The organism is Lentzea jiangxiensis, assembly GCF_900104175.1.
In the GTDB taxonomy this organism is placed as follows: Bacteria; Actinomycetota; Actinomycetes; order Mycobacteriales; family Pseudonocardiaceae; genus Lentzea; species Lentzea jiangxiensis.
The window spans coordinates 115,343-230,685 of the sequence record NZ_FNIX01000008.1 but is presented as its reverse complement, the minus strand read 5'-3'; the positions used below and the strand labels follow the sequence as shown (position 1 = coordinate 230,685).

Below are 115,343 nucleotides of genomic sequence, written 5' to 3'. Positions count from 1 at the left end.
AGTTCGAAGCAGAGCTGCTCGGCTCGCTCGGGAGCGGCCGCCACGGCTGGTAGCCACCAGGAGTGGTCAGCACTGTCGACGGTGCAATCAGGCAACTGATATGAGCCTGCCGTCTTGGACCATCGCGGCGCTCGGATTGACCGAGAGTGTGTTGACGCGCTTGCCTCTTTCCGGCTTGTAGCGAAAGTCTCAGGTCGACCACGGACCGGCTGAGCAAGCAGATGATCATCGCCTGCTCATGTCCGGCCGAACGGTGCCAGCAAAGCTTCATCGCTGTCAAACCGTTGCAGCACAGGCTGTCCGGCACTCTCTGCCATCAGCGCATTTTCCCGCAGTGTCTTCCGTCCCCGTTCGGTGCGTGCGATGGAGATCGGTGCGGCAGCGAATGGTGAGCGTGGGGAGGTGTGATATATCGAGGTCCCCGTGGAACGTGCTGGCCAGCAGGTAGGTGCCGTGCGGATCGGGTTGCGCTTCGCGCAGGTCCACTTAGGTACTGTCACTTTGCCTGCCCACCCAGCAGCCGCCCTTGGTTCGGTACAGCAGGTTGTACCTCGTCTTGGGATTGGCCCATGCCCCTTTGTCCGGACACAAGCGCGACCAGATCGCCTCCGTGATGCTGCCCAGTCTCATTGGCGTGAAGTTGCCGCCGGCCTCCACCTGCTTCGAAAGCTCTTTCGCCGCAGCAGGATGAACGGTTCGATGTGGACGATAGCGGGTCGAACAAGCAGGGGTGCGGGTGCTGGCCGCTGACGAACTGTTGTGTCTCTGCTTGCCGCTGAGGGGTCAGCAGCAAGTGTTGGACCGGGCGAGGACGATGTTCTCCGCCTGCTGGCCTCTCTGCCCTGCGTGCTTCCAACCTTGCTGGACTCACGGAAGCCCTGAGCATCGATGTTCGAGCAATGGGCGAAGACGCCAGTGCCGTGGTGCACTGGATCAGCCGGATCTTGAGACCGCGGCGGCTGATGTCACACCGATGGCGTCCGTGTTCGTCGGGTCCGGGGCGACGTCGGCGCCGCGGAGCGGACAGGTGCAGCCTGCGCTACCAAGAACCGCCTGCAGCCTGGGTCGTTTCGGCCGACGGGCGACATTACGGTTCCGTCCTGGGAATCGAAGAACAGGACCTCGGGATATTGTGATGTCAATCCATAATGTACAGACTGATGGATCTTCTGGTGTGGGCGTTGCCAATCCCGCGTCGGCGGTGCGGGTACAGGGCCTGAAGAAGGTCTACGGCACGGAACTGCAAGCGGTGACTGCACTTGCGGGCGTCGACGCGATGTTCGAGCGGGGCACGTTCACCGCGGTGATGGGGCCGTCCGGTTCGGGCAAGAGCACGTTGCTGCAGACCGCGGCGGGACTGGACCAGCCGACCGGCGGCCAGGTGTGGGTCGGTGACACGGAGTTGTCGCGACTGTCCGAGACGGATCTGACGAAGCTGCGGCGGTCGAAGATCGGGTTTGTTTTCCAGGCGTTCAACCTCATCGGAGCGTTGACGGTGCAGGAGAACATCGTGTTGCCGTTGCAGTTGTCGGGAAAACGCGCCGATGCCACGTGGGTGCGGCAGGTCGTCGACCGGGTCGGGTTGACCGAGCGGCTGGCGCATCGACCGTCGGAGCTGTCCGGCGGTCAGCAGCAGCGAGTCGCGATCGCGCGGGCGTTGGCGACGCGCCCCGAGGTCATCTTCTGCGATGAACCGACCGGTGCGCTGGACACTCAGACCGCGGGCGAGGTGCTGAGCCTGCTGCGTTCGGTGGTGGACGAGGCGGGACAGACGGTGATCATGGTGACGCACGACCCGGTGGCGGCGTCGTACGCGGATCGTGTGATGGTGCTGGCCGACGGCCGGATCGTGCACGACATGCCGCAGCCGGGTGCGGAGCGCATCGCGGAGCACCTGGCGTCGCTGGGTCGTCGCCCTCGCGTGACGCAGGAGCGCTGACCGATGCTGAAGCTGGCCGCGAAGATGCTGCGCTACCGCAAGGGCAGTGCGGTCGCCACCCTGCTGGCCTTGACGGCCGGAGTGGTGCTCTTGATGTCGTTCGGACTTCTGGTGGAGTCCGGCATGCGGTTCGAGGCCGCGCCGAAGCGCTACGCCGCAACAGACGTCGTTGTCGCCCATCGCGACATCACCCTCACGACGACCGGTGAGGAGCAGGTCACCGTAGAGCTGCCTGAAGGGGGCACCGTCCCGGCCTCGATGGTCGAACGGCTCCGGCAGGTACCGGGTGTGGCCACGGTCGTGGGGGACACGTCGGTGACGGTGATCGTGGAGAACGGCGGGGCCACCGGGCACGGGTGGAGCAGCACGGCGCTCACCCCCCACCAGTTGGTCTCGGGTGCTGAACCGAAGACGGGCGAGGAAGTCGCGCTGGATGAACGCCTGGCCGGCTCGGTAGCGCCCGGCGACGAGGTCCCGATCCTGGTGAATGGGACGGCACGCGTCTACCGGATCAGTGGCCTCGTGCGCAATGCCGGCCCCCGGCCGGCCCCCGACGCGTTGCCTGCGGTGTTCTTCACCGACGAGCACGCGGCGGCCGTGTACCCGCGGCAGGGCCGGGTCGACGCTGTCGGCGTCATCGCTGAGCCAGGTGCCGACAGCGCCGCACTGGTCGCCGACGTACGCGAGTTGGCCACCGAGGCCGGAGTCAAGGCTTACGCCGGCGCCGAGCGCGGGTTGCTGGAACAGTCCGCGGATGCGGCGGCAGGCAGGATGCTGGTCCAGCTCGGCACTGTCTTCGGCGGGTACGTGGCGCTGCTGGTGATGTTCGTCGTGGCCGGAACCATCGGCCTCGCGGTCCGGCACCGGCGACGCGATCTCGCCTTGCTCCGGGCAGTCGCCGCCACCCCTGGCCAGATCACCCGGTTGGTCCTCATCGAGGTGGGGCTGCTCAGCCTGCTGTCGGTCGTGATCGGCGTGCCCTCGGGCTGGTTCGCCATCCGATGGCTGCGCGGGGAACTGGTCGACCACAAGTTCATCCCGGACACGTTCCCGTTTGGCGGCGGTGTGCTGACCTCGGTCGCGGTGGTGGTGGCGACGATAGCGGTGGCGGTGGGCGCCGCGCTGATCGCCGCCCGTCGGACGGTGCTGATCCGCCCGACGGAGGCGCTCGGTGAGATCGCTGTGGAACCCCGCCGCAACAGCAAGATCCGCTTGTTCTCCGGCTTCGTCGCCTTGGCCGGTGGCATTTTCCTGACCACCCTCACCACTGCGCTGAAGGGGAACGCTGCCCTCGGCACCGCGATAGGCGTGTTGTTCGTGCTCGTCCTCGCGGTCGCCCTGCTCGCCCCCTGGATCAACCGGGTGGCCGCCCGGCTGCTCGGTCCGGTGCTGCGCGCGGTGTGGGGCGACAGCGGTTACCTCGCCGCGGCGAACCTGCGCGCCAATGCCCAGAGCATGGTCACCGTGCTGACCGCGCTGGTGCTGTCGGTTGGCCTCGGTGGCTCGATCTGGTTCATCCAGGACAACCAGCAACGAGCGGCCGTTGCGCAGAGCCGTGACGGGATGCGAGCCCAAACCGCCATGATCTCCGCTGCAGGTCTGCCTGACTCCGCCCTCGCGGAAATCCGCGGGATTCCCGGTGTGGTGGCCGCCACCGGAGTGCGCAATACCTCGATCATCCCCGCCGGGGGAGAGGAGGCCAGCGATGTGCAGGCGATCGATCCGGACGGCGCCGAGCTCACGATGGACCTCAGGGTCCGCAGCGGCAGCTTGGCCGACCTGCGCGGCCTCGCCATGGCGGTGTCGACCTTGCAAGCCGATTCCAGCGGTTGGGAGATCGGCGAGCAGGTCGAGGTGCGGCTCGGCGACGGCACACCGGCCACCCTGCGCATCGTCGCGATCTACGACCGGGGCATGGGCTTCGCCGCCGCTACCGTCGCCAAGGACGTCATCGCGGGCCACACCGCCTCCACCGGCTACGAGCGGATCCTCGTGCGCAGCGAACCGGGCACCGACATCACCACCGCCCTGGCCGACGTCGCCGATCGGCACCCCGGCAGCACCGTGACGAGCACGGCCGGCCTCACCGACCAGCTCGCCGACGATCTGGAACTGGGATCCTGGTTGAACAAGCTGCTGGTCGGCATCATGGTCGGCTACGCCGCCTTGGCCGCCGCCAACATCATGGTCATGGCAGCCCTCACCCGTGGCCGTGAACTGGCTCTGTTGCGCTTGGTCGGCGTCACCCGCAAGCAGGTGAAGAGAATGGTTCACGCGGAACAAACCGGCCTGCTCGGCGTTTCTCTGCTGATCGGTGGAGCCATCGCCGCGATCACATTGGTGTCGGTTGTCCGCACTCTCACCGGGCAAAGCGTTCCTTATGTTCCTCCGCTGGGATGGGTGTTCATCGTCGGCGGCACGACGCTACTGGCCCTGCTCACCACCGTCCTGCCCATCGCGAGACTGCTCCGGATCCCGCCGATCGCCGGTATCGGCGTCAAGGAGTAACGATCGCCTGGGGCAGCAGACCGTCCCGATCCGGTTGAACGACAACCGAAGGGCGCGTCCGCACTGCGAGGACGCCCTTCGGTTGTCGTCGTCAAGCGTCTGGACGAAGTGGACGTTGACGACGGTGTTCGAAGCCCCTGCGCCACAGGCCCAAGTCGTTCGACTCACCGCCCGCTCCGATTTCGCTCCGCGTCCGCGATCGGTGTGGAGCTCGGTTCGCACTCGCAGCAACGGAGCCAATCGCTCGGCCAGGACAACGCAGCCACGTCTTCATGCTCCGAGGTGCTTCGAGCCAGTCGGCTCGAGGCCGGAGAGGCAACGGTCGATCGCTGCGGCGTAACGCCGCTCTGCGCTCGTCGCGGTGGCCGACGAATCGTCGTTACTTCGGTCCGGTGCCCTTGAGGTAGCGCAGGACCGCGGTGACGCGTCGGTCGGCCCGGTCGTCGGGGGCGAGGTCGAGTTTCGCGAAGATGCTGCGGATGTGCTTGTGCACTCCGCCTTCGGTGATGACGAGCTTCTCGGCGATGGCGGTGTTGCCGAGTCCCTGGGCCATGAGCGCGAGCACGTCGCGTTCCCTGGGGCTCAGCCGGCCCAGCGCGCTGGTGTGCGGGTTGCGGGCCAGCAGCTGACCCACCACTTCGGGGTCCACGGCGGTGCCGCCGCTGGCCACTCGGTGCAGCGCGGTCATGAACTCGTCGACCCGCCCTACTCGTTCCTTCAGCATGTAGCCGAGCCGGCCGGCGCCAGCGGCCAGCAGCTCGGTGGCGAACGTCTGCTCCACATGCGCCGAGAGCACGAGCACCGCGAGACCCGGCTGCCGGCGGCGGGCCTCGACGGCCGCCACGATGCCCTCGTCGGTGTGAGTTGGCGGCATCCGCACGTCGACGATGGCGACGTCCGGCTCGTGTTCGGCCACCGCGGTCAGGAACGACCCCGGCGTGTCCGCGGTGGCCACCACGTCGAGCGACTCGGCGCGCAGCAACAGCGCCAAACCCTCACGCAGCAACGCGTCGTCCTCGGCGATCACGATCCGCACGGCAACTCCACTCGCATCGTCGTCGGCCCGCCGGCCGGGCTGTCCAGGGTGAAACGCCCGTCGTAGGCCTCGATCCGCCGGCGGATACCGGCCAGACCCGACCCTTTGCTTTCGTCCGCGCCCCCTTGGCCGTCGTCGCTGATCTGCAGCGCCAGGCGGTTGCCCTGCCTGGCCACTTCAACCATGGCGTTCGCGGCGCCGCTGTGCTTGGTCACGTTGGACAGGGCCTCGGCGATCACGAAGTAGGCGGTGGCCTCGACGGAGGCGGCGCACCGGCCCGGTACGTCCACCACCAACTCACACGGCACGCCGCAGCTGCTCGCGAGGCCGTCAAGCGCACCGGCGAGCCCTCGGTCGGCCAGCACCGGAGGCAGGATGCTGCGCGCCACCGCACGCAGCTCGGAAAGCGCCTGTTCGGCAGCGTCCTGAGCTCGGTCCAGCGCGGCATGGGCCGCGGCGGGGTCGCGGTCCACGGCCCGCCGCACGGCGCCGAGCAGCACATTCACCGCGACGAGCCGGTTCTGCGTGCCGTCGTGCAGTGACCGCTCGATGCGGCGCAACTCGGCGGCGTGCGCGTCGAGAGCGGCGGCACGGGTAGCGGTCAACTCGACGACCCGCAACGAGAGGTCGGCGCCCGCGGGAGGTGCCAGCAGGTGCCGGCCCGGCCACTCCTGTGCTCGGACGAGCGCAGGCCCGAGCGCGACTATGAAGGCGCCGCAGAGCACGCCGGTGGCCCCGACGGCCAAGGGACCCGTGATGGTCCAGAAGAGGAAGCTGGGGGAGTTGTCCTCGGGCGGCAGCAGGTGGTACCAGAACGGGTACGTCGTGTTTTGCAGCATCACGACCGGCAACGAGAGCCCGATGAACCCGGCGGCGAAGCCGGCTGTGGCGTGCAGCAGCAGCCATGCCAGCTCACGTCGCACCGTCACGTCGCGCAGCGCGGCGCGCACCTGGTGCGGCACGGGGCCGGGGCCGAGAACATCGAGCCGGGCCCGTTCCCGGTTCGCGACCGCCCGCAGCACACGCAAGGCGGAGGGCACCAGGAGGATGCCGGCACCGACGCAGCTGAGCAGCCCGACCACGCCGATCCAGATGAGGACGGCCATTGCGAGCAACGCCGTGCCCAGGCCACCTATCAGGCGCGCAACGGCATCGAGCGACGCCCACACGCGCCGCCACACCCGTGTCATTCCGCCTCCCGAGCCCTGGACCCTATCCGATCAGCACAACTCCACATCGGACCGAGTCGACCTGCCCACCATCGCCCACCCATCAGGGCAGGCTGGTCGCCGCCACGAGGTCGTCTTCGTCGAGAGGTCGGACGGACGTGCTCAGCCGTCGACGCCTGGCGCCGAACAATCGCGAGCCGCATGAAATCGTTGATTCCAAGGCAGAACGTAATGTCGTCCGCAGGTCAGAGCGACCCAGGCTGCAGGTGGTTCTTGGTAGCGCAGGCTGTACCTTTCGCTCCGCGGCTGCGATGCCGGCCCCGGCCCGACGAGCACGAACGCCCTCGGCGCAGCGGAGGAGGACACCGTGCGTTGTTACGTCCGCACAATCCCGGCGGTCGTGGCGGCAACTGCTCGCCGTCAGCGGCGGTAGGTGGAGCCGGCCGCCGCCGGACATGGGCCAGTGGTGCAACAGCGGCCGGGTCCCTCTCCGCGCACAGCGATACAAGTGCGACGGAGTCCGCGGCTCGAGCCGATGATGGCTCGAGCCGCCCTATCGGTCGTCCGACCCGGATGCGAGCGGTCGGACGCGGGAGAACATCTCCACATCGGACCGTCGCCCACCCACGGCCTGCCAGTTGCGCAGCAGGCCTTCCCGAACGAACCCTGCGCTGAGCGCCACTTGCTTCGACGGTTCGTTCCACGGCTCGATGCACAGCTCGACGCGCCAGCTGCCGAGCCGGTCGAACGCCCAGTTGGAAAGCCCGGTCACGGCCTCGCGGGCCACACCTCGGCCGCGCGCCGACGGCAGAACCCAATAGCCGAGCCCGACCCGGCCGAGGTCGAGATCGCGCAGGCGGAGGCTGATATGTCCGACGACTGTGTCGGTGACGCGGTCCGCGATCGCGCGTGGCACCGTGATTCCGTCGGCCGACAGCTCCGTCATCCGGTGCAGGAAGCCATGTCCCGCTTCGGTCGTGTACGTGGCCGGAACCGTCGTGATTGATGTGATGTAAGAGTCGGTCGCGGCCTCAGCCAGCACACCCAGGTCACTCTCCCGCCACGGCCGCAGCTCGAACCGTTCGGTCGCTACCTCAACGGTTGCCAAGTCCACAGTCTGCAACACGCACCTCCTCCCTCAACGCCTCGCAACGGCGACATCCAGCGTGTGGTGGTACCCGGAAAAGCTTCCCGACGAGAGCTCCGCATCATCTGTCATTGCTGTCAACCGGCGGCGCCCTCGCGTGAGCCGACGAAGGCGGCAAACCGCGGCATCGGTTTCAAGGAACGAGCACGATCTTGCCGAAGGCGGCACCGGACTCGAGTTTTTCATGCGCGTGCGCTGCGGCTGCGAGAGGAAACGTTTCATCGATCAGACTGGCAACGGTTCTGCCGGCGACGAGTTCCAAAAGCTTTTCCATGCGTGCGCGGAGCTCTGCACGGCTGATCGAGGAGAGGCTGAGCATGAGCAGGGTCGGGGAGGCCGGGAACCGGCCGAGCAGGGTCGAGCCGAAGTCCGGCGTGGGGAAACCCGCCGCTCCTCCGCACAGCACGTACCGGCCGTTGGGAGCCAGCTTCTCCAGGAAGCGGTCGAACTCCGGGCCGCCGACCGGGTCGATGATGATGTCGTATTCCTCGTACGCTTGGGCGTCGGCAAGACGGTTCACGACAGTCGACGCCCCCAGCGCCGCCAGCCGTTCACCGCGAAGTGCGGAGCTCGTCACTGCCGTCACAGCGGCCCCGAGGTGGATGCCCAGCAGGGTCGCCATCAGCCCGACTCCACCTCCGGCACCACGGACCAAAACCTTGTCTGCTTTGCGTACCCCGGCACGTTCGAGCGACGTCCAAGCGGTCAGCGCGTTGAACCCGAGCGCAACCGCTTCCGCTTCACCGACCTGGTCGGGAAGAGCGACGACAGCCTCGACGTCTGCCGCGACCAGCTCGGCATAGCCGCCACCGGTCTGGTCCAGCATCGCGTAGACGCGGCGGCCGACCCACGCGTCGTCGACGTTCTCACCGGTCGCCACGACAACACCGGCCACCTCAAGGCCTGGTACGGAACCGGGAGAACCACCGAACTCACCTCGGCGGGACATGACGTCGACGTGTCCCACACCGGCCGCCTTGACTTCGACCAGCACTTCTCCCGCTTGCGGCCGGGGATCGGGGAGGTCGGCGAGGACGAGGTTCTCCGCGCCTCCGAATGCCTTCAGAACAACGGCCTTCATGATCAGTGTTTCTCCTCGGTGGGACTGCGTCCGATTGGATCGCAGTTCCACTGTATGAGGCTTGGGTCAGCACACACTATGCTCATATGTGCCGTATTTTTGCGCGATTGTGCCTATGCTGCCGGTGTGGACGTGTTCAGCGATGTGATCGGCAGCATCCGGGCCGGGCGGCCGGCGTTCTGTCGCACTTCCGGCAGCGGCGCCTGGGGACGGAGCTTCGACGACTTCACCGGCGCCGGCTTCCACGTGCTGCTCCGTGGTGCGTGTTGGCTTCTGCTGCCCGGTCAGGCACCGTTGGCGCTCAGTCCAGGCGACGTGGTGCTCCTGCCGCACGGCACTGGGCACGGGTTGAGCGAGCGACCGGATCGACCACTGGCCGATCTCCCGAGGGAGGAAAAACTCCCCTCGGGAGCCAATTTGCGAGCGGAAGTGCCGATCGACCCCGCGGAGGCGCACGCGGACATGGTGTGCGGCGCCTACGAGTTGCAGCTCCGGCCGCTGCACCCGTTCCTGCGGGCGCTGCCGGACGTCGTCCACGTGCCTGCGCGGGCCGGCCGGCACCCGGCGCTACGCGCGGCGGTCGACCTCCTGGCCGCCGATGTGGTGGACGCACTCCCCGGTGCTGACGCGGCGGTGCCCGCGCTCATCGACCTGGTGGTGATCTACACGCTCCGTGCGTGGCTGCAGGAGGAGCCCGAGCGAACAGCCAATACCGGCTGGTGGGCCGCGCTGGCTGACCCCGCGATCGCCGAGGCGCTTCAGCACGTGCACCGGGAACCCAGTCGCAAGTGGACAGTGCAGGAGCTCGGTGAGACGGTCGGCCTGTCCCGAACCGCGTTCACCCGGAGGTTCACCTCCATGGTTGGACAGCCTCCGCTGGTCTACCTGACGAACTGGAGGCTGGGCATGGCCGCTCAACTGCTGCGGGAAACCGATAATCCCATCGCCCTCATCGCGGGTCAGGTCGGCTACCGGTCCGAGTTCGCCTTCGCCAACGCCTTTCGCAGAGCGTTCGGCGTGCCCCCTGGGCGGTTCCGACGCGCTGAGCTACCCGTCGGCCGTGGCAGTGAGAGCCGTGGGAAGGCCGGCGCCACCGCATCCGTCGGGTAAGTCCTCCCGCTTGTGGCAGCACCACTGGCCGTGCTGCTGACCGGCGGCAGCCGGACGTGACCTTGCACAGACCATCTGACGGACATGGCTTTGCGCCCGGCAAGAAACCGCCACTTTGCGGCCAAGATCAGTGGGAAAGGGGGCAACCTCGGCGATCACGCCAGGCGTTCGAGCCCACGAAGTTGACCGGACGGCTCCGTGCCGGAGCGCGAGCGACTCATCCCGCCCGGTTGGCCGGTGGGACGCCGGTGAAGGTGAGGCTGCCGGGAATGGCGGCGAACGCCGCGAGCGTGTCCGTGGCGAGATGCTCAACGGTGGGGTCTTGTGGCCGGTCTGCCCAGGCCTCCAGCGCGCGGTGGAACGCGGCGACGAGGATGTCCAGCGCCAGGCGGGGACGCAGGTCGTGTGGGTCGAGCCCGAATCTGCGGTGCAGGACGTCGAGGGCGGCGCGGACGGTGACGCCGCAGAAGTACAGGCAGTGCGCCTCGATCGCCGGAGTCCTGCCGGCAAGCCGCGTGCAGGACAGCAGTCGGTGCGCCCAGTCGCCGGTGTTCATAGTCCGCATCGCGGCGAGCACGGCGTCTTGCAGCACCTGCAGGATCGAGCATTCCGCGGCCACCGGCAGGGTTTCCAGCTCGTCGATGAACGCTTTCCACATGTCCTCGTACGGCGCCATCGCCACCTCCTCCTTGCTGGCGAAGGTGCGGAAGAACGTCCGCTTGGACACCTCCACCCGGTCGCACAGCTCGTCCAGCGTCACGCTGTCGAAATCCTGTTGTGTGAACAGGTTCAGCGCGGTGTCGATGAGCGCTTCGCGTGTGCGCTGCTTCTTGCGCTCCCGCAGTGTCGGCCGTGGGCTGGGAGACGACACGGAGTCGGTGGCCATGCGGCGATCTTACCTCGATGCCATATGCCACTTGAAAGCAAACGCCACTCAGTGGCAAGGTGGTCGGCAACGATCACCGACCTGGGAGGCACTCATGCAGGCTCTGCTCTTCGACCACTCCGCACCCGGCAACCTCCGGCTCGGCTCGGTTTCCGACCCGGAGCCCGCCGCCGACGAGGCTGTCGTCCGTGTGATCGCCAGCTCCGTCAACCCCGGTGACCTGTACCTGGATGCCACTCCGGAGGGCAGCGTGCCCGGTTACGACGCCGCCGGGGTCGTCGTGCGGGCGGCGGCGGACGGCTCGGGTCCAGCCGTCGGCACACCGGTGGTGACGCTCGGTTTCGCCGGCGGGTGGGCCGAGCTTCGCGCGGTCCGGACCGGTTGGATCGGCGTCGCCCCGGCCGGCGCCGACCTCGCCGCCGTCAGCACGGTTCCGGTGGCGGGCACCAGTGCGCTGCGGGCGCTGCACAGGCTGGGCCCGATTCTCGGCCGCCGAGTTCTCGTGACCGGCGCCACCGGTGCGGTGGGCCGATACGCCGTGCAACTGTCCCGACTCGGCGGCGCCTACGTAGTGGCCTCCACCGGTGACCCGGACGCCAACGGTGACCAGCTGCGGGCATTGGGCGCCGATGAGGTGGTCCGCGAGCCAGGAGACCTCGACGAACCAGTCGCCGGCGTCATCGACGTGGTCGGTGGTGAGCGCATGGTGCAGGCGTACGAGAAGCTTGCCGGAGACGGCGTTCTGGTGTCGGTCGGGCACATGAGTGGCGGAGGGGAGCACTTCCCCGCCTTGGCCTTCTCCGGTCACGACGGCCGGAACAACCGCAGCATCACCTCCTTCTTCCTGGGCGCCTACGCCGGACTGTCCACAGACCTGTCCTGGTTGGCCGCGCGGGTTGCGGACGGCACCCTGAGTCCGGGCATCTCCCGGCGCGAGGACTGGAAGAACGCGGGCACGGCCGTTCAGGCGCTCGTAGAAGGCCGCGACCGCGGCAAGCTGATCCTCGACATCGGCCAGCACGCTTAGGTAGGACACCGCTCGCTGTCATGGCCGCGCGGATGACGTGCCATGCGTCTTGTCTGGTGGCCACGTCGTCGCGGCCCTGCAGAGTGACCTGCTGCCCGCGGAGCGAACTTCAAGGCAGCCGAGGCTGGCCTGGTTCTGGCACTGCTGCGCACGACCGATGCCATCAGTGAACTGCTTGGCACCCACAGATGCTCAGCGCGTGCGAAATGGTTGGGGTGATCCGAAACCTTCCGAGCCATGCCGAACGGGCCTGGCGACGAACAGCTGATGCACTCTTCTCTCCCGCGGACGCCCGATTCGGCAACGAGGACTGTCCCGCTCTGCGCGATACCCGCTGGCTGCGCGACAACCGTCCGGTCCGGACGGCGCCGTCGCGGGCCACCGGAAACCGCCCAAGGCTGTGTCAAGCCGGACCCTGTCCGATCAGCGCTACTCCACATCGGACCGAGTCGACCTGCCCACCGATGCCCACCAACCAGGACAAAAGAATCTTTCACTTGGTGGTGCCACCACTACCTCGGTCGTTCAGCAAGCTGGATTGTCCACTCGGGAGGAGATGAGGAGCCTGGAGTCAGTCGGTCACAGCAAGACCGACGTCCGTGGAACCCAGGAGTTGGCTGCCTTGTTCACATCCTCTTCCCAGCGATATCGACCTTCTTCCTCGGGGTGTCGCCGCATGGCCGCCCTGACGGCGGCGGCGGTCGCTGCGGGCGGTCTCGCGTTCGCCGGCTCGGTCCCAGCCGCCCAGGCCGAGCCCCGCCGCGACGCGGTACAGCAGAGCATCGACAAGGTCGTCGGTGTCGACCGGCACCCAGGAGCGCTGGCCGCGGTCCGGGACCGGCACGGCCGGACCCGCCACTACACGGCGGGAACCGGCGACCTGCGGACCGGCAAGCAGGTGCCGGTGAACGGCAGGGTGAGGATCGGCAGCGCGAGCAAGATGTTCACCTCCGTGGTCGTGCTGCAGCTCGTCGGGGAGGGCAGGCTGGAGCTCGACGCATCGATCGAGAAGTACCTGCCGGGCCTGGTGCGGGCCAAGGGCGTGGACGCCTCGAAGATCACGGTTCGCCAGCTGCTGCAGCACAACAGTGGCCTGCCGGACTACACCGAGACGATGTTCGCGCCCTTGGGCGACTTCTTCCCGTACCGGCACGTCTACCTCGAACCGCGCGAACTGCTCGACCTGGCCAACGCCCGGGACGACGGCTGGCCCGCCGGCAGCGGCTGGTCCTACAGCAACACGAACTACGTCCTGGCCGGCCTGATCGCCCAGAGGGTCACCGGCCGCCCGTTCAACGAACTGGTGACCACCAAGGTCATCGAGCGGATCGGCCTGCGCGACACGTACGTGCCCGAGGTCGGCGAGCAGGACATCCGTGGCCGGCACCCCCAGGGCTACCAGCGCAACCCGACGACCAAGGAGCTGTTCGACTTCACCCGCATGGACCCGAGCTGGGGCTGGGCAGCCGGCCAGCTGGTCTCCACACCCGACGACCTCAACACGTTCTTGCGCGCGCTGCTGGGCGGCAAGCTGCTCGAACCAGCCCAGCTGGCTCAGATGCGCACCACGATCCCGACGGACCCGGAGTCGGGCCAGGGCTACGGACTCGGCATCTTCAGCATGCCGTTGAGCTGCGGGAAGGTTGCGTGGGGTCACGGCGGTGACATCCCGGGCTACTCGACCCTCAACGCGGCCACCGATGACGGTCGCGCGGCGACGCTCACGGTCACCTCGCTCAACGGATCGGTGACCGACAAGTCCGTCGCCGCGGACCGGGGCGCACTCATCGACGCTGCTCTCTGCGCGATCTGACCTCGGTGGAGAAGAGGTAGCTTCCGCGCTTGGGAAGCCACACAACGGCAAGGGCTCGGGCGGGTGCTCAACGCATCCACACCCGAGCCCTTGCCGTAAATGCGTTTCCGGCGGGATCCAACCGGTCGGGGCGTCGACGGAGGTGGTGCTGGCTGTACCAGAGTTGTGCAGCGCAGGGGATCGCCGGAAGCCGGAGGCGCGGCAACACTATGGGTGTCAGTGCGAACCGTCCAATTGGGAGAGTGTCCTTGTTGAAAGGTCTGAGTCGCCCGGCCGGAACCAGCCCGGGCCCGGCGCGTCGGCGTCGTGGTGTGGTCGTGGCGGCAATCACGGCGGTGGCGGTTGCCGGTATCGCGGTGACCTCGACGGCCTCGGCGGATGCGTTGAAGGAGAAGTCAGCGCCGGTTCACGACAAGTCGCTGCAGGCGGGCCTGGAGGAGTTGGTCAAGGACGGAACCCTGCCGGGGGCGCTGATGTCGGTGCGGAATCGGGACGGGCGGGTGGTGAACTACACCGCCGGGGTGGGGGACATCCGGACGAAGTCGAAGGTGCCGACGGACGGCTACGTGCGAATCGCCAGCAGCACCAAGATGTTCACCGCGGTAGCGGCCCTGCAGCTGGCCGGTGACGGCAAGCTCTCCCTGGACGACACGGTCGAGAAGTACTTGCCCGGTGTGGTGCGGGGTACCGGTGCCGGTGCGGCGATCGACGGCCGGAACATGACGATCAGGCAGCTGCTGAACCACACCAGCGGCATGACCCGCGAGATGCCTCTCATTCCCGACCAGGGGATCCTGCCGATCAGGGACAGGTACTTCGAGGCGAGGGAGCTGTTGGATGCCGCGCTGGCCAAGGCCCCCACGTTCGCTCCTGGACAGGACCGGGTGTGGATGTACAGCAACGCCGGGTACGTGCTGCTGGGTCTCGTGGTGCAGAAAGCGGCTGGACGACCGCTCGCCGAGGTGATCACGAACCAGGTCATCAACCGTGCCGGGCTGAAGGAGACGTACTATCCCGGACCGGGCGACCGCGACATCCGTGCGCCCCACCCGCGGGGCTACCTGTTCGCCAAGGACGACAAGGGCAACGCGGTCCCCGGTGAGCTGGTCGACATCACCCGGTTCGACCCGTCGATCGCCGGTGCCGCAGGACAGATCATCGCGACCCCGAGTGACCTGAACAAGTTCCTGGTCGCCCTTCAGGACGGCCGACTGCTCCAGCCCCGTGAGCTGGCGGAGATGCGTCAGACGGTCGAGGCCCCCGGCTTTCCCTCGGGGTGGCGCTACGGCCTGGGGACCATCGAGATGAAGCTCAGCTGCGGAGTCACCGCGTACGGCCACGGCGGCGACGCCGACGGCTTCCAGAGCCGCGCCGCGATCACCCCGGACGGCCGGGCGGTCACCGTCGTCGTGACGAACGACGAAGCCGGCCGCGCCGAGGTCCTCGACTTCTTCGACAAGGCCCTGTGCGCTCAGAAGTAAAAGTCGTCACAGATGAACCCCCTCACCGACCGGTGCGATGGAAGAACAATCGGATCGGCCGGTGGGCCTTTGACGGAATGCCAGTGTTTCGAGAGAGTCGCATGGTTCTCCGCCGCGATGGGTGAACGGGAGAAGGGCGAACAGTGCCTGAGCCGATCGAGGCCCAGCTCGCCATGATGGCGACGGAGTTGTCGCAGCAGGCCGATGAGCTCGTGGCCGGGCAGTTGCGGGTGATCGGTGCGATCGGTTCGTATCGTGTGGTTCCCCCGTCGGAGATCCGGCCGTCCGCGCACCGCAACGTCCTCCGTGTGGTTTCCGCGCTGCGCGGTGAGGACCACCTGTCCGCCGGCGTGGCGGCGGATGAGCGGGAAACCGGGCGGCGCCGGGCTTTGCAGGGCATACCCAGCGCGGACGTCCTGACCGCCTACCGGAGTTGTATCGCATTGCTGCGTGACGAGTTTCTCCGGCTCGCCCAGGCCGAGGCGATCCCGGCCGACGCAGTGCTGCTCGGCACACAGCAGATCTGGCAGCTCGGCGACCATTACAGTAGCGAGTTCCTCGACGGTCACCGGGAGGCCGAACTCGATCTCACCCGTCGTGCGGAGCAGCAGCAGACGATTCTGCTCGCCCGCTTGCTGAAAGGCACGATGACGACGGATCAGGTGGTCGCGGCGGGCATCGGGTTCGGATTCGCCGTGGACAAGCACTACTGGGTCCTGCGGGCACGATCCGACAGCACTGATCCGGTCGCACTCAGCAACCGGATGAGACGCGCGGCTGGGGAACAGGACACGGCCCTGGTCGGGACTTACGGCGGTGACGTGGCGGCCGTGCTGTCCCGGCCCATCACCGGTGAACTGACCGACGACGTCACGATCGGACTGGCTGGCCCGACCGGACTGTCACAGTTGCGAACCGGGTTCGCGGAAGCCACGCAGCTGCTCGAGGTCGCCACCAGGTTCGGCCACCGCGGAATCGTGGACCACAGTCGCATGGCACTGCGGCTGGCGGTCGCGAAAGAGCCGGAGCTGGGGAAACAACTTCACGCCCGGTACGTCGAACCGGTCGAGGCCGAGAGTGCCATCGGCGAGGTTCTGCTCGCGAGCGTCGAAACATATCTGACCCGGCGACGGTCGATTCCCGAGGCTGCCACCGCCCTGTCAGTTCACGTCAACACACTTCGGTACAGGTTGGAGCGGTTCGCGATGCTGACCGGAGCGGACCTCCAGGACACGGACACCATGTTCGAGGTTTGGTGGGCGCTCCAGTATCGAATCTTGTGTGAATCTCCAACCTGACGCGGGATCTATCGTAATACTGCACCTGGTTTCCCCGTCCGATCCATTGATACGGTTATTTTGTCAGTTTTCAACAAGTTTTGTTCTGCATTGTGGAGGTTCAATTGTCTCGAAAAGGCGCGAAGCTGGCGGCAACCGTGTTGGCCACCGCTGCGATCACGGCCGCATTGCCTGCGGCCAGCGCATTCGCCATCAACCAGGTCTCCTGCAACAACAACGAGTTCGTGAAAGTCACGTGGCACCACGGCGGTGGCAAGAACATCGACCAGTGCTTCGCGAACGCCGGGACCTACAACAGTTCGTTCGGTCCGGACGCCTGGGTCGTCAAGATCTCGACGGGCAACAACCGGGTGCAGTGGCTGGGTGACAACCGGTGGCAGCCGGCGGCACCGATCAACAAGTGGACCTCGTTCACCTGGCCGAACCACCCCGGTGGCGTGCGGATCGCCGCGATCCGGATCGTCTGAGGCGCACAAACCTGTTTCTGTAGAGGCAGCGAGCGAAGCCGCGTGACCACCCGGCGGCCCAATCCCGAGAAGCAGATCGAGATTCTTCTCGGCCTGCTTCTCGGGCTCGACTCGTGTCCTTGATCAGCCGGACGACACCCGGTTCACGTATGCTCGCCCGTAACGCAAATGCCCACTCGCCTGAGTTCGTCATCTTCAGTCCATGGCGGCGTGGGAGTGCAGGCTGGACATCACCGAATCGTCGCGCGGTCTCCGGCAGGTTGGCGAGCATTGGACAGTGCACCAGCATCTTGAGGTCACCGATGTCGGGGCATCCGGCAGTCGCGTCGGCGCGTGGTCTCCCCGGCAACCTCACCGGTGCGGGCTGGGGCGAGCGTCCGCACATTGAAGGCCAGCACAGCGGGGATCGGACCGACCGCCTCACCGATCGGCGTGTGGACCGCCGGTGGTGGTGAGACGGCGTGGAGATCGGTCGCACTTGCGTCTGAGGCGGTGGATGCGAGTCTCCAGCACTGCACCTGGACCACTCCGCGGTCTTCTCGACGTCGAACTTGTGGTCCTCGCTGGGGATCGCACCGGGACGGTCGCGCGCCGGGCCGGGTGGTCACTGGTCAACCGGGCGCGGTGAACCCGGCGGTGACCACCCGCCCCCTCGGCCCGCGCGAGGATCAGCGCGATGGAGTCCGCGGCTGCAGCCGGTGACGGTTCGAGCCGGCCCTGTCAGTCGCCGTCCGACCCGGACTCGAGTGGACGGACGCGGGCAAACGTCTCCACATCGGACCGTCGCCCACCCAGGACCTCGTGCTTGCCGAAAATGCCGTCCGTGCAGGTCAAGGAGCATGGTGGTACTCGTTGAGGATGCCGCCCAGTCGCTGGTGTCGGCGGATGTCGAGCTGGGTGACTGCTGTCTGATCGGTGGTCGGGTGTGGGAGCGCGTGTAGGGGTCGGGCGTTAGCGATGCCCTGGTGGGGTCGATGCGTGTTGTGGAACTGTTCGTACTCCCGCAGGGCGTGGAGCAGATGCTGTTGGTTCCAGATGAGGGTGCGGTCGAGGAGTTCGCGGCGGCAGCTCTGGATCCAGCGATCCATGATCGCGTTCATGCGCGGAATGCGGACTCCGCTGAGGACAACCTGGATGCCCGCATCGACGAAGATGGCATCGAATAGGGCAGGGAATTTCCCGTCGCGGTCTCGGATCAGGAAACGTGCGGAGCTGCCCGCGTCTTCGAGGTCCATCACGAGGTTCTTCGCTGCCTGGACGACCCACGCTGCGGTCGGGTGCGCCGTGGCGCCCAGAACGCGGATCCGGCGACTGCTGTGTTCGATGACCGCGAGCACGTACAGGCGGGTGCCGCTCAAGGTCGCGACTTCGAAGAAGTCACAGGCCAGCAGGGCTTCGGCCTGGAAATGGCGGGATTTCTCGTGCGGTGCAGGGATATCAACACTCGATGGTGCGGGGACATCGCCTACATCAACACCTGGGAGGGCTGGCTCTACCTCGCGACCGTGATCGACCTCGGATCCCGCAAGGTGGTCGGCTGGACCGCCGCTGATCACCTTGCACCGATATCGTGGAGCAGGCCATGCGCAACGCCGTCGCACAGCGCCGCCCCGAGCCCGGGGTGATCTTCCACTCCGACAGGGGCTGTCAATACAACCTCTGGCCAGTACGCCCGCGCCGCCGGTGATGCCGGAGTCCGGCTGTCCGTGGGTCGTAAGGGGCAATGCTGGACAACGCGGTCGCCGAGTCGTTCTTGCCACCATCAAGACCGAGCTGCTCGACCGGCAGTCCTGGCCCACAAAAGCCAAGGCGCACAAGGCAATCTTCGAATACATCGAGGGCTGGTACAACACCCGCCGCCGGCATTCCAGCCTCGGCTACCTCAGCCCCACCGCCTACGAAGCCACCCGGTACCAGCCAGTCGATCAGGCAGCGTGATCACACCTCATCGACCTTGTTCGTCAAAGCGGGGCCAACCCCAGTGGCGATCGGGTGGCCGAGCCGGGCCAGCTCGCCTTGGATCCGTCGATGCCCCACCGCGGGTCTCTGCTGCGAGCCGAAGCACAAGCGCCTTGATCACCGCACGGGTGGATGAGCGTCCGGTTCGTCGTCGCGCGGCGTAGTCCCACTTCCGGCGATGAAGCTGCGATGCCAGGCCAGCACCGTGTCAGGTGTGACCGGGAAGACCTCACGCCAGCGCGAACGAGGTATCAGCCTGGATAGCGCGGCGAACCAGAATCGGTCCGCCGGTAGCGGCCCGGGCCGGACAACTGCCGACGAAGCACGGTGTTCTCGTGCCGCAGCACAAGCAGCTCCGCATCCTTCGCCGCCTCACCGCGGAGCAGCACCGACGCGGCGGACAGCAACTTCCAAGTCGCCTCGTACAGCAGGGACACGCTCACCTGAGCGCGCTCTCAGCCTGGAGATGCGTTGCCATGCTGCGGTGACGACTTTTCAAGCGGCGCAGGACCGGGAAGCCGTCGGCGTCGGGTCGTTCCTGGCGGTGGGCGGGGCGTCGCTGGAGTTACTCGCGAACCTGGGCGTGCACGGCGGGATACGCGTCACCGCTGTCCGCACCCAGAGCCGCGAGCAGGCTCAGCCTGTCCTCGGCGGGGCTGCCGGAAGCCGCGGACAGCACCACCAGCTCCATACCCGACCTGTCCGGTAGCGCGAAGTTCTCCTGGTGCAGTTCCAGCAGTCCGACCAGCGGGTGCCGGTACGCCTTGCGTCCATGTGCCCTGGCGCGCACGTCCGCGCGGGCCCAGAGGCGGCGGAAGCGCTCGCTGCTCATCGCCAGCTCGCCGATGAGCGAGGCCAGGCGGGGGTCTTCTGGATACTTGCCTGCGGCCAGACGCAGGTGCCCGACCACGTCGAGAGTGCAGTTCTCCCAGTCCGCGTAGAGGCCGCGCTCGGCCTCCTCGAGGAAGAGGTGCCTGGCGGTGTTCAGGCCAGGTATCGGCCGGCCGTAGAGGAGTCCGGCGAGGCGGTTCCCAGCGAGCACGTCCAAGCGGTGATCCATGATCAGCGCGGGTGCGTCGGTGACCAGGTCGAGGACGCGCAGCAGCTCCGGCCGGACTCGGCCGCCCGGCGCCTTCGCTCTGCGGCGTCGCTGCCGGGCGAGCCGGTAGAGGTGCCCGCGTTCGGTCTCGTCGAGGCCGAGGACGCGAGCGAGCGCGTCGAGGACCTGTTCGGAGGGCTGGGTCGCGCGGCCCTGCTCCAAGCGCACGTAGTAGTCGACGCTGACTCCGGACAGATGTGCCACCTCTTCGCGGCGCAGCCCTTCGACGCGGCGGTGCCTGTCGGTGGGAATGCCGACGGCCGCCGGGTCGACCCGGGAACGCCGGGTCCGCAGGAAGCCCGCAAGATCGTCCATACCCCCAGTATCGCCTCGGTGGTGCCCGTGAAGGTGGTCCTGCCGGTACCAGGAAGTCCCGTCCGATGGAAGAAGCGCCCCTGAACGCCGGGCGCCGCGGCGCCCAGGATCGAAGGCACCTGATCCGAAGGAGTTCTCATGAAGACGCTGATCGTTTACGCCCACCCGGAGCCGAAGTCGCTCAACGGCTCGCTGAAGGACCTCGCGGTGTCCACGTTGGAGACCGCCGGGCACGAGGTACGGGTGAGCGATCTGTACGCGATGAACTGGAAGGCGGTCGTGGATGCTGCGGACTACGGCCCCGATGCCTCAAGTCCGCTGAAGGTCGCCCTGGACTCCGGCCGGGCGTTCGACGCAGGGACGCTCACCCCGGACGTCCTCGCGGAGCAGCAGAAGCTGCTGTGGGCCGACACGATCATCTTCCAGTTCCCGCTGTGGTGGTACACGATGCCCGCGATCCTGAAAGGCTGGGTCGACCGGGTGTTCACCTACCACTTCGCGTACGGCGTCGGCGAGCACAGCGACACCAAGTACGGCGAGCGCTTCGGTGAAGGCACCCTCGCCGGCAGGAAGGCTCTGCTGTCGGTGACCGCCGGTGGTCCGGAGTCACATTACGCCGCTCGCGGAATCAACGGCCCCATCGAGGACCTGCTGTTCCCGATCCATCACGGCATCCTCTACTACCCCGGTATCGAGGTGCTGCCGCCGTTCGTGCTGTACGGCGCCGACCGGATGGCCGGCGAGGACTACGCGGACGTCGCCAAGGCCTGGGAGCAGCGCCTGCTCACTCTGGAGTCGACCGAGCCGATCGCTTTCCGGCGGCAGAACTTCGGTGACTACGAAATACCCTCACTGCACCTGAAAGAGGGACTGGAACCTTTGGGCCGCACCGGTTTCGGACTGCACGTGCTCGGCTGACAGCCGCGATGGACTCCGGCGGGCTTGGGCGCGAATCCCAGGAGCGGGTTAAAGGGCCGTGGCGGAGAGTGAGCGCCACCGACCGGGATACGCGGACGGGTTCCGTTGCCGCGTGCTGGTTTCGCGGAAGCGGACGGTGGCCGGGCTCCGGCCCTGCTTCGTGAGCCAACTGCGGGCGGCGGCGCAGGAGTGCCCAGCGCGTCGTACGCCACGGCTGTGTTGCTGGACGGCTGAACCATGGACCTAACTGCGTGCGACCGCGATCCCGGCGAGCACAACGGTGTCGATCCTGCGCTGGTATGCGTTCGGTGGTGAGTCGGTGGGGATCTCCGTGGACCAGGAAGTAGCCGAAACACCGGAGTCGGTCGATGATCGTCAGCTCGTGCTCGGGTGGCGGTAGGCCTCGAGCAGCCATACAGACGCGTGGCCGCCGGTTCTACAGGCGCAACGAGGCCCGGCGTGGTGTACGCCGGGTCCCGCTTCGTGCTCGTGTCCGCCACGAGTCCGGATCAGTCGTATACGAAGGAAAGGCCGGCCACCGCAGCGCCAGGAGTCGGAGCACGATCCGTCGTGGTCCAGTGTGCTGGGCTCAGCATGGAGATCCGCGCTGTCGACCGGGTCCGCTCAGTTGTCGATGTCCTCGGTGGGTGAGTCGCCCTGCTCCTCAGGTGCGTCCGTCCGCAGGGAGCAGTCGCCGGCCTGGTGGGCGTCAAGGCCGCTGAGGATCTTCCGGGTGATGTCGTCGACGGCCGACTGTCCGTCCTGGCCCAAGGGCTCGAAGAAAAGTGACTGGACAGCTCGGATGTGCGCGGGGGCAGCCGCGGCGATGAGAGCGAAGCCCTCTTCGGTCAGGACGGCGTCGGGGTAGCGGGTGTGTGCCGAGGTCACGCGGCTGATCAGGCCGCGCTTACCGGTCCGGGCCAGCTGGTGGGACAGGCGGCTCGGCTCCCAGCCGGTGCTCTCGGCGAGGGTGGCTACCGGCAAACGGTGTCCAGGGGCTTCGGAGAGACGCGCGAGCAGCTCGTACTCGGGTACCGACATGCCGCACTCGCGCTGAAGATGCTGGCGCAGGTGGCGGTCGAGTTCTCGAACCATCCTCAGATAGCTCCGCCACGTGTCCTGCTGGGTGTCGTCGAGCGAGGTGTCAGCCGCCATGGTGATCAGTCTACAAGCGGGATTGACACGTCAAGCAGAGCTTGTCTACCGTCTAGCTTGACACGTCAATCTAAAGAAATGGGCTAGCGATGGGCGAGAAGCGCGTCATCACCGTGCTAGGCGCGACGGGGAGTCAGGGCGGCAGCGTCGTGCGCGCGATCGCGGCTGATCCCACCAGTGGGTTCGTCGCCCGCGCGGTGACCCGGAACAAGGGGAAGGCCGAGGAGCTCCTCGCCTTGGGGATCGAGGTCGTCGAGGCTGATCTGGACGACGAGGCAAGCCTGCGTCGTGCTTTCGACGGCGCCCACGGTGCGTTCGTGGTGACGAACTGGTGGGAGCCGCCAACCGCGGATTCGGTCTGGACCTCCCGGACCGAACGCGAACAAGGACAGGCCGGGAACGCAGCCCGCGCGGCCGCCGCGACCGGCCTGCGGCACGTCATCTGGTCCACGCTGGCTGACACTCGGCCCTACCTGCCGGACGCTCCCCGCCAGGAAGCCGGTTACACCGTGCCGCACGCCGACGGCAAGGCCGAGGCGAACGCGTTCTTCCTCGACGCGGGGGTCCCCACCACCTTCGTCACCGCACCGATGTACTACGAGTCCCTGTTCACCTTCAACGCCCCGCGGCGCGCTGAGGACGGCACCATCGTGCTGGCGATGCCGATCGGCTCCGCCCAGGTGGTCAGTGGCACCGTCGACGACATCGGTCGCACCGTGCACGCGATCTTCGGCAGGGGCGACACCCTCGTCGGCCGCACGGTGCCCATCGCGAGTGACCTGTGCGCCGGAGAGGACTTCGCCGCCGGAATTGCCGAGGCGCTCGGCGAACCCGTGCGCTACGTCCCGGTCGACCCGGCCGCACTGGCCCACTCGGGCATGCCCGACGCCGGCGAAGTGGCCAACATGTTCCAGTACTTCATCAATGCCGAGAAGGACCTGACGCAGATCGACTTCGACTGGCTGCGGGACCTCAACCCGGGCCTGCAGCCGTTCGGCACCTGGGCGTCCGCCAACCGGGACCGCTTCCGGGCGCTGAGCCTGTGATGTCCGAGGAATACCCGTGAAGAGCCTGGGTGCGGATCTTTGCGCACAGCGGGAGAGCACGCCCGTCGTCGGCTGCGGCCGCGGCGCGCGGTGACTGCTGGTAGCAGTCACGTCGAGCCAGGAGACACCACCTCCTGACCGGCCGACACGGTGAGCGTCTCCACCAGTCTGACGAGATGGTTCTGCGGGTTGGTGGACGCGTTCAGGGCAGAGCGGTGGACAAGCACACGGAGCCCTGGTGGCGGGCGCTGATCTCGATGATCGCGATCCCACCAGGGGCTTCTGCACCTTCCCGCCACCGCCACGTGCACCCCTGTTGCCCCTGGGCCACTGTTGCTCGGGAGGTTGGAAAGGGCTGAATGACGAAAGCAAAGCGCCGATGCGCGAGACCTTTCAGGGGCCACGACGGGCCGTAACACGTCGAGCCATTCACATGAGCCACAACGAGACTTGCGCGGGGAGGCGGGAAGGTCATTGCTGAGCTGTCTTGATGAGGTTCTCGTCAGCAGCGCAACCAGCGAGCCGGTCGTGGACCTTGGCGTGTTGGAACCGGTAGCGGGTTCCCGACGCGCGGAGGATTCCGCGTTCGCGCGCCTCCTCCGGTGTGCTGTCAAGGGTGTGATCGGAGGTCGGTATCCGGCGGTGCAGCAGGACGCGCGAGCCGGGTGGCGCGACGACCTGGTCGCTTTCGGCGGGGACGCCGTGGTGTAACTGGTGTGATGGACGTGTTGCGCATAGCAGGTTCGTGACGCGTGATGCTGTCGTTCAGCGCTGGGCGAACGAGCTTTACCTCCACAAAGCTGGAGGTTGGAGGATCGTCCACATGACGAAGATCTCCAAGTACATCAACGTTGTCGTGCGGATGGCGTTTGGTGCGCTGTTCGCGTTCTCCGGGTTTGCCGGGTTGTTCGGGATAGGATCGCAGTCGATGGAGGGCATGTCGGTCGAGGCGGTTTCGTTCGCCACCGCGCTCGGCGAGAGCGGGTTCATCATGCCCATCACGAAGGTTGTCGAGCTGGTGGCCGGGATCATGTTGCTGACCAACAGGTTCGTTCCGCTCGCGCTGGCGCTGCTGGCGCCGCTGGTGGTCGGGATCTTCGGGTTCCACTTGCTGCTGGAGCCCAGCGGTGCGCTGATCGCCGTGGTGCTCGCGGTGGTCGAGATCTACCTGGCGTGGATCTACCGGCATGCGTTCGTGCCGATGTTGCGGCCCACCCACTCGATGTAGTGAGGGTCGGGCTGGGGTTGCGGCTTGGCTGAGCCGCTGTTGAACCTTTCCACGCGGCGATCTCGAACAGTCGACCGCTCTGCTGACCATGTGGCCAACCGCTCACCGATCCAGCCGACGTTGGCGTGGACGACGCGCCTCAAGGTGCGGTTGTGGGGTGTCAAAAGTCGGCCTCGCAGCTGTGGCTGAACTGCTTCTGACCGCTACACCATGTCCACTCGCCTCCTCACGCCGCGCTCGGACACCACTGGCAGGCCCGCAGGTGTGGTGGGAGGCCTGGAGTTGTACCGCCAACAAGGCCGCGACGCCGACGCCCAACGTGTTACGGGCGCGGGTGCAGACACCGCAGCTCTACATCGACAGGGGAAAACCCAACGTCCGCGGCAAACACCGGGGCGGTGTTCTCACGCCCTGACGGCCCCCCGCACGAGGGCGCGCAGCCATTGGTGGGCGGGGTCGGCGTCGAGCCTGGCGTGCCAAAGCGAGGACACCGTCACCTCGGGCAGGGGGAACGGCAGCGCGAAGGAGTACATGTCCTGGCACAGGGGTGCGGCGTGGAGTTCGGGGACGGTGGCCACCAGGTCTGAGGCCCTCGCAAGCGCCAGGGCGGCGCCGAGGCCGTCCACGACGGTGACGATGTCACGCCGTCGACCGGTCGGGTGCAGGGCCTCGTCGACCAGGCCCTCCTCCACGCCGCGCCGGGCGACGTGGACGTGCCGTGCGGAGGTGTAGCGGGCCACGGTGATCTCGCCGGTGGCCAGTGGGTGCCCGGCGCGCACCACCCCGATGAACCGGTCGGTCAGCAGTGGCTCGCTGAGCACGTCCGGTGTCAGCGGCCGGTCGATCACGCCGGTTTCCAGGTCGACGCCGCCGGCGCGCAACGGTCCGGTGTCCTTCGTGGTCCTCCGCAGGAACCGCAGCCGCACTCCGGGCGCCTCGAGGCCGACTGCCGCCACCAGCCCAGGTCCGAACCGCTCGACGAAGCCGTCGCCCACGCGCAAGGTGAACGTCCGGTCGAGCGTGGCCGGGTCCAGTTCCCCGACCGGCCGCAGCACCTCCTCCGCTTCCCGCACCAGGCGGTGCACGCGGTCGCGCAGCTCGATCGCGCGCGGGGTGGGCACGAGCCCGCGACCGGACCGCACCAGCAGCGGGTCGCCGGTGGCGCGGCGCAGGCGGGCGAGTGCGCGGCTCATCGCCGAAGGGCTCAGGGCGAGCCTTTCGCCGGCTCGGGTGACGCTGCCCTCCTCGAGCAGCACGTCGAGCGTCACCAGCAGGTTGAGGTCGCGGGCCATGCGCACAGGGTCTCACGTGACCTGGCGTTGCGTGCACAAATGCCTTTCCATCTTTGCGCCTTCCGCCAGGTCGTGTACGGACCTAGCGTCGATCGCACCTCCCCGACTCCACGAAGGCGCCATTCCCTTGAGATCACTCCACAAGACGGAACAACCTGCTCTCACGTGGTCGCTGACCGCGTTGTCGTTGTCGATGCTGTTGCCGTCGCTGAGCACCAGCATCGCCACCGTCGGCCTGCCGAGCACCGCCACGGCGTTCGACGCGCCGTTCGGCGTCGTCCAGTGGGTCGTGATCGCCTACCTTCTGGCCACCACGACGCTGATCGTCGGCGCCGGACGGCTGGGTGACACCCTGGGCCGCCGCCGCGTCCTGCTCGGTGGCATCGCCGTGTTCACCGTCGCCACGCTGCTGTGCGGCCTCGCCCCGAACCTGCCGTTCCTGATCGCCGCCAGGGCGGTCCAGGGAGCGGGTGCCGCGTGCATGATGGCGCTGACCATGGCGATGGCGGCCGACGCCGTGCCAAAGGGACGTACCGGCGCGGCCATGGGTCTGCTGGGAACCACGTCCGCGGTCGGCACCGCGCTGGGGCCGGCCCTGGGCGGCGTTCTCGTCGGGGCCTTCGGGTGGCGTGCGATCTTCCTCGTCATCGTGCCGCTCGGCGTTCTCGCGTTCGCTCTCGTCCGTCAAGTCCTGCCCGGATCCCGGCCATCGCCCGCGAAGTCCCGCTTCGACGCGGCGGGCACGGCGGCGCTGGCGATCGCCTTGGGCGCCTACGCGGTGGCCGTGACCGTCGGAAACACTTCTCTCGCGGTCGGACTGCTCGTCACGGCAGCGGCTGGTCTCGTGGCGTTCGTGCTCGTCGAGCGCCGGGTCACGGCCCCGCTGGTCGACATCGCGATGGTCCGCGACCCGGTCCTGGCCGCGGGCCTGACCACCAGTGCGCTCGTGTCGACCATCGTCATGACAACGCTCGTGGTGGGTCCCTTCCACTTGGCGGGGACGCTCGATCTGGCACCGGCTCTCGTCGGCCTGGTGATGTCGGCCGGCCCCGCGGTGTCGGCTCTCACCGGTGTCCCGGCCGGGCGGGCCGCGGACCGCTTCGGCAGCGGCGCGGTGGTCATCGTGGGCCTCGGCGGCGTCCTCTGCGGCACGGCGGCGTTGTCCGTGATGCCCACGGGGGCCGGTGTTCTCGGTTACCTCCTCCCACTGGTCACCATCACCTCTGGCTACGCGTTGTTCCAAGCGGCCAACAACACCGCGGTGATGGGACACGTGCCCGCGCACCAGCGGGGCGTGGTGTCCGGCATGCTGAACCTGTCGCGGAACCTGGGCCTCATCACCGGGGCCTCGGTCATGGGAGCGGCGTTCGCCTTCGCCGCCGGCACAACCGACGTCACCGCGGCGACATCGGCCGAGCTGGCCCGCGCGACGCACTGGACTTTCGGCCTCGCCGCGATGCTCGCCGTCCTGGGACTCGCAGTGGCACTGGTCGCGCGACATCGCATGCGCTAGACGGTCCGACGGGTTCTGCACGACGCCGGCATCGATTCGGCACCACGCCGCACCGGCCCGACCTGGGCGGCAGTTCGTGCTGGTCCATGCGCTCAGCTTGGGCTCGCCCAGGGCGGCCTGGGACAGTTGTCGGTGTCGCAGCGCAACTCCTTGAGGATCGCCGCGCCCTCGTGAGGTCGGAACACTGCGGTGACGGCCTCCTACTGGCGGCGCTGGGTACTTGTCAGTCCAGCCCGGCGAGCGCACCGTTGATCCCGAGATGTCCATGACGCGCACGCTTTTGCGCTCGTGCAGCGACCGCACCAGTTCTCGTGGTTCCCCAGAACGCTCGTCGTGGCCACGTGGCTTGCGACGATGACTTTCCAGCGGCACACGAGGCCGTCCGGGCGTCGTGCCGCTGAACCGCTGCGGTGATCGGGAGGGCTCTCCTACACTTGGCGGCTCGGTCGACCCCTCGATGCGGAGACTGGTATCTGGTGAGCGGGACGGACTACGACAGCTTCATCTCCTACAGCCACCGCGGAGACCGACCGGTCGCCAAAGCGCTTCAGCGCACGTTGCACCGGCTGGGGCGGCGTTGGTACCGGCCGTCGGCGCTGCGGGTGTTCCGCGATGACACGACTTTGGCCGCCGCGCCCAACCTGTGGACGGCCATCGAGCGTGCGCTGCTGAGGTCGCGCACGTTCGTGCTGCTCGCCTCACCGGAGTCCGCCGCGTCGGCGTGGGTCGGCAAGGAGGTTGCGCTGTGGCGCGAGAAGCGTTCGCGGGACGACTTCTTCATCGTCCTCACCGCCGGCGAGTTGGTCTGGGACGCCGAAGCGGGCGACTTCGACCATGACCGCACCACCGCGCTGCCCGAGGCGGCGCGTGGGTGGTTCGACGCGGAACCGCTGTGGATCGACCTGCGCGGCCACCGGGACCGGATCGAGCGCACGGGTTTCCGCGACTCGGCCGCGGCGGTGGCGGCGGCGATCCACGGCGTGGCCAAGGACCGGCTGCTCAGCGAGGACGTACGGCAGCAACGCCGGCTCGTCTCGGTGCTCTCCGGCTTGCTGGTCATCGCGCTGGTTACCGGTGGTGCCGCGCTGTGGCAGCGCAACGCCGCGCTGGAGCAACGGGATCGCGCAGACTCGCAGGCCCGGGTTGCGCTGTCCCGGGCGCTGGCTGCGGAGTCCGACGTGCGAACCGCCACCGACCCTCAGCTCGCCGCGCAGTTGGCTCTGGCATCCCGTGCTTTGGCCGGAACGGCGGAGTCGGGTGGCGCGCTGCTGCGCAGGCTGGACGAGAACCGCCACGTTCTGGCCTACCTCCGGCGTGGCAGCGACCAGCCCAGCAGCTTCATGCATGCGTCCTCCGGCACAGCATCCCGAGTCGCGGTCACCGGTGACGGGTCGGTCGTGGCGTTCGCCCACGAGGGCGACCAGGAGGTGACGATGTGGCACGTGCGGGAGCGTCGAGAGGTGGGACGGCTGCGCACCGGAAAGCCGGAGCCCGAGTTCGGCATGACGTGGAACGGCCTTTCGTTCGACCGCACCGGGTCGGTGCTCGTCGCCTCCGACGGCCGCGACCTCATCGTCTGGAACACCGCCGACCGGAGGGTCATCCGCACCATCCCAGGTGCTGGCTTGGTCGACGACTTCGATCTTTCTCCCGATGGCCGGTGGATGACGCACGTCGACTCGGGTTCGGACGTGCAGAGAGTGCGGCTCTGGCGCGTTGACACGGGGCAAGAGGTGGCCGTGCCCGCTCGGCCTGTGCTGCCGTCGATGCCGATGGTGGAGTTCGACGGTGACAGCAGGCACTTGTACGTGTCGTTCCCCGACGGCATCCACGCCCTGCGTCTGGAAACCGCCTCCTGGTCGAGCGCTCCGGTGATGGTGCCGAAAGAGGGGCGGTTGGACGCTGTTGCGCACGATGCGCGCCAGCTCTTCCTGGTCGGGGAGGGCGTCGTCCAGCGGTGGCAGGAGAACGGAGCACGGCTCGACGACGTGCCATTGGCCGGCATGACCCCTGGCACCACGGTGGACGTGTCCGCTGACGGCAGGACCATCGCAGCGACGTCGGGAACGCGGCTCGTCGCGGTCGACACGACGACCGGCCGCAGCACCGACCTGGTGACCCACCGTTCGGGCGCGGTGGATTTCGCGCTGTCCGAAACGGGTGACGTGGTCGTCTCGATCAACATGAACGGTGACGTCGTGGTGTCCACGCCGACCGTCGACCACCGGTCGCCGGCGAGCGCACAGGGCTCACGGCGGATCCTGTCGACAGCGGTCGCGGCACGGGCACCGGTGGCGGCGTTCGGCCGGAAGGACGGGATCGACGTCGTCGACCTGTCGACCTTGAAGACGCGCCGGCAGTTCCAGACCGGCGTGTGGCCGGAGGAGCCTGGGATGGCGCTCAACCCGGACGGTCGGCGGCTCGCCGTGTTGGAGGAGTCATCCGTTCACGTCCTCGACGCCGAGACCGGCGCCACCATCGCGCGGTGGCCGAGGGCGTGGCCGGGGGCGGTGCTGGACGGCGGAGTGGGTGTCGCATTCGCCGGTGACGGCACGCGGCTGCTCTTCGAGTCCGACGGCGGCCCAGGCCTCCTGGACGTCGCGACAGGCGAAGTCGTGCAGGTTCTCCCGGTGAGCGAGACGACCGGCGGCGGATTCGTCACCACCTCCGACGGCCGCTTCCTCGCGCTCTCACTCAGATCCGTCTCGCCCAAGGTCAGCAACGGTGGCTCGGTCGTGGAGATCTGGCGTTGGGACGGCGATCGCTACGTCGATCCGGTGCGCGTCTCCGAACCGGCCATCGCCCGAGCCCTGGCGATCACCGAGAACGGAACAACCCTGGGAATCGTCGACATCGACGGGCGGGTCGTCCTGGTCGACCTCACCCGTCCAGAGGAACGCCGGTACCTCCAGGGCGGGGGCGAGTACAGCTCGATCGCCTTCACCTCCGATGGTGGCACGGTGGTCCAGGCGGATTGCAGGTCCGGCGGCGTGATCTCCTGGGACGTCGCGGAGGGTGTGCAGCGAGCGGCGTGGCACCGTCCGCCCACCCCCAGCGAGCTGACGTGCCCTGGCACCATGCTGCTGAAACCGGTACCCGACAACGGGGTCCTCGTAGGGGACGCGGAAGGCGCGATGACGCTTTGGCGGATGGATGTTGCCGCTGCCGTAAGGGCACTGTGCTCCACCAACGGCGCTCTCGACGAGGCGAATACGGCCCGGCACCTACGCGGTCTGATCGGCTCGGCTCCCGCCTCCTGCTGATAGTGGGCCTTTCCATCAGTTCTCGAGGGTGGCCATGCCGCGTTCGGCACGGCAGCGGACGGCGTCGTAGGCGGTGCTGGTGGCGGGCCAGGCTGTGTATCCGCGCCATGTCCCCAGTCGAGGCGAGCGGCCGAAGCACCATGCGCGACTCGTACCGAAGAGGACGATGTCCGGTGCTTGGCGAGCGCCATCGGCGGCGACCGTCGACTCCCAGTCGGTGCGGGCGGCCCCCATCGTGGCCAAGCCGACCCGCGGCTACGACGTGGGCAAGAAGGTTCAGGGACATCAGCGCCACCACCGACGGTCAGGTAGCGGCGGATCCACGGATCGCTCGCCAGCTTGGACCAGCGCCACGACAACACCGCGCCGGCCGCGACCATCACCAGCAGGTAGGTCGCGTAGGTGTCAGCTGAGTTCCCAATGGGTATGAGCGGAAGCAGGAGTGAATCGGGCGTGTGTCTGTGGGGCGAGGAGCAGAATGCGCGGTGAGGTCGAGCAGCCGTCGGTCATGGTCGAGGTCACTACCGCTGAGGATGTGGTGATCGCCGCTGTCCGTGGCGATGTCGACCACGACACCTTCCGAGAGATCCGGGGCGCGCTGTTCACCTGCATGGCCGGCCGGGCCGCCGCGTTGGTGGTCGATCTCGACGACGTCGGGTTCTTCGGTTCAATCGGCATCGCCGTGCTGCTCGAGACACGGCAACGCGCCGACCAGGTGGGCATCAGGTTCGCCGTTGTGGCAGGACGGCGAACGGTGGCACGACCCATCCGGCTGACCGACACCCAGGACGTGCTCCACATGCAGCGCACTCGTGAGGAGGCGCTGGCCGCGGTACGTCGTCCCCGTCGCTTCACCGGCCACTTGGACGACCCGACCGACACCGGTCCCGCGCTTTCATGGCCGTAAGCCCTGCCATGCACCCGCATGCGGACAGGCGGCGCTTTGACGATCTTGTCCTCAATGCATCCGAGTCGCCGACGAGTACGTCGTCGAGGAAGACTCGGTTCCCGCCCATGATTGGCTGGTCCTGCCGTCGGGTGAGCGGTTCTCCATGCCGAACCCTGCTGACCGCCCTCGTCGTCGTGTGGGCCTTCCGTCGCAGCACGAAACGGTTGCGCGCCGCCTCGTTGACCAGTTGACCAGTTCGTCGCCCCGCACTCGATTCGTCTCAGCGAGCGGCAGGCCACAGCTTCTCGCGAGTGGGAAGTCCGGCTACCGAGCGAAGGCGGTAAGGCGGTGCTCGCTCCGAATTCCGATATGTGCCAACGGGACTCGCGGAGGAGCTGGCGGACTTGCGGGATAGGCTTGCCGAGCTCGGGTTCAGCGATCACTGCCCGCCGCTGAACCTGCGAAGATGAACCCTTTCGGAGGAGCCGTGCGCAAGCTGGTCGTGTCGCAGAACCCTCGTCGCGGCTTCACGAACCTGGCTGACGCGCTCACCGGCCCGGACGTCGGGCCGTTGCGGATCGTGGTGGAGCCTGGGCAGTATCGTATGACCAGCTGCCGGTTCTGGGGCGTGGCCGAGATCGAGGCCGAGGACGGGCCGAACACCGTGGTGATCGACTGCGGTGGAGCCTACAACCTGCAGGTCGAGGGTCAGGGACGGGTCGTCCTGCGCGGGCTGGCACTGCGCAACTTCCACGAAGACGGTTCCGCGGTGAACATCACGCGTGGTCAATTGGCCGCCGAGGACTGCGTGTTCTCCAGTATCACCGACACGGCCGTCCAGGCGTGGGACGGAGCACGACTGTTCCTGCGCCGCAGCATCGTGGGCGGCGGCGGTATCGCGTGCACCGACGCCGAGGGTGTCATCGAGGCGAGCACGGTGGACGAGAGCGCCTCCCACGGCGTGACGCTCCGCCGGGGCAGCCGGTTCAAACTGCAGAACGTCGCCGTGCGCAAGGCGGGCCGGATCGGCATCTGGGCCGACGGGGGATCGGCCCCGCACATCGAGGGATGCCTGGTGGAGGAACCCGCCTCGGCGGGAATCGTCATCGAGGGCAAGGTCATCGCCGCCGTCGTCGGCACGCGCGTCACCGGCACCGGCAAGGCCGGGTTGATCGTTCGCGCCAAGGCGACGGCGACCGTGGACGACAGCACCATTTCCGGCTCGGGTGACGTCGGCGTCTGGGTCACCGCCGGAGGGGACCTGACGGCGCAGCGAGTGTCGGTCGAGAGCGCCGGGGTGAGCGCGGTCTACGTGTCCGACAACGCGACTGCCAGGCTCGGCCAGTGCCGGATCGAGGCATCGAAGATCAGTGGGATCGTCGTGGACGGCGAGTCGACGATCACCGTCGCCGACACCTGGATTTCGCGACCCGGCGGGGACGGGCTCGTGGTGACGAATGCTCACGCGACGGTCGAGGACACCCAGATCCACAGGCCCGGGGGCACCGGAATCAGCGCGGTCGAGCCGGCCGGCGTGCTCACGGCGTGCCGGGTCACCGTCGAGGACGCGGCGAACAACGGCATCCTTGTCCGCGGGGGATCCGCGACCGCAGAGCTGGTGGACTGCACGATCGTCCGTACCAGGCAAGGCGACGGGTTGGCGGTGCTCAAGGGCGGCAGGTGCTCCTTGTCCGGCGGATCCATCGCCGACTCCAACGGCGGCGCAAGCGTGAGCGATGCCGGTTCCGCGCTGGCGCTGCACGGCACCCACGTCACCGGCAACAAAGTCGCTGGAACGGCCGCTCTTCACGGCAGCGAGCTGAGGCTGCACGACTGCACGATCACGGGCAACGAGGGAACAGGAATCCTGGCCACCTCGGACTCGACCGTGACCGTCGAACGCACCACCTCCTACGACAACGAGTTGGACGACGTGCTGGACCTCGTCCTGCAGAACAACGAGGAAGGGGAACCAGGGGCGGCGTCAACGACAACCGCCACCCCTGCGGCGCACGACGATCCCATCACCACGCAGCCGGAGCCCGCGCCGGAAGCAGCCGGATCAGCGAGTACCCCGCGTCCGCCGGAGCCCAAGCGGGTGCCGCCGGTGCGTGTGGCCTCCGCCGAGCGGACGGCGAGCACGGACGGACTTCTGGCCGAGTTGGCGGCGATGGTCGGGCTGGCCGAGGTCAAGCAGGAGATCCACAAGCTGGTGGCCTTCCTGCGGATCGACGAGCAGCGGCGGCGAGCGGGGCTGCCCGAGGGGCCGTCCATCGGGCGGCACGTGGTGTTCTCCGGCGCACCCGGCACCGGCAAGACGACCGTGGCCCGGCTCTACGGAAGGCTGCTGGCCGAGTTGGGCGTGGTGTCCTCCGGCCATTTCGTGGAGGTGTCACGGGCGGAACTGGTCGGCAAGGCGCTCGGAGAGACGTCCGCCAAGACACGCGCGGTGTTCACCAAAGCGCGCGGCGGCGTGCTGTTCATCGACGAGGCCTACGCCCTGGCGCGACAATTCGGGTCCGGAGGCGACTTCGGGCAGGAGGCCATCGACACGCTGGTCAAGCTGATGGAAGACCACCGCGACGAGGTCGTGGTGGTCTTCGCCGGCTACCCGGCTGAGATTCGCGAGTTCCTGGAGGCCAACCCCGGCCTGCGGTCCCGGATCTCCCGGACGATCGAGTTCGCCGACTACAGCCCCGCGGAGCTGGTGGAGATCGTCCAGCGGACGGCGGACCAGTACGGGTTCCGCCTCACCGACGCCACCCGCGAGGTGCTGCTGACCCACTTCCAAGGTGCCCGCCGCGACGAACGGTTCGGCAACGGACGCGAGGCCAGACGGATCTTCGAGGCGGCGCTGCAGCAGCAGGCGCTGCGGCTGGCCGAGCGCGACACGCCGTCCGCCTCGGAACTGGCGGAGCTGCTGCCCGCCGACCTCGACGGTGTCGTGGACCGGGGCCTCGGCGTCCGGCACGGCAACGGCCGCGACGACGCCCACGTGGCCATTTTGCTGGAACGCCTGGACGGGATGGTCGGCCTGGCCCAGGCCAAACAGCACGTCCGCGACATCTTCGACTTGCAGGCGACCGAGCGGCGTCGCCGGCAGGAAGGCCTCTCCAGCGAGCCGTTTGCCGGGCACCTGGTGTTCTCCGGCCCACCCGGCACCGGCAAGACCAGCGTCGCCCGCCTCTACGGGGAACTGCTCGCGGCCACGGGCCTGCTCGCACGCGGCCAGCTGGTGGAGGTGTCCCGGGCGGACCTGGTCGGCCAGTGGATCGGCCACACGACAGCGCAGACCGCCAAGGTGTTCGAACGCGCCCGCGGCGGTGTGCTGTTCATCGATGAGGCGTACGCCCTGGCTCGCGCCGGCCACCAGCACGACTTCGGCCGCGAGGCGATCGACACACTGGTCAAGCTGATGGAGGATCACCGTGACGAGGTCGTGGTGGTGGTCGCCGGGTACACCGCCGAGATGGCCGACTTCCTGACCGCCAACCCGGGACTGGCATCGCGGTTCGCCAGCCACGTCGAGTTCCCGCCTTACAGCCCCGACGAACTGGTCACCATCCTGACTCGGCACGCCGCCGACGCCGGCTTCAGGTTCACCGCCGAAGCGCTCGACGCCGTCCGCTCCTATGTGGACGCCAACGCCACGGCCTTCGCGCAAGGCAACGCCCGCGAGATCCGCAAGCTGCTGGAGGCGATCCGCACCGCCCAGGCCCGCCGGATCGCCGCCCGCGAACATTCCGATGATCCCGTCCCGGCGCACGACCTCGGCCTGCTGCTTCCCGACGACCTCCCGTGACGGAAACCGAAATCTCCGGGAACAGCGGTTTCGCCCAAGAGGAACACCAGCCAGGCCGGTGAGCGCCTGCGGGCCGGCTTTCGGGACAGGGGAGCCGAGTTCATGCCGGCACCTTGACGACCAGCGCTCCGGGGTTCACCTCGACCTTCAGAGACCTGGTTGTCCCGCAGACTTCTCCGTCGACCTCGAACGGCTTGGTGCGACTGCTGCGCAACTCCATGCGTCGGAACCGGAACCGCTCCACCGCCGGCCCGTCCACCCGGCGGGAACCGATCAGGCGCCCCGCCGTCACCAGCCAACCCCTGGCGCGCACGTCATGCAGCAACGCCAGGTCCAGGAGCCCGTCGGAGGGATCTGCCTCCGGCAGGAGGGAAACCCCGCCCTGCAACGCGCCTATGTTGCCGACGACCGCCCCGAGGACGCGGCGGGTCAGCCAGCGGCCGTCGTCCAGCCGGACAGCCACCCGGCTGGCGCCCGACCTCAGACCCTTGAGGACCGCCGGTACGTATGCGGGCCACCCCAGGAGGCGCTTCATCCTGGGCGAGGTGTCGCGGACCATCTCCGCGTCCAGACCGATCCCGCCCATGCCGACGAAAGGGCGTCCGTCCAGCAGGCCCATGTCGACGCGGCGGTCCGCCCCGTCGAACGCCGACGTGACGGCGTCCTCCACCCCACTGCCGATTCCCAGGTTCCGGGCCACGAGGTTCCCCGTGCCGACCGGCACGATTCCCATCGCCACCCCGGTGTGCGCCAACCCGGCGGCCACCGCGTTCACCGTGCCGTCTCCACCACACGCCAAAACCAGCCGCGGGTGGTTGCGCAGGGCGAGTGCCGTCACCCCTGTCCCGGCATCGTCACAGGTGGTCTCGAACCACTGCGGCTCGCACCAGCCGCGGTCCCGGGCGGTACGAGATATCAGGTCCCGCAACCAGGAGTGGTCCACCACCGCGCCCGGATGAACGACCACCGCCACACGAAGCCTGTCACGCCATGGATCCACCCGAACCGCCTTCACGAGGTTGACAACGGACCGGATGCCCTGCGACAGGCGAACGTACACGTGGACGCGACATGCAAAGCGCTGTGGACCAGGCCGGGCCGGATCACGGTCATGCCCCGTGTCGCCGGCGCGGGTGCGGCAAGGGCCGGCCTCGCATTGCTGTGCTCGAAGAGGTTGGTCAACGGGTCGTTGTGGTCGGCGCAGTGCTTGAGGAAATCTCGCGGCCTCAGCGGGCGACCAGCACATCGGCTCGTACTTTGCAGGCCGGGTGACCGAGGCGTAGTTGGCCGCGTTGTACGGCAGGCGGTGCTGCCATACGGCGTCGCCCAGCGCGCCAGGGACGTGCAGATTCCGAGGGCAGCGTGGTGCCGCACGGCGGACCCATCCGGTGCCACACCTAAGGAGCCGCAGGAGCGGTTCCGTGTCTCCGCGGACTGAGAACACGCAGCGGGTCGGCGATAAAAGGGCGGGGCATGTGAACTCGTAAGTTCTTATGCCCCGACCCTGCCATTTAGCCTTGTGCTACCGCGTCAGAGCCACGGTGGCGGCTTGATTGCGCTCATTGAGCCCTCCTCGTTTGGGATTGTCAGTACCACCCAACATCCTTGGGTCCGGGGTTGCAACAGAGTCGACGGAAAGTGCAGGAGAAGATGTTCCGATGGTCCCTCCTGTTGGTTCGGATGCCCAAACCCACGTCCTCCATGATGTGTTCAGCTTCCTGTTTCGTTGCGGTCGTCGGTGGGTGTGGTGAATCGAACCACTTTCCGTGGGGTCTTGTCCGTCGAGGAATTCCGGGCGCTGTGGTCGGCCGAGTTGCTGTCCGTCACCGGTGACCAGTTCGCGCGGGTCGCGCTGGTGGTGCTGGTGTTCGATCGCACCGGTTCCGCCGCGATGGCGGGGCTGACCTACGCCTTGACGTTCGTTCCCGCCTTGGCCGGAACTCTGGCCCTGTCCCAGGTCGCCGATCAGCGTCCGCGCCGCCAGGTCGTCGTCTTCGTGGACGGTCTGCGGGCTCTCGTCGTCGCGGTCATGGTGATCCCAGGTGTCGACCTGCTCTGGCAGTGCGTGCTGGTGTCGGTCCTGTCCTTCGTGGGCGGGCCTTACAGCGCCGCACAACTCGCGCTTCTCCGTGACCTGCTCAGTGAGGAGCAGTACTCGGTGGGCATGTCCCTGCGGCAGATCACCGTCCAGGCGGCTCAGTTGGCGGGGGTCGCGACCGGAGGCCTTCTCTCCACCGCCGTGAGTCCCCAGTTCTGCCTGGCGGTCAACGCCTTCACGTTCGCTGCGTCCGCGCTGTTGCTTGGGAAACGCATCCGTTCACGTCCCGCTCCGGCACCGGCTTCGTCCTCCGGTCGGTTCGTCGCGGACGGTGTCACATTGGTGTGGAGCGATCCTCGACGCCGCGCGATATTCGTCATGACCTTCCTGGGCGTGTGCTACGTCGTCCCGGAAGGGATCGCCGTGGCTTATGTGAGCGAGATGGGACACGGAGCCGTTGTGGTCGGGCTGGTCCTCGCGAGCTGCAATGCCGGCGCCGTGATCGGGCTGCCGATCTTCGTTCGTTTCGTGACGCCGGACCGTCAGCGGGTCGCGCTTGCGGTCGTTTGCGTGGCTGTCGGTATTCCGCTGGTTCCGATCGCTCTGGTCGATGGGATATTCGTCGCCATGGTGGCGTTTGCCGTCAGTGGTGCTCTGTGGGCCGCACTGGTGGTCATGTCAGCGTCCTTCCTGGCGGAACTGCTGCCGGACGCTTCCCGGTCGAGGGGGATGGGGCTGGCTTCGTCCGCGAACGTTGCCGCGCAGGGGATGGGGATCGGGGTTTCGGGTTTGGCCGCCGAAGTCGTGAACCCGTCGTGGGTGATCGCGATCGCCGGCGCGGTTTCCGTTCCTTTGGCGTTGTGGCCGAGCTTGTCGTGGCTGAGATCCACAGCTCCTCCGCGTTGACCCGCGGGCGTGGGTGCGAGCTCGCGGCGGAGGCCACTGCACTCCCACCGTGCGTGTTCGACCGCGGCAGGCTGAGTCGCACGATCGACCGCCTGGCGCGGGACGGCTGGGTCCGCCGGGAGGACGCGGGTGTCGACGGCAGGGGACAGTGCGCCGTCCTCGCCGCGGAGGGGGTCAACGAGGTGAGGCGTGCCGCGCGGCACCACGTCGAGCAGGTTCGCGAACTCGTTGCCGGCGACGGGCATGGCCGATGACGTGGCGCTGACCAGGATGGGGTGGCCGGGCGAGCGGTTCCCGGGCTCCGGCCGGTGCCGCGGGTGAGGCGCTGACCGGGGCGGTATCCCTCCGCGAGCTGTGCCGCCGCGCCTCAGCGGTCGGCAGGGCGGCTCGTCGAGACGGGTTTGGCGGGATCGGTGGCGCGATCTTCCCGATCCCGGCGCGGACGCCCTTCTGCGGCGGCGGCGATGGCCTGGACATGTAGTTGAAATTTCAGCATGCGGTGCTACGGTGGCTGAGTGCTGAAATTTCAACTAAGCAGAGGTGGTCCTCGATGGACCGCTTGACGGGCAAGATCGCGATCGTCACCGGCGCGGCAGGTGGCCTGGGGTACGCCGGAGTGCGAGCGATGGCGGCCGAGGGCGCTCGTGTCGTGATGATGGACCTGTCTCCGGCTGTCCACGACCGGGCCGAGGAGCTCGCGGAGGAAGGGTTCGACGTCACCGCGCACGTCGGTGACGTCTCTTCCGAGAGCGACATGGCCGGAGTCGTCGCTCGCGCCAAGGAGACCTACGGGGGACTCCACGTCCTGTGGAACAACGCCGGGCTGGTGAGCGCCGAGTGGATCAACCAGGACACCGACGTGGTCGGGGTCAGCCGTGACTTCCTCATGCGCACCATCGAGGTGAACACGGTCAGCGTGTTCCTCGGCAGCAAGTACGCCGTTCCCGCGATGGCTGAGACCGGGGGTGGCTCGATCATCAACACCTCGTCGGTCCAGGCCGCGGGCGGAGACCTGGCCCTCGTCGCGTACGGCACGAGCAAAGCGGCGGTGAACTACCTGACGAAGTCGGTGGCCACCTCGTTCGGGCACCTCGGCATCCGGAGCAACGCGCTGGCGCCCGGGCTGATCCCGACACCCGCGGTGAGACAGGCAGCCGCCGGGTCGCACCAGCTCGAAGCCGTGGCGCCACTGCAGCTCCTGCTGGACTCCCAAATGCTCAGCAGCGTCGGGGAGCAAGCCGATGTCGCCAACACTGTCGTCTTCCTCGCGTCGGACGAGTCGAAGTTCATCACCGGTCAGCTGATCTACGTCGACGGCGGGACGACCGGGCATCTGCCGACGCTGTCCGATCGTCGCAAGCAAGCAGTCACCTGAGCTCAGCTCATTGGACGAACGCCGCACCGGGCTGTACGGCGCGGTGTGCCTGACCACTCGTGAGGAAGGGACTTCGATGCGCGTGCACAAACCCATGGGAACGCTTCTGACCCTGCTGGTGACGGCCGCTCTGTTCGCCGCGCCGGCCGCCGCCGCGCCCGTGCCGGCCGAGCGGTTCCCCGCGGTGGTGAACCTGCCGAACGGGTTCTCGCCCGAAGGCATCGCCGTTGACGGGAAGACCGCCTACACCGGTTCGCTGGCCAACGGTGCGATCCGGCGCGTCGACCTGCGAACCGGTGTGACCACGCAGTTCGCCCCGTCGCCCGGCCCCGGCAAGATCTCGGTCGGAATGGACGTCGACCGGTTCGGCCGGCTCTGGGTGGCGGGCGGCGGGCACGGAGGTCCGCTTCCCGGTGTCCTCAGCAGCTTCCGCCTGTACGACACGAGGTCCGGCGCGAAGCTGGCCGACGTCCTCGTCCCCGAGGCTTCGTTCATCAACGACGTCGAGGTGACCCGCGACGCGGCGTGGTTCACCGACAGCGCAGACCCGGCCGCTCTCGTGCGGGTGCCGATCGGGACCACCGGCAGGGTCGGTGTGGCCGAGAAGATCGTGCTGGGCGGGGGGTGGGTGCCCGGCGGACCCATCAACGCCAACGGGATCACGGCGACGCCCGACGGAGAGAACCTGCTCGTCGGCCAAACCGCTGCCGCTGGTGGTGGTGCTGCCCTTTACCTCGTGCCCTCCACCACCGGCGACGTGGCCCTGGCGCGGAAGATCAACCTCCAGGGTGACCTGGAGTCCGCCGACGGCCTGGTCCTCGTCGGACGGACGCTCTACGTCGTGACGCATGACGGCGTGGTCGAGGTCGAGCTCGCCCGTCAGCTGACCGCCGGGAGGGTCCTGGGCGTCACCGAGGTGCCGGGAGCCGCCTTCGCGAGCACCGGGGCCGTGTTCGGAGGCCGCCTCTACGTGGTCGACGCCAACCTCGGCGAGAACCTCTCCAACATCGGCAATCCGGACGCGACCTTCAAAATCGTGGCGATTCCCGTTCCGTGGAACCGCCGGCGCTTTGTCGGAAGGGCTGAATGAAGCTCTCCGCGAATGTGACGTGCCCTCTTCCCGCTCTTGGTACCTGGAGGAGTTCGATGACGTTCAAAGATTTCCCGCTGATCTCGCTGATCCCGCTTGGGCGGCGAACAGAGCGATCTTCGTCCCGGCTGACGGGGGCCGAACGGTGGTGATCAACGGTGGCGTGTTCACCGCGCCGGCGCCGGCGACTTCGTCTTCATCCCCCGGGGTACGCGGCACGGTTACATGAACGTCGGCAGCGAGACGGCGAAAATGCTCGTCTTCTTCACGCCGGGTGGCGCGGAGGAGTTCTGGCTGGAGGTGGGAGAGGAGGCGACCGAGGACAACATCGGCGTGTGGTGGACCGAAGAGCAGTTCGAGGCCGTGGAGGAAACGCTCGAACGCCACCACGTGCGCCTGCTTCCGGGTGATGAGGAAGCTTTCAAGAAGTAATCAGCTCATGGGTGACTATTTGTGTCGCCGGGCTGGGCTGTGGATAGAAGCAGCAGCTTGTGCCGCCCAGCCGCAACTCCCGGCTCCTCCGCGTCTCTGGTTGGCGGTGATAACGCCGTGCCGGCTCGGTGGTTGTGCAGAAAGTGGCATCTGCGCTGCCGGCCAGCCCGAACCGCATCGGAGATACCGCTGGAAGAAGCTCATGAATGACACTGCGCCTGAAGTTGAGGTTATGATGTACAGCACGGAACCTGATAAGACTAACGGTTTGGGACTTGGTGACATCCACCATGTGGGACTGGTCGTCACGGATCTCGATCGCGCCCTGTCCGCGTACTCGGCGTTGCTCGGTCGCGCCGACACTGCGCGGCTTGAATTTCATACGCCTGACGTGCCCATGCGATGGGGTACGCGTCAGCTCAATCTCCGCGTCGGCTTCATATCACTTGGCGCAACATTGCTGGAGGTTTTGCAGCCACTGGACAACCAGTCGCCGCACGGGAGATTTCTGACTGAACGCGGCGAGGGCTTGCATCACCTGGGATTCTTGGTCTCCGATCTCGATGGGCAGAGCGCCCGACTCGCAGAGCTCGGCATGTCGACGCTCGCCGGCACGAACAGGCCACAAGATCCGCTGCGCTGGGTTTATCTTGATGGTCCAGCTGCTGGCGGAGCGGTAATCGAAATGATGGAGAAGAGCCCCGCCTCCGAGAAACTTTGGGCAGATGTCGCGTCCGCGATGATCGCGAAAGACCTGGAGTAAGAGGCATCGCCAGCAGATGCTCCCGCACGGACGTTCTGCGCCACGCGGTCGCCTCGCGTCGATCCCGTCCGCCGGCAGATCAGCCGACTGCAGCGCCTCGGCGACGATGCCGGGCATCGCGCGCTGGATCTCGTCCTGGTAGATCCGCGTGCGCACCTCGACGCCGGGGTGCCGCAGGGTGTCGTTCAGCGGCTGGACGATGTGCCGCTTGCGCACTCCGGTGTTCTCCACCATTCGCAGGACCGTGCGCAGCTTCTCGTGGTCCGGGTGCAGCCTCCGGCACAGCTCGAGAGTCTGGTCCAGCGTGACCGTGTTCTCGGGCACCCACAGCGCGGGCGACACAGCGTGGGACCGGACCGCGCGTGGTGCTCAGGTGTGTTCACACCGGTTTGCGATATGCCTTCTTCCTCTATCGGATGTGCGCCGCACCGAGATGGCGCGTTCGTGCCTCATGAGGCAACGCAGCCAGGGCTGCTCACTTTGTCGCGTTGGCTGGGCTGCGCATCGTCTTCGCAAGACGATCTTTTCCAGACGGTATGGCTCTTATCGATGTCGTCGCACGCACTGGGGTGTGAAGCGCCCAACATCCGTCCCTTTCGGGAAGCCCGGGAAGTCAGTCCTCTTCGTGCCCGGCTTGGCGAGATTTCACTCTTCGCAGCGTTGATGTGAGCCGAATATGATTGTCGGGTCATCTTGTCGCACGGTACTGGTGCGACGCGGTATTGGGAAAGATTTCGAGCACCTTCGTGCAGTTGGGCACGATTGAGGTCGCTTGCTCGCCACTGTGCACGTGTAGTCGGCGACAGCAGCTTCCGGCATGGGGCTGGAGCGTGTGATCCCTGCCAGGAGTTGCGATGTGGTGTTGAAATCTGTGGAGTAAGAGGGCTGGTAGTGAGCGAGATTCGCTTGAAGTACTTGAACCGCGACACGGCTTCAGTGGCCGTGGAGGCGGTGTTCGAAGGGATGTCTTCGCGTAGCCGGTTCCTCAGATTTCACTCGCCTATGCCCCGTTTGAGCGCATCGGCGCGAAAGCATCTCACGGACATCGATGGCGATCGTCACATCGCTGTGGCTGCATACTGCGGAGAGGCGGCAGTAGGGATCGGGCGCCTCATCGGCATCGGCGGGGGAGCGGCTGAGATATCGGCTGCGGTCGTTGATTCTTTTCACCGGCTGGGCGTGGGGAGGGAGCTTGTCAGGAGGTTGGCTGATGACGCGTGCAGGATGCGGTATGCGGAGATACATGCGAGCGTCCTGCCCGAGAACACTCCGATGATCCGTTTGATTCAGTCAGAACTCCCAGGCGTGCGAGCTTCCCGTGGAGCGGACGGCACGAACTTCACCTGGGCCACCACCCGCGGTTTGCTGCTCAAGCGCACGTGGGACGAGGCTGCCGACAAGTCGTGTTGTGGCGAGATGTGCGCCTGAGGCCGGAATCGTCTGCGTCAGGCATCCAGGCCGTCGTCCACGCCTCCTGCGCGACAACTCATGAGGTCTTTCGTGGCTGTTCTGGCGTCAGGACCACCTGGTGCAGTTTTCCACGAATTTCATCAAATGATCAGATCGACACGATTGTGATGGGATTGTGGAGGTGGTGCTGGACGTAGGGGAGGCGTCTGCAAGATCCTTGACCACAACGTGCTCCGCGCACGTACCCGTGCGCGGACGTCGTCGACGGGCTGACAAAGACGCCGGGTTTGGGGGACAGCACCCCGGCTTGGAGCCGCCGGTCTGGTGAACCGGGAATGAGCCGATGGCTCGGCCGACGACGCCGGCCGAGCCATCACATGCGGTTCTCGCGCGAACGACGATCCACCACGTCGACCGTTCGTCAGGCAACAGCCTTGGTGCGCTCGACCTTGTAGCCGACGACCACGGTTGTGATGAGCGACATCGAGATCAGCGCTTCCGCGATGAAGAACGAGCCGAAGTCGACGACCGAGCCGACCGGAGGCGTGCCGGGCACGGCGTTGCGCAATGGCACGAGTGCGAAGAGCAGTGCACCCATGAAGCTCATCGACGGCCAGAGCAGACCGTGCCGGCCCTTCACCGCGTACCAGGCGGCGATCACGGCGGCGAGGCTGAGGAACCACATGAAGACCATGATGAACAGTGCGAACGCGAACGTACCGGTTGAGCGGTCAGCACTCGCGGTGAAGAAGAGCGCGCCACCCTCGGTCGTTTCTTCGGCCAGTTCCAGCCTGAAGAACGAGTCGGCGTTCACGATCGAGATGTTGAGCGGTACGGCTTGGCCGTCGACCTCGGCGCCGAAGCCGAAGTCGACCTTGTAGCTGTCGAACGGGTAGTCCGTGATCACGCCGCTGTTCAGCGCGACCCGCAGGTCGGACACGCTCGGGTTCTTGCCGGCCTTGAACGACAGCACGTCACCCTTGATGGCGTTCGTGTAGAGCGTGATGTCCTTGCGTGGCGTCCCGTTCTCGTCGGCGAGCGCGCCCTGCGGCGCGATCTCGACCTGCGCGGCGATCTCCTGGAGGATCGCGTCGGTCTTCTGCACGAAGACGCTGACGTCCAGGCGGTCGGGCGAGTTCTGATCGCCGAGCGTGATCTCCTTCTGGCCCTCGCTGCGTTCGACGACATAGATCGACAAGCTGCCCGCCGTGAGCAGCAGGACGAAGATCGCCAACGCGGTTGCTTTCAGCCAGGAACTCCGCCGCGAAGGAAGGCCGGTACTCATCTGGATCCTTTCGAGAACGGCACACGAAGAACAGCAGGGTGTGCCGTTGTGGATGTCGCAATGCTTGAACTCGCAGCCTGATCGGGCTGCAATGGCGGTTCCCGATTCGCGGGCGCGTCACCAGTGGCATGACCAAATGGGCAGCACGCCACACATCAGGTTTCCCGCGCATGAACCTAGGTCCAAGATCAGTCCTGGAAGACGAAGATCAGGTTCGTTGCCCGAAAAGGCACGATCAACGGCCCTTGAGCGCATTGCCGCCGCTGATCTTCGGCGACGATCTCGCTCCAAGCCGCACAAGCGAGCATCGCTCGTGCTGCGGCTATGGCCTCGCATCAAGCCATATCCCTCTGGTGGCACGCAAGGTATAGCGCAGTGCGAAGAATTTGTGCCGAAGATCGATAATTTTTCGAAACCTTGTGTGTTGACGACCGGATCGGGCGAAATCGCTCGGTCTTGGACGTGTCGGTGCATGCCGACTCTGGCCAGGTAATGCCTCGAAGGGCACGCATCTTCGCACTTTAGTCCGGTGGTCATCCTGTGTGGTTCTTCGCTGCTATGGTTCTGCTTGTGGAGAAACAGAACCGCCGAAAAGCGAAAAAAGCTTGGAGGTTTCTGGGCTGGTTCCTCTTTTGGATCATCTTCGCGTTGGCGATCTGGGCGGAGCTGAACGGTGCGCACAGGTGAGTGCTGACCTGTTCGGTCGTGGCGAAGAGTTCGGTCCGCTCAGGGCGACTTGCTCGTCATCCGGATGTTCGGCAGTTCGAATCCGATCGCGAGTGGTTGATGGAGCTTCTGTTTCCTGCGGGAAGGCATCATGAACTACCTGGACCTGCTGAGGTTGCTCGGCTCGGTCGACGCCGTGACCGACGATGAGAATGATGTAGTGCAGTTGAGGCCAGTGCGTGGCTCCTGCGAGGATGTCGGAATCTTGGAAGTCGAGGTCGTCGACGATGTCTTCGATCAAAAGCCACGTGATGACGCGGATGCGGCAGAAGAGAACGGCAGCGAGGGCAACGGTCGCGATCTGGGCTGGGTTTGTCGTGTGACTGGTCGAATTCTGCCTTCAGAGCAGTTGCGACCGATCTGAGGCTGATGGCACGGCTTCCAGCTGGGATCGGCGGTTCGGCCACCTGTGCCGACTGGTTGCTCGCGGACGTGCGGGAGCTGGGGCAGGCCTTCACCGGCCGGCGGTCGAGCCGGCGCGCTGGCGAACGCAAACGCGTGATCCACCAGCGGGATCGAACCTGACGCGCTTTCAGAGGTGGTGGTCTCGCCACCGCGTTGGTTGAGCGAAGTCTGGCCGTCCGGCTTGAAACCGTCATCACTGGCGCGGCAGGTAGAAGTGACCCGGCTCTTCGATTGAACGGGAACGGAAGTGGGGGCGCAGGTGTCTTCTCGCTGCGAACGGCGGATCTGGGGCCGGAGTGCGGAGTAGACCAGGAGACACCGAGCCGGATCGGCTGTGGGAAGGGCTGGAAAGACGAGGCGATGCACTGCGGACGGGACTTGGTCGACGAGGCGCTCATCCGTTGGCTCTTCGAGGAACACGGCCGAGCGGCGCTGGCGTACGCGACCCGGCTGTGCGGCAGTCGCACGGTGGCGGAGGAGATCGTCCAAGAGGTGTTCATCCGGGCGTGGCGCCGTCCGGAGGTGCTGAACGACAGCAAGAGCTCGGTTCGTGGCTGGCTGCTCACCGCGGTGTACGGCGTCGTGATCGACCGGCGTTGCGCTGACGAGCCTCGCAGTTCGGCGTTGAGGCACCCGGTCGCGGTGACCTGAGCGCAGTGACCACTGGTCCTCGCCCGTCTCGCCGGTGTCCACCACCGAGGTGGTTGCTCCCACAGGATCGGTGGAAGCAACCACCTCGTCGGCTAGACCCGGACGAGCGAGGCCAGCGCGGTCTGTCCCTGCTGGTTCGGGTGGAACACGGCTTCCGGCCCTTCCTGACCCGGCGCCAGTGCGTCGAACCCGCGCAGGAACGGAGTGCCGGCTTCGCACAGTGCGTGGCCGGCGAACGTGCCGGGCCGGGAGAACGGGCTGACGTACGTGGCGTTGACACCCCGGAGGCGCGCCTTGGCCACAGCGGAACGCAGGGTGGCGTCGATGCCGTCGGCCACCTGGTTGCCCTCGCGGCGTTCCGCCGCGGTGAGGACGGTGTCACTGCAGATCGGGTCGAGCGGGATGGCCGGCAGGTCCTCCGAAGGGGACACCTGACGGCCGTAGCCCACGACCACGACCCGCGCGAACGGGCTGCGCTTGCGGATCTCGGTGAGCAGACCCGCGACGTTGCCGCCCATTTGCGGCAGCTTCGCGAGAATCGCTTCGGTCGGAGCGCCCGTGCAGTCGGCCTGGACGCAGATGCCGCCGTACGCCGAGTAGTCGATGTCGTTGGTACCCGCGGTGAGCAGCACCAGGTTCGTGCTCCGCTTCAGGGCGTCCAACTGGGCAGGACGGTCCTTGAACGGCCGCGCGAGATCCGCGGTGGCCGCGCCGCTGCAGCTGACATTGGCGAACGAACCGAGCCTGCCGGCCGCACGCAGGCGAGCGGCCACCTGTTCACCGTAGGAGTTGTCGCTGCGCCAGCAGTTGCCGGCGGTTCCGTCCTGATAGGACCCCGCACCAGTACCCGATGCGTACGAATCGCCGAGCACCACGAGAGAGGTGGAGCCGGTCGCTTCAGCCGCTGGAGCGAGCCCCAGCGTCATCAAGGCGGCCAGCAGGACAGCGGTCGATCTTTTCATCGGACCTCCGAAGTCGACGTCATTCCGGCGCAATGGTGCCTGGATCGCCTATTTCGGTGCTGCCAAATGAGACGAGGCGAAACTCCTTTGTCGCGGCGACCTGCGTGTTTTTCACAAAGGTGAGCAAAAATCTGCACTTTCTCATCGGGTGAAGTCGCATCCCGGCTCCGCCGGCGAGCCGAGTGCGTACCAGCGCAACTGCGCGGGGAGCCAACGCCCCGGTGCTCACATGAGTCGGAAGGCTGCGAACACGGCGGGTTCGCGTGTGCTGGACTGAACAGCGATCCGGAGTCATGGCGGAACCGCTCGAGTGGCAGCTCCGCTGGGTGCCCGTCGCCCTTTCGGCTGCTCGAAGCGAACAGTGGTCGCTCGGCTTTTCGCAGCTGTCGCGAAGCAACGACGTTCGGTCCGCGAGTCGAAGCTCGCGTCTTCCGGTACCTCGTCCGTTGAGGAGTGGCCCAGTGCTCTGCCGACGGCCGCGCGCACGACGTCCACAAGGGACTTGTCGGCCAGGGCTCCACTCCGACGCGGCGTGGCGCTCAGGTTCAGAGGACCGGCCGGCAGGTTCACGTCGCCTGAGGTCAGGCTTCGGGATCGCGGATCGTCGCTCCTGGAGAAGTCTGGCTTCCTCCCGGGGCGAGGCGCTCATTCCTTCTCGAGCGACCACCGGGTGATCGCGTCGACCGGACCGATGAGGCTCCGGCCCCGATCGGTCAGGTGGTACAGGACCTGCACGGGCATGCTCGGCACCACTTCGCGGTGCACCAGGCCGTGTTGCTGGAGCTCGGTCAGGCGCACCGAGAGCATGCGGTCGGAGATGCCGTCGACCATTCGCCGGTACTCCCCGAACCGCCGCGCGCCCATGGCAGCGGCCAGCAGGATCGCCGAGGTCCAGCGCCGCGAGACGAAGGCCATGATTCCGCCGGCGGCCTCGCAGCCGGCCGAGTCGATCACACGCGTGTTTGTCTCCGTTGAGCTGGTCACTAACCCAAAGTAAGTCCATTACCCGCTCGTTGGCAAGGGAGCTCGTCCAACCGAAGCTGGGAACCATGAGTGATACCAACGCTTTCTCACCGCTCCGGGTCGGTGCCACCACCATCGGCAACCGCCTGGCCATGGCGCCGATGACCCGCAGCCGGGCCACGGAGGACGGGCTCGCCACCGCCTCGACGGCCGAGTACTACCGGCAGCGCGCGGGTGCGGGTCTCATCGTCACCGAGGCCACCCAGATCAGTCTGCGCGGCAAGGCATATCCGACCACACCGGGTATCGGCACGCTCGCACAGGCCGAGAGCTGGCAGCAGGTCACCGACGCCGTGCACGAGGCGGGCGGCACCATCCACCTGCAGCTCTTCCACGGCGGCCGCACCGGGCACCCGAGCATGCGGGGCGGGCTGGACGCGCACGCGCCCTCGGCGGTGCCCGCGCCCGGCCAGACCTTCACCCCCGACGGCATGAAGGACCACCCGGTGCCCTCGGCCATGACCGGTGAGGAGATCAGGGAGACGATCCGGGAGTTCGCGGTGGCCTCGGCGCTGGCGGTCTCCGCGGGCTTCGACGGCGTGCAGCTGCACGCCGCCAACGGCTACCTGCCCCAGCAGTTCCTGTGCCGGGACTCGAACCTGCGCACCGACGAGTGGGGCGGTAGCACGCAGAACCGCATCCGCTTCATCGTCGAGGCCGTCCGGGCGATGGCCGCCGCCGCCGGTGCGGACCGGACTTCGCTGCGGATCTCGCCCGCCAGCACGATCCAGGGCATCAACGAGCACAACAGCGAGGAGCTCTACGAGGCCCTGCTGGGCGAGCTGGCGGGCGACGGCCTGGCGTTCCTGGACGTCTCGGAGTCACCGGGCCGCCGCGACCTGACCGCGTTGCTGCGCAAGAGCTGGCAGGGGGTGCTGGTGCTCAACCCGCACCGGGTCGCCGAGCCGGAGGCACCGCACGACCGGGTCGCCGACGGTCTGGCCGCCGGCGCGGACGTCGTGGCGCTGGGCGCACCGTGGCTGGCCAACCCGGACCTGGCCGAGCGCATCGCGCGGCGTGGCCCGTACAACGAGCCGGACGGCTCGACCTTCTACGGTGGCACCGACCAGGGCTACCTCGACTACCCGCTGCTGGCGGCCTGAGGTGGGCAGGCTGGCGGGCCGCACCGCGGTGATCACGGGGGGCACGGCGGGCATCGGCCTGGCCACGGCCCGCCGCTTCGCCGCCGAGGGCGCGCATGTGCTGATCACCGGCCGTCGCCCCGAGGTGCTGGCCGAGGTCGTGGCCGAACTGGGCCCGGCGGTCACCGGGGTGTGCGGTGATGCGAGCGACCCGGAGCACCTGACCGAACTGCTGGCGGCGGTGCGCGCACGGGGGAGAGGGCTGGACGTGCTCTTCACCAATGCGGGAAGCGGCACGCTCACCACGTTCGGGGAGGTCAGCCCGGAAACCGTGGACGAGGTGCTGGCCCAGAACCTCCGTGCGCCCTACCTCACGGTGCAGGCGTTGGCCCCGGTGCTCAACAAGCATGCCTCGGTGGTGTTGATGTCCTCCATCGGCGCCACCGCCGGCCTGCCCGGTCTCGGCGTGTACTCCGCGGCGAAGGCCGGCGCCCGCGCACTGGCCCGCACCCTCGCCGTCGAGCTGGGCGAGCGGGGGGTGAGGGTGAACGCGGTGAGCCCCGGCTACATCGAGACCAGCACCGACCCGGACATCCTCGCGTACCAGAGGACACACGCGTCGGGCATCCCGCTGGCGCGGACGGGGCAACCAGAGGAGGTCGCCGCGGCGGTGCTGTTCCTGGCCTCCGACGACGCCGCCTACATCACCGGCTCGGACCTGTTCGTCGACGGCGGGCGGAACCAGGTCTAGATGGGTGATCCCTGCCGGGGACACCGGTCGCAGGAGATCGGAAGGGTGTTCGGACCGGTCCTCACCGGCTGGTTCCGAACATCCTTCAACGAGGCGTTTCCCATGACGAGCGGACAAGGGATCGACCGCAGGCTTGCTCGAGAAGTCGTCCACGGGCGCCGGCTCCGCGATCTTCGATCGAGCCAGGAGCTCCCAGGCCACGAACTGCGCCTCTTCGTGCAGGCTGTGGCCGCCCGCGTGGGAACGCCCAGGGCGAAGAACCATAGTGGTGCCGACGGTCATCTCAGTCGAGAGGGAGCAATGCAGATACGGCGCCGCCTTGCCGCGGAGGAGTCGATCGTGTTCGAAACCAGGGAGCGGCCTGGCGACGAGTGGGAGATCAGTGACGCGACAACGGTCCTCGGACACCGGTCCGCGTTCGCACCCTCCTGGGAGGTGGAGCGAGCACTCGCGAGCGGCGCGGTCGAAGGTGACCTCGTGCTGCCGTTCCACCCCTTGTCCTTCCGGGACTTCATGCTCTACGAGCAGCACAACATCGGCGCGGCACGTGGCTACGTCGGTCGCTACAGGCCCGGAGTGGCAAGGCTGGCACGGGTGTACGAGACGGTCACCCGCTCGGTCTTCCCGGCGTTCCGGCCCAAGCCGTTGTGGTACCGGCAACCGATCTACTACATGAGCAACGCCACCACCATCGTGCCGAGCGGCACCCCGGTGCGGACGCCCCACTACACGAAGGCGTTGGACTACGAGCTGGAACTGGCGTTCGTGCTGGGCCGCCCGTTGCTCGACGCGTCTCCCGCGGAGGCGGAGCGGGCGATCGCCGCATTCGTCGTGTTGTGCGACTTCAGCGCCAGGGACGTGCAGATCCCGGAGATGGACAGCGGTTTCGGCCCGCAGAAGGCGAAGCACTTCGTGACGTCGTTGTCCAGCACAGCGGTGAGCGCCTCGGAAGTTCTTCCACGGTGGACCGAACTGCGGTCCGAAGTGACGATCAACGGGGAATCCGTCGCGAAGCCGGACGCCTCCCGGCCGCGCTGGTCCCTCGGTGAAATGCTCGCTCACGCGTCAGCGAGCGAGCAACTCCTGCCGGGGGAGCTCTTCGCCACGGGCACCTTCGCCGGAGGCTCCGGCATGGAGATCGGGCGGTGGCTGAAGCCCGGTGACTTCCTGCGCCTCGACATCGGCGGCGTCGGCACGATCGAGCACCGCATCCTCTGACATGGCTTCGTGTCCGGGGGAATGTGACACGACTCTCGGGAGGCAAGCCCTTGGGGGCGCTCAACAATGCCTGTTCGAGCACCGTTCATCAACGCCATTCGCTCCCGTCCGCGCGCGACTACGCTCCGACGGGTGAAGCCTGAACTGGTCGACATCGCGTCCGGAGTCCACGCCTACGTCCAGCCCGACGGATCGTGGATGATCAACAACACCGGCGTGGTCCTGGGATCCGACGGTTCACTCCTCCTCGTCGACACGACCTCCACCGAGGCGCGGAACCGGGCGCTGCTCGCCTCGGTCGCCGCGGTGTCGGCTGCGGATCCGAGGTACGTCGTGAACACCCACCACCACGGTGACCACACCTACGGCAACTGGCTCCTGCCGGGGTCGACCACGGTGATCGGGCACGAGGCTTGTCGCGAGGAGGTCCTGAACGCGGGCTTGATCGCGTCGCAGGTGCTGGCGGGGCCGGACTACGGACACCTGGAGGTCCGGCCGCCGTCGCTCACCTTCACCACGTCCCTGACCGTCCACCTCGGAACGCGCGCGGTCGAGCTCCACCACCCGGGAGTGGGCCACACCCGCGGCGACGCGGTCGTCTGGCTGCCTGAGGAGAAGGTCCTCTACGCGGGCGATCTCGTGTTCGTCGGCGGACAGCCGTTCCTGGCCGAGGGCAGCGTTTCGGGGTACTTGAGGTCGTTGGCGTTCGTCCGGTCGCTCGGCGCATCGGTTCTCGTACCCGGTCATGGACCGTTGCTGCGCGGCGACGAGATCAACGGTGTGCTCGACGACCTCAGCGAGTACGCGACCTACGTCCTCGATCTCGCGGAGGCCGGGCGCCGAGCCGGCCAGGCACCTCTCGAGGTGGCCGAGCAGGCGGGGGAGTCCCGTTTCTCGGCGTGGCGGGAATCGGAGCGCCTCGTGGGCAACCTGCACCGCGCCTACCACGAGCTGGACGGCAAGCCTCTCTCGGAACGCATGGACGTGGCCGGCGTGTGGAAGGACATGATGGTGTTGCACGGCGGCCCCATCCGATGCCACGCGTGAGTACGTCCGAGTCCTCGGCGATGTCGCTGGAAGAGCTGTTGCGGGAGGCGCGCGATGAGATGCTCCGCGGCGGGAACCACGAAGGCGCCGGTGTCGCGGAGGAACTGATGGCGGCCAGCGTCGCACTGGACGAGCTGGACGCCGCGGTGGGGCGGCAGGACGACGACGCTGCCGCCTTCCACGCGAAGCTGCTCGAACGGCTTCTCGCCGGCATCGGAACGTACGATTTCTGCGTCAGCGCAAGGAAACGGAAGCGGTGACGTGCAGGTGTGGACGGTCGTGGGCGCAGTCAAGAGGGACATCCGGCTTCGAGTGCGACGTGCCCCATAATCGTCCCTTTTCGTTCCGCACCAAAGAGAAGACCTGCGAAACCCCTATCTTCTGATCTCTGGAATCGCTCCCACCAGGTGGGGGCGGTCGCATGATCTACGACGGGAATCTTCGTGAGCAGCTCAGTCGGGGGCGTCACCCCCGAAGCCTCCACCGTGTACCTCATCTCGGAAGCGCACGCCTACCTCAAGGCGGCCGCGTTGCGCGCGGTGGCCCAGCTGGGAGTGGCCGACCACCTCGGTGACGAGCCGCGTCCGGTGGAGGAACTGGCCGAAGCCACCGGGACGAACGCCGCCTTCCTGCACCGCGCGCTCCGGCTGCTCTCGACGAACGGCATCTTCCGCCAGGAGGACGACGGCAGGTTCTCGCTCACGCCGCTGGGACAGGGGCTGCGGACGGACTCGCGGTACTCGGCGCGGTGGGGCGTGGTCATGAGCACCATGCACACCCACTGGTCCAGCGCGTTCGAGCTCGGGCACAGCCTCCGCACCGGACAGCCCTCGTTCCCGGCGTTGTTCGGCGAGCGGTACTTCGACCACGTCGCGGGGAACGCCGAGGCAGGGGCCGAGTTCCACGGCGGCATGGGCAGCTTCTCCGGGGCGGCCCGCCGGCTCGCGCTGGACGAGTACGACTTCCCCGCGACCGGCACCGTCGTGGACGTCGGCGGCGGTACCGGGGGCTTCCTGCGGGACATCCTGCTCGAGAACCCCGGCCTGCGCGGTGTTCTGTTCGACCAGGCGCACGTGCTGCCCGGCGAGAGGCCCCGGGACGTCGCCGCCGAGCGCTGGAGCGAGATCTCCGGCGACTTCTTCGTCGAGGTGCCGGCTGACGGCGATCTGTACGTGCTCTCGTACATCACCCACGACTGGAGTGACGACGAGTGCGTGCGCATTCTTCGCAACTGCCGCAAGGCGATGGCGCCGGGCGCCCGGATCGCCGTGTTCGACGCGGTGGTCGAGCCGGGCAACGAACCGGACGACGCGAAGCTGCTCGACCTGGTGATGATGATGCTCGTCACCGGCAAGGAGCGCACGGCCGACGAGTTCGGCCGCATCTTCGACCAGGCGGGGCTCCGGCTCTCCCGCATCGTGCCCGCCGACGGGCCCCTGTCGGTGGTGGAGGCCGTCGCCGTCTGATTCGCCGTCGAAGCGCTGTTTCAAGAGAAGTGGCGCATCTCCACGACCGATGAGGAGAAGTGATGACCACGAGTGCCGGCCGGTCGGACTGGACCGACGCCTTCGAGACGAAGTCGTCCACCGCGTTCGGTGCCGCCTTCGCGGAGGACGTGGTCCTGGAAGCGAGCGTCCTGCGGCATCCCGTCACGGGTCGGGAGAAGGTCGCACGCGTCCTGGAGACCGCCAGCGGGATCTACGAGTCGTTGACCTTCACGAACCAGGTCTCCGACGGTGACCGCACGTACCTCGAGTGGGACGCGGTGGCGTTGGACGGGATCGAGATGCAGGGCGTCACCGTGCTCACCAGGAACGGCGACGGTCTCGTCGTCGGGGCCGCCATCCACCACCGCCCGCTGGACGCGGCCCTCGCCTTCTCGGCCGAGATGGCGCGGCGGACGAGTGGTGTGGTCGACGCGGAGTTCTTCGCTTCGGCCTGACCCGAGACCGGACCCACCGTCGTCCGCGCACCGCGGATCAGCAAACCCTTCGCAAACCTTGAACATGTCCCGATCAGACTCCGAGGACGATTGTGAAACTATTGGTGCCCGCTCTGGTGAGCGCGTTGTTGATCAGTGGCTCGCCGGCGGCCCACGCCACCGCCGCCGTGCCGTCGCTGACGTGGACGGACTGCCAGGACGGCTTCGAGTGTGCGACGGCCGAGGTTCCGCTCGACCACCGGAACCCGTCCGGCGAGAAGATCCGGCTCGGCCTGACCCGCAAGCCCGCCGCCGACCCCTCACGGCGGATCGGGTCGTTGTTCGTCAACCCCGGTGGTCCCGGGGGTTCCGTTGACGCGATGATGAGCTACCTCGTCGCCAGCGGCCCCGCGGAGTTGCGCGACCGGTTCGACATCGTCGGTTTCGATCCGCGGGGCGTCGGGCGCAGTCAGCCGATCGCATGCCAGACGCAGGACGAGTACGCGGCTGAGTGGGCGAAGGCTTCCAGCAGGCCGCGGGGTGGCTCGTTCGACAGCGCGCTGCGGAGCGGCAGGAAGTTCACGGACGCCTGCTCACGGCAGAGCGGGAAGCTCTTGCCGTTCGTCGGCACCGAGTACGTCGTGCGCGACATGGAACTCCTGCGCCGCGCCGTCGGTGACGAGAAGCTCACTTACTTCGGGGTCTCCTACGGCACCTACATCGGCACCGTGTACGCGAACCTCTTCCCGGGGAAGGTACGGGCACTCGCGCTGGACGGCGGGTACGACCCGCACACCTACGCGAACCGGCCCTACGAGTACGACCTCGGTCAGTACAAGGCGGTCGAGTCGGCGCTCGGACGGTTCTTCGACTGGTGCGAGAGGACCAGGTGCGAGTTCGGCGGTGACGATCCGCGCTCGGCGTTCATGGCGCTGCAGGACGCGTTGGACGGGGATCCCGTCATCGACAACGGCAGGTTCGTCGGCAACGGGGCCACCCTGACGTTCAACGTGCAGGCCTCGCTGGGCGGCGGTGAGCTCGCGTGGCCGTTCCTGGCCGAAGCCCTGGTCGACGCGCAGAACCGCACCGGTGTCCTGCTGCCCGTGCCGGAGGTGGGATTTCTGTCCGCCAACACGGTGGTGGAGTGCGCGGACCGGACCTTCCCCCGTGGGCAGCTCGAAGCCCGGCTCGCCATCGCATCGCGCATTGCGCCCGTGACAGGACCCGCGCTCGCGTACGCGGTGCCGAACTACGACCACGCCCACGCCACCGCCTGCACTCAGTGGCCGGTCAAGTCGCAGTCCCGGTACACCGGTCCGTTCTCCGCGGCGGGCGCCCCGCCGATCCTCGTCGTCGGCAACACCGGTGACCCGGACACGCCTTACCGGGACTCGGTCGCCCTGGCGTCGACCTTGCGCAGCGGCCACCTGCTGACCTACCGGGGCGAGGGGCACACCGGTTTCACCCAGAGCCAGAAGTGCGTTGCGGAGAAAGTCGCCGCCTACCTCACGGAGGGCTCTCTGCCCCCACGAGGCACCGTCTGCGACGACTAGAGATGTGACGTCCAGGGGGCGCTGCCACCGGCAGCGCCCCCTGAACGTCAACGGCGTCCGGAAACGACCTGGCCGTGGGTCTGGACGTGCCGGAAACCGGCCTGTTCCACCAGTTTCACGGCTTCCTCCGCCGACAGGGTGCCACCACCGGTGACGAGGTTGGGCAGATCGCTCTCGGACGCGAGCGCCATGACGAGGGCACCGTCCGGCCGCAGCGAGCGGAAGACGCGAGGAAGACCCTCGAGCAACTGCGCGCGCGGGATGAACTGCTGGGGGAGCCAGGCGAGGTCGTACTCCTCCACGTCGGTGAGGTCCGAGACGGACTGGTCGCGGATCTCGATGCGGTCGTCGAGACCCGCTGCCACGACGTCGATGCGGGCGACGTCGAGGGCCGCGGGGCTGATCTCCAGACCGACAGCGCGGAGGGCGGGCAGCGTCCGGCAGAGCCGCATGGCGATCCCGCCGGCACCGGTGCCGACGTCGAGGAAGCGCTCGGCCCGCTGCAGGACGTCCGGGCAGCAGCGTTCGATGATGCCGTGCGCGATGACGCCACTGGCCCGCCCCCGCCACCGGATGCGGTCGCGGTCGAGCTCGTTCCACCCGGCGGGGGCTCCTTCGGTGAACCGGCCGACCCTGGCGAGCTGTTCGCGGACATAACCGCTCAGGGCGCTGACCGCGACGCCGGGTGGCGGCGCGTCGAGCAGGCGGGCGCTGGGCCGGAGGGGATCGGTCAGCAGCCAGCCGGTGTCGATGAGCAGCTGCTGGCTCAGGGCGGACAACTCGTCGTCCGGGTCGGCCGCACGCTCGAGGAGGCCTTGGTCGGCGAGCCGTCCGATCGCTCCGAGGATCCAGAGCTGTGCGTTGAGGTCGTCGAAGTCGCTCATACCGGGAAGGCGTAAACGGCGGTGGAACGAATCGTTCACAGCCGCCAGCGAGGCGGGCCGCCAGGTGCGGGGTCGTAGCGGCAGGCCAGGCCGGTGCGGATCGACGCGCGCAGGTGCGCGGCGGCCAGCGGCGCCTGCACCGCCATCCGGTCGAGGGCGGAGATCAGGGTGCGGGTGACGTTGACCCTGGCCCGCTCGGCTTCGGACGACGAGGCTCTGGACCTGCCTCCGAGGCCCGTGGCACGACGGAGCTCGCCGGCGATGAAGGCGTGCTCCGGGTCTTCTTCCGACAACTGGGCGAGCCGCGTCCGGTACGCGCGGAGAGCGGTCTTGTCCAGGAGCGGGGTGGTGGTGGCCGCGGTGAGACCCGACCCGCCCGAGGCCAGGGCCAGGGCCGGTATCTCCTTGCCCGGTGCGGAAAGCAGTGTGCGGAGGTAGTGCAGGCCGCGACGGTCGCGCAGCCGTGCGTGCTCGGCGTCGGTGGTGAGGAGCCAGTCCTCGCCGTCCCGCACCAGCCGCCAGTTGCCGGGGGAGGGATCGTCCCGGGCGACGGGAAGAGCGGCGAGGGCGGCCTCCACGCGCTCCAGCACGGGCAACGCGCCCGCCTCGGCCGCTTGGGCAGCCGCTGACCTCAGGTGGCCGGCGGCGTCCGAAGTGCGACCGAGCACGTCCGCGAGCCGCCCCAGCCAGTAGGACACGGGTTCACGCACGGTGCCGGCACCGGCCCAGACGACGAGCCTGCCGGAGAACGGCAGCAGACGCCGGTAGAGCACCTCCGCGTCGTCCTCCTGGTGGGTGGCCACGGCGACGGACGCGAGGTCCGCCATCGCGGAGAGCCAGCGGGGGCCGGTGCCCGCCAGCACGACGGGAAGGACGCGGCGGAGCTCCGCCGCGGCTTCGTCCACCCTGTCGAGCAGCACCAGCAGGCCGGCGGTGCTCGCTTCGTAGTAGTGGCCGGGAAACCTCCTGGCCAGGGCGGAGAAGGCGGAGATGCCCTCCTCGAGACGGGTCCTGTCGCCGACGGCGACACCGATCATGCCTCCGAGGACCGAGCCGGCGAGCCGATGGGTGTCGGGAACACCCGTGCGGACGCCGACGGCGACGAACTCGGACACCAGGCCGGCAGCCGTGTCGAAGCGGCCGCGCAGCGCGGCGAGCACGGCCTGGCGGCTCAGCGCCATCACGAGGTCGGGGCCGTCGGCCGCCGCCGACGCGGCGGAGTGGAAACGGCTGAGCACGGACTCCGCGGCGGTGACGCGGCCGAGCTCCATGAGGCCGATGAACTGCCAGAACAGACCCCTGCGCGCCAGCTCACCGGAGATCGCCAGCTCGGCGATGCGCTGACCGGTGTCGACGCGGTCCTGCGCCGCGGAAGGGTCCCAGAGCGCGTGCAGCCTGGCGTCGAGGACGGCAGGACTTCGCGGGTCCAGCCGGAGCGCCTCCGCGACGAGTTCGCGCCTGCGGTCGTACGAGGACGCGTCGTTCGCCAGCACGCGGGCCAGTTTGGCGAGCAGGCGGCCCCGCACCGGTCCTGTCGTCCGGGAGACCGCCTGTTCGAGCAACCGGACCAGGTCGCCGTCGACCTCGAGGAACTCGTTCTCCGACGGGGCGTTCAACGCCATGTCCACCAGGGACTCGCCGAGAGCCGACAGTTCCACCGCCACTCCCGGCAGACCCCGCGAGGCGGTCCACAAAGCGAGTGAGCACGGCAGGACCTGGTCGAGTTCCTCTGGGCTCAGCCCGCGGAGAACGACCTCCCTGCCGATGCCCAGGGACGTGCGCGCGGTGGTGACCACCACCGTCCCGGTCGCGCCGACCCGGCCGGCCACGACGGACAGGAACTCGACCCCGCCCGCCCGGTCGACGTCGTCGGCGACGATCAGCAGCGGCTCCTTGGACACCACCCGCCGTGCCACGTCGTCGAGTTCCAGCGGCGTCGCAGAGCCGAGAAGGGGGACCAGGAACTCGTCCGGCACGCCCCGGTCCCTGGCCAGCTGAGCCCACATGAGCGGTCCGCCCGCCCGCAGCACGGGAAAGCCGCGTGCGAGGGCGAGCTCGACCGCCGCATCGGCCAGGGACGTCGTCCCCGCACCGCGCGGACCGGTGAGCACGATGACGTCTCCGTGCCCGGCGAGTGCCCGGTCCAGCGCGTTCGTCACCACGCGCAGTTCACGCTCACGGGCGATCAGCACGGTTCGAAGCTACCTCGCGGTCGCGGAGGGCCCGAATGCGTGCAAGCTCCGCGACCCCGCGTTCGTCGTTGCTCTTCGGCTGCGTTCGGTCGCATGTCCGCAGGTGGGCGCCGGCTCCGGGCCCGTCCGCGCCTGGCCCGTGCGGTGGAGCGGTGTACCGGGCTGTGCACCGCGGCGCACGAATCACGGCACGGAAGGGAACGCTGCTCGTCTCCGGAGACCAGCAGGCCGATCTGTCCGGAACACTTGCGTTCGGGAGATGGACCGATGGTTTTCCGGCCCTGCGCATTGCCGGATCACCGGAGGGTGCGACCGAAGTGGAGGCCCGTCCAGTCCTCAGCGGACTGGACGGGCCTTTGGTTTGGCGCCGGGCGGTGAGCGGCGGTGGTGCCGCACGGTCCGTCGCGTCCGCTCGGTGGCACGGGCGTTACGACATCCAGGCGCAGAGGTACAAGCCGCGGCGAGCACGTGTTCGTACCGTTCGACTCCTGCCGGATGAACGCCGTGGTCCGCGTCGGACCGTTTCCCGAGAGTTCCGAGGTGATGTGAAGTGATCAGAACGTGTGCCCCGACACCCAGGAAATCCCCTCCGCCGGGGTGGTGAGGAACCCGTCAGTCGAGTGAACCGGCCGACCACGCCAGCCGATATGTAATATCCAATATATTAGTGTCCACGTGGCTCGACAGCTCCTCGAACTCGACGAACGGTTGCTCTGATGACGACGGAAGTGCTTTCACTCGACCCCGCCGGCCGCTTCCCCCTAGCGGACGTCGCCGGGCTGCGGTCCTCCGGCCCCGCCGCACGCGTCGAACTGCCCGGCGGGGTGATCGCCTGGTCGGTGACCAGGTACGACGTGCTGAGGCGGTTGGCGGAGGACGACCGGCTGTCGCGCGACGCGCGGCAGCACTGGCCAGGGCTGGCGACCGTGCCGGAAGGCTGGCCGCTCGCGCCGTTCCTCATCTCGCCGACGGTCCTCAACGCGTACGGCGCCGATCACCGCCGCTTGCGCGACGTCATGGAAGCGGCGTTCGTGCCGGAGCGCCTGGACGAGATCAGCGCCGGGCTGGGCAAGAGGCTGCCCGAGATCCTGGCGGGCCTGGGTGAGGCGGGTTCGGGCGAGGTCGTCGATCTCCGGGCCGACTTCGCCCAGGTGATCGCCGGCGAAACGCTGTGCGACCTGTTCGGCGTGCCGCAGGAGCGGTGGGCGGACGCGCGCAAGGCGATGCTCGGCCTCCTCAGCCCTTCCGAGGAGGCCGAGGTCGCGGCCGCTCAGCTCGACAGCGCGATGGGGTTCCTCGCCGGTCTGCTCGAGAGCAAGGGGAACGCACCCGCGGCCGACATGGCGAGCACCTTGGCCCATGACCCCCGCATGACCGACGAGGAACGGCTGCTCGCACTCGCCGTCACCATCGCAGGCGGGCTTCCGGCCACCACCGACCTCATCGCGAACGCGATCGTCGACCTGCTCGGCCACCCGGACCAGCTCGCCGCCGCCCTCGACGGGGAGGTGTCCTGGACCGAGGTCGTCGAGGAGGCACTGCGCTTCGACGCGCCGGTGCGGCACATGCCGTTGAGGTACGCCGTCGAGGACATCGACCTCGGCGAAGGCGTCGTGATCCGCGCCGGTGACCCCGTCATCATGGGTTTCGGGACCGGGGGCCGGGATCCGGAGCTGCACGGCGACACCGCCCTGGTGTTCGACGTCCACCGCCTCGACAAGGCGCACGTGGCGCTCGGCCACGGAGTGCACCACTGCATCGGTGCGGCGCTCGGCCGGGTGGAGGCCTCGCTGGCGCTGGAGGCGCTGTTCGCACACTTCCCCGAGCTCGAACTGGCTGAGGACGCCGGCGCTCTCGAACCGCTCCCGACGTTCATCTTCAACGGCAGGACGCGGGTACCTGTGCGTCTGTGAGGGCGGCGCCGGTGCTACTCGCCGCGGGAGGCGCCCTGCCGGGCCGGGTTCACGCCGAACGTCCTCTTGAACGCCTTGGTGAAGTGGCTGCTGTCCGCGAAGTTCCAGCGAGCGGCGATCTCGGAGACCGTCCACGTGGTGGACATCAGCTCCGACCTCGCCCGTTCGAGGCGTCGCTCGCGCACGTAGCCCATCACCGAGATCTGTTCGCCCGAGAAGGCGCGGTGCAGTGTCCTGAGAGAGACGTTCAACGCGGCGGCGATGGTTTTCGGGCTCAGCCCGGGGTCGACGAGCAGGCGGGTCTCGATGAGACCCTTCGCGGCTCTCACGAGCGCCGGGTGCAGTTGGGGGTCGTCGCCGACCTGGCCGTCGACGAGGCCCTGGAAGAGCTCGATCGTCGCGTTGCGCGTCGTCGCGGCGTCACTGCCGCCCAGTTCGAGGCAGGTGCGCACGTGAGCCAGCAGCAAGCGGGCAGGCGGTGACGACATGTCCGCGCCGAGAGCGGTGGTGCGGGCCGGCAGCCGGAGCTCGCGGATGGGGAGCGACAGCATGATCGCGTGGGTGCCGTGCTCGACCTCGAAGTCCCACGGCAGGTCGTTCTTGCGCACGCACAGCCTGCCCGGTCCCACCGGGATGTCCTCGCGCTCCGTCCGGAACCGCCACGAGCCCCGCAGGGTGAAGTGCGTGACCACGCGGTCCGCGATGTGACCGTGCGAACCGCCGGTGCTGCCCAGCGTGGCGTCGCTGTACTGGTTCTCGATGACGACGTCGAGCACGGCGGCTCGCCTGATCCGGACGGAGTACGACCTCCGGTCGAGCCGCGGCAGGGCGAAGGGCGGAATGGGGACGAGGTCACCGGCCTGGGCCAGCCACTGTTCGGCCAGCAGGTGGTTCGCCTTGTCGTGGTAGTAGGGAACGGTGATGTCGATTACCGGGTGACCGTGGGTGTCGAGTGGCATGTGCGACCCCCGGAGCTGCGGAAACGGAGGGCAGCACTGTAACCCGCGGCTGCCAGGATGTCACCGGGGCCGCAGTGGCAAGTCCGGCCGTGAGACGGCAGCCCGGCGCAGGTGGTTGAAACTTCAGCGGGCGCGGTAGGGTTCGGGGGAGACGAGGCCCCGGTCGCGGAGGACGACATGCCGAAGACCCGATGGCTGGACGACGAGGAGCAGGCGACCTGGCGCAGTTTCATCATCGCCAGCAAGCTCATGATGGACCGGGTCGAGCGCGACCTGAAACGTCAGTCGGGGCTCTCCTTCTCCTACTACGACGTGCTGTCGAGGTTGTCCGAAGCGCCAGGGCGGTCCATGCGCATGGCGGACCTCGCGGCGGCGTGCGTGTTCGACCGCAGCAGGCTGAGCCACACGATCGACCGCCTGGCGCGGGACGGCTGGGTCCGCCGGGAGGACGCGGGCGGCGACGGCAGGGGTCAGAACGCCGTTCTCACCGCGGAGGGGCTCAAAGAGGTGAGGCGTGCCGCGCGGCAGCACGTCGAGCAGGTTCGCGAGCTCGTCTTCGACCGTCTCAGCCACGAGCAGCAGCAGTCGCTGCGGGAGATCAGCACGTTGCTGGCGACCGGGATGGCCGATGGCGCCGCCCTCGCCAGAATGGGCTGGCCCGGCGAGTGACGCGAGGACTCCGGCCGGCGCTTCGGTGCGCCGTGCCGTCGCAGTCCTGAGTCCGGTGCGGGCAGGTCGTGGTGGGCGGACGAGAGGTCAGCGCTCCGCTTCGGGCGTGCCCGAGGTGAACCTGGAGCAAAAGTCGAGGTCGGCACGAAGCCGCGCCACGGTGGCGGATCATCCGCGTTCGGGTGTCCGGGATCTGACACCTTCCACTCCCACGCTGTTGAAATTTCAGCGTCTGGGCTAGGCTGGGCCGACAAGCTGAACTTTCAACTACTGTGGGTCGTGCCCGCCCTCGAGCAGGGCACCTGTCTCGTGCCCGGAGGTCAGCCCGCGGGCGCGGGGATCTGTCAACACCATCTGGAGGTTCGACGTGAAAAAACGAGTTCTCGCCGCGTTCGCGGCACTGGGCATGGCCCTGGTCGTCGCGCCGGTCACCGCGCAGGCATCGGCCCCGGCGTCGAGCCCGACGGCCTGTGAGCCCGGCGTGGCCTGCTTCTACGACTCGGTCCGGGCGAACACCGTGCCGAAGAAGTACGGCAACCCGAGCACTACCTGCACGGCTCTGCCTTTCGTCGCCAAGGCGCTCATCAACGCCACCGAGCGCCGAATCGCCCTCTACGAGGACACGGCCTGCACTCAGCTCGTCCTGGTCGAGCCCGCCAACAACTTCCACAGCTACCCGAGCCACGAGGTGCGGGCGTTCCGCGCCCTCTGACACCGAACGCCGGTGCGCCGCTCGCGAGGGCGGCGCACCGGCGCAGGACGTGTTCGAGGAGTTTTGCGACGCGGGGTGGAGCTCGGCATGTCAGCTCCACCCCGCGTCCACCCCGCATGCGGGAGGGGGTGTGGACCGCGTGCGGGGTTGGGGGGACAGTCACTGCGGGCGGAAGTGTCGATCGCGGGCGTCCCGAACACAAGCACCGCGACGAGGTGGTGCACTCCGAGTGCCATGATCACTGCTCCGCAGGGCACCGCAGGTGCTTCGGCGTCGTGGCTCGTCACTCGAAAAGTGCCCCTTGGCGCCGAGTACGAGCCCCTTTGAGTCCTCAGTGGACATCGGCGGGCCGCGCACGCGCTTCACTGTGCGAGTCCTTTTCCTTGCCAGCTAGGAACTCAAGTGATCAAGAGCGCTCGGTTCGCGCTGTCCCGCGCGATCGAAGTAGTACTCATCGCCCTCGGCGTCATGGTCTTCATCTCGGCAGAACAGGTCTGGACGGCGGCGTGGGACGTCGTCGCCGTCATCTACCTCGGCGTCCGCATCGCGCGTGTCCGCGCCAGCAGGCGCGGCAAGCAGTCCGACGACTGGTTGCGCTTGGCACTCGGCCCGCGTGCGGGCCTGTGGTTCACCGTCTTCAGCGGAATCGTGGGCATCACCGCGGGTGTCTCCATCGTCATGGGAGTCGGTGACGCCGGAGACGAGGCCGACCTGGTCAACAAGCTGATCTCGGTTCCGGCCGTGCTCCTGGCGTGGGCGATCCTCCACTTCGGCTACGCGGAGCGCTACGCCCAGGCCTACTTCGCGGCTCTGCCGGAGGAGATCCTGGTCTTCCCGGGATCGCCCCGGCCCACCTACGCCGACTTCACGTACTTCGCCTTCACGACCGGCACCACCTTCGCGGTGTCGGACGTCGAGACGAACGGTCCGGCGATCCGGGTTCGGGTGCTGGCACACGGCGTGCTTTCGTTCATCTACAACACGATCACGCTCGGTATCGCGATCGGTGTGATCACCGGTGACTAGGACCTGAGCCGGGTCGTCGCGTCACACCTGTGGTCCGGGTGTGATGCGGCGAGCGGTGTCATCACCGGATCGCGTTGTCGCGGTACGGCGATGCCTTCGGTCCCGCGAAAGGGGCGGGGTTCCCGTCCTGCAGCTCGAGCAGGCAACGAGACGTTCCCGTCCGCGTCATCACCGAGGCCAGTCGGTCCACCGCGCGCACGCTCGCCGTGAACCACCGGTGATCCAGCCGCTGCTCGGCGAGCACGCCCTCGAGCTCGGCGAGGGCCTGCCTGGCGCCGGCCGCGTCGGGTTGCCGGAACGCCACGAACATGTGGTGTTTCCGGAAGAGCGAGTGAAGTCCTTTGAGCGCCTCGCGTTGCACCACCAGCGCCCGATCGGTCTCTCCTGCCATGTAGAGCGTACGAGCCAGCAGGAAGCTCTGCGTGGCGAACTGCTCCTCGAAGCTGTAGGGCAGTCGCCCCCAGTCGGCATCGGTGAGTTCCAAGATCAATTTCAGTGCGGACTCGTGCAGTTCCGCCGCTTTGTGGTACTCACCAAGCCATTCGTACGCCCCGGTCAAGTGCTCGATCTTGCGCAGCAGCTTGAGCGTCGCGCCGGAGTCGTAGTCCGCGGTCAGGGTCCTGAGCAGGGTGTCCACCACATCGCTGTAGCGCCCGGCCTTCACGTGCGAGAGGGCGGTGACCTCCCGCAGAGCTTCTTCCTGGTGGTGGGACGCGGTTGCGCGGAACAGGGCGCACGCTTTCCCGGCGTGGTCGAGTCCGGCCTCCGCCTGGCCGATGTAGATCAGCCAGTTGGCGGCCTGCAGGTGCGCGTAGCCCTCTGCCTGGCGGTCGCCGCTCGCCTCGAACGCCTGGATCGCGGCCCTCAGGTGCCGTGCGCCGGACTTCACGTCGCCGAGCATGGCTGCGGCCCTGGCGAGGCCCCTGCGGGCGTAACCGGTCGCCAGCCGATCGCCGGCGCTCTTCGCCCACGCCAGGGCGAGCTCGTTGACCGCCGCCATCTCCTGCCACAGGAACGCCTGGTCGAGGTAGTAACGCAGGTACCACGCCAGTTGCCAGGACAACGATTCGAGACCCCACCTGGTGGCGAAGTCGAACAGCGAGAGCAACGTGTCGCGCTGGAACGCGAACATGTCGAAAGCCGACAGCAGGTCGTCGACGGACTGCGCGGTCACGCCGGGTGGGAGTTGCGGGAGGTCGGGCAGGTCGTCGGTCGCCAGCAGTTGCAGCGACGCGCTCCGCGTCAGGACGAGGTAGTGCCCCAGGAGGCGGTGGCACGCCGCCCGCTGCTCCTCGACGTCAACGGTGTCCTCCAGGACCTCGGCCGCGTACTCCCTCAGCAGGTCGTGCCAGCTGAACTGACCGGGCCCGTCCTCGTTGATCAGGCACAGGGCGCTCAACTCCCGCAGCACGGCCCTGGCGCGCGGCACCGACAACGCGGTCAGGCTCGCGACCGCGGGCGTGGTGGTCCGGCTCAACGGCAACAGGGCGAGCAGCCTGAACGTCCGCGCGGCTTCCGGGCTCAGGGCGCGGTACGACCACGACAACACCGTGCGGACGTCACTGCGCGGATCGTCGGTGGACAGGAAGTCCAGGCCGGGCTCGACCTCGCTGGTGAGCTGGTCGGCGATGTCCGAGAGCCGCAGCTTCGGATTGCTCGCGATCCGGGCGGCCGCGACGGCCAGGGCAAGCGGCAGGTGCGCGCACATCGTGGCGATCGTCCGCACCGCCGGCAGTTCCCGGAGCACGCGCTGTTCACCGAGCCGGTGCGTCATCAACGCCACCGACTCCTCCATGTCGAGCAGACCGATCTTGGTCGAATGCGCCCCGGTCGACGCGACCAGCGAGGTCAGCTCCCTCCTGCTGGTGATCACCACCAGGCAGCCGGGCGCCGCCGAGAGCAGGGGGAGCACCTGCTTGCTGTCCCTGGCGTTGTCCAGGACCACCAGTGCCCGGCGCTCGGCCAGGACACCGCGGTACAGCGCGATCAGACCGTCGAGTCCGGACGGCCTGTTCGCCGACGGCAGGTCCAGGGCGTCCAGCAGCTCGTGGAGCACCTCCGCCGGATCACGGGCGGCGTCCTCGCTCTCGAAGCCGCGCAGGTTCACGAAGAACTGACCGTCCGGGAAGGACGACGCGACCCGGCTCGCCCACTGCACCACGAACGTGGTCTTGCCGACCCCCGCGGTGCCGTGCACGATGACGGTCCTCGGTGCCGTCGTGTCGTCCAGCACGGAGTTCAGCTCCCGCAGCTCCGCTTCCCGGCCGGCGAACACCGGCAAAGCCGCCGGCATCAGCGCCGAACGCGCCATCGGCGCGCTGTGACCGGGCGCAGGCGCGGTGGCGGCCGACAAAGCCGGGTCCGCCCGCAGGACCCTGGCGTACAGCTCGCGCAACGCGGGGCTCGGCTCCACACCGAGCTCTTCCCGCAGTGTCGTGCGCAGCTTCTCGTACACGGCGAGAGCCTCGGCGGGCCTTCTCTCCCGGCACAACGCGCGGATGAGCAACTCGTGCACGCGCTCCCGGAGGGGTTCCGCCTCCGACATGGCCATCAGCTGGTCCAGGACGTCGACCCGTCCGCCGAGATCGAGCTGGTGCTCGGACAGCAACTCGACGGTCCGCACGGCGAGCCGGCCGAGCCGGCGGCGCTCCGTCTCAGCCCAGTCGCCGGGGATCCCTCTCAGCGGTTCGTCTCTCAACTCGGTCACGGCGGCGTGCAGCAACGCCACCGCGCGGTGGCGGTCGTGAGCGGTGGCCGCCGCCTCCGCGGCGCGAACCAGGCGCAGGAAGCGGCTCAGGTCCAGCTGGTCGTCCGCCAGCACCAGCTGGTAACCGTTCCCCTCCGACCGGAGAACGGCGCCATCCGGGGCGGCGTCGCCGTTCAGCAGCTTCCGCAACCGGTAGACATAGGTGCGCACCGTTCCTCTCGCCGCTTGAGGAGCCCTTTCTCCCCACAGCGCGTGGATGATCTCCGGTGCCTGGACCGCGCGGCCTTCGGCCAGGAGGAGGACGGCGAGGGTGAGCCGCTGCTGCGGTGACCCGAGATCCAGCTCGGCTTTGTCCCGCCATGCTCGTACCGTGCCGAACACGGAGAACGTGAGACCTGGTCGGCAAGCAGCGATCTCTTCGTCGGAAGATCGAACGAGAGGCCACATGCTTGTGATGGTAGTGCGCACAACGCGTGGCGGCGGCGCGGTGAACGGGGAGTCTGCTCGCTGCGAGCAGGTTCGGGGCTGACGAATCCTGGTACCCGCCGGTAATGACGCGTTCCGGAGTGGTGCCCGGCGCACAGGTGAGCGGGAAGTCGCGTGCGGGGCTTCCGGTTCATGCCTGCGGTCTCGTGTGGACGCATCGGAAGGGGTCGTCGCGTCCCGGAGTGCCGCTTCTCCTGCGCCGAGGCTCGTGTCCACCGGCGGTGCGGTCTCGGGGGAACTGTTCGACGCGGCCGGCTGGTTGGCGCAACGGATGCAGGGGATCCGCGGTCACGACACGTGCGCGGTCGTATGGCACGGCTTCTTCCGGGGTTACCTGAACCCCCGCGGGCAGAACGAGATCGAGGACGTCCTGCTCCCGTGAGGACGTGGAGGTGGACGACCGGGCCGGGCGAGGTGGGGGAGCACTCGCCTGGCCCGGTCGTGGCACAGGGGGAGAGGGGTGTCCCCGGTCCTGGGAAGTGCGGTCAGCGAGCCGCGCGGATGATCAGGTCCGTGACGGCCCCCGGCTCGGACACCGCGACCGCGTGCGAGGCGCGGGGAAGCTCGACGACGCCGCGTGCCTTGGCGCGCTCGGCCATGAACTTCTGCGCCTGCAACGGGATCGTCCTGTCCTTGCCGGTCAGCAGGAACCAGGACGGGACGTCGTGCCAGGCCGGCTCGCCGGAGGCCTCGGCCAGCGCGGCTTCGCGCACCGGTCGCTGCGTCGCGGCGGCGAGCTCCGCCGTCTCGCGGTCGACGTCCGCGGCGAAGTAGGAGCGGAACTTGTCCTGCTGGATCACCAGGTCGTGGTCGCCGTCGCCCAGGTCGATCTTGTCCAGCGCCTCGCCGAGCACGTTGCCGGGGTACTTGTTCGCCAGGTCGAACGTGCTCTCGCCGGACTCCGGCGCGAAGGAGGCGATGTAGACGAGGCCCTTCACGTTCGGGTTCCCGGTGGCCGCGTTCGACAGCACCATGCCCCCGTAGGAGTGACCGGCGATCACGACGGGGCCGTTGATCGTGCCCAGCACCTTGCGCACGTACGCGGCGTCACCGCTGAGCGAGCGCAGCGGGTTGGCGACGGCGACGACGGGATAGCCCTTGCGCTTCAGGCGTTCCACGACGCCGTTCCAACTGGCCGACTCGGCGAACGCGCCGTGCACCAGCACGATGGTCGGTTTCGGTGACTTCGGGGGTCTTTGGTCCGCCGTCGCCGACGGCACCACCGCCGACATGGCGAGCATGGCCGCGGCCAGCGCGAGAACCTTCCGGAAGCGCATTGCTCTTCCTTTCGTCGAGCACCACCTCGCGATGATGCGGTGTGTGCGATTAGATCGTGTGCGATTAAATCCGGTGCGGGCGATCCGAATGAGCGATGTGTTCGGAGTCTTCTCAGTGTGAGGCGTTGTGCTGCAGCCTCTGCAGCGCACTGCGCAGAACGACGAGCTCCTCGTCGTCCATCTCCAGTGCCGCACGCAGCTTCTCCGTCAGCGCGGTGACGATCCACCGCAGTGCGCGGCCCTCGCCGGTGAGTTCGACGTGCACCCAGCGCTTGTCGCCCGGTCGGTTCCTGCGCCGCAGGAACCCGTTGTTCTCCAGCCTTCTGACGAGCGGTGACAAGGTGCTGTAGTCGAGGCCCAGCTCCTGCACGAGCTCGCGGATCGGGCGCTGGTCCTGTTCCCACAGCAGTGCGAGCACCAGGAACTGCGGATAGGTGATGCCCGCCCGGTCGAGGACCGGGCGGTAGAGGCTCGTGACGGCGCGTGCTGCCGCGAACAGGTTGAAGCAGAGCAGGTCGGAGACCCTCGGATCTGCTCTGGTGTCAGCGGTGCACGTTTCCGTCACGCCGCCGAGAGTGCGGTGGTGCCGAGCAAGAACGCAACGCGTCCGCCGCTCAGTGGCCAGGGGTGTCCTGTTTGCTGCACTTCCGGGGTCTTCGCAGGTGGACGTGGTCACGGATGGAGCATGGCTCCGCACTGTGCGTTCAGGGGAAGCCGGGCGGCACGGTGGCAACGGCACCGAGCTCCACGAAGGGATCCGTTCTGCGGCGTGCACGTCCTGCCCCGAGGAGGACGAGAAAGTCCTGGCGCAGCGTGTCCCGAGCAGTGGATGTCACCGATCTTCGGCGTTCTCACCGGACGTTCCGTGTGGACCGAGTGCGGCGCGAAAGGGCATCTTGTGATGCCCTCGGGGTCCCCGGGTTCGCGGGACGAACGGGCGTGGTGTGACACCGCCATAGCCTCGCCGGAGTGACGACACAGTCTGTTGAGCGGTGCGCCTGCTGTGGGGCCGCGCTCAGCAACCCGGATCGCGTCGACGTCACCGTGGGGCTGCCGGACGGCGTGGTTCCCAGCGCGGAGAGCAACGCCAACGCGGCTTTTCTGCGGGTACCCACCGGGCAGGCGTTCGTCCGGTGCCTGCTGCCCGTCGCGCTCACCGGCGGCACGACCATGACCTACACGGCGTGGATGGAAACGCGGCAAGCCGACTTCGAGCGCGCGGTCGAAGCGTGGCGGGGCTCCTCCTGGGACGGCACGGTCCTGCACGGCACACTGGGCAACGACCTCAAGCCGTGGACGGAGTCGTTGCGCGGCGCGGAAGTCATGGCGACGGTTCGCGCGGTGGACGAGCCTCCGACGATCACGAACTCCGAGCACCCGCTGCTGCGCCGCGTGCTCACCGAGACGTGGGACCGCGACACCTTGCTGAGCTGGTTCCCGGGCCCTCTGCCGCTCGCGATCCGTGTGAGGGTCGACCGGCACTGGAGCGTCGAGCGCGGAGAAGGCATGGTGGCCGCGCTGGGCAAGGGCGGGTGGCGGTTCGGAAGCCCCGGTCGCTCGGTGTTCGTCGACGTGCTGACCGACCCCCTGCAACGCCCTGCCGGCGAGTACCTGGGCGAGTTGCTGGCGAACGCGCCCGAGGTGCCGCGGGACCAGTCGCTGCACGTGCCCACCGCTGTCGACATCACCCACGCCTTCTGGGTGGAGACGGTGGCCGACGGGCGTTCACAGCACGACTTCTACGCGCACGTGGTGCGTCAAGGCACCGCGCTGAGCCTGGGTGCGTTCTACAGCGACCCGGGCGACCACAAGTGGGCTCTGCACGTTCTGCGGTCGGTTCGCCATCACGTCTGAGAACGCAGGTGGACGGCGGACGTCGACGGGGTCTGCAGGTGCCCACAATCAGGTCGTCTTCGGGCACTGTCGTTGCGAACGCCGTTTTTCGTGATTAGCGTCGATTTCGGGTGCGGCAAGCCTCTGCTGTTGAAGCACGCCTGTGGCGGCCGCACCTTCTGCGCCGCTTCGCCGGACCGATCGCCTAGTTGCATCATGACGATGTTTCGACGGCTCCTGTCCGCATTCTTGCGCGTTGATCCGATGATCCGTGACATCACATGAGGGAGTTGAGTAGCGATGACCAGTGCCGAAACCTCGGTAACCCGGGAGGGAATGGCACGCGCGGCAGACCGGATGGAAGCGACCCTGCGTCGCGTCCAGTCCGAGCGCGGCGATGTCGAGCGCAGCGTCACCACGCTCTTCGGAAGCTTCACCGGTGGCGCGGCCACGACGTACCGGCAGGCCATGAACGGTTGGTACAACAACGTTCAGGAGATCGAGAACGCCCTGTCCGACATGATCAGGATCATGCGGGAGGGCTCCCAGACCGTCGCCAAGAGCGCCGCCGACACCGAAGCCGATGCGGCGGAGGGTGCCGCGAGGATCACCGCCGGCCCGGTCGGCCTGGCCAACCTGTGACCGCAGAACTCCCCGCACGGTTCGCGCATCCGGAAAGGATCGATCGATGACCCAGCCCACGTACACCTACAGCGGTGCCATCAACAACAACGTCGCCGCGGAGATGATGGACGCCAACGTGCGCGTCAAGGCGGAGTTGGACCAGATGCACGCTGACCTCCAGGCCTCTTTGAGCGCCTGGCAGTCGCCCACTTCCAAGTCGCAGTACGAGGCGCGGAAGAGGCGCTGGGACAGTGCCGCGAGCTCGATGCCCATTTCGCTGCAGGCCGCGTCGGACACTCTCCAGAACATGACGACTCGCATGAACAACACCGAGACGGCTCTGACCGACGGCTGGGCCTAGGCGTCGCCGCCGGCCGGTCGCGCATTCTCGCGGTGCGTGGAACCGCGGCCGGAGTCCAGTCCTCCCGGCCGGGTTCCACGCGCTGCTCCTCATCCGGCCGTCGTCTCAGCACCCCCCTTCGTTGAATCTCAGGAAGGTGTGACGAATGGTCAACGATGCCATGAACATCGCGACGACCGACAACATCAAGAGCAGGGAACAGCAACCGGACGGCAGCATCCTGATCACCTACGACAACGGTGATACAGCTGTCTCCAACAGCCCCAACAAGATGGCCCCGCCAGATCCGAACAAGACGCCCGACACCAGCACTGCGGAGCCCATCAAGTGGGACAACAGCCTGGGAGTCGATCCGGCTCGCCAGGGTCCTCCGGTTCCCGGTGGCGTGGACAGCCCGGGCAAGGGCGTCACCAGGATCAACGTCGAGGCCGTCAAGCACTTCGCCAACAACGTGAGAAGCCTGATCCCCGAGGTGAAGAAGGCGATCGACGAGCTGGAAGGGCTGCGGGACTTCGGTCCTGGCAACTTCGGTGCCGCGCACCGGTTCAGGGACAAGGTGTTCGGAGGCAGCGAGGATGGCGTCACCCTTCGTTCCTCGACCCTGAACGTTCTCCTCGACACGCACTCGATCCTCGAGTCGATCGTGCTGCGGTGTGACGAGATCGTGAAGACCTACAAGACGGCGGAGCAGCTCACCGAACTCGACGCGGAGGAGTTCACCGGCATGGTGAGCAAGGTCCAGGGAAGTGTTGCCGGGATGAACCTCGGCACGGGTGGCTGACCCGCCCGGCCGGTGACGTCCGGTGGGGTTCTCGTGCCCGGGCAAGCTCGTTCCGCGCTTCCGCGCGGTGATCGTTTCCGTTTCCTGCCAGGAGTCGTCGCCAGCCGTGCTGGCTTTCTCAGTAAAGGTGTGGGTGTGCGCGATGCCTCCCGGCGTGTATGACAAAGACGGGTTCAAGATCGGCCCCGGTGGTGGGGTCTTCGCGGACCCCACCGTCGAGATGACTGACTCCAGGGACTTCGAGAGCTGGGACTGGAAGCAGATCAGGGCCGCCGTGGTCGGCTATGCCGCCACGCCCCGTGATGCCCGGCCGACCAGCGTGCCCTACGCCGATCCCAACTCGATCCGTCACGCCGCGACGGTCTTCAACCGTGCGCGCGACACATTGCAGTTCGTGAGTGACAACCTCCGGCTGCAGGTCGAGGCTCTCGCCGGCGAGAACGGGGCGTGGCAAAGTCCCGCGGCCGAGGTGTTCCGCTCGATCAACCTCCACCTGGCCGCGAACCTCCAGGCCAAGGCCGACCAGATCAACGGCGGCGAGGTCACGGGTGAGAGGAGCGTTCCGGCCCAGCTCTGGCGTGCCGGCAACTACCTGGAGTGGGCCCAGAACGAGATCAAGAGGATCGACTCCTACTACGCCAGCTACGTCCGGTCCCAGGGCGGCGCGAGGATGACCAACCAGCTCACCAAGGTGTCGGCGTTCCCTGAGCTCGTTGATCAGATGGCCGAGGACATGAAGAAGGTCGTGCGGCTCCTCGCCAACGAGTACGACGTCAACACCGCGAGCGTCGTGGTGCCCAGCGCGGTCGACTTCAGGCCGAAGGGCCCCGGCACCGGTGACGGCCCCGGCGGCGACGGGAACGACCTGCCGGACGATCTGAACATCGATCCGCCACCTCCAGCGGACAACACCGGTGGCGGTGACGGAACCCGTGGGAACACACCACCGCCCCCTTTGAACATCGGTCCGCCGCCCGGTGCGGATCTGGGCGGTGACGGTGGCGGTACCGGTGGTGGCAACAACTTCCGTCCGCCGCCGAGCCTGAACGTGGAGCCGCCGCCGGGACTCGACCTGTCGGGTGGTGACGGTGGTGGTGGTACCGGTGGTGGCAACGACTTCCGTCCGCCGCCGAGTCTGAACGTGGAGCCGCCGCCGGGGCTGGACCTGTCGGGTGGCAACACCGGTGGTGGCGACGGGCTGCCTCTGCCTCCCGGCCTGGACCTGAGCCCGCCCCCTGGTGCGGACGTCGGCACAGGGGGCAACAACGCTGGGGGAACGGGTGGTCTGGGTCTGCCTCCCGCCATGAACATCGCTCCGCCGCCCGCGGCGGACGGTGGTACTCGTGGTGGTGGTTCGGGTGGGGGCACGGCTTTGCCGAAGCCGCCGCCGCTGTCCCTAAACACGCCTCCCGGCGTTGGCTCCGGTACGGGGAACGACTCCATCGGCCGTCCGCCGCAGCTCGACATCGAGGCACCGCCCGGTGCCGGGTCCGGTACGGGGAACGACTCCACCGGCCTGCCGCCGCAGCTCGACATCGAGACACCTCCCGGTCTCGGCACCGGTGACGACCGCGGTGGCACGAACCTGCCCCCGGCCGCGCCGATGATGCCTCCCGCAGGAGCAGGAGGTGGTGCGCCGGCAGGCGCGAACGCGGACCGTCCGGACTCGTCCGGTCTCCTGGGCGGGCTCGAGGAGCCCTGGAAGGCGGGGTCGCTGCCGCCTGCCATCGATCCCAGCGGAACCGAACCGCCCGCGGTGAAGCCGGAGGACTGGGCTGCCTCACCGTCGAGCGGCTCGAGCGGTGGCTTGGGCGGTGGCCTGGGTTCGCAGGTTCCGCCGCCGATGATGCCGCCCGTGGCGGGTGGTCAGCCGCCTGGCGCGACCGGGGATCGCCCGGACTCGTCCGGGTTGCTCGGTGGCGAGAAGGAGTCCTGGGAAGGGACCGGGCTGCCTGTTGCCGATCTCGACGCGGCTTCGCCGCCGCCGTCGATCAAGCCGGAGGAGTGGGCTTCGGCGACCGGCGGCTCCGCCGATGCCGGAATCCGGGTACCGGCGGTCGGTGGCCCCACCACGACGGAACCGCCTGCGCTGAACCAGATCCCGGAGGCCTCGGAGCCGGCGGCGCAGCAGGTTTCCAGCGGTGGCGCCGGTGCGGGCCTCGGTTCGCAGGTTCCGCCGCCGATGATGCCGCCCGTGGCGGGTGGTCAGCCGCCCGGTGCGGCCGGGGACCGTCCTGACTCGTCCGGCCTGCTCGGCGGGCACACCGAGCCGTGGGCGGGTGCGGAGGAGGCTCGTGGGGTCGGCGGTGCGTCCGACACCCCGGCATCGGCGGCACCGGAGAAGTGGGCGGTCACGACCGCGGAGCCGGTCGTCACACCTGCCACCCCGGCCGCGGAGCCACCGCCGGCGGTGGAGGAATCCGCACCGGTGGCGCCATCCGCGCCTCCAGCCGTGACGCCGGTCGTCGCGCTCGCCCGGACTCCGGTCGAAAGTGCGGCGCCTGAACGGGAAACGGCCGTACCCGTCCTCACCGAGCAGGCTGAGAAGATCGCTCCGACCCCCGCTGCGGCACCGGCCGGGTGGGCGGCGAGTTCCGGGTTGGTCGCCGCAGGACAGGAAACGCCTCAGGCCGCCGCGGTGCTGGGCGCGAGTGCCGTCACAGCGGCGGCCGCGTTCGGCGCGATGACCGGGCCGGTTCCGGGAACACCTCCGAGTGGTCCCACGCCGCCGGGAGCCGCGCCCGCACCTTCGTCCGGGTCCGGTCCGGTCGGTTCCGGTCCGGGTCGGCCGTACCCCTCGGAGTTCCCCCACGTCGACGTGGACGGCAACGTCCAGGACGACCGCGAGGAGGACGGCGGTGGGGGACTCGTGCTCCGGGGAGGGGCCGCCGGTGCCCTGCCGGGAGTGGACTCGGTGGCGGTCGTCCGGCCGGACGACGCGGTGAAGGACGTCACCGCGTGGGACAGCGGCAACGCGGCCTTCCTCCTGTCGGGTGCGCCTCCGGCTCCTGTCGCAGCCAAGACCAACCGGTCGGGCTGGGACACCGAGCCGCGGGCTTCCGGCATCACGCTCGACTCATCCGAGCCCTGGGAGCCGGAGCCTTCGACGACGCACGCCACCTATCGGCGCCGCAGGTACGGCGAGGCCCCGTTGCTCGTCGACGACTCGGACGACGAGGTGTGGTGCGGCGACGAGTACTCCGTTCCAAAGGAGGAACGCGAGGACTTCGTGGCCGGTGAAGTCGAAAGGCTCGAGCGGCTGCGGAGGCAAGAGGCCGGCGAGGACGTCGAGGACCCCGAGGACGGCGAGGACGCGGAACCGGAGGAGCGCTCCGCCGCGGACCTGCTCAGCAGGAGCAGCGCGGCCTGGGGTGGTTCGACGGCCGCGAGCCCGATGGGAGTCCTCGAATGACGATCAAGACCAAGACGCACCGGGTGGAGTCCGTCCGATGACGACCGTGACGGTCAAACGTCCCCCCAGGGCCGCGGGTCCCGAGATGCCGGCGGGCCAGATCGAGCTGCAGGAACCCCCCGTGCTCGCCGAGCCCGCCGAGCGCGACCTGTCGTCCCTGCTGATGATCCTGCCCATGGGCCTGGGCATGATGGTCATGGTCCTGGCCTTCTCCGGAGCCGGTGGCGGCTCGCCGATGACCTACGTCATGGGCGGTGGCATGGGCATCGCGATGATCTGCATGGGGCTCGGCCAGGTGGGGCGGACCGCGGCCGAGCGCAAGAAGAAGATGGCCGCCGAGCGGCGCGACTACCTGCGCTACATCGGCCAGATGCGCGGCCGCACCCGCGCCACGGCCGACGAGCAGCGTGCGGCCGTGCTGTGGAACAACCCCGATCCCCGGTGGCTCTGGTACATCGCCGCCGGCACACGGGTGTGGGAGAGGCGCGCGAACCACGAGGACTTCGGCCGGGTCCGGATCGGCCTGGGAGCCCAGCAGGCCGCGCTGGAGCTCGTGCCGCCGACCACGAAGCCGATCGAGGACCTCGAACCGCTGTCGGCGATCTCGCTGCGGCGGTTCAGCGAGGCCTACCGGACCGTGTCCGGCATCCCGATCGCGGTCGGGCTGCGCAGCTTCACCAGCGTCGAGTTCGCGGGAGACGTGGACAAGGCCCTGCGCCTGGCGCGAGCCATGATCGCCCAGCTCGTCACGTTCCACGCACCGGACGAGCTGCGCATCGCCGTGCTCACGTCGGAAGAGACCCGCTACGAGTGGGACTGGGTCAAGTGGTTGCCGCACAACGCGCACCCGGTGGCCCGCGACGGCGCGGGCCCGATCCGGATGCTCGCCTGCGACCACGACGAGCTGATGGACCTCCTCGGCAAGGACGTCACCGACCGCAGTCCGCACGACAAGTCCGCGGCACCGAGCAACGTCGAACCGTTCGTCGTGGTGGTCGCCCACCTGGCGGTCATCCCCGAGTCCTCGCGGTTGTTCGACGTCGGACTCCGCAACGTGGTGCTGCTGGACATCACCGGCATGCTCCCCGGTGGCGCGAAGGTGATCCGCCTGACCTCCGTCGAGGACCGGATCGAGTTCCCCTCGGGGGAGGGCACCGGCGTGGCGTCGCGCGACGAGCTGAGCCTGGCCGAGAGCGAGGTGCTCGCGAGGACGCTCGCCCCCAAGCGCACCAGCGGCGCCGTGGAGCTGGTCGAGCGCTCCCTGGAGTCCGACTTCGAGCTCACCACCCTGCTCGGCATCCGTGACGTGAACACGTTCGACGTGAGCCTGCAGTGGCGAGGCCGCAACCCGCAGCGTGCCCGCATGGCGGTGCCGATCGGTGTGACGGAGGAAGGCGAGGTCGTCGAGCTCGACCTCAAGGAGTCGGCGCAGGGCGGCATGGGCCCGCACGGCCTGGTCATCGGTGCCACCGGTTCCGGCAAGAGCGAGCTCCTGCGGACCCTCGTGCTGGGCCTCGCGGCGACGCACTCGTCGGAGATCCTCAACCTGGTCCTGGTCGACTTCAAGGGCGGTGCGACCTTCCTGGGGATGGACCGGCTGCCGCACACCTCCGCGGTGATCACCAACCTGGCGGACGAGCTGCCCCTGGTCGACCGCATGCAGGACTCGCTGAACGGCGAGATGATCCGCCGCCAGGAGCTGCTGCGGGTCAGCGGCTACCCGTCGCTGTTCGAGTACGAGAAGGCGAGGGCCGCGGGAGAGCCGCTCGCACCGTTCCCCACCCTGCTGCTCGTCGTGGACGAGTTCTCCGAGCTGCTGGCGAGCAAACCGGAGTTCATGGACCTGTTCGTCTCGGTCGGGCGGCTGGGCCGAAGCCTCGGTGTGCACCTCCTCCTCGCGTCCCAGCGCCTCGACGAGGGCAAGATCCACCGCGTCGAAGGCCACCTCTCGTACCGGATCGCGCTGCGCACCTTCTCGTCGATGGAGTCGCGCAGCGTCATCGGCGTCGCGAGCGCCTACGAGCTGCCTTCCGAGCCGGGCAACGGTTACCTCAAGATCGACCAGACGAACCTCGTCCGGTTCAAGGGCGCCTACGTCTCCGGCTCGGCGCCGGTGCCGAAGACGGAGACCGCTGTCGAGGAGAAGGCCGCCCAGGAGATCGTCCCCTTCAGCACGCACGCCAGGCCACTGCGCCAGCTCGTCGTCGAGGAGGCGGCCGAGGAGGAGAAGACCGGCGAGGCCGACAACGCCCAGGCCGGCGCGGTCAGCCTCGCCGAGGCGTTCATCGGCCGGTTGCAGGGTGCCGGTCCCGCCGCCCGCCAGGTGTGGCTGCCTCCACTCGCCGAGTCGCCGAGCCTCGACTCGCTCCTGCCCAGCGTGCTGCCCGACCCGTTCCGCGGCATGAACGTCGAGGACCGGTCGATGCAGGGCAGGCTGCGCGCTCCGCTCGGCATGATCGACCGCCCGTACGAGCAGGTGCGGGAGCTGATGGTCGCCGACCTGTCCGGTGCCGACGGCCACGTCGCCGTGGTCGGCGCCCCGCAGACGGGCAAGTCGACCCTGTTGCGCACGCTGGTGCTCTCCCTGGCGATGACCCACACGCCGTCGGAGATCCAGTTCTACGGCCTCGACTTCGCGGGCGGCGGCATCATGTCGATCGCCGGGCTGCCGCACGTCGGCTCCGTCGCGACCCGCCTGGAACACGACCGGGTCGTCCGCACCATCGCGCAGCTGCTGCTGCTGATCGAGGCCCGCGAGACCGAGTTCACGCACCGCGGCCTGGAATCCGTGGCGGCGTACCGCGAACTGCGGCGCAAGGGGGAGATCGACGACCCGTACGGCGACGTCTTCCTGATCGTCGACGGCTGGTACACGATCAAGCAGGACTACGCCGACCTCGAGCCCCGCATCAACGAGCTGGCGGTGCGCGGCCTCTCGTTCGGCATCCACGTGATCATCGGCGCCACCCGCTGGTCGGAGATCCGGCCGGCACTGCGCGACGTGATCGGCAGCAAGTTCGAGCTGCGCCTCGGTGACCCGATGGAGTCCGAGGTCGGTTCCCGCAAGGCGCAGACGGTGCCGTCCCAACCGGGCCGCGGCATCACGCCGGACGGGCTGCACTTCCTGTCCGCGTTGCCCAGGATGGACGGCAGCTCGGACACGGAGACCCTTGCCTCGGCGACCAAGGAACTGGCCGAGGAGGTCGCGACGTTCTGGCCGGGGCAGCCGGCCCCGCCCGTGCGGATGCTCCCGGCGGTGCTGCCCTCCGCCGAACTGCCGAAGCCCGTGGGGGACCTGCGGATCGCCATCGGCCTGGACGAGCAGAGGCTCGAACCGGTCTGGCACGACTTCGAGCAGAACGCGCACATGCTGGTGTTCGGCGACAGCGAGACGGGCAAGACCAACATGGTGCGGACCGTGCTGCGGTCGATCATGTCGCACTACCGGCCGGACCAGGCGAAGATCCTCCTCGGCGACCCGAACCGGCAGCTCGACGTCGACGTTCCCGAGGCCTACCGGGTGGGTTACGCCATCACCGGCGACACGCTGAAGGACCTGGTCGGCAAGGCCGCCGTCTCGATGTCGCGGCGCGTTCCCGGTGAGGACGTCAGCTCCGACCGCCTCCGGCGGCGCGACTGGTGGGAAGGGCCGCAGTTCTTCCTCGTCGTCGACGACTACGAGCTGTTCGGCATGGGCTTGGGTTCCCCGCTCGAGGCGCTGCTGCCCACGCTCGCCCAGGGCGTCTACATCGGAATGCACGTGATCATCGCGCGGAGCACCTCGGGTGCCATGCGAGCGCTCAGCGATCCGGTGATCCGCCGGATGTGGGAGCTGGGCACGCCGGGAATCGTCTTCTCCTACCCCAAGGAGGAAGGCAAGTTCCTCGGCGAGGCCATGCCCCGCAAGCTGGTGCCGGGCAGGGCACAGCTCGTGAACCGCAAGGGCGTCAGGCTCGTCCAGACGGGATTCGCGTCCGCCCCCGTCACGTCCTCCGCCGGTGGTGGGGAATGGCGGTCGTGATCGTGGTCGAGACGAACAAGAGCAGGATCAAGAGGAAGTTGTCATGACGAGTGCGCAGGCGGAACTCTGCCGCATCACCGTGTTCGGCCCGGCCGGGCGCGCGGATCTCGCCGTGCCCGTCTCGATTCCCGTGGCGAGTCTTCTGCCGGTGTTGCTCAAGCACACGACAGATCCGAACGACCACGTCGTCGGGGGCGTCGAGAGCACCGGCGAGCGGTCCTGGGTGATCCAGAGGCTGGGAGAGCCCCCTCTCGACCCGGAAGGGACTCCGGAGAACCTGGAGTGGGTGGAGGGGGAGACGTTCTACCTCCGCCCGGCGGCGAACCCGTTGCCGGAGCTGGCGTTCGACGACATCTCCGACGGCATGGCGACCGCGCTGAGCAGGCAGAAGGACCGCTGGAAGCCGGAGTTCAGCCGGTGGCTGTTCCTGACCCTGATCGTGGTGGCGACGGCTGTGATGGCCTCGCTCGCGATGCGGGCGGGCTCGACGCTGACCGCGGCGCTCACGACCGCCGTCATCGGCCTGCTGCTGGCCGGTGCGTCGATGCCGTTGTCCCGCAAGCTGGGGGACCAGCCCCTGGCACTCGTGCTCGCCGTGCCCGGTCTGGCGCACCTGGCACTCACGGGCGCTGTCGCGGCGAACGGAGCCGAGGCCGCGCTGGACCTCGACCCGAGCTCGGTCGCGCTGGGCGGGCTCACCCTGCTGGTCGCGGCGGCGACGTTGCTGGGCGCGGCGGTGCTGTGGGCGCCAGAGCTGCCGGTGACGCCTCTGGCGGTGCTCATGGGCGCGGGGCTGGTGGCGTTCGCCGGAATGCGGACCCACCTCGGCATGGGGCTCGAGCCCGCGAGCGCTGCCGGGATCTACTCCGTGACCGCGCTGGCCGTGCTGGTGGGCGTGCCGACGCTGGTGATCCGGATGGCGAAGCTGCGCGGACCTCAGCTGCCCCGCACGGCGGAGGAGCTGCAGACCGACATCGACCCGCTCGAGGCGGAGCAGATCATCGAACGCACCAAGAACGCCGACCGGTACCTGACCACGTTCATGGTCACGGCGGCTCTCGTCTTCACGTTCAGCTACCCGGTGCTCTACGACGCACCGGGGTGGGCGCCGACGACGCTCGCGGTGCTGATCACCCTCTCCGCCCTCGTCCGCTCGGGCGGCTTCCTCAACGTCTGGCAGCGGATCGCTCTCGTCGCCGCCGGCGTCGCGGGCTGCGTCGAGCTGCTGTCCGCCTTCGGCGAGTCGCTGACGCTCGGCTGGCTCCTGGTCGTGCTCGGGGTCGCGGCGGCCGCGCTGATCGCGTTCGTGCTCGCCGTGCTGCGCCCGCCGACCCGGCGCCTGGTGCCGATCTGGGTGCAGCGGGCGCAGTGGCTCGAGTCGCTCGTGGCGGCCGCCACGGTTCCGGTGCTGCTCCAGGTCCTGGGTGTGTACGCGTGGGCACGCGGATTGGCCGGGTGAGCAGGTGCAGACGCAGAAAGACCACGTGCACGCCTACCAGTTCCTGATGCAGCGGATGACGACCGCGCTGACGGTCGGCGATCCGTCCAACATGGAGCCGCCGACCCGGCGTGGCCGGGCGGGACTGATCACCGGTGCCTTCGTGGCCGTCCTCATCGTGATCGGGTTCGGCGTCTACGGCCTGATCGTGCCCGGCGGTAGCACCGCGTGGAAGAAGAAGGGCGCCATCCTCGTCGAGAAGGAGTCCGGCACGCGGTACGTGTTCCTGGACAACATGCTCGTGTCGACGCCGAACCTCGCGTCCGCCATGTTGATCCAGGGCAACGGCAACCGCGTCGAGGTCATCTCGCGGAAGTCGCTGGAAGGCCTGGCGCGTGGCCCGCGGATGGGCATCCAGGGCGCACCGGACACCGTGCCGGCCGCCAAGGAGATCCTGCCGCCGTCGTGGTTGCTGTGCCCGACGACCCCCGCCGAGGGCGGCAGGCCGGGCCTCGTCGTGAACTTCGTGCCGGACGAGAGGAACGAGCCGCTTCCGGACGACCGGTACGCGCCGGTCCAGTCGGCTGACGGCAAGCTCTTCCTGATCTGGAGGGGCATCAAGTACCAGGTTCCGGACGACAAGGCGCTCGTGGTCTTCGGGTTGACGGCGACGAGGGCACCACGTGTGCCTGCCGCGTGGCTCGACCTCGTGCCGGACGGCCCGGCGCTCACACCGGCTCCCGTTCCGAAAGCGGGTGGCCCCGGTCTGACCGTCGCGGGTGAGAAGCGCAGGATCGGAGACCTGTTCACCCACGATCCCGGCAACGGCACCGAGCAGCGCTACGTCCTGCTGGACAGGGGGCTCGCGCCGCTCTCCGCGACCGAGTTCGAGCTGATGAAGGCCCAGCCCGGCAGGACGCCGGTGAAGATCGACGCGCAGTCGGTCCTCACCGCGCCGTTCTCCCCCGACCAGTCGATGCTCACCCGGTTGCCCGACGTCGCGGGCAAGAAGCCGCTGGACGGCACGACGGGCCACCCGTGCCTGCGCCAGGAAGGCAGGGGCAACGAGGTCGTCAGCCGGGTGGTGACCGTGCCCGGTGCCGACAGGTGGTCCGCCGGTGTGCGGATTCCGCCCAGCCGCGGGCTCCTCGTGGCGAAGATGCCGATCCCCGAAGGCCGGAAGACCCCGGAGCGCCACCTGATCACTGATCGCGGGAAGCGCTACCTGGTCCCCGACGACGACTCGATCCAGGCACTCGGCCTGGGCGGTGTGCAGCCTGTTCCGATGCCCACCGAAGTGCTTTCCACGATCCCGGCGGGCCCTGTTCTCACCCGCAGCGCTGTGGTCGTCGAGCAAGGAGGATGACGACGATGGCGATCATGACCCGCGACCGGGAGTCCGGCGGTGGATTCGGTCTGACCAAGCACACCGTCGGCAACGCCCTCGTGGTGTACCCGACGGGCAACATGACGAAAGCGGCGCAGGACCTGGCGCTCACCGTCGCGCAGGACACCGAGAACGACCTCGTCGTGGTCGACCTGCCGGCGAGTTCGCCGCTCTCGTGGTGGGAGTCCGTCGCACAGGTGCTGCCGAAACGCAGGCGCGGTGTGCGCCTGGTGATCGGCGGGCGTTCGCGGGAGACCACGGCTCTCGCCGGCCACTGGATGGCGGAACGCCTCAAGCGCACCGTGCTCGTCCCGGACGGTCCGGTGCTGTGCGGCGCGGGAGGATCGCTGTTCGTCCACTCCGGACCGAACAGCGGCTGGGTGCGCTGCACCCCGGGAAAGCCGCCGAAGTTCGAGGCGAAGAGGTTCCCGCGGCCGGTCTGGGACGCGGACCTGGTGGCGGAGAACTTCCCGACCAGCGCCCGCGGGATCGCCGAGCCGATGCCCAGCGGTGTCTGGATCCGGCCCATGGGCGACGACCCGCAGCTGCGGGCCAACCGCCAGCGCCTGATCGAGGTCATGCCGTGCCAGCCGGAGCACCTCAGCGTGGTGCTCGGCAGCCCGGGCGGGGTACCGCTCGGCCAGGACGACGTCGCTCTGCTGTGGCGTCAACTGCCCGAGAACCTGCGCGAGCGCGCACGATTCATCCAGTACGGGCCGATGTCCGTGCCCAGGAGCCAGCTCGGGCAGACGATCGCCGACGCTCTCGGTCACGAGGTCGTGTTCTACACGGGGATGCCGATCGGTCCCGCGGTCGCACCGGAGATCTTCACCGTGCGCCCGGACGGCACTCTCGGGTGGCACGCCTACGCCAGGGAGATCAAGTACCAGCCGCGGATCTCGAACGTCGAGCCGCCCAGGGTGCCCACCGTGGTGACGCATCGCGCGCCTGTCCCCGGAGGTGTGCAGCTCGCGCCCGGCGTCTACCACTACTCGGTCGACGCCGTCGTGGAGGTCGTCCAGTCCGGGCTTCTCGTGCGTCCCCCGGCCGCGACGGCGAACGTCGACGCCATCAGGCTGATCCCGGCCGACCCGGTGACCCACAACCTGATGTACGAGGCGGAGAACGACGCCGACCTCGCCCGCATGGAGTACCTCGCGGCCGATCTCTCCCAGAGGCTGGGCAACTCGGTGCGTCCGATGAGCCGCGTTCTCCACGCCCGATCACTGCTGGACGCGCAGGCCCGGCCCACCACCTCCCAAGCCGCGCGAGGCGTGGCGGACGCGGAGAGCTCGGCCGAGGTCTTCACCCCCGGCACGTCGACGCCGGACGCCGTGCCGCCGGCACCCGGCGGAATGCCCGCGGCGATCAGCGCCGTGGCCGCGCCCACCGCCCAGCTCACCGACGAGTACGCCGTTCCGCGGTGGAGTCGCCCCGGCGGTTCGGAAGGTCACGGGGACGCCGGGCGACCGGCAGCCCCGAACGGGGCGCCGGGGGTCGTCCCCACCGGTCCTCCGCCCGTCGCCCCGGCACCGGATGCGCGATCTCCCCACGTGGTTCCACCGGTGATCGCGTCCGACGCGGACGCGTTCGGCGACCCCGTGCCACTGCCCGGACCAGGTGGAGCCGGTCCGGCCGCACCGCGCGCACCGCGGCCCGCGGTGGCTCCGCCTCCTGTTCAGCCGGGGCTGATCGTGCCCGAGGTCACCGGCCCCGCAGTGCCGCAGGCACCGCGGCCCGCGGTGGCTCCGCCTTCCCTTCAAGCACGGTCGATCGTGCCCGGGGCCGCCGGCCCGGCCGAGGAGCCGACACGTGAAGGTGCCGCGGGGACGGGAAACACGGCCTCGACCGGCGACGCAGACGTCGGCGACGCCAACGGGCACGGTGCCGACCCCGGAGGTCCCCGCCCCGTCGAGGCGGCCGCGCCCGCGATCGCCCGGCGGCAGCCCGTCCCCTCACCGGAAGCGGCGGGTCTGCTGCCGGGGTCGGGTATCGACGACGAGCGCGCCTGGTTGCGGCGCACGCTGGGTGCCGAGTACGGCGTGCTGTCGAACTCGGTCGCCCGGATCCTCTCCCAGCACCCCGGCTTCCAGGGAGCGCTCTCGAGCTCGTCCGCCGAGGTCCTCACCGACGCGGTCGCCGTGCAGCTCTTCCTGACCGACCGCGGCAAGGCGGTGGACAGCGCGCTGCGCACCGCGGCGGTCGGCCCGCACGTCCCGTTCGCGCGCTGTGTCGTGGCCGGCCTGAGCAGGTTGCCGTCCCACCGCGGTCCCGTCGTGTTCACCGCGTCGCCCACGCCCGGCCAGTGGGACCTCTACCGCGATCACAAGCTGTTCACCGAGTGGGGATTCCTGCACGCGCTCACCGGACCGCCCGCGGACGGTGACGGTGAGGTCGACGTGCTCGTGTGGTCGATGACAGCACGCCGCACCAAGCTCCTCGAACCCGACAACGGTGCGCCGGAGCGCGTGTTGTTCGTGCCGGGTACCAACTTCAAGGTGCTGGAGATGACCGGACCGCAGGCCGACGGCGGCCGCGGCCACATCCTCCTGCGCGAGCTGACGGCTGTCGAGATCGACGCGGAGGGACGCGTCGACCCGAACCGGATCTCACTCGACGAACTCGCGCTGAACTCGTTGCACAGGCAGGTGGAGCGGTGGCGCAGCAGTAGCCCGTCCGTTCAGCTGAACCGCGCCTTCGCGGACCGTTTCGGCGCATTGCCAGGCTTGGCTTGAGGATTGGTGGACCGATGAACCGACAGATGCTCGTGGTAGCGGGCGACCGGCCGGGCGCGTTCCCGTCCATCACCGCCGCGCTCGGCAATGCCCAGCCCGGCGCCATGATCTCCATCGCGCCCGGCCGGTACGAGGAGAACCTGGTCGTCAGCAAGCTCGTGACGCTCAGCGCCGAGAACGGCGGCACCGTCGAGGTCGTCGCGAAGCAGGGGAGCGTTCTCGTCGCGAACGCGGAAGCCGTCCGGCTCAACGGCCTCGTGCTGCGCTGCGAGGACCCGCAGCTCGCCGGGATCGACGTGGTCCGCGGAGAGGTCGCCTTCGACAGCTGCGACCTCTCCGCCGCGTCGTGGGCGGCGATCTACGCGCGTGGCACCGGCGCGGTCGCGTTGCGCGGTTGCAAGGTGACGAACCCGGCGGGAGCGGCCATCGTCACGACGTCTCCCTCCCTCAGCACCGTCGAGGACACCCAGATCGTCGACACCGGTTCGTCCGCGGTGGTGGCGACGGAACGCGGGTTGCTGTCGCTGCGCCGATGCGTGATCACCCGCCCGCAGGGCAACGGGCTGTGCGTCAACGGCGATGGCGCCATCCAGGCCGAGCAGTGCGAGGTCACCGGTGCGGCCAAACCCGCGGTGGTGGCAGAGCAACGGGGAAGCCTGAAGGTCGTCCAGCTCACCGTGACCGGGAGTCAGAACGTCGACCTGTACCTGATGAGCAAGGGCGCGATGTCCATCGTGGACTCGTCGTTCGACGGCGCGGCCGTGCAGTCGGCGCACATCGCGGGTGCGGCGGCGCCGGTGTTCACCGGTTGTTCGTTCACCGGTGTCGGTCGCACCGCGGTCCAGGTCAACGGCGGCTCCTCACCGAGGTTCGCCGACTGCCGGATCGGCGAGTCGCCGGTCGGCATCGCGGTGGGCGAGGGCAGCTCTCCCCGGTTCGACGGCGTCCAGCTCGACGGCATCGCCCAGATCGCGGTGCACGTGGGCACCGAGTCCCAACCGGCTTTCTCCGGTCTGCGCTTGGGAGCGGGTCCGCAGCGCGGTCTGGTGGTCGTGGGCAAGAGCGTGATCAGGCTGTCCGACGTCGAACTGGACGTGGCGGGCGGGACCGCGCTGGACGTCTCCGGCGGATCCGCTGTGGACGCCTCGGACGTGCGGGTCGAGTCGACCGCGGAGGCGGCGATCGTGTTCGGCGAAGGCGTTCGTGCCTCGCTGACGTCGTTCCTGGTGCGCGGCAGCGGGTTGCGCGCCTCGGACACCCAGCTCTCCGTGCAGGACAGCGAGTTCGTGGGTGCTCGTGGCCACGGGATCGACCTGCGGTCCGGCGCGGTGTCGAAGCTGACGCGGTGCCGCGTGCTGTCGTCGAAGGGCACGGGCGTCAACTTCTCGTCCGGCGCCGGCGGCACCCTGACCGAATGTGAAGTGGTCGGCAGCGAGGAGGACGGCATCAGCCTGGACACGGCTGAGCCGGTGCTGCTCAGCCGGTGCGTGGTGCGGGAAAGCCGTGGTGTGGACGTGCGCCGCTTCGGTGAGGACCGCGTGACGATCGAAGAGGCCGCGACCGCGAGGGCAGGGCAGCAACGGCCGGTGTCGGTCGCGTCCGCCGTGGGCGCGCGAGCGGACCGGGAGGCTGCCGCTCCCGCGTCCCTGCAGGCGACCGATCCGGACACCCCGCTGTCGGGGCCGTTGGCGGAGCTGGAGACCCTCGTCGGCCTGAACGGGGTGAAGCACGAGGTCACCGCGCTGATCAACCTCATCAAGATGTCGCAGGCGCGCAAGCAGATGGGCTTGCCGATGCCTCCGATGTCGAGGCACCTCGTGTTCGCGGGGCCACCCGGTACCGGTAAGACGACGGTCGCCAGGCTCTACGGCACGGTTCTCGCGGAACTGGGGGTGCTGGAGAAGGGCCACATGGTCGAGGTCGCGCGTGCGGACCTGGTCGGCCAGTACATCGGCTCCACCGCCATCAAGACGACAGAGGTGGTCACGAAGGCGATCGGCGGCGTGCTCTTCATCGACGAGGCCTACACCCTGTCGGCGCAGACGGGCGGTTCCGGGCCGGACTTCGGTCAGGAGGCCATCGACGCGCTCATGAAGATCATGGAGGACCAGCGCGAGTCCATCGTCGTGATCGTCGCCGGCTACTCCGAGCTGATGGAGCAGTTCCTGGAGTCCAACCCCGGTCTCGCCTCCAGGTTCACCCGCACGATCGAGTTCCCGAACTACAGCGTCGACGAGCTCGTCACGATCACGACCAACCTCTGCCGCAAGCACTACTACGAGCTGACCGAGGACGGTTTGCAGGCGCTCACCGAGTACTTCGAACGCGTGCCGAAGAACGCGACCTTCGGCAACGGCCGTGTGGCGCGCAAGCTGTTCGAGGCCATGGTCAACAACCAGGCGTCCCGCCTGGCGGTGGCGCCGCCGACCAGGGACGTGGAGATGAACCGCCTCACGGCGGCCGACCTGCAGTCCGAGATCGAGGTGCTGCAGGCGGCCGTGGGAAGCGAGCCCGCGCACCGCGGGGACGAGCTCGACCCCGCCGCCGCCGTTCTGGCCAGCACCAGCTGGAAGCGCTTCCACGCGATGGTCGGGCAGGCCGCGCTCCGCGACGCCGCCGGCGCGGCGCTCGTCCGCCTGACCACCGCCAAGCGGAACAACCAGCCGCTCGGCAACGGCGCGAACGTGGTCATCGGCGGCAAGCGCGGCAGCGGACGCAGTGAGATCGCCCGGTTGTACGCCCAGGCGCTGTCGGAGCTCCGGCTGGTGCGGGTGGGGCACGTGGTCCGCAGATCCGTCGCGACGGACCTGACCTCCCAGTGGCCGGGGCAAGCGGAAAGCCTGGTGCGAACGGCTTTCGAGGACGCCATCGGCGGTGTGCTCGTGGTGGACCTCGATGGTGACGTCGATCCCGATCACGGTCTCGAGGTGGTCGAGACGATGGCGGCGCTGATGTTGCGCGGGGCCGCTGACCCGGTCGTCGTGGTGCTCGGCGAACACACCCGGCTGGTCCCGCTGTTCCAGCAGGTGCCGACGCTCGCCGACTGCTTCCTGGCGGGGTGGGACCTGGCCCCGTACTCCGTCGACGAGCTGGCCGAGCTCGCGGTGCGCGAGCTGGTCCGGCGGGGGCACGAGGTGCCGGACGAGGTGCGTGACGCCGTCGCGGAAAGACTGGCCGGCGTCGCCGACCGGGAGACCGTCCACCCGGCGCACCGGCTGGCCCGCAGGCTCGCCCGCACGGCCGCGTCCCGCACGCTCGCGGTGGCGGACCTGCCGCCTCCCCCGGTGAGCACCGCGCCGGCGGAACAGGGACTCGCTTCCGTCGGGTGACCGGAATCTGTGCCCCAAAGTGTCCGAGCTGGTGCCGAGCGGTACACCTGCGACCGCATCGGCTTGCATTGCCGCTGGTTCGACTTTTCTATTGGTGTCATCCCCAATCTGCTCGGTGAGGAGTCTCGTGTCGTCGTCTCTGGAAGATCAGTTCGAGAAGACTCTCGCTGATTACCGGCAGAAGCGCGCCGGCCTGAAGGATCTGCGGGCGCGAATGGCTGAGATGTCGTCGACCGCGACCGCGCCGCGCAACGTCGTGACCGCGACCGTGGACACGCACGGGCAGATCACCGGTGTCTCGTTTCCGTCCAGCGCGTACAAGAACATGACGCCGACGGAACTCGCGAACATCGTCTGCGACACAGTTCGCAAGGCGCAGACGATGGCGCGTGAACAGTTGGCCGAGATGATGGAGCCGATGATGCCGGCAGGCATGTCGATGAAGGGGAGGGAACCGGGAAAGATCGACATCGATCGTTTGTTCCCGGAAGACCCCGAGGAAGGTCTCCTCTTCAGCGGCCTCAACCAGTGATGGGGGGAAGTCATGGCATCCGGTGATGTGAACTACCTGGACGGCGAAGGGCTTCGGAGAGCTTCAGACAGGATCCACGCGGTGGGGAGGAGGTTTCGGCAGCTCGCCTCCCACTCTGCCGTGAGCATGATGTCGGGACAGGCTTTCGACAGGAGCACGTACGGGGAAGGCAAGAACGCCGACAAGTTCGCCGACGACTTCCTCCCACGTCTCCAAAGGTTCGTGGAAGGCGTACAAGATCTTCCCGAACAGGTCGAAGAAGCTGCGCGCGGTGTGGGCAACATGAGCAAAGTCGCCTTTCGCACCGATGAGGCGAACAGGGAAGAAGGCGAAGGTCTTCATCTCGGCATCGCCGGCAACTCGTACTCCGATGCCGGCAGGACCGGTGACGTGAACGTGTCGGATGGTCCCGTTTTCTCGGCCGATCCCGTTGGTGGCGACGGAGGCGGTGACGGCGGAGTGGGCAACAGCGGTGGTACGAGTGGTCGTCGTTAGATCTCAGCGAAAGCAGTGGTGAAGTGAGCGAGCGAGAGCCCAATCGGAGACTGGTGTTCTTCCGTTCGGGCTCTCGTTCTTCCGGTGGGCGTGGCTGATGGCGATCACCTACACCATCGACATTCCGAAGGAGCTCGAGGGACCCGCGATCATCTTCCTCGGCACCAGTGTGCCCACCGGTGACGAGAAGATGATCTGGGATCTCCACGTGGCGCTGGAGGAGATCAGCGTCGAGCTCGACGGTGAGACCGGGCACCTGGTCGATTCCTTGCGCGATGTCATGGACAGTGCCGATCCGACGGTGGGTCGAGCATTTTGGCGGTATGGCGAGCAACTGGCGGAGCAGCCCGCGGTGTACGCGCAGAGCGCCCGTGAGTTGTCTGAAATGGCGAGGCAGTACGCGTTGGCCGTCCAGGCGGCGAAGATTTCCTTCATCGTGCAGCTGGTCTTCGCCGTCACCGAGATTCTCCGCATGTGGTTCGATCCGTTCGAGTGGCCGTTGATCGGGCCGTTCATCGGGTTGATGCGGCAGGTGATGCAGGTCATCTTCGCGAGGTTCTCGGCGTGGGTGGCCAGGGCGTTGCAGGTCGGGGTCACGTCCGCCTCCGGTTTCTTCGGCAAGTCCCTGAACCAGGTCGCGGTCGCCGGTGTCACGAAGTCCATCGCCGATGTCTTCACGGAGATGGTCGACGAGGCGCTGGAGGAGGGCCTGGAGGAGGTTGCCCAGAGTTCGATCGTGCAGGTCTGGCAGGCCGTCGAAAGCCAGAAGAGCTGGGACTGGGAAGACACCCTCAAGTCGTTCGCCTACGGCGCGGCGGGTGGCGCGTTCGCGGGTCTTCTGGGCGGCAGCCTGAAGGAGTTCAAGCGGGAGTGGGCCGGTCACTGGGCGTCCAACGGTGCGATCGAGGGCCTGACCGAGGTGTTCGTCGGTGTCATCACCATCCCGGAGGGCGGTGATCCCGGCGAGATCTGGAAGGGCGCGCTCAACGGTGTCGTGATGGGTGCGGGCCTGACCGCGCTGGGCAACTGGAAGAACGAACGCGACGAGCGCAGGGAGAAGGCGCTCGAGGAGTTCAACGACGAGCGCGCGAACGCGTCGCTCGACGCGCTCAAGGGCGGCGCCGACACGCCCATCGCCCCGCCGCCCTACCGGACCGAGACCGACGACGCGCCTCCGCCGTACAGCCCCGACCAGCAGGGCGGCTCGGCTGGAGGGGGTGTGGGTGGCAGTGGCACCGTTGGTGGGAATGCGGGCGTCGGGAACAGTGGCGGTGGGAACGCGGGGGTTGGCGGCGCTGCGGTCGGTGATGCGGGTGGTGGTGTTGGTGGACGTAGTGGGAACGCCGTGGCCGGAGGCGGTGACTCCGGAGCAGGACGTGTCGGGAGCGGGAACAGCGGTGGTGGGAATGCGGGGGTCGGCGGCGCCGGGGTAGCAGGCGATGCCGGAGATGGTGCCGCTGCGGACGCCGGCACCCCCGGGAACGGGTTCGTTGGCGGGAACGCGGAGATCCGCGACACCGGGGGTCGCGACGTCAACCCCGGAGCGGACGTTCCTCCGGCGCAAACGTCGGGGAACGAACCGTCCGGTGCTGTGAACGCCCCGCCTCGATCGGGCGACGTGCTGTCCGAATCCGGGAGCACGCCACCGGCGCCCCGGACCTCACTGTCCGGTTCGGACGGTGCGGGGTCCCTGGACTCCGCCACGGCGAACAACTCTTCCTCGCCGGACGTGACCCGCCAGGACCGGACGCCAGGTGCGACCGATGGGGGTGTTTCAGCCACGTCGGCGGCGAGCTCGGCGGCTTCACCTGCTGCTGCACCTGTGGCTTCGCCTGCTGCAGCAGCTGTGATCCCGCCCGCCGCGGCGGCCACTGCGGGCCCGTCCCCGGCCACGGCGAACACTCCCGCGGCGCCTGCCTCTTCGTCGACCGCCTCTTCGGCCGTCGCCGCGACTTCCTCGACGGGGCCGGCCACCTCGAGCCAGCCGGCACCCGTCGCTCAGGCAGCTGGCGGGGCGGTGCCGGAGGAAGACGGCAAGGGGGCCCTCGCGGCGCCTGCCTCCACCGAGACCGCACCGCCGGTCTTCACGGATCCGGCGGCGCCTCTCGGCTCCGCCGATGCTCCGGTGGTCCGGACCGAGGTGTCACAACCCGCAGGACTGGTCGAACAGCCCGCATCGGCCGTCCAGGCGGATTCTGCCGTGGATGCGACGCTCACCCGGTCCACCGCGGCCGTTGGTTCCGGGCTGGAGGACCGGTCCGATGTGGACGAACCGCGTGGTCCTGCGGCGGGGCCGGGCGTCGGGTCCGAGGTGCCGGGTTCGGCGCGGAACGACGGGGCCAGGTCCGAGGTGCCGGATCGAGCGGCCTTCGAGTCCTCCCGGCGGAAGATCGACGGTGGCCAGTCGAACGAGACCGGGGAACTGGTCGTCGGGGACGATGCGGAGGCCGCGCGGTTCAGGCCCGCGCCGCCGGTCGAGCGGGAGGTCGTCGTCCCGGAGCACGACCAGTTCCCGGAGGGGCTGCGTCTCGAGGCCAGCGCGCCGTTGCTCCAGCCACCGGTGGTCGTTCCGGAAGCAGATGGCACGAGCCAGGTCCACACCGACGCCGCCGCGGCTCAGGTGACCGGCCTCGACGGCGATCAGGAAGGCCTTGACGGCCCGCACGATCAGAATCCCGTCACGGTGCTCGAGACGCCGACGATCATCGTCACCGATGCCGACGGCAACGAATCGTCACCTGAGTCCGAGCCGGAGCAGAATCCGGTCGACCTGCCGCCGCACGTCCGGGAAAGCCGTGCGCTCGGTCTGGTCAAGGCGACTCACGGGAAGAAGAACGGCGTGGAGGTCGCGGGCCTGATCACCACCGCGTTGGGCGGTCAGGCGGTCAAGGGGCTGACAGCCGTCGAGACGATGGTGAACACCGACAGCGAGTTCGAGTCGTTCCTCGGAGACGGGCGCGAGTTCCAGGTCAAGGTCGGCAAGAGGTGGTACGCGGCGACCGTCGTGGCGAGGTTCGAGTTCGACGGCACGAAGAACCCGAAGGCCGAGAAGGGGGTGAGCGCCGGGCACGAGGTCGACTTCAGCGGACTCGACCCGAAGTCGGTGTCCGCCGGCAGCACTGTCGCCTCCGGCGGCGACATCGGGGCGACCGTCGCCTTCAACTCGTTCCTGGGGCCGGTCGGGTCGCTCGGTGCGCGAGTGCCGCTGGGCGCTCCCGCGGTGTCCCAGTCGCACTCGACCAGCGTGCAGACGTTCCGCGGCCTGTTCCCGGGGCAGACCGCCCAGCAGGTCGAGGTGCCGGTGAGGTGGTCGGTGTCGGTGGTCGACGACCGATCGATCCCGGCAGGACACGGCACGGTGACCGGTTCGGTGACCCTGAGCGTGCCCAGGAAGGAGAGCTCTCCTCCCAAGGACACCGACCCGGAACCGAAGAAGTTCCGGGAAGGGGTCCGGCACCTCACCACGACCCTCAGCGAGGCCGTCAGCCGCGTCGACGGCGGGTTCGCGAAGATCGCGGCGATGTTGCACCCGTCGACCGTCATGATCGGCGCGCCAGGCCGCACCGCGCTGGAGAGGTTCGTCAGCGCGGTGAACATCCGCGCCGAGCTCCCGAACATGCTCGAGACCTGGGTCTCCTCGCCTGATGTCCAGAGCCCGCACGGCAAGCGCGGCTCCGGAGTCCGGATGAAGGCGGCCATCACGCAGGCGGAGCTCCTCGACGACTTCGACGACACGACGCTCGCCCTGCACGACGCGTCGACCAGGGGAGTCACGAACACCCCGACGTCCAAGCGGGGGTTCGGCGCCTCCGGCGGTGTCGGCGGCGCCGCCGGTACCGATTTCCTCGGCGGTGCCGTCCTGGTCGGCGGCAGCGTCAGCGTGTCGAACAGCGAGGCCACTCCTGCCGGCACGCAGGGCAAGCACGAGATCGGCACCGATGTGAAGGGCAGGTCGGGCGCCTACGCGGTCAAGGCGCTGGTGACCGTGCAGGCGGAAGGCGGAGAGGTCGACTTCGAGGTCGACGCGGTCATCCGACTCAGCCTCCCCGAGGCACTGGAACGCGGCTTCCCGGTGCCGGCGGACTACACCGGACCCGAGATCAAGAAGGACGGTGAACGCTTCCTGCCGCCGTACCTGGCGCAGCAGCGCGCGACCGGCAACGCGAAGGTCGACCGGCTCGACGAGCTGGACGAGGTCAAGCAGCAGATCGCGAACACGCTCGCGCGGATCAAGGGCTTTGACGACTTCCTGCCCGAGTGGGGTACCCGTTCGCAACGCAGACCCTGGTACCAGGTCGATCTGGCGGAGACGAAGGCCAAGATCGCCGAGGTGCTGTCCGGGGTGAGGGGGTTCGGGGACGTCGAGACCGCCCGGCGGAGAGCGGTCGAGGAGAACCACCGCGTCGGCGACGACTACGCGCGGTTCGCCGAGATGATGGCCAACCAGCGGATGTTGGACACGAACCTCTCACCGGGTGCGGTCAAGTCCCAACTGGACAGCCTGGTCGGCAAGAGCCTGCCGATCACGCTCAAGCGCCGGGGGTTCTTCTCCAACGACTACGTGCGGGTCACGGTCAAGGCGAAGCTGACCGACACCGAGTACGACGGTGAGATCACCGACCGCGTCGTCCGCAGTTCGGACACGCGCGAGTCGAAGATGACGGCGAGCAGCAACCGCGAGTTCTCCTACTCCGCCGGTGTCGACGGCCGGCTGAACGTCCCGACCGCGCCCGGCACGTCCAAGCTCACCGTGGTCCCGAACGCGTCTTTCAGGTACAACTCCTCGACCACGCGGCAGAACGCTTCCGGCCCTGCGACGGTGAACTTCCTGGTCAACGCGGGCAGCTCGACGAGCCACCGCTTCTCCGGTGACATCGAGTACGACGTCACGATCGAGACGTACTCGCGCCCGAGGGCCTGGATGCGGCGGGTGTGGCCGGGATCGCCCGGCCGTGACACGCCGGTGGTCAAGACGATCGCGACGACCGTGCCGGGGCAGGAGAACCGCGATCGCGCCGCCGGTGATCCCCTCGCTCTGGAACAGGTCAAGGGCAAGGTGAGGTTGTACCTGCCGGACAGTTCGGTGCTGACCGGTGATCCCGCCGCCTTCGCCCCTGGCGAGCCGAGAGTGCGGCGGGTGGAGGAGCCGAAGTCGATCACCGAGCTGCTGCTCGGTTCCGGCAGCGGGACGCCGGTCGGCAAGACGCCCGACAGCGAGAAATCCCACAGCGAGAAGTCCCACAGCGAGAAGTCCGACAGCGAGACGCCGAAGCAGGTCGTGGTCACGGAGTGGCTGCACGTCGAGGCGTTCACCGGCGCGGAGCACCTGGAAGAAGCCGCACTCCGCGCACTGGTCGAAGCGGCCGGCGACGACGACGTGCTGACCCTGCCGGGCTCTTCCTCCAGGCGAGCCGTCGACCAGATGTTCTCGCCGGAGCACATCAAGGCGAACCTGAACCACGCCGTGAACACCGGGCTCACGGAGAACGCGCTCCGGTACGGCCGCCGGCTGGAGGACCGCGCCGGTGCTCTCGGCACGAGGATGGTGCTGTCCAACCCGAAGCTGGTGTCCATTTCGGACAACACGGCGATGGAGCACTCGTCGGTCGGTGGCACCAAAGCGCGTGCGGCGACGAGCAAGAGCAAGGGGTGGGACTTCAACCTGGGAACGGTGTTGGTCGCGGCTGCGGACAGCGGCGAGAATCGTCCGACCATCGGTCGTGGCGGGGCCGCGCTGTCGACCAAGTTCTGGTCGCGGCGCAGGACCACGACGACGGCCAAGGAGATGACCGGTCTCAACGAGCGCAAGCGCAACCTCCCCGGCACCAGCCGCACGGTGCTGATCCAGGTCGACGCGAACGTCGACATCGTCGCGGAGAGCAGGCTCAGCCATCTGCTCTACAGCCGTGACCAGGGGCGGGAGGGTGTCAACGTCGTGCTGCCGGGCGCCGTCTACCTCCGGGTCGGCGAAGACCAGGCCCGTCGGCTCGGCCTGCTGGGCGAAGTCGTGGACCCGCCGTGGACGGAGCAGGGCACCCTCGCACCACCTTCGACGATGCGTGAGGGCGAGCCGAGCTCTCTCGGTCTCGGCGTGTTCGAACAGTTGCCGGACCTCACACCGATGGTGTCACGACTCAGGGACGAACTCGGCCGGGACGGCGAAGACCTGATCCCGGACGCGGTGCTCGACGACGCCATGAACAACCTGCAGCGAATGCTGGAACTCACGGACAGGGAAACCGTCCGGGCGCTGATGGACAGCGCGCTGGACGGTGGCGTCCCGCTCGTCGCACACCGCCCGAAGTTCATCGGACGAGACTCCTACCAGGTCGTGCTGAGGGCCACGCCCGGCAAGGCGCGGTTCAAGGACGTCGTCAACGACGGTGTCAAGATGAACAACATCCTCGTCTACTTCGGCAGGGACGCCGAGACGAAGGCCCGGGCGAGGTCGTGGGGCGCCAGTCTCAGGGCGTTGTTCGGCGTGGCGCCGCATGCGGCCGACCCGGCGCTGGGGGGTAGCACGACCGGCTCCGCGGCGACCGAGGTCGGTCAGTCCAGATCGGTGTCGCACACGACGGCGATGACCGCGCTCGACGTGCACGTGCTCGAAACGAACGGTCCGACGGCCAGGTACTCCGTGCCGGTCACGTGGGAGCTCGAGATCCACCGGCCGGACGGCGGCACCCGGCAGGTCACGATGGCCGAGGACCTGACCGTGAGGGTGCTGGCCGACGACCTGTCGTCCCGGGCCGAGCCCGTTCCTGTGCGGGAGCCTCTTCGCGACCCGGTCGTGAAGAGCCTCCAGGAGATCCAGGACGAGCTCATCTCGTGGAAACAAGAGGGCGTACGCCTGCCCAAGACCGTCCATCCGCAGACGGTGGTCGGTGCGGGGGAACTGAGAGCCGGCGTTCTTCTGGCTCTCAACGCCGCGGGTCTGAGCACGGACGCCACCGCCCCGGCCAAGGGCCTCACCAACGCAGCCCTGTCGATGTTCGGCGCGGAGAACGTGCGCCTCGGCGTGGTCGACGCCTCCCACGACGGAATTGTCATGCCGGACCTGCACGAGACCGCACTGCTCTCCGGCAAGCGCGCCACGCTCCAGGTGCACTCGCGGCTCGTCAACCCGCGGCTGACCGGCCTGAGCGATGACGTCACCATGACCAACCAGCGGTCGGCGATCCCCGGTACCGGCAGCGAGTTCCAAGCAGGCGACAGCGTGGCCGCCACGATCGCGGTCAACGGTGAGGTGGGCACCGGCAACGACAGGTCCGAACCGATCCGTGATCCCGGCGCGCGCTTTGGTGACTTCGACGGCAAAGCCACGTACGGCGAGTCCGAGTCGTTCGGCTCCGAGGGCGGCTCCGCCCGTCAGGAGGGCACCAACGACAGCGGTCTGACCGGTCTCGTCACCTACGACGTCGAGTACCGGATCGTCGTCACGGTCGACGACCGGACCGTCGTCCTCCCCGTGCGGCAGAACGGTGCCGCGCAGATCCGCGTCGCTCAGGTGGATCTGAAGGCGGCGTTGGAGGCACCTGAGGTGCCGACTGCCGTGATCACCGCTCAACGGGAGGTGAAGGAGCGGAGCGAGGCCTGGCGTGAGACCGAGCGCGAGGTCGAGAAGGCGCAGAGGGCGTACGACGACCTGATCGGCCAGACCGCCGCGGAACTCGCAGCCGCGGAGGCGATGGTGCGCGGTGCACACCAGGACGTCCGCGACGCCGGGGATCGTCTCGCCCGGGAGCGGGGGACACTTGCCCAACTCGACGAGAAGATGCGCGAACTGCACGCGGAAGAGGCCGGGATCTCGCGCGACTTCACCCGGTTGACCGCTGATCTCGCCGATCTCCCGTCCGGATCGACCGACACCGGGACGCAGGAGAGGATCGACGCGCTGGGGCTTCAACTCGAGAAGACGCGTCGGGAACGGGGTGAGCTGGCCCTCCGGAAAGAGGCGCTCGTCCGGCGTGAGGCCGTGCTGGCCTTCACCGCAGAGCTGGCTGACGAGGCCGCTTCCGCTCTCGCCGACCTGATGAAGGCCCGTGATGATGCGCAGGAGGCGGTCGCGAAGGCCCGTGCGAACGCGAACTCGGCACGGGGCAGGTGGTGGACCGCGAAGCTGGCCCTGGAGCGGGAGATCGAGGCGTACAGCCACATCGGGGACGTTCGACCCGCTCCTCCCGCTCCTCCCGCTCCTCCGGTTGTTCCCGCCCCGAGCACGACCTCTGGTGTGCCGAGGGTGGGTGCGCCGCCACGACTGGTCCCACCGACCCCGCAGTCCCACCAGGGCAAGGACGTGAGCGGTAATGAGTCGTGGCGGCATGATCCTGCGAGGACCGCGGAGTGGTCGGAGCCGAGTGATCCGGTGGATCGTGACGGCTGGGCCGACCGTCGTGACGACGTCAACGTCCGGACTGTCTCTCTCGATGTGGTGGACGTGCGCACGGACAGTGCGCTGTCGAAGTTGACGGGTTATGACGGGCTCATCCGATACGACCTGCGTCGTGTGGAGACGAGTCCTGGCAAGTTCGTGCAGGAGTACACGCTCAAGGTGCACCTCGATCCTGCGGATGAGAACAGCAAGGCCGCTGTCCCGCAGGTCATGGCGAACGCGGCTCGCGGGGTGGACAACCTGCTGAACCGGGGTTTCCGGTTGCCCAGCGGTGATCAGTTCCACGTGAACCTGGAGTTCGTCGGGGGCAGGGCTGGTGCGCATGCCGGTGTCGTGCTCGACACCGGGACGACCAATCCGGACCAGAAGCGGTGGGGCACGCGGATGAGCCCGGAGGTCTTGGCTCATGAGGTGTTGCACTACCTGGGCGTTCCGGACGAGTACAAGGATTCGAGTCGTGTGTTCCAGCGGTTCGAGTCGAACTCGGGGGTGCACGAGAACGACGGTGGTCTGATGGGCACCGATGTGCATCTGCCTGATCCGGGGATCCGGCCGCGTCATCTGTGGCTGATCGAGCGCATCGCCACCGGCCAGGTCGCGGTGCCCGACACCAGGATCGAGCCGGCGGGCACTGCCGCTGTGCCACCGCCCGCGCACTGGACTCCCGAGCCGGACGTCGACGGCACCACCTCCCCTCCGGAGTCCTCCGCCGAGCCGGACACGAGGCCTGCACCTCAACCGGGCACACCCCACATGCCAGGCGGCTGGGAGGACGACGCGGACACCGCTGCTGCGGACCAGGGCCTGCAGACGCACCTGTCCGACCTGGACAACGCCAGTCTGGTGGAGTCCGTGCTGCGCAGTGCGAAGTTCCAGGGGGTGCCGATCGCGAACGCGGCACCGCTGGTCGGTACCAGCGGCGTAAAGTCCACCGTGGACGCGATCGTCAACGACGTCGAGCTGCGTCCGCACAACCACGACCTCGCGGAGCTGACCGCGGAGGGCCTGTCGAGCTGGGTCGCGAGCAAGGTCGATCTCGACATGCTGTCGACGTACTTCCCGACCCTGCTGCCGGCCACGCCCGGTCTGACCGGGGAAGCTGCGGAGCAGCACGGGCGTGCCGCGCTCGCGCAGGAACTGGCGAAGGCGTCGTCGAAGCACTGGGCGGTCGTGAACGCCGGCCTCGACGGCAGCGGCATGGCCAGGGGTGACCTCGAAGTGATCGACCACCTAACCAGGTCGGTGACGGGCCGGGGGGCGCTGCCGACACCGGCCCACCTGCTCGCCCAAGGCCTGCGAACCCCGTCGTGGGCGGACTCCCACGTCGGCAAGCACCTGTTCGAGTCGATCGCGCGTGCCTTGGGCGTGCGGCTCGTCGTCAACGACAACGGCACGCGGACCTACCACGGCCGGGCAGGCGCGCCACAGGTGCAGATCGTCTCGCGGGACGGCACATTCGGCGCGCTGGGCGGTCCGACACCACAGGAGGTCCGAACCGGCATGGAGGCCTGGTTGGCGAGCCAGTCCCTCACCGAGCTCGGCCAGACGATCGATGACCTGTTCTCCGGCCGCCCGGACAACGATCTGCACGCCGCAGCGGACAAGATCCAGCTGATCAAGCGCGCGGCCGCACATCCGGACGGCCCGCAGGGGTTCGTGCGCGACCTGATGGAACAGTCGTCGAACCTCAACAGGCAGATCGCTGAGAAGAAGTCCCCGAGCTTCTCGTTGTTCCACGCGTTCGAAACGCAGAACCGGCGCACGCAGGAGGACGCTCAGCGCAAGGAGGAGCTCGCGGATCTGGTCGCCCGGCGCGACAGGATCGACGGCCAGGTCAAGACCTTGGCGGCCGAGAGCCGCGGACTGGCCATGACGCACGTGATCGACACGTACCTCGTGGGCCCGAACGCGGACCGGTTCTGGAAGGTCGAACGGAGAGATCGGCTTCGGATCGAGGAGCACCTGGCCCAGCAGATCGCGGCAGCCGAGAAGGCCGGGTTCGACACCGCGGACCTGAAGGCCTTGCAGGCACGTGTGCTGATCGAGCCGGCCGTGCGAGGCGCGCTGGCCGAGTTCGCGCGGCACGGTCTGGACGCGATGATCGCCCAAGCCGAGAGAGCCGGACAGGCGTTGCAGGACCTCCGCGACGGCAAGGAGGACCACACCGGCTTCAACGGCTTCATGAACCGCTGGTTCGGCTCGGGCGAGGACTTCAGCTCTTACGACTTCGAGGCGAAAATCGCCTACGCCGAAGCGTTGGTGAAGCAGGCCGAGCTGCGGCTGTCGTTCGTGACCGATCCCGAGTACAGCAACCGCTTCTACAAGATCGCGGGCATGGAGCTGAGTCTGGGGCGAGCGCAACAGGCCGGCCGGGACACCCGCGAGCCCGGCGCGGAGGCGACCGGTCCTCAGGTCACGCCGAGGCGGGAGCTCGACGCGTTCAAGGCCTTGCTGCTGGAGAAGTCCTCGGCTGAGCTCGACGAGCTGGCCGCGCGGCACCACGACGACCCGACCCGCCTCCACGAGATCAACCGGGTGTCCTGGAACCAGGAGATCGCCCGGACGGAGAACGGCCTCAGGCAGCACCTGGGGAACCTCGAGGCTGAGATGAAGGCCTTGCGGGATCAGATCGGCGATCTGAAGCAGATCGCCGACGCGCTGCCGGACGCGGGCAAGACCGGACTGATCCCCATCGACGAGGGCCGGCGCCAGGCGGAACGGCAGAGCCTCGAACTGCACGAGGCGGAACTCACCAAGATGGTGCAGAGGCTTCAGTACGACCGCAACGACGCGCTCACCGCGTATGCGCTGACCCTGCCCCCCGATCAGGAGGCGCCGGCCTGGCAGCGGCTGACGTTCCAAGACGTGATGGACGTCAAGGGCCACGTCGTGCACCTGATCAGCCACGCACGCATCACCGGCCAGCGGACCCCGGAACTCGATCGGCTGTTCGACCGGATCTGGGACTTCCAGGTCCTCGACCTGGCCGGGGCCCACCGATCGGAGACGCCACCCGATGACGAGGACGGCCACGCCCGGGACCACGTCGGATCGGGCAAGACCGAGCACGACCGGACCCGGTTCCCCGCGGTGGCCGAGTCCCGTTCGCAACCGCGGCCGTTCATGCAGGATCCTTCCGCCCTCGCGGTGGACGTGGACGTCATCGTTCCCGGTGGCTTCGCCCCCGTCGAGGAGGGCACGTCGCTGCGCTCGTTCGAGGCGTCGCTCTACGGCCTGGACACCGCGGCACTGCGTGAACTGCAACGGATCCCGGCGTACGCGAACGTGCCGGACCGCGCGGCCGCGATCCAGAGGGCGATCGAGATCTCCCTCAACGCCGCTCCTCCCCAGCGCTACGACCAGGCGACCCGCATGGCCGGAGAGGGTCTGGCCAAGGCTGAGGCCGTCCGCACGCAGTGGAACGCCGCTGACGTGGTGCCCGGCGCGCTCAAGACCCAGATGATGCTGGACGAGCAGGCGGCCCGCCGCGAGCGCGCGGACCGCGACGTCCAATGGCACCGGGACCGGCTCGACCGGTTCACGAACAACCGCGACGCCTCGCTCACCTCCTACGCCCTGAGGCTGCCCGCCGACCCGCACTCGTACGGCTGGCGCCAGTTCGGCGAGGCCGACCTCGCGGTCGTGCAGGACCACGTCGAGCAGCAGATCCGGGACGCCGAGGCAGGCGATCACCCCACGAAGCACCTCACGGACTTCCGCGACTTCGTCCGGCAGCTCCGGCGCGACCGGAGCTCGGCCCGGCCGGAAGCGCGTCCGGCGCCGCCGATGCCGAATCCGGTCGTCCAGGCTCAGCCGGCCGACCGGTCAGACGCCTCGCAGGACCAGGTCATGGAAATCGCCGTTCAGGCGGGCCTGACGGCAGTGTTGACCGGTACGGCGGGTGGCATGCCGGCAACCTTGCAGGCGGCGCTCGACAGCGTCGGAAGCGCCTTGCGCGAAAGTGGAACGGCGCACGCTCGGCGCGTTGCGGACGCGTTGGTCACAGCGGTGGACCTCGCCAGCCTCTACAACATCCCGGGAGCACTGCTCGGTCGTGGCCTGGACCCGCGGGTGGAAGGCCGGGCTCTCCACGACGTGCTCGACCTGATCGCCGCTGACGTGGTGGCCCATGACAGTTCGGTGGCGGCGAGGACCGCTGCGCGCATTGCGAGCGCGATAGAGCTGCTCGACACCCAGGGCTCGGTCGACCAGCACCTGTCCGCTCTCCCGGCCGACGCTGTCGGGCAGTCCGAGTGGAAACGGGTCATCGGGGACCTCCAACTGCAGTGGGCGGACGACGAGGTGAGTGCGCGGCGAGCACTTGATCAGAACCCCGTCGTCCCCACGACCGCGGCGGCGAGCGTGCCGCGTTCCTCCGGCTACGAAGTGGAAGCGCTCGGTACCGCCTCGTACCGACCACGTCGCAGTGGTCCTGGTCCTGTCTCATGGCCGGCGGAGCACCTCGTGAACATCGCGGACGAGGTCGCGAGAGCGGACAACGATGATCCACAACTATGCGTGACCCAATTGGTCCAAGTGCGGGATGCGCTGTACCCGGGTGGCGTGTCCGCCGGCATCCCGGTCGACGACTCGGTGTTGGGTTCAGGTGGCGTTCGGGGAAGGGCGGCACCTGGCGCCGTCTGGACGAAGGTCGCGGATCTCGAGGCGATCGAGGTGGAACTCAGGAAGGAAGGCCGTGGTGTCGGCTCGTCGGCTTTGGTTCTGTGGAACCGGCCAGGTGGTATCGGGCACGCTGTGGTCGGACATCACACGGAGGACAGAGGCGTCCTGTGGATCGAGCCGCAGCGGGGCAAAGGTGACCGCATCGTGTCCGCAGGAGACCTGCCTGGTGGAGTGGTGATTCAAGCCGTATTGCTGGACTCGCGCGGCCGCTTTGTCCCGGATGGTTTCACGTCAGTGCCGGAGAGCCAATCCGCTGTCGGTCCGTTGCTCGATCCGCCTGCTTCTGGTTATGGTGCGATCGGCGTGGAGCGGGAGCTCAAGTACATTTTGAAGATTCCTCGCGGTCTCACGGCGGATGCTTTCACCGGCAGGACCATCCTCGTGGTCTACGAGGATGGTCAAGAACTGTTGAGGGTCGTCACCGAGGCGGGTTCGCTCCTGGAGATCCCCAACGGGCCGGTGTACGAATCGTGGGAGCACGTCGAAGCGGCGGGTGTCGACCCGGCGGCTGTCAGGCGGGTGAACGTACTGATCCCCGAGATCGTCACCAGCCCGATCGCGGCTGTTCCCGGTGATGTCGGCCGTGCCGGAGCGGAAGCGGTCACCCGGGCCATGCGCGAAGTGGAGGCGCGGTTCAGCATGGCAGGTTTGTGGCCTGCCCAGGTATCTGATCTCGAAACTGTCTTCCCGCGCGGCACAAGGTTCCGGTTGACCTCGGACGCGGACAAGATGTGGGTCTCGGGCGTTGCGCCTCCCGCCACGCGAAAATCGTACAACCAGTTCACGGTGGGAGTTCCGATCAATGGCCTGTTCAGTTATCTTCGAAAGTCTGCCGATGACATCCACTTCCTGCCTGCGCAGTCCTTGCTCAAGGAAGGAATCAAATTCGGGGAACGAATGGGAATTCGCTTCCTGGAATGGTCTGCTCGTCGCAGTGCTCATCCGGGAGAGATGGTCCTGGCCTTCGGGAACGCGCATGCTGACGCCGTCCGGGGCTACCTGGCGCTGGTCTACACCCATGTGGCGGCGTCGTTCGCGAGTGCCTACTACGCAAACACCGAAAACGAAGTTCTTCTGAAGAACTACATCGGCGTAGCTGTGCGGCAAGACTTCGACGTCATTCGTGAAGCACTCCCGAACCAGGTGCAGAGATTTCTTGCCGACAATGTCGAAGAGATTTTCCGTGTTTTTGTCGAAGGTGTTCGCGGCGGTAGCATGCGCAAATTTGATCACGTTGTCTTCGGGTATGACTTCCGCGGTGGGGCACTCGATCTGATGATGGAAGTGGACGTGAGGCGGAAAACCAACAGCGTCAGCTACCTCCAGACGGCGCTCATGCCCACGAGCGTCATGAGGGCGAACGGCTTTCTGATTGCCAGCCAGCGCAACGGTGCCGGGATGAATGAAAACGCAGGCCGGTTCCGATTTCTTGACACGAACGCGAATCAGCTGGCGAACCCGCTGTTGCTGCTGGAAAGCCGGCACGCTGTCAAGCAGCACATGAGCGCGGCGGAGGCTGACGCTTATGCGCAGAAGCTGAACGTGTGGGCGAATGAGGCCTACAGTGATGCCGACCGCATGCAAGGGCGGTCTGGCAACATCATGCGAGAATTGTCGGAAGTCATGAAGCACCCCATAACCGGCCCTATCGCCGCAGTGCTTTCCTCCGTTTATGTCGGTGGCTTGGTCGAGTTGAGCCCTCATATGGTCGACCAGATCAGTCTGGGCCTGTTCGCGCTTGTTCGCTCCAGAAAGCTTGCCGACGGTCTGGTGCCATCCCTTGAGTTGCTACGCGACGAAATGGCGAGAAAGCTTCATGTTCTGCCGCATCCGAGCCGGAATGTGCTCGGAGCAGAATTGCAAAAAATCGAGAGTATTTTCACCCAGTTCAACCTCGGGCGACAGCTGGCAAATGAGGTGAACAAGATTCTGGGCCGTCAAGGTTTCCGCATGGGTGGGGTTCTGCTCGAAGAGCACGTTGTGGAAGTCAGCTATGCCGAAGTCATGTTGATCTGGTCGTCACTCGGTTTTCCGATGTCGCCTTCATTGCGCGAGGTTGCGATGCGGATCGTGCAGACGAGTGGTTCGTCAGGCTACGGCAGGCGCGGGTGATCGGACCTCGCACCGCCGGCGGTGACGGTCGGCCGATGCGCACTGCTCGCTTTTGTGCACCCCTGCTCGCGGTGGACGTTCGTGGAGCGGGATGCGCCTGTTCCTCAGCGCCTGTTCCTCAGCGGCGGATTCTTCGATGGTGAAGTTCAGGATCGAGTCGCGGACGCTTCCGGGCGGGTCACGGACAGGTCGGCTCCAGCGCGTCCACCGGGTCTGCGCGTCGGAGACCGCCTTGATCGGATCGCCCGGTACGGGGAGGTCCGGTGTTCCTCGAGATGGTGCCTCCCGTGCCTTGTCCTGCTTTTCCGCACCTACCGTCAGAGCTTGTCCCGGCTCGGGGTTTCACCGGCACGACCAGGTGTGGCACCGCTTCCTGTGACGACGGCGACTCTTTTCCGGCTCGGCGGTACCGCGATTCGTGTCCGCGCGTGAAGCAACTCCGGAATGGGGGCATCGGGGGGCGCTGTGGAAAGCATGCTGAGCAGGAGCGGTGGAGTCCGCGCTTCCTGGAAATCCGGTTTGGACGCCACAACGCTCTGTCCAGCGCAGGGGAAGAGAGGCTGTCGGGTGAGCGTTGAAGCTTTCGCATTGGTCGGTGGAATGGTGTTCGACGGCAACGCGTTCCACGAAGGTCCGGTCAGCGTCGTGGTGCGCGGCGGTGTCATCGACGAGATCGGCTCCACGGCGCCGGACGGCGTTCGAGTCGTCGACCTCGGTGAGGACGCGTGCCTGCTTCCCGGCCTCATCGACACCCACGTGCACCTGGTGTTCGACGCCGGCGTCGACCCGGTGAAGTCGGTGTGCGAGGCCAGCGAACCGGAACTGCTCGAGTCGATGCGGCGGGCCGCCCGCCGTGCCGTGCACGCGGGTGTGACGACGATCCGCGACCTGGGTGACCGTGACTACCTCTCGCTCGGCCTTCGGGACGAACTGGCGCAGGACGTCGTAGCGGGACCGGAGATCCTTCCCGCGGGACCGCCCATCACGACCCCAGGCGGTCACTGCTTCTTCCTCGGCGGGGAGACCGCTCCGGATGCGGAGTCGCTGATTTCGGCCGTTCGCGAGCGGCACTCGCGCGGCTGCTCGGTCATCAAGGTCATGGCCAGTGGCGGCAACATGACTCCGGGCTCGCTGCCGACCGAGCCCCAGTTCGGCAGAGAGCTCCTGAAGGTCGTCGTCGACGAGGCGCACCGGCTGGGCCTTCCGGTGGCGGCACACGCGCACGGCGTGCGGTCGATCGATGACGCGATCGCGGCCGGCGTGGACTCGATCGAACACGCGTCGTTCGTCGGCGAGCAGGGCAGTGATCCGCAGCAGGGACTGATGGAGGCCATGGCGGCTCGCGATGTCGCCGTCAGCGCGACTCTCGGGTTCGACCCGGTGGCCTTGGCTGCGATGCTCGAGGTCATGAGCCCCGGCCAGAGGGAACAGCTCGAGGCCGTGAGGGCGGCTCAGGACGCGGCGCTGCAAGGGCTTTTCAAACACGGGGTGAAGGTCTCCGTCGGCTCTGACGCGGGTATCGCCCCTTTGAAGCCGCATGACGTGCTTCCCCACGGACTGGTCGAGATGGCCCGGCACGGGTGGTCGCCGGGTGAGGTGCTGACCGCCGCGACCAGGGACGCCGCGAAGCTGTGCGGCGTGGAGGGCAGGAAGGGCGAGCTGGTGACAGGTGCCGACGCGGACTTCCTGGTGGTGCGGGGCAACCCCGTGGCGGACCTGGAGCGGTTGCTCGACGTTCGTGCCGTTCTCCGGATGGGTCACCGTGTTCGATGACTGAGGCGCCCGTGCCGGCACGGGCGCCTCACGTGTGCGTGACGCCGGCGCTGACGACTACGTGGCCGAACCCTTCTCGGCGGAGAACCTGGTCGCACGCATGAACGCGTCGCTGAGGCGAACGTCCACATCGGCACGACCGGGGACGGTGCCATCAACGCCGGACCGTTACGAGTCGGCCCGCTCGAACGGGCTGCGCGGTTTCCGTGGGAAGCGGCTCGAACTCACCCGGCGCGATTCCGCGTCACCTGCACATGGTTCGTGGCATCGGGGTGCAGTACGCGGTGCCCGTGTGACCGTCCGTCAGACCACCCGTCCGGGTCGCGTAGGCGACGGCGTGCGCCCGGTCGAGGAGGTCCAGCCGGGTGAGCGGCAGGAGGAGTTTCCTGGACCCGTGATGACGCAGGAACTCTTGACACTTCCTCAGGAGAAGGTCACGACTGGCCGCTGACCCAGGCGTTCAGCGGATGTCGCAGCTGACCCGGCACTTCCTGCGCTGGGCGGGACTCGTCCATTCGGGAAGCGCCCTCGTCGCCGATGGACCTCGTGGATCGCCGTGAGCACGCTCGTGGAGGTGGGAAGCCAACGCTGGTTCGTCCTGGGCGGGTTGGCCCATCGAACTCGGCCGGATTCGGTTTCGCTCGGTGGCAGCAGCATCTCGTGCGGAGCACGCAACAAGCCCACACCGGGTGGTGCGAGCGACACCGCCAGGGGTTCGGATCCCGCCTCGGCCAGGAAGACCCAGTGAACCGGCACACCGGGAACCACGAGAACAGGACCGCACGAGTCACTCAGCACGGGGTGTGCGCAGGCGGCACGACCGACCTCCGCCGTCGTGGTGATCCCGATCCACCCGACGGGTAGCGGAAGGACGATGGACGTGCCGGTCTGGCGCGCGGGCCACGCCATCGAGAGTGCGTAGTCGACGGCGTGCGTCTTGAAGTTCGTGCGGTGTCCACTTGGGATGTCATCCGCGATGGACTGTCCTGGAGGACTTGGCTGACTCACGGCGCGCTCAGCCCCATGCGGGCGAGACGGCGCCCAGCCGCGTTCCCGCGAAGTGCTCCGGCTCCGGCACGACGCCGGCGGCGAGACAGGCGATCTCCAGGGCAGGAGGGAGGAAGTCGCTTTCGTCCTCGTCCTCCTCGCGGTACACGCCCAGTCCGATCCGTGCCATGAAGGGCGCGAAAGCACTTCGGTCCATGCCCTCGGGAGCGGGCTCGCCGTCGGCCAGTTCGAAGTAGTCGTCCTCGGAGTACACGGCAAGCGGCTCGCCGTTCCGGTGCCACGCGAGGTGAGTGCCGTCCATGCCCTCGTGGTAGACGATGGCTTGCGTTCCCGCCGACATCCCGGGTGCCTGGTACACGCCCTGGAACCCGTTCGGCTCGATCACCGCGACCCAGCCGCCCACGGGCACCGCGAAAGCGCTGCTCCCCTTCTCGTCGTCTTCCGGGTAGGCGGCGGAGACGGCTTCGTCGTAGGTCATCGGTGTGATCGCTTCCGAGTCGGCTCCCAGCCGTGACAGTGCCTCCCGGCCGTCGATCCCCTGCACCCACGTGATCGTGAAGAAGTCGGAGAGCTCCAGGGAGTCGAACCAGTCCGTCGCCATCCCGCTGCCTGAGGGGCGCACGGGCTTGGCCTCTTCCTCGGCCTCCCTCTGGGCGAACTCGCGGTCGATCTCGGCCAGCCGGGCCTCCTCGGCGGCGGTCCCGGTGACGTCGATCTCCGTGCCGTCGTCGCGCAGCAGCACCACGTCGCCGATGTCCCGCACGACCACTTCGGCCACCACGACGGATGACGCGTCCAACCGCATGCGGCCCGTCCACCTCTGCAGGACCGTGGAGTCGGAACCGGCGCGCAGCACACCGTCCTGCCCGAGCGAGAGCACAGCTCCCGGGGCCCCCACCCAGCGCGACCACACAGAGCGGCGCCCGCCGGGCGTCTCGGGGGTCGTGTGGAGCTCGCACCTGCCGTCGGGGGTCTGGGACAGCGCGTACCGCCCGTTCGGCGACGCGATCGAACCAACCAGCACCTCGCCCCTGCTCAGGCGGTCACCACGCGCCGGCGGGGAGCAGGCAGCGAGCGCCGCGTCCACCGGGTCCCTGCTCCAGCGCTGGTCGCCGTCGGCGTCGACGAGGACCAGGCGTCCGTCGTCCCGGACCAGTGCCGCGGTCACCCTGCGGTCGATCCGCCCCGACGACCACACGGGAACTCCGGCGAGGGTCCGGAGCACCAGGAGCCCTTCGGTCAGGAGGTACAGCCATGCCCCCTCCGACTGGGGCCCGCCGATCTGCCAGAGGTCCCGGGAAGCGCGGTTGTCCCGCAACACCAGAGTTCCGTCGGTGCGGTGTTCCAGGGCGTACGCCCCGTTGGGGGAGACCAGGGACTGGCCGAACAGGTAGTCCCCGGCGTTGAGCACGGTCTTGCGGGCGTCCATCTCGTTCCTCATCTGTCTCATCACGACGGCTCGTCGCGGTTGTACGGCCGATCCAGGTCAAGGCACCTGGTGCAGGCACGGCGGGGTGCGGCACAGGCGGCGATCACCGCCGTGTGACACCGGCTGTCAGATGGCGCCCACTCGCAGGGCGTAGGAGACGGCGTGTGCCCGGTTGCGGAGCTTCAGGCGGCTCATGATCTCTTGCATGATCTTCTTGATGGTGCGTTCGGAGTAGTTGAGCTGCTGGGCGATCTGGGCGGTGTCGTCACCCTGGGCGATGAGCTTGAGCACTTCGACTTCTCGTGTGGTGAGGCCGCCGGCGGCGAGGCCCTGGGTCACGAGGAGGTTGGTCTGCAGGAAGCGGATCTCGTCCGCGAGCCACCGGGTGAGCTTCTCCGGCAGGACGGCGCGGCCGTGGGACGTCGCGATGAGTGCGTGGGCGACCTGGCGCGCGGTGATGTCTTTCCTCGGAAGGATGGCCACGACGCCCGCGGCGAAGATCTGTGCGAGGTGGCGTTCACGCAGGGGACCGGCCACCAGCACGGTGCGCTGCGACGGGTTGAGAGCGCGGTGCGACACCATGGCGAGCTCGTCGACCAGCGCGTCCGTGACGTGTTCGGCGAACACGAGGGCCACGTCCGCGACCTCGCGGTCGGCGCCGGCCGTGATCTTGAGTTCCGGCGACAGGGCGAGCTGTGGCACCAGGTCGCTCGCGACCACGTGGTCGTGGACGTGCACCGCGACCTGGACGCGGTCGGACGTCCGGGACACGGGGGTTTCGGGGAGGGTGCAGATGCTCACGGTTGAGGGGCCTTTCGTCCAGCTGCGGCGCTTCACCGCGCAACCAGACAACCAAGCCCCTGTCGACATCTTGTCAACGTCGCGTCAACGTGCGCGTCAACGCGAGGAAGACGCAGGTCAGAGCTGCCACCAATCGAGACTGTAGCTCGTGGACCCGTGTCCTGGAGCGCTCAGTGCGGTTCCCTTCCGGTGCACGTCGACGCTGGTGGAACACCGGGGACGCCGGTCGGCAGGGACGTGTTCTCGCGGAGGTGGAACCGCAGTGCGTGTGTGTTGTGCACGTGGTGTTCGAGGAGTTCCGAGTGGAACCCGGCGGCCGGGGCGTCGCCGCGGTCGATCGCGGCCATGAGCTCGTGGGCCGTGGCGGCGGCCATCCTGAGCTCGAACAGCTCGGGCAAGCCCATCGCTTCTCCGGATCCCGCCGGCATCCTCTCGAGATCGAGCAGCAGGTCTTCGAACTCGCTCACGTCGGCGTCCTCGTCGTCGGTCGCGTGATCTGCCACGCTGGTGGTGATCATGCTGGGGTCGATGTCCCCCGGCCTCAACCGCCGGGCGCCGGTTCCTCGGGCATTGGCCCTTCTCGCGCCCTGTTCGGTGCCCGCCCGGCCCTTCGCCGGTCGCTTCCACTGCACTGAGCGGCCCCAATATCGCGGTACCCGGGTGCAGCGCGCTTGTGCACCTCGCACCTGCCGCTGAGCATGTGCATGTCCGCGGAGAACGCCGTTCGGAGGCTCTGGGCAAGGTCGGCTTCGCGTCGTCGTGGGGAGCGCGCGGCAGTCACCGTCTACACAGGAACGATGTAGTTGAACAGCGAGGACAGCGTGAGATGTGCCGGACGGACCGAGCTCCGCGGAGCGTTCGACGCCGCTGCCGCGGACTTCACAGCCTTGGGACGCCACCTGTGGGAACCGATCGGGGCCGTGGCGGTCTCGATGGCGTGCCTCCAGCCGGGTGAGCGCGTTCTCGACGCCTGTTGCGGAACCGGAGCCTCGGCGATCCCGGCTGCCCGGCTCGTCGGCCGCCGCGGCCTCGTCGACGCCGTCGACCTGTCGGAGCCGATGATCGGCGAGTTGTGGTGGCTGTCGAAGGACCTGCCCCAGCTCCGCGCCCACCGGGCTGACGTGACCTCCTGGACCGCCGGTGGCTACGACGTGGTGCAGTCAGCACTCGGCATCTCCTGCTTCCCCGACATGGCGGCCGGAACCGAGCACCTGATCAGCCTGGCGCGCCCCGGTGGCCGGGCGGTCCTCACCATCTGGCGGGACGGGGCGATGCTGGCGGCCGGCCGGCACCTCCGCCGCGCGATCACCGAGGCCACGGGTGTTCCGCCGCCGCAGTCCCGCGAGCCCCGGCCGGTCGAGCGGATCAACCAGGTGGACAGCTACGTGGCCTGGCTGCGTGAACGGGGACTCGTCGACGTCGAGGTCGCGGTGAACCGGCTCGCGCTGACGATGACTCCTGAAGTGGCGTGGCTGGTGATCGCCGGGTCCGGGTTCCGGGGAGCACTGGCCAAGGTGCCCGCCCACGCGTTGGACGCCGTGCGCGAGTTCTACCTCGCGTCGCTGCGCGATGAAGGCATGGCAGAACTCGACGCCACGACCCTGATCGGCAGCGGCCGCCGTTGCTGAACCGTCGGAGTGGAGGAGGAGCGCTGTGGTCAGCGGTGGACTGCCGAGTGAAGTGACTCCTGTTGCAGAGCGGTTCTGCCCGTCCTACGCTCGGCCATATGCAATATATTGGATATGGGTCGCTCGGGGAGCGTGCGGCCGCAGAGATCCGGGCTGCGATCGTGCGTGGTGAGCTGGAGCCGGGCGCCGCGATCAAGGACGCGGAGCTGGCGGCCAAACTCGGCCTGTCCCGCACTCCGGTCAGGGAGGCGCTGGCCAAGTTGGCCGACGAGGGTCTCGTCGAGAGCAAGCCCCACAGCTACACCAGGGTGACCGCGCTGACCGCGCAACCGGTTCGTGACGCCCTCGTCGTCGTCCAAGCGATGCACTCGCTCGCCGCACGCCTGGCCGCGCCGGAGACGACGTCCGACGACCTGGCCGCGATGCGCGCGGCGAACGAGGCGTTCACCGAGGCGCTCGACGCGAACGACGCCGTCGCGGCGCTGGCGGCGGACGACCAGTTCCACGCCGTGGCGGTGCGCCGCTGCGGCAACTCGGCCATCGAGGCGACGATCGATCGCTTCACGCCCGTCGTGCGCCGTGTGGAGCACCAGCGCTTCTCCTCGCCTGCCGCGCGCCACTCCGTGGTGCAGCACCAGCGGATCATCGAGGCCTGTGAACAGCTCGACGGCCAGTGGGCGGCCCGCCTGGTGGACGAGAACTGGAGCACCTTGCTCGAGGAGCTGTAGACGCGAGCTCCTGTTGTCCGGTCCTCCCTGGCCATCGCCTCGTCGAGGTGACGGCTCGCGACGGCGTGTCGCCAGGTTGTCCGAAAGGGACAGTGGGTTCACTTGTGCTCGCGGGCACGTAGAAGGTCTTGCGCCAGTGCGGCGTACCGGGCCGTGCTCGGCGCGGCCCGCCTCCCGTCCCCGCTCCGCTCGCGGCACTCGTTCGACTCGGTCACGTCGGTGCCGTTTCTGTCCGTAGCGGAACGTGAGCAAGGAGCAAGCGCAGCCGCCGGTCGATGCACCTAGGTGCTCTGACTCGGGCACTTGAGTGCCCTGGAGTCGAGGTTGACCTCCCAGCGCTCCCGCGCGTGTTCTGCTGCATCTGTTCGTCAAACGCCAGGTCAGGGTCGCGCTTGACCGCTACTGGCGTCCGCATCCCCATCGGTCGTCCAACAACCGACGCTGGCGCCGATATGTAATATCCAATATATTAGTTACATCCGGTGAGTACGGCAGCCTCCTGGTCGCCGGATCCGCCGACCCACTCGATCCGCTCCGGTGACACCGGCCGCGGCACACGGAAGGAAGCCTCATGACCAGCACCGGTCAAGAGATCAAGAACGTCGTGCTGGTGCACGGCGCTTTCGCCGACGGTTCGGGATGGCGGGGTGTGTACGACGAGCTGACCGCCCGGGGCTACCGGGTCGCGATCGTGCAGAACCCGCTCACCTCGCTGGAGGACGACGTCGCGGCGACCACGCGCGTGCTCGACCTGCAGGACGGCCCGGCGATCCTCGTCGGCCACTCCTGGGGCGGCACGGTCATCACCGAGGCCGGAGTCCACCCGAAGGTCGCCGGTCTGGTCTACGTGTCAGCGCTGGCGCCCGACGCGGGCGAGACGACCGCCCAGCAGTACGAAGGGTTCGCCCCGACACCGGACTTCGTCATCGACGTGGGGGACGACGGCTACGGCTTCATCAACCGCGACAAGTTCAAGGCCGGCTTCGCGGCGGACACCAGCGACGAGGACGCCGCGTTCCTCCGCGACTCGCAGGTGCCGATCAACATGGCGGTCTTCTCGGCGCCGGTGAAGAACGCCGCCTGGCGCGACAAGCCGAGCTGGGCCGTCATCGCGACCGAGGACAAGGCGTTCGACCAGGCCATGCTGCAGCACATGGCCAAGCGCATCGGTGCGGAGATCACCGAGGTCCCGGCGAGCCACGCCCTGTACGCCACGCAGGCCGTCGCCGTCGCCGACGTCATCGTCACCGCCGCGCAGAACGCCATCGGCTGACAGGCGGCTGCATCATCCCGGGCCGGCTCGCGCTCCCCGCGAGCCGGCCCCGAGTTCCGGAGTGTGAGCCGCGTGTCCGTCATGCCGTTCCAGGTGCCGCTGTGGACAGAGCTCCTCGCCGCGGGACTGGGTGGCCTCCAGGGCGCCCTGTTCGCGGCGGGGGAGCGGCACCGCCGCATCGACGTGCTGGGCGTCGTCGTGATCGGGCTCGCCGTGTCGCTCGGGGGCAGCCTGCTGCGCGACATCGTGCTCGACCAACCGCCCGTCGTGCTCTGGAAGAACTGGTACCTGGTGGTGGCAGGCGCCTCCGCTGTCCTCGGCATGGCGCTGCAACCGGTCCTCGCGCGGGTGGACTGGCTCATCACCGGGCTCGACGCGGTCGTCATGGGGCTGTTCGGCGCCATCGGGGCCTCGAAAGCGCTGTCCCTCGGCGCCGGTGAGGCCGGCGCGGTGGTCGCGGGCGTCATCGGCGCCATCGGCGGCGGGATGCTCCGCGACGTCATCCTGAGCCTGCCGATCTCCTTCCTCCAGGTCGGCACCCTCTACGCCGTAGCAGCCGGAGCCGGCGCGGGGATGCTCGTGGTGCTCGCCGAGTTCGGCGCGCCGATCCCGATCGCGGGTCTTGTCTGCGTGGTCGTGACCGCGGCCTTGCGTCTGATCGCGATCCGCTTCAACTGGACCTTCCCCGAGCAGCGCGCGCTGAAAGCCCCGTAGAAATCGCGGTGAAGCGCGAAAGCCGGCGCCACTGGGCGCGGCCGGGGCCTTTGCCATGACGGCACACGGCTCGTCACGAGCGACGGCTCCGCGAGGCTGACATTCCGGGATCCGGCCACCTTCGGGGTCACCGGAACCGTGGAGGTCACGCGGGGCGGGAAGCCGGTGGAGGAGATCGACGAACTCGAGTGCACCGGCGAAGCCGTGCGGGCGGCGGTGCGGGAGTCCACTGAGATCATCCGGATCGAACCCGGCAGCGGCGAGGTGACGGCCGTCGCGGACCTACCGCATCCGGCTCACAGCTCGACGACGCTGACCGCACACCCGGCCCGTGCTGAGCACGTCGTCGAGTTGTCAGCAGGCGGGTCGCGCCGCGATGACGGTGCGTGCCACAGCCGAACGCAAGGTGCCGGAGACTTCGCACAGCCAGGTGACGGTGGGAGCCACGTCCTTCCCCTTCACCCTTCCTTCCGAGTCGGCCACGACGGCGATCGTCGACAGGAAGAACCGGATGGAGCGCAGCCACGCACCTGCCTCGTCCCTGGACCGCAGACGCACGACGCCGCCGGTCTCGGGCAAGGTGGACGACATGAGCTGCAGCGAACCTCGCGCACTCAGCAGGCACTGCTCCTCGCCCACCGCGAGCACCCAGTCCGGCTCGTCTTCCCCCAGCTCGTTCTCGAGGATCGCCAGGATCCGCGGGTCCTCGGTCACCGCGGCCGGCACGCGCACCTCACGGCCCGCTACCACCGCGATCACCGTGTGGGAGGCGGTGCGGTGTTCGACGAGGATGAGCAACCCGATGACGTAGCTCTGGAGAACGTCGATCTCGCTCCTGCTGAGAACACCGACGTAACCGGACTCCCCGCACCGTTCCCAGCAGATCATCGAACACCTTCCGAAGAGCGAGCCGAAAGCTTTCTGGCCAAGTAGGACTTCTCGGCGCAGTG

General features: G+C 68.2%; 80 protein-coding genes and 2 pseudogenes. 58 read left to right on the top strand and 24 right to left on the bottom strand.

Annotated elements, in window-relative coordinates; translation table 11 throughout:
- Positions 1-1,135: 1,135 nt before the first annotated feature.
- Both BLQ91_RS22640 and BLQ91_RS22635 read left to right on the top strand, forming a co-directional pair.
- Positions 1,136-1,939, top strand: coding sequence for an ABC transporter ATP-binding protein (locus BLQ91_RS22640; RefSeq protein WP_090099605.1), 804 nt, complete (start codon positions 1,136-1,138; stop codon positions 1,937-1,939).
- Positions 1,940-1,942: 3 nt separating this feature from the next.
- A complete protein-coding gene (locus BLQ91_RS22635) occupies positions 1,943-4,447 on the top strand; it encodes an ABC transporter permease (RefSeq protein WP_090099521.1) in 2,505 nt (834 codons plus the stop codon).
- Between the two features lie 379 nt (positions 4,448-4,826).
- Here BLQ91_RS22635 and BLQ91_RS22630 read toward each other — a convergent pair whose 3' ends face one another.
- The 4 genes from BLQ91_RS22630 to BLQ91_RS22615 form a co-directional block, all read right to left on the bottom strand.
- On the bottom strand, positions 4,827-5,483 hold the full coding sequence (locus BLQ91_RS22630) for a response regulator transcription factor (RefSeq protein WP_090099519.1): 657 nt from the start codon (positions 5,481-5,483) through the stop codon (positions 4,827-4,829).
- Positions 5,471-6,673: a sensor histidine kinase gene (locus BLQ91_RS22625; protein ID WP_090099518.1), complete on the bottom strand. Its 1,203-nt coding sequence runs from the start codon at positions 6,671-6,673 to the stop codon at positions 5,471-5,473. The genes BLQ91_RS22630 and BLQ91_RS22625 overlap by 13 nt, the downstream gene beginning before the upstream one ends.
- Before the next feature lie 532 nt (positions 6,674-7,205).
- Positions 7,206-7,778 carry a GNAT family N-acetyltransferase gene (locus BLQ91_RS22620; protein WP_090099516.1) on the bottom strand — a complete coding sequence of 191 codons (573 nt, stop codon included), beginning with the start codon at positions 7,776-7,778 and terminating at the stop codon, positions 7,206-7,208.
- Positions 7,779-7,932: 154 nt separating this feature from the next.
- Positions 7,933-8,880: a quinone oxidoreductase family protein gene (locus BLQ91_RS22615; protein ID WP_090099514.1), complete on the bottom strand. Its 948-nt coding sequence runs from the start codon at positions 8,878-8,880 to the stop codon at positions 7,933-7,935.
- Between the two features lie 126 nt (positions 8,881-9,006).
- Here BLQ91_RS22615 and BLQ91_RS22610 point away from each other — a divergent pair, with 126 nt between their 5' ends.
- Complete coding sequence (locus tag BLQ91_RS22610) at positions 9,007-9,990, top strand: AraC family transcriptional regulator (protein ID WP_090099512.1); 984 nt, start codon at positions 9,007-9,009, stop codon at positions 9,988-9,990.
- A 217-nt stretch (positions 9,991-10,207) separates the two neighbouring features.
- Here BLQ91_RS22610 and BLQ91_RS22605 read toward each other — a convergent pair whose 3' ends face one another.
- Positions 10,208-10,876: a TetR/AcrR family transcriptional regulator gene (locus tag BLQ91_RS22605; RefSeq protein WP_090099510.1), complete on the bottom strand. Its 669-nt coding sequence runs from the start codon at positions 10,874-10,876 to the stop codon at positions 10,208-10,210.
- Between the two features lie 94 nt (positions 10,877-10,970).
- Here BLQ91_RS22605 and BLQ91_RS22600 point away from each other — a divergent pair, with 94 nt between their 5' ends.
- The 5 genes from BLQ91_RS22600 (at position 10,971) to BLQ91_RS22580 (ending at position 16,962) form a co-directional block, all read left to right on the top strand.
- The gene (locus tag BLQ91_RS22600; RefSeq protein ID WP_090099508.1) at positions 10,971-11,903 is read left to right on the top strand and encodes a zinc-binding dehydrogenase; all 933 of its coding nucleotides are present in this window, start codon (positions 10,971-10,973) and stop codon (positions 11,901-11,903) included.
- A 676-nt stretch (positions 11,904-12,579) separates the two neighbouring features.
- Entirely contained in the window at positions 12,580-13,716 is a 1,137-nt protein-coding gene (locus BLQ91_RS22595) for a serine hydrolase domain-containing protein (protein ID WP_090099506.1), read from the top strand.
- Positions 13,717-14,033: 317 nt separating this feature from the next.
- Positions 14,034-15,197: a serine hydrolase domain-containing protein gene (locus tag BLQ91_RS22590; protein ID WP_218130372.1), complete on the top strand. Its 1,164-nt coding sequence runs from the start codon at positions 14,034-14,036 to the stop codon at positions 15,195-15,197.
- Between the two features lie 143 nt (positions 15,198-15,340).
- Complete coding sequence (locus tag BLQ91_RS22585; RefSeq protein ID WP_090099504.1) at positions 15,341-16,495, top strand: PucR family transcriptional regulator; 1,155 nt, start codon at positions 15,341-15,343, stop codon at positions 16,493-16,495.
- A gap of 137 nt (positions 16,496-16,632) precedes the next feature.
- Positions 16,633-16,962, top strand: a complete 330-nt coding sequence (locus BLQ91_RS22580) for a beta/gamma crystallin domain-containing protein (protein ID WP_218130371.1) — start codon at positions 16,633-16,635, stop codon at positions 16,960-16,962.
- Positions 16,963-17,792: 830 nt separating this feature from the next.
- Here the strand turns inward: BLQ91_RS22580 and BLQ91_RS43815 are convergent.
- Positions 17,793-18,197, bottom strand: a complete 405-nt coding sequence (locus tag BLQ91_RS43815) for an integrase core domain-containing protein (protein WP_143022770.1) — start codon at positions 18,195-18,197, stop codon at positions 17,793-17,795.
- A 171-nt stretch (positions 18,198-18,368) separates the two neighbouring features.
- Here BLQ91_RS43815 and BLQ91_RS43810 point away from each other — a divergent pair, with 171 nt between their 5' ends.
- A complete protein-coding gene (locus BLQ91_RS43810; RefSeq protein WP_425412517.1) occupies positions 18,369-18,587 on the top strand; it encodes a DDE-type integrase/transposase/recombinase in 219 nt (72 codons plus the stop codon).
- Between the two features lie 61 nt (positions 18,588-18,648).
- Positions 18,649-18,900 carry an IS3 family transposase gene (locus tag BLQ91_RS22570; protein ID WP_090099600.1) on the top strand — a complete coding sequence of 84 codons (252 nt, stop codon included), beginning with the start codon at positions 18,649-18,651 and terminating at the stop codon, positions 18,898-18,900.
- 272 nt (positions 18,901-19,172) lie between these two features.
- Here BLQ91_RS22570 and BLQ91_RS42165 read toward each other — a convergent pair whose 3' ends face one another.
- A complete protein-coding gene (locus BLQ91_RS42165; protein WP_245733742.1) occupies positions 19,173-19,358 on the bottom strand; it encodes a hypothetical protein in 186 nt (61 codons plus the stop codon).
- 128 nt (positions 19,359-19,486) lie between these two features.
- Entirely contained in the window at positions 19,487-20,335 is an 849-nt protein-coding gene (locus tag BLQ91_RS22560; protein ID WP_090099498.1) for a helix-turn-helix transcriptional regulator, read from the bottom strand.
- 138 nt (positions 20,336-20,473) lie between these two features.
- Between BLQ91_RS22560 and BLQ91_RS22555 the strand changes: the two genes are divergently transcribed.
- On the top strand, positions 20,474-21,253 hold the full coding sequence (locus BLQ91_RS22555; protein ID WP_090099496.1) for an NAD(P)H-dependent oxidoreductase: 780 nt from the start codon (positions 20,474-20,476) through the stop codon (positions 21,251-21,253).
- Positions 21,254-21,877: 624 nt separating this feature from the next.
- Here BLQ91_RS22555 and BLQ91_RS22550 read toward each other — a convergent pair.
- Complete coding sequence (locus BLQ91_RS22550) at positions 21,878-22,408, bottom strand: MarR family winged helix-turn-helix transcriptional regulator (protein ID WP_090099494.1); 531 nt, start codon at positions 22,406-22,408, stop codon at positions 21,878-21,880.
- An 89-nt stretch (positions 22,409-22,497) separates the two neighbouring features.
- Here BLQ91_RS22550 and BLQ91_RS22545 point away from each other — a divergent pair, with 89 nt between their 5' ends.
- Positions 22,498-23,454 carry an NmrA/HSCARG family protein gene (locus tag BLQ91_RS22545; RefSeq protein WP_090099492.1) on the top strand — a complete coding sequence of 319 codons (957 nt, stop codon included), beginning with the start codon at positions 22,498-22,500 and terminating at the stop codon, positions 23,452-23,454.
- 823 nt (positions 23,455-24,277) lie between these two features.
- Positions 24,278-24,682: a DoxX family membrane protein gene (locus tag BLQ91_RS22535; protein ID WP_090099488.1), complete on the top strand. Its 405-nt coding sequence runs from the start codon at positions 24,278-24,280 to the stop codon at positions 24,680-24,682.
- A gap of 404 nt (positions 24,683-25,086) precedes the next feature.
- On the opposite strand, the gene BLQ91_RS22530 is transcribed toward BLQ91_RS22535, so the two are convergent.
- Positions 25,087-25,974, bottom strand: a complete 888-nt coding sequence (locus tag BLQ91_RS22530; protein WP_090099486.1) for a LysR family transcriptional regulator — start codon at positions 25,972-25,974, stop codon at positions 25,087-25,089.
- A 127-nt stretch (positions 25,975-26,101) separates the two neighbouring features.
- Between BLQ91_RS22530 and BLQ91_RS22525 the strand changes: the two genes are divergently transcribed.
- From BLQ91_RS22525 to BLQ91_RS22510, 4 genes are all read left to right on the top strand, one after another.
- A complete protein-coding gene (locus BLQ91_RS22525; RefSeq protein WP_245733741.1) occupies positions 26,102-27,487 on the top strand; it encodes an MFS transporter in 1,386 nt (461 codons plus the stop codon).
- A gap of 410 nt (positions 27,488-27,897) precedes the next feature.
- Positions 27,898-30,750 (top strand): toll/interleukin-1 receptor domain-containing protein, encoded by a 2,853-nt coding sequence (locus tag BLQ91_RS22520; protein ID WP_090099482.1) that lies wholly within the window; start codon positions 27,898-27,900, stop codon positions 30,748-30,750.
- Between the two features lie 478 nt (positions 30,751-31,228).
- Entirely contained in the window at positions 31,229-31,657 is a 429-nt protein-coding gene (locus BLQ91_RS22515) for an anti-sigma factor antagonist (protein ID WP_090099480.1), read from the top strand.
- A gap of 448 nt (positions 31,658-32,105) precedes the next feature.
- Positions 32,106-35,441 (top strand): AAA family ATPase, encoded by a 3,336-nt coding sequence (locus tag BLQ91_RS22510; RefSeq protein ID WP_090099478.1) that lies wholly within the window; start codon positions 32,106-32,108, stop codon positions 35,439-35,441.
- A 100-nt stretch (positions 35,442-35,541) separates the two neighbouring features.
- Here the strand turns inward: BLQ91_RS22510 and BLQ91_RS22505 are convergent, their stop codons facing one another.
- On the bottom strand, positions 35,542-36,408 hold the full coding sequence (locus BLQ91_RS22505) for a diacylglycerol/lipid kinase family protein (RefSeq protein ID WP_176959904.1): 867 nt from the start codon (positions 36,406-36,408) through the stop codon (positions 35,542-35,544).
- Positions 36,409-37,215: 807 nt separating this feature from the next.
- Between BLQ91_RS22505 and BLQ91_RS22500 the strand changes: the two genes are divergently transcribed.
- From BLQ91_RS22500 to BLQ91_RS22470, 7 genes and pseudogenes are all read left to right on the top strand, one after another.
- Complete coding sequence (locus BLQ91_RS22500) at positions 37,216-38,385, top strand: MFS transporter (RefSeq protein ID WP_176959903.1); 1,170 nt, start codon at positions 37,216-37,218, stop codon at positions 38,383-38,385.
- Positions 38,386-38,574: 189 nt separating this feature from the next.
- A complete protein-coding gene (locus tag BLQ91_RS43385) occupies positions 38,575-38,706 on the top strand; it encodes a hypothetical protein (protein ID WP_281199633.1) in 132 nt (43 codons plus the stop codon).
- 229 nt (positions 38,707-38,935) lie between these two features.
- Entirely contained in the window at positions 38,936-39,760 is an 825-nt protein-coding gene (locus BLQ91_RS22490) for an SDR family NAD(P)-dependent oxidoreductase (protein WP_090099470.1), read from the top strand.
- Positions 39,761-39,854: 94 nt separating this feature from the next.
- Positions 39,855-40,850, top strand: a complete 996-nt coding sequence (locus tag BLQ91_RS22485; protein WP_143022767.1) for an SMP-30/gluconolactonase/LRE family protein — start codon at positions 39,855-39,857, stop codon at positions 40,848-40,850.
- A 177-nt stretch (positions 40,851-41,027) separates the two neighbouring features.
- Positions 41,028-41,282 (top strand): annotated as a pseudogene (locus BLQ91_RS22480) (cupin domain-containing protein); the annotation flags it as partial.
- Entirely contained in the window at positions 41,260-42,045 is a 786-nt protein-coding gene (locus BLQ91_RS43805; RefSeq protein WP_143022766.1) for a VOC family protein, read from the top strand. The pseudogene BLQ91_RS22480 and the gene BLQ91_RS43805, both read left to right, overlap by 23 nt.
- Before the next feature lie 906 nt (positions 42,046-42,951).
- The gene (locus tag BLQ91_RS22470) at positions 42,952-43,473 is read left to right on the top strand and encodes a GNAT family N-acetyltransferase (RefSeq protein WP_143022765.1); all 522 of its coding nucleotides are present in this window, start codon (positions 42,952-42,954) and stop codon (positions 43,471-43,473) included.
- A 403-nt stretch (positions 43,474-43,876) separates the two neighbouring features.
- On the opposite strand, the gene BLQ91_RS22465 is transcribed toward BLQ91_RS22470, so the two are convergent.
- Complete coding sequence (locus BLQ91_RS22465) at positions 43,877-44,689, bottom strand: DUF4436 family protein (RefSeq protein ID WP_176959901.1); 813 nt, start codon at positions 44,687-44,689, stop codon at positions 43,877-43,879.
- 868 nt (positions 44,690-45,557) lie between these two features.
- Here BLQ91_RS22465 and BLQ91_RS22460 point away from each other — a divergent pair.
- Positions 45,558-45,830 (top strand): hypothetical protein, encoded by a 273-nt coding sequence (locus BLQ91_RS22460; protein ID WP_090099458.1) that lies wholly within the window; start codon positions 45,558-45,560, stop codon positions 45,828-45,830.
- A 401-nt stretch (positions 45,831-46,231) separates the two neighbouring features.
- Positions 46,232-46,522 (top strand): sigma factor, encoded by a 291-nt coding sequence (locus tag BLQ91_RS22455; RefSeq protein ID WP_090099456.1) that lies wholly within the window; start codon positions 46,232-46,234, stop codon positions 46,520-46,522.
- A gap of 92 nt (positions 46,523-46,614) precedes the next feature.
- On the opposite strand, the gene BLQ91_RS22450 is transcribed toward BLQ91_RS22455, so the two are convergent.
- Both BLQ91_RS22450 and BLQ91_RS22445 read right to left on the bottom strand, forming a co-directional pair.
- Positions 46,615-47,484, bottom strand: coding sequence for an SGNH/GDSL hydrolase family protein (locus BLQ91_RS22450; protein WP_090099453.1), 870 nt, complete (start codon positions 47,482-47,484; stop codon positions 46,615-46,617).
- 645 nt (positions 47,485-48,129) lie between these two features.
- Positions 48,130-48,438, bottom strand: a complete 309-nt coding sequence (locus BLQ91_RS22445) for a winged helix-turn-helix transcriptional regulator (RefSeq protein WP_218130370.1) — start codon at positions 48,436-48,438, stop codon at positions 48,130-48,132.
- Between the two features lie 95 nt (positions 48,439-48,533).
- Here BLQ91_RS22445 and BLQ91_RS22440 point away from each other — a divergent pair, with 95 nt between their 5' ends.
- The 8 genes from BLQ91_RS22440 (at position 48,534) to BLQ91_RS22405 (ending at position 56,079) form a co-directional block, all read left to right on the top strand.
- Positions 48,534-49,610 (top strand): alkene reductase, encoded by a 1,077-nt coding sequence (locus tag BLQ91_RS22440; protein WP_090099451.1) that lies wholly within the window; start codon positions 48,534-48,536, stop codon positions 49,608-49,610.
- A 1-nt stretch (position 49,611) separates the two neighbouring features.
- Positions 49,612-50,340 carry an SDR family NAD(P)-dependent oxidoreductase gene (locus BLQ91_RS22435; protein ID WP_090099449.1) on the top strand — a complete coding sequence of 243 codons (729 nt, stop codon included), beginning with the start codon at positions 49,612-49,614 and terminating at the stop codon, positions 50,338-50,340.
- Positions 50,341-50,679: 339 nt separating this feature from the next.
- Positions 50,680-51,558, top strand: coding sequence for a fumarylacetoacetate hydrolase family protein (locus BLQ91_RS22430; protein WP_218130369.1), 879 nt, complete (start codon positions 50,680-50,682; stop codon positions 51,556-51,558).
- A gap of 132 nt (positions 51,559-51,690) precedes the next feature.
- Entirely contained in the window at positions 51,691-52,605 is a 915-nt protein-coding gene (locus BLQ91_RS22425) for an MBL fold metallo-hydrolase (protein ID WP_245733738.1), read from the top strand.
- A gap of 20 nt (positions 52,606-52,625) precedes the next feature.
- Positions 52,626-52,865 carry a hypothetical protein gene (locus tag BLQ91_RS22420; protein WP_143022764.1) on the top strand — a complete coding sequence of 80 codons (240 nt, stop codon included), beginning with the start codon at positions 52,626-52,628 and terminating at the stop codon, positions 52,863-52,865.
- A gap of 183 nt (positions 52,866-53,048) precedes the next feature.
- Entirely contained in the window at positions 53,049-54,071 is a 1,023-nt protein-coding gene (locus BLQ91_RS22415) for a methyltransferase (RefSeq protein WP_090099442.1), read from the top strand.
- A 62-nt stretch (positions 54,072-54,133) separates the two neighbouring features.
- Entirely contained in the window at positions 54,134-54,547 is a 414-nt protein-coding gene (locus BLQ91_RS22410; protein ID WP_090099441.1) for a nuclear transport factor 2 family protein, read from the top strand.
- Between the two features lie 92 nt (positions 54,548-54,639).
- Entirely contained in the window at positions 54,640-56,079 is a 1,440-nt protein-coding gene (locus BLQ91_RS22405) for an alpha/beta hydrolase (protein WP_143022763.1), read from the top strand.
- Between the two features lie 47 nt (positions 56,080-56,126).
- Here the strand turns inward: BLQ91_RS22405 and BLQ91_RS22400 are convergent, their stop codons facing one another.
- Both BLQ91_RS22400 and BLQ91_RS22395 read right to left on the bottom strand, forming a co-directional pair.
- Complete coding sequence (locus tag BLQ91_RS22400; RefSeq protein WP_090099437.1) at positions 56,127-56,963, bottom strand: SAM-dependent methyltransferase; 837 nt, start codon at positions 56,961-56,963, stop codon at positions 56,127-56,129.
- A 35-nt stretch (positions 56,964-56,998) separates the two neighbouring features.
- Positions 56,999-59,155 (bottom strand): ATP-binding protein, encoded by a 2,157-nt coding sequence (locus BLQ91_RS22395; RefSeq protein WP_090099436.1) that lies wholly within the window; start codon positions 59,153-59,155, stop codon positions 56,999-57,001.
- A 716-nt stretch (positions 59,156-59,871) separates the two neighbouring features.
- On the opposite strand from BLQ91_RS22395, the gene BLQ91_RS22390 reads away from it, so the two are divergent.
- Positions 59,872-61,068, top strand: coding sequence for a cytochrome P450 (locus BLQ91_RS22390; RefSeq protein ID WP_090099434.1), 1,197 nt, complete (start codon positions 59,872-59,874; stop codon positions 61,066-61,068).
- A gap of 14 nt (positions 61,069-61,082) precedes the next feature.
- Here BLQ91_RS22390 and BLQ91_RS22385 read toward each other — a convergent pair whose 3' ends face one another.
- The gene (locus tag BLQ91_RS22385; protein WP_090099432.1) at positions 61,083-62,027 is read right to left on the bottom strand and encodes a helix-turn-helix transcriptional regulator; all 945 of its coding nucleotides are present in this window, start codon (positions 62,025-62,027) and stop codon (positions 61,083-61,085) included.
- Between the two features lie 177 nt (positions 62,028-62,204).
- Between BLQ91_RS22385 and BLQ91_RS22380 the strand changes: the two genes are divergently transcribed.
- The 3 genes from BLQ91_RS22380 (at position 62,205) to BLQ91_RS22370 (ending at position 64,434) form a co-directional block, all read left to right on the top strand.
- Complete coding sequence (locus tag BLQ91_RS22380; RefSeq protein WP_090099596.1) at positions 62,205-62,696, top strand: MarR family winged helix-turn-helix transcriptional regulator; 492 nt, start codon at positions 62,205-62,207, stop codon at positions 62,694-62,696.
- Between the two features lie 367 nt (positions 62,697-63,063).
- The gene (locus tag BLQ91_RS22375; protein ID WP_143022762.1) at positions 63,064-63,408 is read left to right on the top strand and encodes a hypothetical protein; all 345 of its coding nucleotides are present in this window, start codon (positions 63,064-63,066) and stop codon (positions 63,406-63,408) included.
- 402 nt (positions 63,409-63,810) lie between these two features.
- On the top strand, positions 63,811-64,434 hold the full coding sequence (locus BLQ91_RS22370) for a DUF1345 domain-containing protein (protein ID WP_090099427.1): 624 nt from the start codon (positions 63,811-63,813) through the stop codon (positions 64,432-64,434).
- A gap of 61 nt (positions 64,435-64,495) precedes the next feature.
- Here BLQ91_RS22370 and BLQ91_RS22365 read toward each other — a convergent pair whose 3' ends face one another.
- Positions 64,496-67,522, bottom strand: coding sequence for an AfsR/SARP family transcriptional regulator (locus tag BLQ91_RS22365; RefSeq protein ID WP_176959900.1), 3,027 nt, complete (start codon positions 67,520-67,522; stop codon positions 64,496-64,498).
- A 313-nt stretch (positions 67,523-67,835) separates the two neighbouring features.
- On the opposite strand from BLQ91_RS22365, the gene BLQ91_RS41550 reads away from it, so the two are divergent.
- Positions 67,836-68,009 (top strand): hypothetical protein, encoded by a 174-nt coding sequence (locus tag BLQ91_RS41550; RefSeq protein WP_176959899.1) that lies wholly within the window; start codon positions 67,836-67,838, stop codon positions 68,007-68,009.
- A 103-nt stretch (positions 68,010-68,112) separates the two neighbouring features.
- Here BLQ91_RS41550 and BLQ91_RS22360 read toward each other — a convergent pair whose 3' ends face one another.
- Both BLQ91_RS22360 and BLQ91_RS22355 read right to left on the bottom strand, forming a co-directional pair.
- Complete coding sequence (locus tag BLQ91_RS22360) at positions 68,113-68,859, bottom strand: alpha/beta fold hydrolase (protein ID WP_218130376.1); 747 nt, start codon at positions 68,857-68,859, stop codon at positions 68,113-68,115.
- A 157-nt stretch (positions 68,860-69,016) separates the two neighbouring features.
- Positions 69,017-69,469, bottom strand: coding sequence for a MarR family winged helix-turn-helix transcriptional regulator (locus tag BLQ91_RS22355; RefSeq protein ID WP_090099422.1), 453 nt, complete (start codon positions 69,467-69,469; stop codon positions 69,017-69,019).
- 404 nt (positions 69,470-69,873) lie between these two features.
- Here BLQ91_RS22355 and BLQ91_RS22350 point away from each other — a divergent pair, with 404 nt between their 5' ends.
- The 14 genes from BLQ91_RS22350 (at position 69,874) to BLQ91_RS22290 (ending at position 106,812) form a co-directional block, all read left to right on the top strand.
- Positions 69,874-70,758 carry a DUF2199 domain-containing protein gene (locus BLQ91_RS22350; RefSeq protein ID WP_090099420.1) on the top strand — a complete coding sequence of 295 codons (885 nt, stop codon included), beginning with the start codon at positions 69,874-69,876 and terminating at the stop codon, positions 70,756-70,758.
- Between the two features lie 279 nt (positions 70,759-71,037).
- Entirely contained in the window at positions 71,038-71,379 is a 342-nt protein-coding gene (locus tag BLQ91_RS22345) for a WXG100 family type VII secretion target (protein WP_090099418.1), read from the top strand.
- Positions 71,380-71,425: 46 nt separating this feature from the next.
- Positions 71,426-71,722 carry a WXG100 family type VII secretion target gene (locus BLQ91_RS22340; RefSeq protein ID WP_090099415.1) on the top strand — a complete coding sequence of 99 codons (297 nt, stop codon included), beginning with the start codon at positions 71,426-71,428 and terminating at the stop codon, positions 71,720-71,722.
- A 145-nt stretch (positions 71,723-71,867) separates the two neighbouring features.
- Positions 71,868-72,503 (top strand): hypothetical protein, encoded by a 636-nt coding sequence (locus BLQ91_RS22335; protein ID WP_090099413.1) that lies wholly within the window; start codon positions 71,868-71,870, stop codon positions 72,501-72,503.
- 154 nt (positions 72,504-72,657) lie between these two features.
- Positions 72,658-75,915, top strand: coding sequence for a hypothetical protein (locus tag BLQ91_RS22330; protein ID WP_143022761.1), 3,258 nt, complete (start codon positions 72,658-72,660; stop codon positions 75,913-75,915).
- Positions 75,916-75,952: 37 nt separating this feature from the next.
- Positions 75,953-79,936 carry a type VII secretion protein EccCa gene (gene eccCa, locus BLQ91_RS22325; RefSeq protein WP_090099409.1) on the top strand — a complete coding sequence of 1,328 codons (3,984 nt, stop codon included), beginning with the start codon at positions 75,953-75,955 and terminating at the stop codon, positions 79,934-79,936.
- 43 nt (positions 79,937-79,979) lie between these two features.
- Positions 79,980-81,395 carry a type VII secretion integral membrane protein EccD gene (gene eccD, locus BLQ91_RS22320; RefSeq protein WP_090099407.1) on the top strand — a complete coding sequence of 472 codons (1,416 nt, stop codon included), beginning with the start codon at positions 79,980-79,982 and terminating at the stop codon, positions 81,393-81,395.
- A 4-nt stretch (positions 81,396-81,399) separates the two neighbouring features.
- Complete coding sequence (gene eccB, locus BLQ91_RS22315) at positions 81,400-82,740, top strand: type VII secretion protein EccB (protein ID WP_090099405.1); 1,341 nt, start codon at positions 81,400-81,402, stop codon at positions 82,738-82,740.
- A 5-nt stretch (positions 82,741-82,745) separates the two neighbouring features.
- Positions 82,746-85,496, top strand: coding sequence for a hypothetical protein (locus BLQ91_RS22310; RefSeq protein ID WP_090099594.1), 2,751 nt, complete (start codon positions 82,746-82,748; stop codon positions 85,494-85,496).
- Positions 85,497-85,510: 14 nt separating this feature from the next.
- Positions 85,511-88,825, top strand: coding sequence for a right-handed parallel beta-helix repeat-containing protein (locus tag BLQ91_RS22305; protein ID WP_090099403.1), 3,315 nt, complete (start codon positions 85,511-85,513; stop codon positions 88,823-88,825).
- A 127-nt stretch (positions 88,826-88,952) separates the two neighbouring features.
- Positions 88,953-89,357 carry a YbaB/EbfC family nucleoid-associated protein gene (locus BLQ91_RS22300; protein WP_090099400.1) on the top strand — a complete coding sequence of 135 codons (405 nt, stop codon included), beginning with the start codon at positions 88,953-88,955 and terminating at the stop codon, positions 89,355-89,357.
- A gap of 120 nt (positions 89,358-89,477) precedes the next feature.
- Positions 89,478-89,852, top strand: coding sequence for a hypothetical protein (locus tag BLQ91_RS40425; protein WP_143022760.1), 375 nt, complete (start codon positions 89,478-89,480; stop codon positions 89,850-89,852).
- 97 nt (positions 89,853-89,949) lie between these two features.
- Positions 89,950-105,039: a WXG100-like domain-containing protein gene (locus tag BLQ91_RS22295; RefSeq protein WP_090099398.1), complete on the top strand. Its 15,090-nt coding sequence runs from the start codon at positions 89,950-89,952 to the stop codon at positions 105,037-105,039.
- A gap of 567 nt (positions 105,040-105,606) precedes the next feature.
- The gene (locus BLQ91_RS22290) at positions 105,607-106,812 is read left to right on the top strand and encodes a metal-dependent hydrolase family protein (protein WP_176959898.1); all 1,206 of its coding nucleotides are present in this window, start codon (positions 105,607-105,609) and stop codon (positions 106,810-106,812) included.
- Between the two features lie 1,015 nt (positions 106,813-107,827).
- On the opposite strand, the gene BLQ91_RS22280 is transcribed toward BLQ91_RS22290, so the two are convergent.
- The 3 genes from BLQ91_RS22280 to BLQ91_RS22270 all read right to left on the bottom strand — a co-directional run bounded on the left by BLQ91_RS22280 (position 107,828) and on the right by BLQ91_RS22270 (position 110,568).
- A complete protein-coding gene (locus BLQ91_RS22280; RefSeq protein ID WP_218130368.1) occupies positions 107,828-109,270 on the bottom strand; it encodes a DUF6461 domain-containing protein in 1,443 nt (480 codons plus the stop codon).
- A gap of 105 nt (positions 109,271-109,375) precedes the next feature.
- A complete protein-coding gene (locus BLQ91_RS22275) occupies positions 109,376-110,050 on the bottom strand; it encodes a helix-turn-helix transcriptional regulator (RefSeq protein ID WP_176959897.1) in 675 nt (224 codons plus the stop codon).
- 170 nt (positions 110,051-110,220) lie between these two features.
- Complete coding sequence (locus BLQ91_RS22270; protein ID WP_143022758.1) at positions 110,221-110,568, bottom strand: hypothetical protein; 348 nt, start codon at positions 110,566-110,568, stop codon at positions 110,221-110,223.
- A gap of 303 nt (positions 110,569-110,871) precedes the next feature.
- Here BLQ91_RS22270 and BLQ91_RS22265 point away from each other — a divergent pair, with 303 nt between their 5' ends.
- The 5 genes and pseudogenes from BLQ91_RS22265 to BLQ91_RS43380 all read left to right on the top strand — a co-directional run.
- Entirely contained in the window at positions 110,872-111,678 is an 807-nt protein-coding gene (locus tag BLQ91_RS22265; protein WP_090099387.1) for a class I SAM-dependent methyltransferase, read from the top strand.
- Between the two features lie 98 nt (positions 111,679-111,776).
- The gene (locus BLQ91_RS22260) at positions 111,777-112,406 is read left to right on the top strand and encodes a GntR family transcriptional regulator (protein ID WP_090099385.1); all 630 of its coding nucleotides are present in this window, start codon (positions 111,777-111,779) and stop codon (positions 112,404-112,406) included.
- 571 nt (positions 112,407-112,977) lie between these two features.
- The gene (locus BLQ91_RS22255) at positions 112,978-113,679 is read left to right on the top strand and encodes an alpha/beta fold hydrolase (protein WP_090099383.1); all 702 of its coding nucleotides are present in this window, start codon (positions 112,978-112,980) and stop codon (positions 113,677-113,679) included.
- Between the two features lie 81 nt (positions 113,680-113,760).
- Positions 113,761-114,393: a trimeric intracellular cation channel family protein gene (locus BLQ91_RS22250; RefSeq protein WP_090099590.1), complete on the top strand. Its 633-nt coding sequence runs from the start codon at positions 113,761-113,763 to the stop codon at positions 114,391-114,393.
- A 42-nt stretch (positions 114,394-114,435) separates the two neighbouring features.
- Positions 114,436-114,681, top strand: a pseudogene (locus BLQ91_RS43380) (glutaminyl-peptide cyclotransferase); the annotation flags it as partial.
- Positions 114,682-114,747: 66 nt separating this feature from the next.
- Here BLQ91_RS43380 and BLQ91_RS42830 read toward each other — a convergent pair.
- Positions 114,748-115,281, bottom strand: coding sequence for a DUF2017 family protein (locus BLQ91_RS42830; protein ID WP_245733736.1), 534 nt, complete (start codon positions 115,279-115,281; stop codon positions 114,748-114,750).
- Positions 115,282-115,343: the final 62 nt, after the last annotated feature.

What these genes read in the sequence shown, in the direction of transcription:
- BLQ91_RS22640 (WP_090099605.1), top strand. Translation starts at nt 1,136, where the DNA reads ATGTCAATCCATAATGTACAGACTGATGGATCTTCTGGTGTGGGCGTT.
- BLQ91_RS22635 (WP_090099521.1), top strand. Translation starts at nt 1,943, where the DNA reads ATGCTGAAGCTGGCCGCGAAGATGCTGCGCTACCGCAAGGGCAGTGCG.
- BLQ91_RS22625 (WP_090099518.1), bottom strand. Translation starts at nt 6,673, where the DNA reads ATGACACGGGTGTGGCGGCGCGTGTGGGCGTCGCTCGATGCCGTTGCG.
- BLQ91_RS22615 (WP_090099514.1), bottom strand. Translation starts at nt 8,880, where the DNA reads ATGAAGGCCGTTGTTCTGAAGGCATTCGGAGGCGCGGAGAACCTCGTC.
- BLQ91_RS22605 (WP_090099510.1), bottom strand. Translation starts at nt 10,876, where the DNA reads ATGGCCACCGACTCCGTGTCGTCTCCCAGCCCACGGCCGACACTGCGG.
- BLQ91_RS22600 (WP_090099508.1), top strand. Translation starts at nt 10,971, where the DNA reads ATGCAGGCTCTGCTCTTCGACCACTCCGCACCCGGCAACCTCCGGCTC.
- BLQ91_RS22595 (WP_090099506.1), top strand. Translation starts at nt 12,580, where the DNA reads ATGGCCGCCCTGACGGCGGCGGCGGTCGCTGCGGGCGGTCTCGCGTTC.
- BLQ91_RS43815 (WP_143022770.1), bottom strand. Translation starts at nt 18,197, where the DNA reads ATGGACCTCGAAGACGCGGGCAGCTCCGCACGTTTCCTGATCCGAGAC.
- BLQ91_RS43810 (WP_425412517.1), top strand. Translation starts at nt 18,369, where the DNA reads ATGGCGGGATTTCTCGTGCGGTGCAGGGATATCAACACTCGATGGTGC.
- BLQ91_RS22570 (WP_090099600.1), top strand. Translation starts at nt 18,649, where the DNA reads ATGCCGGAGTCCGGCTGTCCGTGGGTCGTAAGGGGCAATGCTGGACAA.
- BLQ91_RS22560 (WP_090099498.1), bottom strand. Translation starts at nt 20,335, where the DNA reads ATGGACGATCTTGCGGGCTTCCTGCGGACCCGGCGTTCCCGGGTCGAC.
- BLQ91_RS22555 (WP_090099496.1), top strand. Translation starts at nt 20,474, where the DNA reads ATGAAGACGCTGATCGTTTACGCCCACCCGGAGCCGAAGTCGCTCAAC.
- BLQ91_RS22550 (WP_090099494.1), bottom strand. Translation starts at nt 22,408, where the DNA reads ATGGCGGCTGACACCTCGCTCGACGACACCCAGCAGGACACGTGGCGG.
- BLQ91_RS22545 (WP_090099492.1), top strand. Translation starts at nt 22,498, where the DNA reads ATGGGCGAGAAGCGCGTCATCACCGTGCTAGGCGCGACGGGGAGTCAG.
- BLQ91_RS22535 (WP_090099488.1), top strand. Translation starts at nt 24,278, where the DNA reads ATGACGAAGATCTCCAAGTACATCAACGTTGTCGTGCGGATGGCGTTT.
- BLQ91_RS22530 (WP_090099486.1), bottom strand. Translation starts at nt 25,974, where the DNA reads ATGGCCCGCGACCTCAACCTGCTGGTGACGCTCGACGTGCTGCTCGAG.
- BLQ91_RS22515 (WP_090099480.1), top strand. Translation starts at nt 31,229, where the DNA reads ATGCGCGGTGAGGTCGAGCAGCCGTCGGTCATGGTCGAGGTCACTACC.
- BLQ91_RS22510 (WP_090099478.1), top strand. Translation starts at nt 32,106, where the DNA reads ATGAACCCTTTCGGAGGAGCCGTGCGCAAGCTGGTCGTGTCGCAGAAC.
- BLQ91_RS22490 (WP_090099470.1), top strand. Translation starts at nt 38,936, where the DNA reads ATGGACCGCTTGACGGGCAAGATCGCGATCGTCACCGGCGCGGCAGGT.
- BLQ91_RS22485 (WP_143022767.1), top strand. Translation starts at nt 39,855, where the DNA reads ATGGGAACGCTTCTGACCCTGCTGGTGACGGCCGCTCTGTTCGCCGCG.
- BLQ91_RS43805 (WP_143022766.1), top strand. Translation starts at nt 41,260, where the DNA reads ATGAGGAAGCTTTCAAGAAGTAATCAGCTCATGGGTGACTATTTGTGT.
- BLQ91_RS22460 (WP_090099458.1), top strand. Translation starts at nt 45,558, where the DNA reads ATGAACTACCTGGACCTGCTGAGGTTGCTCGGCTCGGTCGACGCCGTG.
- BLQ91_RS22455 (WP_090099456.1), top strand. Translation starts at nt 46,232, where the DNA reads ATGCACTGCGGACGGGACTTGGTCGACGAGGCGCTCATCCGTTGGCTC.
- BLQ91_RS22450 (WP_090099453.1), bottom strand. Translation starts at nt 47,484, where the DNA reads ATGAAAAGATCGACCGCTGTCCTGCTGGCCGCCTTGATGACGCTGGGG.
- BLQ91_RS22440 (WP_090099451.1), top strand. Translation starts at nt 48,534, where the DNA reads ATGAGTGATACCAACGCTTTCTCACCGCTCCGGGTCGGTGCCACCACC.
- BLQ91_RS22420 (WP_143022764.1), top strand. Translation starts at nt 52,626, where the DNA reads ATGTCGCTGGAAGAGCTGTTGCGGGAGGCGCGCGATGAGATGCTCCGC.
- BLQ91_RS22410 (WP_090099441.1), top strand. Translation starts at nt 54,134, where the DNA reads ATGACCACGAGTGCCGGCCGGTCGGACTGGACCGACGCCTTCGAGACG.
- BLQ91_RS22400 (WP_090099437.1), bottom strand. Translation starts at nt 56,963, where the DNA reads ATGAGCGACTTCGACGACCTCAACGCACAGCTCTGGATCCTCGGAGCG.
- BLQ91_RS22390 (WP_090099434.1), top strand. Translation starts at nt 59,872, where the DNA reads ATGACGACGGAAGTGCTTTCACTCGACCCCGCCGGCCGCTTCCCCCTA.
- BLQ91_RS22385 (WP_090099432.1), bottom strand. Translation starts at nt 62,027, where the DNA reads ATGCCACTCGACACCCACGGTCACCCGGTAATCGACATCACCGTTCCC.
- BLQ91_RS22380 (WP_090099596.1), top strand. Translation starts at nt 62,205, where the DNA reads ATGCCGAAGACCCGATGGCTGGACGACGAGGAGCAGGCGACCTGGCGC.
- BLQ91_RS22360 (WP_218130376.1), bottom strand. Translation starts at nt 68,859, where the DNA reads ATGTCGGCGGTGGTGCCGTCGGCGACGGCGGACCAAAGACCCCCGAAG.
- BLQ91_RS22345 (WP_090099418.1), top strand. Translation starts at nt 71,038, where the DNA reads ATGACCAGTGCCGAAACCTCGGTAACCCGGGAGGGAATGGCACGCGCG.
- BLQ91_RS22340 (WP_090099415.1), top strand. Translation starts at nt 71,426, where the DNA reads ATGACCCAGCCCACGTACACCTACAGCGGTGCCATCAACAACAACGTC.
- BLQ91_RS22335 (WP_090099413.1), top strand. Translation starts at nt 71,868, where the DNA reads ATGGTCAACGATGCCATGAACATCGCGACGACCGACAACATCAAGAGC.
- eccCa (WP_090099409.1), top strand. Translation starts at nt 75,953, where the DNA reads ATGACGACCGTGACGGTCAAACGTCCCCCCAGGGCCGCGGGTCCCGAG.
- eccD (WP_090099407.1), top strand. Translation starts at nt 79,980, where the DNA reads ATGACGAGTGCGCAGGCGGAACTCTGCCGCATCACCGTGTTCGGCCCG.
- BLQ91_RS22310 (WP_090099594.1), top strand. Translation starts at nt 82,746, where the DNA reads ATGGCGATCATGACCCGCGACCGGGAGTCCGGCGGTGGATTCGGTCTG.
- BLQ91_RS22305 (WP_090099403.1), top strand. Translation starts at nt 85,511, where the DNA reads ATGAACCGACAGATGCTCGTGGTAGCGGGCGACCGGCCGGGCGCGTTC.
- BLQ91_RS22295 (WP_090099398.1), top strand. Translation starts at nt 89,950, where the DNA reads ATGGCGATCACCTACACCATCGACATTCCGAAGGAGCTCGAGGGACCC.
- BLQ91_RS22280 (WP_218130368.1), bottom strand. Translation starts at nt 109,270, where the DNA reads ATGAGACAGATGAGGAACGAGATGGACGCCCGCAAGACCGTGCTCAAC.
- BLQ91_RS22270 (WP_143022758.1), bottom strand. Translation starts at nt 110,568, where the DNA reads ATGATCACCACCAGCGTGGCAGATCACGCGACCGACGACGAGGACGCC.
- BLQ91_RS22260 (WP_090099385.1), top strand. Translation starts at nt 111,777, where the DNA reads ATGCAATATATTGGATATGGGTCGCTCGGGGAGCGTGCGGCCGCAGAG.
- BLQ91_RS22255 (WP_090099383.1), top strand. Translation starts at nt 112,978, where the DNA reads ATGACCAGCACCGGTCAAGAGATCAAGAACGTCGTGCTGGTGCACGGC.
- BLQ91_RS22250 (WP_090099590.1), top strand. Translation starts at nt 113,761, where the DNA reads ATGCCGTTCCAGGTGCCGCTGTGGACAGAGCTCCTCGCCGCGGGACTG.
- BLQ91_RS42830 (WP_245733736.1), bottom strand. Translation starts at nt 115,281, where the DNA reads ATGATCTGCTGGGAACGGTGCGGGGAGTCCGGTTACGTCGGTGTTCTC.